This is a genomic window from Acinetobacter seohaensis, assembly GCF_056431365.1.
Genome location: NZ_JBWKMK010000016.1, coordinates 1 through 115,343 on the forward strand (window position 1 = coordinate 1; position 115,343 = coordinate 115,343).

Annotated in this window: 107 protein-coding genes, 3 tRNA genes and 1 pseudogene; 58 read left to right on the forward strand and 53 right to left on the reverse strand. The window is 41.3% G+C overall.

Annotated features, from left to right (window positions below; genetic code table 11):
- The first annotated feature begins 114 nt into the window (after positions 1-114).
- On the forward strand, positions 115-402 hold the full coding sequence (locus AC07E5_RS01640; RefSeq protein WP_498624517.1) for a hypothetical protein: 288 nt from the start codon (positions 115-117) through the stop codon (positions 400-402).
- Positions 403-743: 341 nt separating this feature from the next.
- On the opposite strand, the gene metH is transcribed toward AC07E5_RS01640, so the two are convergent.
- Positions 744-4,433, reverse strand: coding sequence for a methionine synthase (metH, locus tag AC07E5_RS01645; protein ID WP_253105999.1), 3,690 nt, complete (start codon positions 4,431-4,433; stop codon positions 744-746).
- A 508-nt stretch (positions 4,434-4,941) separates the two neighbouring features.
- Between metH and AC07E5_RS01650 the strand changes: the two genes are divergently transcribed.
- Entirely contained in the window at positions 4,942-6,558 is a 1,617-nt protein-coding gene (locus tag AC07E5_RS01650) for an inorganic phosphate transporter (protein ID WP_154320948.1), read from the forward strand.
- A 128-nt stretch (positions 6,559-6,686) separates the two neighbouring features.
- Here AC07E5_RS01650 and AC07E5_RS01655 read toward each other — a convergent pair whose 3' ends face one another.
- From AC07E5_RS01655 to AC07E5_RS01665, 3 genes are all read right to left on the reverse strand, one after another.
- Positions 6,687-8,234, reverse strand: a complete 1,548-nt coding sequence (locus AC07E5_RS01655) for a hypothetical protein (RefSeq protein WP_004972044.1) — start codon at positions 8,232-8,234, stop codon at positions 6,687-6,689.
- A gap of 252 nt (positions 8,235-8,486) precedes the next feature.
- Entirely contained in the window at positions 8,487-8,681 is a 195-nt protein-coding gene (locus AC07E5_RS01660; protein WP_004972042.1) for a hypothetical protein, read from the reverse strand.
- Positions 8,682-8,998: 317 nt separating this feature from the next.
- Complete coding sequence (locus AC07E5_RS01665) at positions 8,999-9,616, reverse strand: rhomboid family intramembrane serine protease (protein WP_004972041.1); 618 nt, start codon at positions 9,614-9,616, stop codon at positions 8,999-9,001.
- 157 nt (positions 9,617-9,773) lie between these two features.
- Here AC07E5_RS01665 and nfuA point away from each other — a divergent pair, with 157 nt between their 5' ends.
- Positions 9,774-10,412 carry a Fe-S biogenesis protein NfuA gene (gene nfuA, locus AC07E5_RS01670; protein WP_019837467.1) on the forward strand — a complete coding sequence of 213 codons (639 nt, stop codon included), beginning with the start codon at positions 9,774-9,776 and terminating at the stop codon, positions 10,410-10,412.
- Positions 10,413-10,485: 73 nt separating this feature from the next.
- On the opposite strand, the gene AC07E5_RS01675 is transcribed toward nfuA, so the two are convergent.
- Positions 10,486-11,499 carry a hypothetical protein gene (locus AC07E5_RS01675; protein WP_498624518.1) on the reverse strand — a complete coding sequence of 338 codons (1,014 nt, stop codon included), beginning with the start codon at positions 11,497-11,499 and terminating at the stop codon, positions 10,486-10,488.
- 18 nt (positions 11,500-11,517) lie between these two features.
- A complete protein-coding gene (locus AC07E5_RS01680) occupies positions 11,518-12,579 on the reverse strand; it encodes an alpha/beta fold hydrolase (protein ID WP_498624519.1) in 1,062 nt (353 codons plus the stop codon).
- A 298-nt stretch (positions 12,580-12,877) separates the two neighbouring features.
- Here AC07E5_RS01680 and AC07E5_RS01685 point away from each other — a divergent pair, with 298 nt between their 5' ends.
- Positions 12,878-13,492, forward strand: coding sequence for a carbonic anhydrase (locus AC07E5_RS01685; protein ID WP_019837464.1), 615 nt, complete (start codon positions 12,878-12,880; stop codon positions 13,490-13,492).
- Between the two features lie 39 nt (positions 13,493-13,531).
- Here AC07E5_RS01685 and AC07E5_RS01690 read toward each other — a convergent pair whose 3' ends face one another.
- Positions 13,532-14,161 carry an arylesterase gene (locus tag AC07E5_RS01690; protein ID WP_004972029.1) on the reverse strand — a complete coding sequence of 210 codons (630 nt, stop codon included), beginning with the start codon at positions 14,159-14,161 and terminating at the stop codon, positions 13,532-13,534.
- 12 nt (positions 14,162-14,173) lie between these two features.
- Here AC07E5_RS01690 and AC07E5_RS01695 point away from each other — a divergent pair, with 12 nt between their 5' ends.
- Entirely contained in the window at positions 14,174-14,923 is a 750-nt protein-coding gene (locus tag AC07E5_RS01695) for an ABC transporter ATP-binding protein (RefSeq protein ID WP_317027945.1), read from the forward strand.
- A 1-nt stretch (position 14,924) separates the two neighbouring features.
- Positions 14,925-17,414, forward strand: a complete 2,490-nt coding sequence (locus tag AC07E5_RS01700; RefSeq protein WP_004972024.1) for an ABC transporter permease — start codon at positions 14,925-14,927, stop codon at positions 17,412-17,414.
- Between the two features lie 46 nt (positions 17,415-17,460).
- On the opposite strand, the gene AC07E5_RS01705 is transcribed toward AC07E5_RS01700, so the two are convergent.
- Entirely contained in the window at positions 17,461-18,276 is an 816-nt protein-coding gene (locus AC07E5_RS01705) for a rhomboid family intramembrane serine protease (RefSeq protein ID WP_096900974.1), read from the reverse strand.
- A 76-nt stretch (positions 18,277-18,352) separates the two neighbouring features.
- Between AC07E5_RS01705 and mtgA the strand changes: the two genes are divergently transcribed.
- A complete protein-coding gene (gene mtgA, locus AC07E5_RS01710) occupies positions 18,353-19,027 on the forward strand; it encodes a monofunctional biosynthetic peptidoglycan transglycosylase (protein WP_004972019.1) in 675 nt (224 codons plus the stop codon).
- A 133-nt stretch (positions 19,028-19,160) separates the two neighbouring features.
- A complete protein-coding gene (gene ppk1 / locus AC07E5_RS01715) occupies positions 19,161-21,242 on the forward strand; it encodes a polyphosphate kinase 1 (protein WP_353675074.1) in 2,082 nt (693 codons plus the stop codon).
- A 123-nt stretch (positions 21,243-21,365) separates the two neighbouring features.
- Here the strand turns inward: ppk1 and AC07E5_RS01720 are convergent, their stop codons facing one another.
- The 5 genes from AC07E5_RS01720 to rubA all read right to left on the reverse strand — a co-directional run bounded on the left by AC07E5_RS01720 (position 21,366) and on the right by rubA (position 25,695).
- Complete coding sequence (locus tag AC07E5_RS01720; protein WP_179993567.1) at positions 21,366-22,001, reverse strand: LuxR C-terminal-related transcriptional regulator; 636 nt, start codon at positions 21,999-22,001, stop codon at positions 21,366-21,368.
- Positions 22,002-22,365: 364 nt separating this feature from the next.
- Positions 22,366-23,271, reverse strand: coding sequence for a LysR family transcriptional regulator OxyR (gene oxyR, locus AC07E5_RS01725; RefSeq protein ID WP_096900971.1), 906 nt, complete (start codon positions 23,269-23,271; stop codon positions 22,366-22,368).
- 13 nt (positions 23,272-23,284) lie between these two features.
- A complete protein-coding gene (locus tag AC07E5_RS01730) occupies positions 23,285-24,223 on the reverse strand; it encodes an alpha/beta fold hydrolase (RefSeq protein ID WP_131261612.1) in 939 nt (312 codons plus the stop codon).
- A gap of 56 nt (positions 24,224-24,279) precedes the next feature.
- Positions 24,280-25,458: an FAD-dependent oxidoreductase gene (locus AC07E5_RS01735; RefSeq protein ID WP_498624520.1), complete on the reverse strand. Its 1,179-nt coding sequence runs from the start codon at positions 25,456-25,458 to the stop codon at positions 24,280-24,282.
- A gap of 72 nt (positions 25,459-25,530) precedes the next feature.
- Complete coding sequence (gene rubA, locus AC07E5_RS01740; RefSeq protein WP_004972007.1) at positions 25,531-25,695, reverse strand: rubredoxin RubA; 165 nt, start codon at positions 25,693-25,695, stop codon at positions 25,531-25,533.
- A gap of 484 nt (positions 25,696-26,179) precedes the next feature.
- Here rubA and AC07E5_RS01745 point away from each other — a divergent pair, with 484 nt between their 5' ends.
- Positions 26,180-26,722 carry an adenine phosphoribosyltransferase gene (locus AC07E5_RS01745; protein WP_004972003.1) on the forward strand — a complete coding sequence of 181 codons (543 nt, stop codon included), beginning with the start codon at positions 26,180-26,182 and terminating at the stop codon, positions 26,720-26,722.
- 110 nt (positions 26,723-26,832) lie between these two features.
- Here the strand turns inward: AC07E5_RS01745 and AC07E5_RS01750 are convergent, their stop codons facing one another.
- Positions 26,833-27,339 (reverse strand): YqiA/YcfP family alpha/beta fold hydrolase, encoded by a 507-nt coding sequence (locus AC07E5_RS01750; RefSeq protein ID WP_026438299.1) that lies wholly within the window; start codon positions 27,337-27,339, stop codon positions 26,833-26,835.
- Between the two features lie 316 nt (positions 27,340-27,655).
- Here AC07E5_RS01750 and lysS point away from each other — a divergent pair, with 316 nt between their 5' ends.
- Positions 27,656-29,182 (forward strand): lysine--tRNA ligase, encoded by a 1,527-nt coding sequence (gene lysS / locus AC07E5_RS01755; protein WP_096900968.1) that lies wholly within the window; start codon positions 27,656-27,658, stop codon positions 29,180-29,182.
- 73 nt (positions 29,183-29,255) lie between these two features.
- On the opposite strand, the gene AC07E5_RS01760 is transcribed toward lysS, so the two are convergent.
- From AC07E5_RS01760 to AC07E5_RS01770, 3 genes are all read right to left on the reverse strand, one after another.
- Positions 29,256-29,537: a HigA family addiction module antitoxin gene (locus AC07E5_RS01760; RefSeq protein ID WP_004971994.1), complete on the reverse strand. Its 282-nt coding sequence runs from the start codon at positions 29,535-29,537 to the stop codon at positions 29,256-29,258.
- Positions 29,534-29,842: a type II toxin-antitoxin system RelE/ParE family toxin gene (locus tag AC07E5_RS01765; protein WP_096900967.1), complete on the reverse strand. Its 309-nt coding sequence runs from the start codon at positions 29,840-29,842 to the stop codon at positions 29,534-29,536. The genes AC07E5_RS01760 and AC07E5_RS01765 overlap by 4 nt, the downstream gene beginning before the upstream one ends.
- A gap of 126 nt (positions 29,843-29,968) precedes the next feature.
- Complete coding sequence (locus AC07E5_RS01770; RefSeq protein ID WP_096900966.1) at positions 29,969-30,499, reverse strand: hypothetical protein; 531 nt, start codon at positions 30,497-30,499, stop codon at positions 29,969-29,971.
- 354 nt (positions 30,500-30,853) lie between these two features.
- Between AC07E5_RS01770 and cysD the strand changes: the two genes are divergently transcribed.
- Positions 30,854-31,762: a sulfate adenylyltransferase subunit CysD gene (gene cysD, locus AC07E5_RS01775; RefSeq protein ID WP_180043369.1), complete on the forward strand. Its 909-nt coding sequence runs from the start codon at positions 30,854-30,856 to the stop codon at positions 31,760-31,762.
- 144 nt (positions 31,763-31,906) lie between these two features.
- The gene (cysN, locus tag AC07E5_RS01780) at positions 31,907-33,523 is read left to right on the forward strand and encodes a sulfate adenylyltransferase subunit CysN (RefSeq protein WP_096900965.1); all 1,617 of its coding nucleotides are present in this window, start codon (positions 31,907-31,909) and stop codon (positions 33,521-33,523) included.
- A gap of 101 nt (positions 33,524-33,624) precedes the next feature.
- Here cysN and AC07E5_RS01785 read toward each other — a convergent pair whose 3' ends face one another.
- Positions 33,625-34,092: a GNAT family N-acetyltransferase gene (locus AC07E5_RS01785; protein ID WP_179994663.1), complete on the reverse strand. Its 468-nt coding sequence runs from the start codon at positions 34,090-34,092 to the stop codon at positions 33,625-33,627.
- A gap of 281 nt (positions 34,093-34,373) precedes the next feature.
- Between AC07E5_RS01785 and AC07E5_RS01790 the strand changes: the two genes are divergently transcribed.
- The 5 genes from AC07E5_RS01790 to AC07E5_RS01810 all read left to right on the forward strand — a co-directional run bounded on the left by AC07E5_RS01790 (position 34,374) and on the right by AC07E5_RS01810 (position 37,224).
- Positions 34,374-34,850, forward strand: a complete 477-nt coding sequence (locus tag AC07E5_RS01790; protein ID WP_498624521.1) for a hypothetical protein — start codon at positions 34,374-34,376, stop codon at positions 34,848-34,850.
- Positions 34,851-35,007: 157 nt separating this feature from the next.
- Positions 35,008-35,586 (forward strand): nicotinamide riboside transporter PnuC, encoded by a 579-nt coding sequence (pnuC, locus tag AC07E5_RS01795; RefSeq protein ID WP_004971981.1) that lies wholly within the window; start codon positions 35,008-35,010, stop codon positions 35,584-35,586.
- 12 nt (positions 35,587-35,598) lie between these two features.
- Positions 35,599-35,883: a hypothetical protein gene (locus tag AC07E5_RS01800; RefSeq protein WP_096900962.1), complete on the forward strand. Its 285-nt coding sequence runs from the start codon at positions 35,599-35,601 to the stop codon at positions 35,881-35,883.
- A 165-nt stretch (positions 35,884-36,048) separates the two neighbouring features.
- Positions 36,049-36,546 carry a DUF2505 family protein gene (locus AC07E5_RS01805; RefSeq protein WP_004971978.1) on the forward strand — a complete coding sequence of 166 codons (498 nt, stop codon included), beginning with the start codon at positions 36,049-36,051 and terminating at the stop codon, positions 36,544-36,546.
- Between the two features lie 258 nt (positions 36,547-36,804).
- Positions 36,805-37,224, forward strand: a complete 420-nt coding sequence (locus tag AC07E5_RS01810) for a DsrE family protein (protein ID WP_004971976.1) — start codon at positions 36,805-36,807, stop codon at positions 37,222-37,224.
- Between the two features lie 60 nt (positions 37,225-37,284).
- On the opposite strand, the gene mobR is transcribed toward AC07E5_RS01810, so the two are convergent.
- Positions 37,285-38,958, reverse strand: a complete 1,674-nt coding sequence (gene mobR, locus AC07E5_RS01815; RefSeq protein WP_498624522.1) for a phenol degradation transcriptional regulator MobR — start codon at positions 38,956-38,958, stop codon at positions 37,285-37,287.
- A gap of 417 nt (positions 38,959-39,375) precedes the next feature.
- Between mobR and AC07E5_RS01820 the strand changes: the two genes are divergently transcribed.
- From AC07E5_RS01820 to AC07E5_RS01860, 9 genes are all read left to right on the forward strand, one after another.
- Entirely contained in the window at positions 39,376-39,669 is a 294-nt protein-coding gene (locus tag AC07E5_RS01820; RefSeq protein WP_004971972.1) for a phenol hydroxylase subunit, read from the forward strand.
- Between the two features lie 19 nt (positions 39,670-39,688).
- Positions 39,689-40,693 (forward strand): aromatic/alkene monooxygenase hydroxylase subunit beta, encoded by a 1,005-nt coding sequence (locus AC07E5_RS01825; protein ID WP_004971970.1) that lies wholly within the window; start codon positions 39,689-39,691, stop codon positions 40,691-40,693.
- Between the two features lie 11 nt (positions 40,694-40,704).
- Complete coding sequence (locus AC07E5_RS01830) at positions 40,705-40,971, forward strand: MmoB/DmpM family protein (protein WP_004971969.1); 267 nt, start codon at positions 40,705-40,707, stop codon at positions 40,969-40,971.
- Between the two features lie 92 nt (positions 40,972-41,063).
- Positions 41,064-42,590, forward strand: a complete 1,527-nt coding sequence (locus tag AC07E5_RS01835; RefSeq protein ID WP_004971966.1) for an aromatic/alkene/methane monooxygenase hydroxylase/oxygenase subunit alpha — start codon at positions 41,064-41,066, stop codon at positions 42,588-42,590.
- Positions 42,591-42,707: 117 nt separating this feature from the next.
- Positions 42,708-43,070 carry a phenol hydroxylase subunit P4 gene (locus tag AC07E5_RS01840; RefSeq protein ID WP_096901043.1) on the forward strand — a complete coding sequence of 121 codons (363 nt, stop codon included), beginning with the start codon at positions 42,708-42,710 and terminating at the stop codon, positions 43,068-43,070.
- Between the two features lie 68 nt (positions 43,071-43,138).
- The gene (locus AC07E5_RS01845) at positions 43,139-44,200 is read left to right on the forward strand and encodes an NADH:ubiquinone reductase (Na(+)-transporting) subunit F (protein ID WP_004971960.1); all 1,062 of its coding nucleotides are present in this window, start codon (positions 43,139-43,141) and stop codon (positions 44,198-44,200) included.
- A gap of 200 nt (positions 44,201-44,400) precedes the next feature.
- On the forward strand, positions 44,401-45,321 hold the full coding sequence (gene catA, locus AC07E5_RS01850) for a catechol 1,2-dioxygenase (protein WP_004971957.1): 921 nt from the start codon (positions 44,401-44,403) through the stop codon (positions 45,319-45,321).
- 155 nt (positions 45,322-45,476) lie between these two features.
- Complete coding sequence (locus tag AC07E5_RS01855) at positions 45,477-46,349, forward strand: SphA family protein (protein WP_498624523.1); 873 nt, start codon at positions 45,477-45,479, stop codon at positions 46,347-46,349.
- A 240-nt stretch (positions 46,350-46,589) separates the two neighbouring features.
- Complete coding sequence (locus AC07E5_RS01860; RefSeq protein ID WP_498624543.1) at positions 46,590-47,645, forward strand: ArsO family NAD(P)H-dependent flavin-containing monooxygenase; 1,056 nt, start codon at positions 46,590-46,592, stop codon at positions 47,643-47,645.
- 138 nt (positions 47,646-47,783) lie between these two features.
- On the opposite strand, the gene AC07E5_RS01865 is transcribed toward AC07E5_RS01860, so the two are convergent.
- Positions 47,784-48,476, reverse strand: coding sequence for a pirin family protein (locus AC07E5_RS01865; protein ID WP_004971950.1), 693 nt, complete (start codon positions 48,474-48,476; stop codon positions 47,784-47,786).
- Between the two features lie 202 nt (positions 48,477-48,678).
- The gene (locus AC07E5_RS01870) at positions 48,679-49,923 is read right to left on the reverse strand and encodes a L,D-transpeptidase family protein (RefSeq protein WP_004971948.1); all 1,245 of its coding nucleotides are present in this window, start codon (positions 49,921-49,923) and stop codon (positions 48,679-48,681) included.
- A 271-nt stretch (positions 49,924-50,194) separates the two neighbouring features.
- Here AC07E5_RS01870 and hemE point away from each other — a divergent pair, with 271 nt between their 5' ends.
- From hemE to AC07E5_RS01895, 5 genes and pseudogenes are all read left to right on the forward strand, one after another.
- The gene (gene hemE, locus AC07E5_RS01875; protein ID WP_004971944.1) at positions 50,195-51,265 is read left to right on the forward strand and encodes a uroporphyrinogen decarboxylase; all 1,071 of its coding nucleotides are present in this window, start codon (positions 50,195-50,197) and stop codon (positions 51,263-51,265) included.
- A gap of 72 nt (positions 51,266-51,337) precedes the next feature.
- A complete protein-coding gene (locus AC07E5_RS01880) occupies positions 51,338-52,159 on the forward strand; it encodes a DUF817 family protein (protein ID WP_498624524.1) in 822 nt (273 codons plus the stop codon).
- Between the two features lie 237 nt (positions 52,160-52,396).
- Positions 52,397-52,867 carry a DUF3015 family protein gene (locus AC07E5_RS01885; protein WP_498624544.1) on the forward strand — a complete coding sequence of 157 codons (471 nt, stop codon included), beginning with the start codon at positions 52,397-52,399 and terminating at the stop codon, positions 52,865-52,867.
- Between the two features lie 87 nt (positions 52,868-52,954).
- On the forward strand, positions 52,955-54,904 hold the full coding sequence (locus AC07E5_RS01890; protein ID WP_498624525.1) for an Lnb N-terminal periplasmic domain-containing protein: 1,950 nt from the start codon (positions 52,955-52,957) through the stop codon (positions 54,902-54,904).
- A 78-nt stretch (positions 54,905-54,982) separates the two neighbouring features.
- Positions 54,983-56,251: pseudogene (locus tag AC07E5_RS01895) on the forward strand (diguanylate cyclase); the annotation flags it as partial.
- A gap of 98 nt (positions 56,252-56,349) precedes the next feature.
- Here AC07E5_RS01895 and folE read toward each other — a convergent pair.
- The 5 genes from folE to AC07E5_RS01920 all read right to left on the reverse strand — a co-directional run bounded on the left by folE (position 56,350) and on the right by AC07E5_RS01920 (position 60,174).
- Complete coding sequence (folE, locus tag AC07E5_RS01900; RefSeq protein ID WP_171062567.1) at positions 56,350-56,898, reverse strand: GTP cyclohydrolase I FolE; 549 nt, start codon at positions 56,896-56,898, stop codon at positions 56,350-56,352.
- A gap of 93 nt (positions 56,899-56,991) precedes the next feature.
- Complete coding sequence (locus AC07E5_RS01905) at positions 56,992-57,681, reverse strand: Smr/MutS family protein (RefSeq protein WP_498624526.1); 690 nt, start codon at positions 57,679-57,681, stop codon at positions 56,992-56,994.
- A 16-nt stretch (positions 57,682-57,697) separates the two neighbouring features.
- Complete coding sequence (gene trpC, locus AC07E5_RS01910) at positions 57,698-58,504, reverse strand: indole-3-glycerol phosphate synthase TrpC (RefSeq protein ID WP_179988955.1); 807 nt, start codon at positions 58,502-58,504, stop codon at positions 57,698-57,700.
- Between the two features lie 21 nt (positions 58,505-58,525).
- Positions 58,526-59,572 carry an anthranilate phosphoribosyltransferase gene (trpD, locus tag AC07E5_RS01915; RefSeq protein ID WP_004971918.1) on the reverse strand — a complete coding sequence of 349 codons (1,047 nt, stop codon included), beginning with the start codon at positions 59,570-59,572 and terminating at the stop codon, positions 58,526-58,528.
- 17 nt (positions 59,573-59,589) lie between these two features.
- Positions 59,590-60,174 (reverse strand): anthranilate synthase component II, encoded by a 585-nt coding sequence (locus AC07E5_RS01920; protein WP_004971915.1) that lies wholly within the window; start codon positions 60,172-60,174, stop codon positions 59,590-59,592.
- Positions 60,175-61,049: 875 nt separating this feature from the next.
- Here AC07E5_RS01920 and glnA point away from each other — a divergent pair.
- The 4 genes from glnA (at position 61,050) to AC07E5_RS01940 (ending at position 64,511) form a co-directional block, all read left to right on the forward strand.
- Entirely contained in the window at positions 61,050-62,465 is a 1,416-nt protein-coding gene (gene glnA / locus AC07E5_RS01925; RefSeq protein ID WP_353675062.1) for a type I glutamate--ammonia ligase, read from the forward strand.
- Positions 62,466-62,674: 209 nt separating this feature from the next.
- Complete coding sequence (locus AC07E5_RS01930; RefSeq protein ID WP_004971911.1) at positions 62,675-63,163, forward strand: chorismate--pyruvate lyase family protein; 489 nt, start codon at positions 62,675-62,677, stop codon at positions 63,161-63,163.
- A gap of 14 nt (positions 63,164-63,177) precedes the next feature.
- Positions 63,178-64,056, forward strand: coding sequence for a 4-hydroxybenzoate octaprenyltransferase (gene ubiA / locus AC07E5_RS01935; RefSeq protein ID WP_178318581.1), 879 nt, complete (start codon positions 63,178-63,180; stop codon positions 64,054-64,056).
- Between the two features lie 197 nt (positions 64,057-64,253).
- Positions 64,254-64,511: a hypothetical protein gene (locus AC07E5_RS01940; RefSeq protein ID WP_167845873.1), complete on the forward strand. Its 258-nt coding sequence runs from the start codon at positions 64,254-64,256 to the stop codon at positions 64,509-64,511.
- 16 nt (positions 64,512-64,527) lie between these two features.
- Here AC07E5_RS01940 and AC07E5_RS01945 read toward each other — a convergent pair whose 3' ends face one another.
- The 7 genes from AC07E5_RS01945 to AC07E5_RS01975 form a co-directional block, all read right to left on the reverse strand.
- Positions 64,528-64,971, reverse strand: a complete 444-nt coding sequence (locus AC07E5_RS01945) for a DUF2726 domain-containing protein (protein ID WP_004971902.1) — start codon at positions 64,969-64,971, stop codon at positions 64,528-64,530.
- Positions 64,972-65,049: 78 nt separating this feature from the next.
- Positions 65,050-65,125: transfer RNA gene (locus tag AC07E5_RS01950), tRNA-Asn, on the reverse strand.
- Positions 65,126-65,242: 117 nt separating this feature from the next.
- Positions 65,243-65,545, reverse strand: a complete 303-nt coding sequence (locus AC07E5_RS01955) for a hypothetical protein (RefSeq protein WP_004971899.1) — start codon at positions 65,543-65,545, stop codon at positions 65,243-65,245.
- 217 nt (positions 65,546-65,762) lie between these two features.
- A tRNA-Asn gene (locus tag AC07E5_RS01960) sits at positions 65,763-65,838 on the reverse strand.
- A gap of 6 nt (positions 65,839-65,844) precedes the next feature.
- Positions 65,845-65,920: transfer RNA gene (locus tag AC07E5_RS01965), tRNA-Asn, on the reverse strand.
- A gap of 146 nt (positions 65,921-66,066) precedes the next feature.
- On the reverse strand, positions 66,067-66,693 hold the full coding sequence (gene sodB, locus AC07E5_RS01970; protein ID WP_026438302.1) for a superoxide dismutase SodB: 627 nt from the start codon (positions 66,691-66,693) through the stop codon (positions 66,067-66,069).
- A 181-nt stretch (positions 66,694-66,874) separates the two neighbouring features.
- Positions 66,875-67,633, reverse strand: coding sequence for a Nif3-like dinuclear metal center hexameric protein (locus AC07E5_RS01975; protein ID WP_004971895.1), 759 nt, complete (start codon positions 67,631-67,633; stop codon positions 66,875-66,877).
- A 167-nt stretch (positions 67,634-67,800) separates the two neighbouring features.
- Here AC07E5_RS01975 and AC07E5_RS01980 point away from each other — a divergent pair, with 167 nt between their 5' ends.
- A complete protein-coding gene (locus AC07E5_RS01980; RefSeq protein WP_004971893.1) occupies positions 67,801-68,979 on the forward strand; it encodes a trypsin-like peptidase domain-containing protein in 1,179 nt (392 codons plus the stop codon).
- Positions 68,980-69,329: 350 nt separating this feature from the next.
- Here AC07E5_RS01980 and AC07E5_RS01985 read toward each other — a convergent pair whose 3' ends face one another.
- The 3 genes from AC07E5_RS01985 to AC07E5_RS01995 form a co-directional block, all read right to left on the reverse strand.
- The gene (locus AC07E5_RS01985; RefSeq protein ID WP_004971891.1) at positions 69,330-70,316 is read right to left on the reverse strand and encodes a Tim44 domain-containing protein; all 987 of its coding nucleotides are present in this window, start codon (positions 70,314-70,316) and stop codon (positions 69,330-69,332) included.
- 115 nt (positions 70,317-70,431) lie between these two features.
- On the reverse strand, positions 70,432-71,823 hold the full coding sequence (gene radA, locus AC07E5_RS01990) for a DNA repair protein RadA (RefSeq protein ID WP_104853204.1): 1,392 nt from the start codon (positions 71,821-71,823) through the stop codon (positions 70,432-70,434).
- Positions 71,824-71,980: 157 nt separating this feature from the next.
- On the reverse strand, positions 71,981-73,336 hold the full coding sequence (locus tag AC07E5_RS01995) for an alanine/glycine:cation symporter family protein (RefSeq protein WP_498624527.1): 1,356 nt from the start codon (positions 73,334-73,336) through the stop codon (positions 71,981-71,983).
- A gap of 359 nt (positions 73,337-73,695) precedes the next feature.
- Between AC07E5_RS01995 and lptM the strand changes: the two genes are divergently transcribed.
- From lptM to AC07E5_RS02045, 10 genes are all read left to right on the forward strand, one after another.
- Entirely contained in the window at positions 73,696-73,935 is a 240-nt protein-coding gene (gene lptM, locus AC07E5_RS02000) for an LPS translocon maturation chaperone LptM (RefSeq protein WP_498624528.1), read from the forward strand.
- 24 nt (positions 73,936-73,959) lie between these two features.
- Positions 73,960-75,204 carry a diaminopimelate decarboxylase gene (lysA, locus tag AC07E5_RS02005; protein WP_498624529.1) on the forward strand — a complete coding sequence of 415 codons (1,245 nt, stop codon included), beginning with the start codon at positions 73,960-73,962 and terminating at the stop codon, positions 75,202-75,204.
- A gap of 12 nt (positions 75,205-75,216) precedes the next feature.
- Entirely contained in the window at positions 75,217-76,062 is an 846-nt protein-coding gene (dapF, locus tag AC07E5_RS02010) for a diaminopimelate epimerase (RefSeq protein ID WP_004971880.1), read from the forward strand.
- Between the two features lie 131 nt (positions 76,063-76,193).
- Positions 76,194-76,832 (forward strand): alpha/beta fold hydrolase, encoded by a 639-nt coding sequence (locus tag AC07E5_RS02015; protein ID WP_498624530.1) that lies wholly within the window; start codon positions 76,194-76,196, stop codon positions 76,830-76,832.
- Positions 76,832-77,746, forward strand: coding sequence for a site-specific tyrosine recombinase/integron integrase (gene xerA / locus AC07E5_RS02020; protein ID WP_004971874.1), 915 nt, complete (start codon positions 76,832-76,834; stop codon positions 77,744-77,746). Before AC07E5_RS02015 ends, xerA begins: the two co-directional genes overlap by 1 nt.
- 283 nt (positions 77,747-78,029) lie before the next feature.
- Positions 78,030-78,401 (forward strand): hypothetical protein, encoded by a 372-nt coding sequence (locus tag AC07E5_RS02025; RefSeq protein WP_004971871.1) that lies wholly within the window; start codon positions 78,030-78,032, stop codon positions 78,399-78,401.
- 547 nt (positions 78,402-78,948) lie between these two features.
- A complete protein-coding gene (locus AC07E5_RS02030; RefSeq protein WP_179994645.1) occupies positions 78,949-79,698 on the forward strand; it encodes an electron transfer flavoprotein subunit beta/FixA family protein in 750 nt (249 codons plus the stop codon).
- Positions 79,699-79,716: 18 nt separating this feature from the next.
- Positions 79,717-80,649: an electron transfer flavoprotein subunit alpha/FixB family protein gene (locus AC07E5_RS02035; RefSeq protein WP_004971866.1), complete on the forward strand. Its 933-nt coding sequence runs from the start codon at positions 79,717-79,719 to the stop codon at positions 80,647-80,649.
- 404 nt (positions 80,650-81,053) lie between these two features.
- The gene (gyrA, locus tag AC07E5_RS02040; protein ID WP_498624531.1) at positions 81,054-84,029 is read left to right on the forward strand and encodes a DNA gyrase subunit A; all 2,976 of its coding nucleotides are present in this window, start codon (positions 81,054-81,056) and stop codon (positions 84,027-84,029) included.
- Positions 84,030-84,097: 68 nt separating this feature from the next.
- Positions 84,098-84,523, forward strand: a complete 426-nt coding sequence (locus tag AC07E5_RS02045; RefSeq protein WP_096901142.1) for a DUF3887 domain-containing protein — start codon at positions 84,098-84,100, stop codon at positions 84,521-84,523.
- 27 nt (positions 84,524-84,550) lie between these two features.
- On the opposite strand, the gene AC07E5_RS02050 is transcribed toward AC07E5_RS02045, so the two are convergent.
- The 8 genes from AC07E5_RS02050 to AC07E5_RS02085 all read right to left on the reverse strand — a co-directional run bounded on the left by AC07E5_RS02050 (position 84,551) and on the right by AC07E5_RS02085 (position 92,803).
- On the reverse strand, positions 84,551-85,651 hold the full coding sequence (locus AC07E5_RS02050; RefSeq protein ID WP_498624532.1) for an ABC transporter permease: 1,101 nt from the start codon (positions 85,649-85,651) through the stop codon (positions 84,551-84,553).
- Positions 85,648-86,778 carry an ABC transporter permease gene (locus AC07E5_RS02055; protein WP_004971855.1) on the reverse strand — a complete coding sequence of 377 codons (1,131 nt, stop codon included), beginning with the start codon at positions 86,776-86,778 and terminating at the stop codon, positions 85,648-85,650. Before AC07E5_RS02055 ends, AC07E5_RS02050 begins: the two co-directional genes overlap by 4 nt.
- A complete protein-coding gene (locus AC07E5_RS02060; protein ID WP_005252470.1) occupies positions 86,778-87,908 on the reverse strand; it encodes an HlyD family secretion protein in 1,131 nt (376 codons plus the stop codon). The genes AC07E5_RS02055 and AC07E5_RS02060 overlap by 1 nt, the downstream gene beginning before the upstream one ends.
- Before the next feature lie 11 nt (positions 87,909-87,919).
- Positions 87,920-89,401: a TolC family protein gene (locus tag AC07E5_RS02065; protein WP_498624533.1), complete on the reverse strand. Its 1,482-nt coding sequence runs from the start codon at positions 89,399-89,401 to the stop codon at positions 87,920-87,922.
- Positions 89,402-89,669: 268 nt separating this feature from the next.
- A protein-coding gene (locus AC07E5_RS02070; protein ID WP_101235257.1) for an IS3 family transposase occupies positions 89,670-90,745 on the reverse strand; the annotation gives its coding sequence in 2 pieces (ribosomal slippage) (positions 89,670-90,493 and positions 90,493-90,745; 1,077 coding nt in all).
- A 255-nt stretch (positions 90,746-91,000) separates the two neighbouring features.
- A protein-coding gene (locus AC07E5_RS02075) for an IS5 family transposase (protein WP_416665231.1) occupies positions 91,001-91,814 on the reverse strand; the annotation gives its coding sequence in 2 pieces (ribosomal slippage) (positions 91,001-91,426 and positions 91,428-91,814; 813 coding nt in all).
- Between the two features lie 136 nt (positions 91,815-91,950).
- Positions 91,951-92,118, reverse strand: a complete 168-nt coding sequence (locus AC07E5_RS02080) for a DUF8370 family protein (protein WP_498624534.1) — start codon at positions 92,116-92,118, stop codon at positions 91,951-91,953.
- A gap of 241 nt (positions 92,119-92,359) precedes the next feature.
- Positions 92,360-92,803, reverse strand: a complete 444-nt coding sequence (locus AC07E5_RS02085) for a DUF8370 family protein (RefSeq protein WP_131261181.1) — start codon at positions 92,801-92,803, stop codon at positions 92,360-92,362.
- Between the two features lie 255 nt (positions 92,804-93,058).
- On the opposite strand from AC07E5_RS02085, the gene serC reads away from it, so the two are divergent.
- The gene (serC, locus tag AC07E5_RS02090) at positions 93,059-94,138 is read left to right on the forward strand and encodes a 3-phosphoserine/phosphohydroxythreonine transaminase (RefSeq protein ID WP_004971842.1); all 1,080 of its coding nucleotides are present in this window, start codon (positions 93,059-93,061) and stop codon (positions 94,136-94,138) included.
- Between the two features lie 95 nt (positions 94,139-94,233).
- On the opposite strand, the gene AC07E5_RS02095 is transcribed toward serC, so the two are convergent.
- Together AC07E5_RS02095 and AC07E5_RS02100 are read right to left on the reverse strand one after the other, a co-directional pair.
- Positions 94,234-94,374, reverse strand: coding sequence for a hypothetical protein (locus AC07E5_RS02095; RefSeq protein WP_004971840.1), 141 nt, complete (start codon positions 94,372-94,374; stop codon positions 94,234-94,236).
- Between the two features lie 489 nt (positions 94,375-94,863).
- Positions 94,864-95,796: a hypothetical protein gene (locus AC07E5_RS02100; RefSeq protein ID WP_019837949.1), complete on the reverse strand. Its 933-nt coding sequence runs from the start codon at positions 95,794-95,796 to the stop codon at positions 94,864-94,866.
- 239 nt (positions 95,797-96,035) lie between these two features.
- On the opposite strand from AC07E5_RS02100, the gene AC07E5_RS02105 reads away from it, so the two are divergent.
- Positions 96,036-96,503: a YaiI/YqxD family protein gene (locus AC07E5_RS02105; protein WP_004971836.1), complete on the forward strand. Its 468-nt coding sequence runs from the start codon at positions 96,036-96,038 to the stop codon at positions 96,501-96,503.
- Positions 96,504-96,515: 12 nt separating this feature from the next.
- Complete coding sequence (locus tag AC07E5_RS02110; protein ID WP_498624535.1) at positions 96,516-97,406, forward strand: DMT family transporter; 891 nt, start codon at positions 96,516-96,518, stop codon at positions 97,404-97,406.
- 97 nt (positions 97,407-97,503) lie between these two features.
- On the opposite strand, the gene AC07E5_RS02115 is transcribed toward AC07E5_RS02110, so the two are convergent.
- Positions 97,504-98,067 carry a PilZ domain-containing protein gene (locus tag AC07E5_RS02115; protein WP_179994640.1) on the reverse strand — a complete coding sequence of 188 codons (564 nt, stop codon included), beginning with the start codon at positions 98,065-98,067 and terminating at the stop codon, positions 97,504-97,506.
- Between the two features lie 25 nt (positions 98,068-98,092).
- Here AC07E5_RS02115 and AC07E5_RS02120 point away from each other — a divergent pair, with 25 nt between their 5' ends.
- The 3 genes from AC07E5_RS02120 to AC07E5_RS02130 all read left to right on the forward strand — a co-directional run bounded on the left by AC07E5_RS02120 (position 98,093) and on the right by AC07E5_RS02130 (position 102,573).
- A complete protein-coding gene (locus tag AC07E5_RS02120; protein ID WP_104853304.1) occupies positions 98,093-99,328 on the forward strand; it encodes a lipoprotein-releasing ABC transporter permease subunit in 1,236 nt (411 codons plus the stop codon).
- Positions 99,321-100,004 (forward strand): lipoprotein-releasing ABC transporter ATP-binding protein LolD, encoded by a 684-nt coding sequence (lolD, locus tag AC07E5_RS02125; protein ID WP_104853214.1) that lies wholly within the window; start codon positions 99,321-99,323, stop codon positions 100,002-100,004. The genes AC07E5_RS02120 and lolD overlap by 8 nt, the downstream gene beginning before the upstream one ends.
- Positions 100,005-100,137: 133 nt before the next feature.
- Positions 100,138-102,573: a DNA internalization-related competence protein ComEC/Rec2 gene (locus AC07E5_RS02130; protein ID WP_498624536.1), complete on the forward strand. Its 2,436-nt coding sequence runs from the start codon at positions 100,138-100,140 to the stop codon at positions 102,571-102,573.
- On the opposite strand, the gene AC07E5_RS02135 is transcribed toward AC07E5_RS02130, so the two are convergent.
- Complete coding sequence (locus tag AC07E5_RS02135) at positions 102,530-103,519, reverse strand: lysophospholipid acyltransferase family protein (RefSeq protein WP_178865707.1); 990 nt, start codon at positions 103,517-103,519, stop codon at positions 102,530-102,532. The genes AC07E5_RS02130 and AC07E5_RS02135 overlap by 44 nt on opposite strands.
- A 127-nt stretch (positions 103,520-103,646) precedes the next feature.
- On the opposite strand from AC07E5_RS02135, the gene sppA reads away from it, so the two are divergent.
- Positions 103,647-104,669, forward strand: coding sequence for a signal peptide peptidase SppA (gene sppA / locus AC07E5_RS02140; protein ID WP_004971820.1), 1,023 nt, complete (start codon positions 103,647-103,649; stop codon positions 104,667-104,669).
- Positions 104,666-105,484 (forward strand): alpha/beta fold hydrolase, encoded by an 819-nt coding sequence (locus AC07E5_RS02145; RefSeq protein WP_178318854.1) that lies wholly within the window; start codon positions 104,666-104,668, stop codon positions 105,482-105,484. The genes sppA and AC07E5_RS02145 overlap by 4 nt, the downstream gene beginning before the upstream one ends.
- An 89-nt stretch (positions 105,485-105,573) precedes the next feature.
- Here the strand turns inward: AC07E5_RS02145 and purN are convergent, their stop codons facing one another.
- Positions 105,574-106,203, reverse strand: a complete 630-nt coding sequence (purN, locus tag AC07E5_RS02150) for a phosphoribosylglycinamide formyltransferase (protein ID WP_178318853.1) — start codon at positions 106,201-106,203, stop codon at positions 105,574-105,576.
- Positions 106,204-106,213: 10 nt separating this feature from the next.
- A complete protein-coding gene (gene purM, locus AC07E5_RS02155) occupies positions 106,214-107,284 on the reverse strand; it encodes a phosphoribosylformylglycinamidine cyclo-ligase (RefSeq protein WP_498624537.1) in 1,071 nt (356 codons plus the stop codon).
- A 134-nt stretch (positions 107,285-107,418) separates the two neighbouring features.
- Between purM and cxpE the strand changes: the two genes are divergently transcribed.
- From cxpE to AC07E5_RS02175, 4 genes are all read left to right on the forward strand, one after another.
- Positions 107,419-108,639, forward strand: coding sequence for a chloramphenicol efflux transporter CxpE (gene cxpE, locus AC07E5_RS02160; RefSeq protein WP_498624538.1), 1,221 nt, complete (start codon positions 107,419-107,421; stop codon positions 108,637-108,639).
- 14 nt (positions 108,640-108,653) lie between these two features.
- The gene (gene hda / locus AC07E5_RS02165; RefSeq protein WP_004971812.1) at positions 108,654-109,358 is read left to right on the forward strand and encodes a DnaA regulatory inactivator Hda; all 705 of its coding nucleotides are present in this window, start codon (positions 108,654-108,656) and stop codon (positions 109,356-109,358) included.
- A gap of 122 nt (positions 109,359-109,480) precedes the next feature.
- Complete coding sequence (rbtA, locus tag AC07E5_RS02170; protein ID WP_104851732.1) at positions 109,481-111,298, forward strand: rhombotarget A; 1,818 nt, start codon at positions 109,481-109,483, stop codon at positions 111,296-111,298.
- A 57-nt stretch (positions 111,299-111,355) separates the two neighbouring features.
- The gene (locus AC07E5_RS02175; RefSeq protein ID WP_498624539.1) at positions 111,356-113,770 is read left to right on the forward strand and encodes a CSLREA domain-containing protein; all 2,415 of its coding nucleotides are present in this window, start codon (positions 111,356-111,358) and stop codon (positions 113,768-113,770) included.
- Positions 113,771-113,878: 108 nt separating this feature from the next.
- Here the strand turns inward: AC07E5_RS02175 and AC07E5_RS02180 are convergent, their stop codons facing one another.
- Genes AC07E5_RS02180 through AC07E5_RS02190 form a run of 3 tightly spaced genes read right to left on the reverse strand, consistent with a single transcriptional unit; the run spans position 113,879 to position 115,201 of the window.
- Positions 113,879-114,280, reverse strand: coding sequence for a DUF3106 domain-containing protein (locus AC07E5_RS02180; protein WP_253106060.1), 402 nt, complete (start codon positions 114,278-114,280; stop codon positions 113,879-113,881).
- Entirely contained in the window at positions 114,270-114,590 is a 321-nt protein-coding gene (locus tag AC07E5_RS02185) for a hypothetical protein (RefSeq protein ID WP_004971804.1), read from the reverse strand. Before AC07E5_RS02185 ends, AC07E5_RS02180 begins: the two co-directional genes overlap by 11 nt.
- Positions 114,587-115,201, reverse strand: a complete 615-nt coding sequence (locus tag AC07E5_RS02190; RefSeq protein WP_004971803.1) for an RNA polymerase sigma factor — start codon at positions 115,199-115,201, stop codon at positions 114,587-114,589. The genes AC07E5_RS02185 and AC07E5_RS02190 overlap by 4 nt, the downstream gene beginning before the upstream one ends.
- Between the last annotated feature and the right edge of the window lie 142 nt (positions 115,202-115,343).

Below are 115,343 nucleotides of genomic sequence, written 5' to 3' on the forward strand. Positions count from 1 at the left end.
CCCGATTAATGAGAGCGCGATTATAGGAAGACCAGTTGGTTGTACGATAAGTTTTAGGAGTAGGTTTATTCATTTTGAAATTATAGGACTGAATAAACCTTATAGGCTAGGTTTGTGCAACAAAGCCACTCTCAAATAAATTATTTTTCTAAAATTGCTCAAACTATTTCCCCTAACTTGGATAGGATATCGAAATTCAGAGATGAAGAAGATGGTTTTAATTTTCTTCTAAAATTTATTGAGTATCTAGATATGCCGCGTGTAGAAATGTATTCAGGGTTTGAAATATTAATAAAAAGAGATAATAACTTACTTGAAGACATTGACTATTCTCAAGAAATCGAAAATATTAAATTACTACGAGACTGGGTTAATGAGTATGATAATGCATGTATATTTTAAATATTATAGTAGAAAAGGTATATTTAATTCCTAGTATCGTCAACTAATTGTTGTTGATGTGGTACAGCAATAGCTTCCCACTCATCATAAGATAAAATAGGTGGAAAAGCGGCTACTAATTTAATAGTAGTCGCTTTGTTCTTTCTGTGGGTTTCGTTTAGCTGAATACCTTTCCCATAGAGGTGAGAAAACACCTTTAACAGTCAAATTACTCAACAAATTTAGATTAAGTAACGAACTGCCCATAAAACAAAAAGCCAGTGAATTTTACAATTCACTGGCTTTTGAAATGACATTATGTATAGCGCATGGGCCGATGAACTACATGCGGCATAAAGCAATTAATTAATCGAATCATCCAAGTTTGGAGCTAACCAACGCTTCGCTTCATCTAAACTCCAGCCTTTACGCTGTGCGTAATCTTCAAGCTGATCTAACGAGATTTTACCCGCGTTAAAGTACTCAGAAGCAGGGTTGGCATAGTAGAAGCCGCTCACAGATGAAGGCGGCCACATTGCAAAGCTGCTCGTAAGCTGTGTGCCAATCTTTTCAGTTGAACCTAACCAGTTAAACAGTGTCGCTTTTTCAGAGTGTTCAGGGCAAGCAGGGTAGCCTGGTGCAGGACGAATCCCCACATATTTCTCTTTAATTAGCTCTTCATTACTTAGCTGCTCATTTGGCTGATAGCCCCAGAATTCTTTACGAATACGCTCATGCAAATGCTCTGCAAATGCTTCTGCAAAACGGTCACCCAAAGACTGCACCAAAATGGCAGAATAGTCATCGCCTTTGGCTTTAAACTCATTGGCCATTTCTTCCGCACCAAAAATCGACACGGTAAAGCCGCCCAAGTAATCTTGCCCTTGCTCTGTAGTTGCGACAAAGTCTGCCAAAGACAAGTTTGGTTTACCTGTGACTTTGTCTGACTGTTGACGAATATGATGGAAGGTATGCGTTACTTGATTACGTGCTGCATCATATACTTGTACTGAATCTGCCGCAGAACGGTTGGCAGGGTAAATCCCAAAGACTGCACGTGCATCAAAGCGATTATTTGCAATAATATCTTTGAGCATGGCTTGCGCTTGGTTATATAAGTCGGTTGCAGCTTCGCCCACCACTTCATCTTCCAGAATTTTCGGGAATTTGCCCGCCAAACTCCAAGAAATAAAGAATGGTGTCCAGTCAAAGTATGGCAACAAGGTTTCAAGCGGGTAATTGGTCAGCACTTGTGTACCAATTAATTTTGGTACTGCAGGCGTGTAGTTGTCCCAATCAATTTTTAAACCATTGTCGATGGCTTCTGCATACGACAATTTCGCAGCTTTTGGTTGCTTATTGGCAATACGTTCACGAATTTTAGCGTATTCCGCACGATGCTCTGCAACAAAAGCAGGTTTCATTTCAGGGGAGAGTAAGGTTGTCGCAACACCAACGGCACGCGAAGCATCGGCAACATAAATCACTGCATCATTTGAGAACTGCGGATCAATTTTAACTGCCGTATGCGCTTTAGATGTAGTTGCACCACCAATCAATAATGGAATATTAAAGCCTTTACGCTGCATTTCTTTGGCAACAAAAACCATTTCATCTAAAGATGGGGTAATCAGGCCAGACAAGCCAATAATATCGACTTTTTCGTCAATAGCCGTTTGCAGGATTTTTTCTGCAGGTACCATCACGCCTAAATCGACAATATCGTAACCATTACAGCCTAACACCACGCCCACAATGTTTTTACCAATGTCGTGAACGTCACCTTTTACCGTTGCCATCAAAACTTTACCTTTAGACTGACCTTCGGTTTTTTCAGCTTCAATGTACGGGTTGAGCCATGCAACGGCTTGTTTCATCACACGGGCAGATTTCACAACTTGAGGCAGGAACATTTTACCTGCACCAAACAAGTCACCCACAACGTTCATGCCGTCCATTAATGGGCCTTCAATTACATCTAAAGGACGTTTGGCTTTTAGGCGTGCTTCTTCGGTATCTTCATTAATGAAGGTGGTGATCCCTTTGACTAAGGCATATTCAAGACGTTTTTCGACAGATTCATTACGCCATTCTAAGTTTTCTTCGGCTTTTTGTGCGCCTGCCTGACCACGATATTTTTCGGCTACTTCCAGCAGCTTTTCTGTAGCGTCCTGACCAGTTTCACCTTGGTTTTGGTTCAAAATAACGGCTTCAACCGCATCTTTCAGTTCTTTTGGAATGTCATCGTAAATGGCCAACTGACCTGCGTTGACAATCCCCATGGTCATGCCTTGCTGAATTGCATGATAGAGGAATACAGCGTGAATGGCTTCACGTACAGGTTCGTTACCACGGAAAGAGAAGGATACGTTCGACACACCACCCGAAATCATGGCGTGTGGCAAGTTTTGTTTAATCCAGCCTGTGGCTTCAATGAAATCAACAGCGTAGTTGTTGTGTTCTTCAATACCAGTAGCAACTGCAAACACGTTCGGGTCAAAAATAATGTCTTCGGCAGGGAAGCCAACATCATTGACCAACACATCATAAGAGCGTTTACAAATTTCACGTTTACGTGCTGCTGTGTCGGCTTGTCCCACTTCGTCAAAAGCCATCACAATAACGGCTGCACCGTATTGGCGGCAGAGGCGGGCTTTTTCGACAAACTCATCATATCCTTCTTTTAAGGAAATGGAGTTAACAACAGCTTTACCTTGTACGCATTTTAAGCCGGCTTCAATGATTTCCCATTTAGATGAGTCAATCATGATGGGTACGCGAGAAATATCAGGCTCAGAAGCCACCAAGTTCAGGAAGTGCACCATCGCACCTTCTGAATCGAGCATGCCTTCATCCATGTTGATGTCGATGATTTGTGCGCCACTTTCGACTTGCTGACGTGCAACATCCAAAGCTTCGGCGAAGTTTTCTTCACGAATTAAACGTAAGAATTTTTTAGAGCCTGTGACGTTGGTACGTTCACCCACGTTCACAAATAAAGAGTCGTCATAAATGTTAAATGGTTCTAAACCACTTAAACGACAGGCAGGTTTAATTTCTGGAATTTTACGTGGTGAAATGTCTTTTACTGCGTTGTAAATTGCACGAATGTGGTCGGGCGTTGTACCACAGCAACCACCTGTAATATTGATGAGACCACTTTCTGCAAATTCTTTTAAGAAGGCTGCAGTTTGTTCAGGGGTTTCATCATAACCACCAAATGCGTTGGGTAAGCCTGCGTTCGGGTGTGCAGAAACAAACACATCGGCAACGTCAGAAACGGTTTTAACGTGTGGACGCATGGCATCTGCGCCCAAAGCACAGTTAAAACCAATTGAAAGTAAATCGCCATGACGTACCGAATTCCAGAAAGCTTCTGCAGTTTGACCCGTTAAGGTACGTCCTGAAGCATCGGTAATGGTACCTGAAATCATCAACGGCAATTCACGCCCGAGCTGTTTAAACACTTCTTTGACCGCAAAAATCGCAGCTTTACAGTTTAAGGTGTCAAATACAGTTTCAATGAGCAGGATATCTGCGCCACCTTCAATTAAGGCATGCGCAGCTTCAATATAGTTTTCTTTGAGCGCATCAAATGTAATGTTACGAAATGCAGGGTCGTTTACATTTGGTGAAATTGAACAGGTACGCGATGTTGGCCCAAGTACACCTGCCACAAAACGTGGTTTGTCTGGCGTTGAATATTTTTCACAGGCAGCTTTGGCTAAACGGGCTGCTTCGCGGTTAATTTCTGGAACCAAATCTTCCATGTGATAGTCAGACATAGAAACGCGTGTGCCGTTAAAGCTGTTGGTTTCAATAATGTCTGCACCCGCATCTAAGTAGGCTTCGTGAATACCCTGAATAATGTGCGGTTGGGTCAGTACCAATAAATCATTGTTGCCTTTGAGGTCATGTGCCCAATCTGCAAAACGTTCACCACGATAATCGGCTTCTTCCAATTGATGGCGTTGAATCATAGTACCCATGGCACCATCGATAATTAAAATTCTTTGGGCAAGAAGCGCTTTCAGGGTGGTAAGCGTGGACATAAAAAACCCTTTATGACTGAATCCGAAATGAGCGCTATTTTAGCAGAGTTCACACGGCTTTCGTGCACTTGAAGCGACCAGAGCGAGTGGAAGTCGTAAAAATAGTGCATATAGCGGTATTTTTAGGATTTTGCTGGGGATTTTATTGTAGGTTTTGATCTTAAAGATAAGTCGTGATGATGCTTATTCTAATTTTGATTTTCTTTAATGCGTCATCGCTTTGTCATATTGCTCAGGCAAAATTGGCTCACGGTGAATTTTGTCTGACACTTTAGGCAAATATGACAAAGGTGTAACAATCTAAATTTGAGAGAATGGCATAAGAAAAGTAGGTTTATTTATTCTAAGTGTTTAAATTTAAAAGTTAATTTTAATTTTATGCACAAAAAATACAGCTTAAAGTGTGAAAATAAAGTATGAAAGTTGCTTTATATAACAGCTCTTTGTCATATAATTGTCACAATTTAATTGAACAATAAGGGGATTTTAAATCCTCTTTTCTGCTTGCATGAATTCTAATCCAACTCCTGTAGATTCAGCACACAAGTCGACCACTAAATCGACCAATGTTCATGTGCCTACACCGAAATTTTTTATGCCGGTGTTTTTAACGATCATCGTTTCTACCCTTATTTATATTGGTTTCCAATTGTCTGCGGACTTATCCCACGTGCCTGCGCTGAGTATGTACTCGGTGATTTTATTGGCGACCGCTTTATTCATTGCCTTAGGCTTTGAATTTGTGAATGGTTTCCACGACACAGCCAACGCAGTGGCAACGGTCATTTATACTAATGCCTTGTCTGCACCTGTGGCAGTAATGTGGGCGGGTTTCTGTAACTTCCTTGGGGTGATGGTCGCCAGTGGTGCAGTTGCCTACGGTATTATTGCCTTACTTCCAGTCGAACTAATTATGAATGTCGGTTCAGGCGCAGGCTTTGCCATGGTTTTTGCCATGTTGATTGCCGCGATTGTCTGGAACTTGGGAACGTGGTACTTCGGTATTCCTGCTTCAAGTTCGCACACTTTAATCGGTTCGATTTTAGGTGTGGGGATTATGAACTACTTGATTAACTCAGGTGCGGGTGCAAGTGGTGTAGATATGGAACAAGTCATGAAAGTGGGCAAGGCTTTATTGTTCTCGCCACTGATTGGTTTTGCCTTTGCTGCGATTTTGTTCTTCTTGGTGAAAAAAATCTTCAAGAAACAAATGGAGTTGTTCCAGCCACCTGAAGGCAATAAGCCACCACCACCACTGATTCGTGCCATTCTAATTTTTACTTGTACTGGGGTAAGTTTTGCGCATGGTTCAAACGATGGTCAAAAGGGCATGGGTTTAATCATGTTGATTTTGATCGGGATTGTGCCGTTGGCGTACTCGTTAAATAAAGAGTTAGACCAAAACCACATTCAATCGTTCCAACAGCTTTCAACGCAAACAGCTGATGTGATTTATGCACAACATGTCGATATGCCAGATGAAAAAGCACGTCAGGTCATCACTAGCTATATTCAGACCAAAGAAATTACCCCTGAAGTCGTGCCTGCTTTGGCAAGCTTAACTGACCATTTGGGTGAGCGTGTGGGTCAATATGGCAACTTGAAAGATGTGCCTGAAGCTGAAGTAGCAGAAATGCGTAATGATATGTATTTAAGCACGACTTCATTCAAGCGTTTAGACAAAGCCAATGCCTTGCCTGAAATGTCGGAAGAACAGAAAAAAGTGGTTAAAAGCTACCGCAGCCATTTAGATTCATTCTTACAATACATTCCAACTTGGGTCAAAGTTGCCGTTGCCTTAGCACTAGGCTTGGGTACGATGGTCGGCTGGAAACGTATTGTGGTGACTGTTGGTGAACGTATCGGTAAGCAGCACATGACTTATGGTCAAGGTATGTCTGCCGAGCTTGTGGCAATGTCAACTATTGCTGCTGCAGATGGTTTGGGGATGCCAGTTTCAACTACACACGTACTGAACAGTGCGGTGGCAGGTACCATGGTGGCAAATAAATCGGGTCTGAATTTCCAAATGGTGCGTACAATTCTTTCGGCTTGGATTTTCACTTTACCTGCGACAATTTGTTTATCGGGTAGCTTGTTCTGGTTGTTCTTAAAAGTGTTTTAATCCATTCTCAACTTTTTTGAGTGGTTGAAAAAAGCGCTGTGATGATACAGCGCTTTTTTTATACCTGCAGATCAGTCTAGAGAAATATTTGCAGGCAAGTTTTTGAATAGATAGATTAGCGGTTTACATTACTTTTTAAATTTTTGGATGACTTTGTCCAGCGGTAATTTATCTGCAGCAAAGCCATAGAGCGCAGCGAAAGGTAGGGCCGTTCGTGCCAAATACGCCACGCGCCACAATCCACCATGGTTCGCACCTTCCATCATCAATTCGAGCGGATGCTCAAGTTTCACTTCAGGATTGGCTGCCGAGTTTGGATTGCGTAAGTCATGAATCCACAATGCCGCCATAATCGCATTGGTGGTTTCAGGGCTAAATGCTTCAACATCAAACAAACTTGCGCCACTAAATGCTGCTTTGAGTAATGGATTTTTGGTCACAGAGTGTGTGGTGGTCGAAGGTGCAATATTGATGCTGACATGCTGTCCTTGATGACGCGCTAAAATTGCACGCCATTGCTGGATGCGTTTTGCTAAAGCATAGTTTGGCCCTTGTTCAACCACCAAACAGTCGGCAATACCATAATGTTGACCATTGTCTGAAGCAATTAAATTATGCAGATTCTTTTGGAAGAAATGACTGCGTGAAATGGTTTCAATACTTTTGGTGAGTAGCTTTTGCCCTTGTGAACGCTGCTGAAACTTCTCTGCCGATGCGCTAATCACTTCTTCAGGAACGGCATAAACATCGGTTGGGGTACACATAAACATAAGGCTGCTATCAGCTTTGTGTTCGCTGACATATTGCATAATGGCATCCATCGCCATCGCAACACGCACGTGTTTTTCACCATCTAAATAGGCAATGGCTGCTAAATCTAGCGTTTCAGGTTTTTGAGCTAACCATTGTGCAATTTCTGGGGTTTGTGTCAGTAGATTTGCACCCAACTGTTCTGTTAAAATATCAAGTGGGGTATCTGCCGCGAGTTGTGTTGTACTGGGTGCATATAAGGTGGCATTGCCTTGTTGCACAGTGCTTAAAATTTTATTCCACACACGGCTATTTGGTAAATCGACTGCAATAATATTGGCTTTCCATTTGGCTAACCATGTGAGTGGCCCTGCTTCTGAAGCTGCACCAAATAGCACCATGTTACGGTCAGACAAATCAAACCATTCAGGATGCGCCATTGCAGCATTTAACGCTTCGGCATGACTTGGTTCAATAATGCCTGCTGCTAGCCAAATTGCAATTTGATCTAGTAGAGCTTGACCTTGTAACTTTTGCCCACGATACGGCACATACCATTCGGGTGCTGCTTGGCTGCTGCCTTGTAATTTAAAGGTATGTAAAGTTTCAGTAGGCAAGAGCATGACATCTTTCAGCACATATTTTTGCTCATGACGATAAAACTCAAAACTTTGATGCGCTTTTCTTAAACCATCTTCTGCAATTTGAATTGCGTTAGCTTGTTCACGAATACCATTGGTCACGAGGGCTTTAAAGTATTTTGGATAGTGTTTACGCCAGTTTTTTTCTGCCAAAGCATCGACTGAGCTTTGATGATCGACTGTGGCTAAGGCTTCGGCAATAATTTGTTTGCCCGTGCTTGAGGTGCTGGGTTTATGATTTTCTGGATGAATTGGAAACTGTAAGCCATCGTAAGAAGTGGACATGCAAAAACTCGCAAACTAAATTGAAATTAATATACAGATGTATACATTATCTATGCCAAGTTGCGATATGGGGTAGCAAAAACTACCAAAATTGAGTGAAATTTGAATAAAAAAACCTTCACGAAGTGTAAAGGTTTTTAATGTGAATGAAATGTTGTTGAGATTTAAAGGTTAGTGTTTAAATGTCTAGGTTCGAATCATAAATGAGTCTGATGCTGTATCAACAATGTTTTATTCACTCAGACCAACAGCTTAACAACGTCCTTTTTTCGCCTGACCTGGAGGACAAAAATCACCATCACCATGCGGATGTTGGTGTGGATAATAGCCTTTCGGGTAGATCGTGCGGTCAGGATCAATCACCACACTGCCTTCAGGGGTATGTACGGCACAGGCGCTTAATCCTAGACTGAGTAACAGGGCGCTTAGAAGTGCAAACTTTTTCATGGCTGACTCCTGATTGCTTGATAGTTTTAGTCTTTATATTCTTAGTATAAGTGCTTGTCGAGTAACTGCATGTTATTTGTTGTGTGCTTTATGCTGTATTGGATCATTCAGATGCTTTCATCAATCAAAAATACTTATCAGCAGTTCATAAAATGACGATTGAAAGTCGTTTTGCCCAATGAGAGAGGCTGAAGATGAGAGGCAATAAATGATGGTGTTAAGCGGATTTATGAAAGCAGTCTATTGACGGATTTGAAAATTCTTTAAAGTAGCAACGACTCAGTGGTAGATGTACCGAGTCGTTATAGTTTCAAAAGTTAAAACGGCAGTTGCGCCAGTTTATTCAGGAAGTGAGGCAAGATGCGTGGTTCAATTAAAATAGTCACAATCACACCATAGGCCGCACCCCATAAATGCGCACTGTGATTAATATTGGAATTGCCGCGTTTACCCGACCAAATGCTATACGCTACATACAGTATTGCAAAAATAATGGCAGGCACTGGAATAAAGAACACGAAAATCAACTTCCACGGCTCAAACAAAATATAGGCAAACAACACCGCAGATACAGCACCAGATGCGCCTAAGCTGGCCCAACGATGGTCATTTTTATGCTTTAAATAACTTGGAATAATCGCGGCGATTAAACCACCCAAATAGAATAAAACAAAGCCTAAATCATAGACGTATTGGCGATAAAAACTTTCAATAATGCTGCCAAAGAAAAACAGGGTAATCATATTGAACAGCAAATGCGCACCATCGGCATGCACAAAACCATGGGTAATGAAGCGGTCATATTGACCACGTTGCATAGCAGGCGGCCAAAAAATCAGACGATTCATTAATTCTTGTTTGGAAAACGCCAACATAGACACAATGACCGTAATAATGATAATGGTCACGGTATGATTAAAAGGTAAATCGAGCATAAACGCCTATTCTTTTACTTGAATTCTGCTGTAATAATGCATCAAAACTGAGTTTGAGTCGAACTTTAGGAATAAATCCGACAATTTTGGTTGATTTTTTTTTATTCCCCCGCATCTTCAGTTAAAATAGCCACTTCAGCTTGAGGAAATTATTGTTATGTCGACTGAGAACAGCAGCACAGCAGTTGTAGATGAAATTCCAAACTTATTGATTACGCCAACTGCTCAAGAGTATTTGAAGGATTTATTGGCAAAGCAAAATACACCAGGTATTGGTGTGCGTGTTTTTGTAGAAAATCCTGGTACACCGCGTGCTGAATGTTGCATGGCTTATAGTGCGCCCGATGAAGTTGTACCTACAGACTACAAACAGGAATATCCAGACTTTCCTGCATTTATTGATACGCCATCTATTCCGTATTTATTGGATGCCGTAATTGACTACAACAAAGACCGTTTTGGTGGTCAATTGACTTTCCGTGCACCGAACTCAAAAGTGCCACGCGTAGGTCCAGATGCTTCGTTAGAAGAACGCATTACTTATGTTTTACAGTCTGAAATTAACCCAGGTTTAGCAGGGCATGGTGGTAACTGTGCTTTGGTTGAAGTGGTTGAAGATGAAGAACACGGCTTAACTGCAGTATTGAAATTTGGTGGCGGTTGCCAAGGATGTTCAGCGATTGATGTGACTTTAAAGCAAGGTGTTGAAACAACCTTGAAACAACACGTACCTGAATTGATGCGTGTGGTGGATCAGACTGACCACAGTCAATCTGAAGGTGCTTATTTTAAATAAGCTCTAAGCCTCGCTTAAAAATAACCTCCTAAATTTTAGGAGGTTATTTTTTATCTGAAATTGTCAACAGACCCTATTCATTCGTTTGTAGATTTAAAATTTGTTGTGTTTTTTCAGAATAATAAAATTTCTCTAAATAATGGCGCGCACGTTGCTTTAAATAGCCTTCAGCGATCATTTTTTGAATGACTGGATTTAACAGTTGTTGTAATTGTTGTTGGACTAGCGCTTCATCAATGTTTAAGTCGTGCAATAACAAGTCAAAAGGGCGCGCCTGATTGCGTACATACCACGCATAAACCCCATCATGCACTTGCTGTTTCAAATAGTCACTTTGGCGTAAATGATCCCAAATTTCATGTCCTAAATTGACAGTTTGGGATAGGTCTTGTACTTCAATATAATTTTTTAAAACGGAAAGTGGCAAGTCTTTAACTTTGTGCCATAAATTGGCTTGGAAGTGATACAGTTTTTCCTCATCAAAATGTTGATTAAGCACCGACTCGCTCATTTGAGTCAGCTTCTGCACATTTTTTTGCAAATAATGCTGAATGGTCTGGTCTAAATTGGTATCGGTAACGCTTTCCAAAACCGATTTACCCATTTTCATAAAACGCGATACGCCAGGCACGCTTTTGGCGATCACCGAATTATCCATATAATCCTGAATGGAATGTTGAATGAGTTGGGTAATCATGGCGGCAAAGGCAGGATTATTCACCACGGCTTTAATCAAACGCTGACGATGTCCACTTTTACTTGCAACATATTGTGCAATTTTGTCGATGGTCAGCACAGGTATCACATCGGCAATTTTATTGCTGTCATTAACAGGGTGTACCAGTGCAAAACGAATATGCTCAGCAATTTGTTCCACTAAAAATGAACTGGCAGGTGTATTTAAAATTTGATGTTGAATCAGTTGATGAATGGCTTCAGATGTCCATAAATCTTGTAAGCTTTGTTTGCGAAACCATTGGTAAAACTGCACAAACTCAGTTTGTACCGTTTCACTTTGGTTAAATTCTTGATCTAAAAAATCAAGCTGAGCTTCAATTAGTTGCTCAATGATGGGATGTTTCTGCATGAAGGTTTTATATAATAATTAATTTAGAGGAATCAGTTTATCAGCAAGTGGGTTTTTTAGGTTCTGAGTTTTAGCCAGAAACGGCAAATAATATTGTGCGACTTGTTTTTCAGCTTCCAATAACGGCATGTGTCCAACATTATTAAGAATCACAGGTGTTTCGGCGCGTTTGAGTAAAGATTGTAATTCCTTCGCCACTTCAACATTAATAATGCGATCTTGCTTACCCCATAAAATCAGGGTCGGTGCTTCAATTGATCCTGCTAAACGTGCAAATGAGTCTGGAGTATAAATACGGTTGAGTTTGACAATTTGCTCAATTGCTTTACGGGTTTGTTCTGAGCGAGAAATCAGGACTTCTTCTTGCGCATGTTGAATTTGTGAGGTCATGGCAGGCGGGCTTTGCATGATTTGTTTGGCGACGTCGGCTAAATCGCCATGTTTGCTCACAATTAAGTCATTTAAAGATAATGGATTTTTGGTGTAAGGCGTATTAGCAAGTTTATAAATGCCTGCACTATTGAGTAAAAATAAACTTTGCGTATCAAAAGGATATTGCGAGGCATACACGGTTGCAATTGAGCCGCCTAAAGAATGTCCTGCCACGTGTAAGTTTTCTTCACAGTCAATTGCTTCAATAAATTGACGCAGTTGTGAAGTTACGTTCGGTACTGAATTATCAAAATTGCTTGGTGTTTTGGTGTCACCGCTATTGGGTAAATCTGGAATAATCACATGATAATGCGGTGTTAAAAATTCTGCGACACGGTTCCAATTATCACGTGTGCCTGCTAAACCATGAATCAATAAAATTGTGGGTTTGCTTTGTGAGCCACCTTCATTATAGCTCCAAACGACATCTCCAACACGAATTCTTTTAGAGGTGAGTCCTGCCTGTTTGCGCTGTTGCTGCAAGTGATGTTGTAATAATTTAAGTTCAGTCGCGTTGTTGCTATTAATATTATTGTTTTTTGTGAAAGTATATTGATTAGGCGCAGCACTATGCACAAGGCAAGATGTACTTAGTCCCAAAGCCAAAAAAATCGTATGTAGATAACGTGATCGAATACATTTCATCATTAAAACGTCTTCCCCTGACGAACCAAAAACAGGCTCCAATAATGATCGGCATTAGCTCTTAGATCTAATTGCACATCTGTAATCTGTCTATTGTATGCGATTAAAAATGAAAGTCATCCTTTGCTTTTTGACCAAAGCTTTGAAATTGGTAGAAAATGTGACATATCTCTATAAAAAGTGAAAAAATTTATAACAAAAATGAATAAAGAAAAGCGCGGTTGTATATTTTTTTGCAAGTGACATTCATAAAGACTGGCTTTAGAATATTGCAACTTCAAAGATCGGTGGTAAATCAAGAATGCTAACAGCTCAAGAAGCTTTAGAACGTCTTAAACAAGGAAACCAACGTTTTGTTTCTGGTGATACCAAACATCCGAAGCAATTGTCGCACCAGCAACGTGCAGAAATGGCAGAAGACCAAAATCCATTTGCCATTATTTTAGGATGTTCAGATTCACGTGTCCCTGCAGAAATGGTATTTGACCAAGGATTGGGTGATCTTTTTGTAATTCGCGTTGCGGGCAACGTGGTTGCGCCATCACAGGTGGGTAGTGTTGAATTTGCGGCAGAGCGTTATGACTGTGCTGTGGTTGTTGTCTTAGGACACAGTCACTGTGGTGCAATTCAAGCCACAATTGATACTCTAATGTGCCCAGACTGCCCGCCATCGGCAAATTTAATGTCGATTGTGAACCGTGTTCGACCTTCAGTTGAAACCTTAATGCAGACTGAACTGAAAAATGATTTGGCGAAATTGTCTAAGCATGCGGTGCGTTCCAATGTTTTTGCATCGGTAAATCAATTGCGTCATGGTTCAGCGGTTTTAGAAAACCTGATTGAACAAGGTCAGTTGAAAGTGGTTGGTGCAGAATATTCGTTAGAAACAGGTGAAGTGGTTTTTTTTGATTTTTAATCTGAATCGCGCATTAAGTAAATTTTCCTCAAAGGCGCTTTATAAAGCGCCTTTGATATATGGATAAGCATTATTCAATAAAATTGGCTGAGCTTTGGCATTTGGGTGAATTAAATCTTTTTGCATCAATTGCTTATTGCCCGCAATACCTTCCATAAAAAATGGCAGTAATTTGACTTTATATTGCTGACTCACCACTTTATAGTTATTTTCAAATGCTTTGCTATACGCCGAGCCGTAATTTGGCGGCATTTTCATCCCAAAAATCACCACTTTCGCTTTGGCTTTTTGGCTATGCTGAATTAAGTTCGCTAAATTTTTTTGAATCATTTGTGGCGGTTGTCCACGCAAGCCATCATTTCCGCCTAACTCAATGACTACAACGTCTGGACGATGGGTCTGCAGCAATTTAGGCAGACGCGCCAAAGCACCACTGGTGGTTTCGCCACTGACACTTGCATTGACCACTTTATGCTGTTTCGGATACTGTTGTTCTAAACGTTTTTGCAATAAGTGAACCCAACCTTGTTGTGGTTGTATGCCGTAACCTGCACTTAAGCTGTCACCTACAATCATAATGGTTTTTGCAGATACCACGAATGGGCTGAAACATAGTCCGAGCAGCAACACACGCGGGAAGACACGACTAGTTAGATTGCGATTTTGCATAATGGGAAACGTATGACTCAAAACACTAAAGAATCTAATATCATGCCACAAACGATTATTTCTGCCCAAAATTTGACACAAAAGATACAACTTGCACAAAAACAATTGACCATTTTTGAGAATTTAAACCTCGATATTCAAGCAGGTGAACAAGTCGCCATTACAGGTCGTTCGGGTTCAGGAAAATCGACCTTATTGGGTATTTTGGCAACATTAGATCAGGCCAGCAGTGGAAAATTGGTGGTATGTGGTGAGTCAATTGCAGAATTAAACGAAGAACAACGTGCAGAAGTTCGTTTAAAGCATATTGGTTTTGTGTTCCAGTCATTTCAGTTATTGCCGCATTTGACGGCACTGGAAAATGTGATGTTGCCACTACGTTTGCAGGAAAAATTTAAATATGCAGAGGCAGAACAAAAAGCCCTCAACTTGCTGAAACGTGTGGGTTTAGAACGACAAGCACAGCAAACGCCGAAAGTGCTTTCGGGAGGTGAGCAACAACGTGTCGCCATTGCACGCGCTTTAATTCGTGAACCTAAAATTATTTTTGCCGATGAACCGACAGGAAACTTGGATGGTGAAACTGCAACTGAAATTGAGCAATTGCTATTTGAGTTGAACCGCGAGTTGGGCACAACTTTGGTGTTAGTCACGCATGACCCGAAACTGGCGGCACAATGTCAGCGTCACTATGCCTTAATTGATGGGCAATTGGTTGAGCAATTTGCAGCTAAGCCAACTGCTGCCATAACAGGAGGATGAAATGAACGCATTATTTCATCCGCTGTTAAAGCAGAGTTTTAAAAGCAGTGGTGTATATTTACTGATTATTGCGCTGACTTTAGCGATTAGTGCGACCACGGCCTTAAAGTTTAGCAATGAACAAATTCAAAATGCGGTAGCGTTGCAAGCGGCAGAAATGTTGGCGGGTGATTTAGTCCTGAGTGACAATGAGCCCATTGCGCAAGACTGGCAGGATCAGGCGACTGCACATCAGTTACAACAGTCGCATGTGACTGTATTTAGTTCGATGGCACATACTCAAGCGCAATTTGTGATGGTGAATGTCAAAGCGATTGAGCACAATTTTCCGTTACGCGGTGAGTTACGGGTCAGTCCTGCAGCGGACAAGATTCAGTCTGGCGAAATTTGGCTGAGCCAACGTGCTATGGATTTACTTCACGTTAAACTGGGTGAAACGGTCAATATTGCCGATGCAGCATTTACCGTGACTGCCAAAATTGAACATGATTCTAATCAGGAACTCGGTTTTTCAGGTTTTTCGCCGACAGTGATTATTTCACAGGCCGATGTAGCACGTACCCACGCCATTCAAGTGGGTAGCCGCATAGATTACCGTTTGTTGTTGGCAGGCAGCGCCAAAGATACACAAAATTTTGAGCAGTATTTTAAAACACATACACAACAGCCTGCACAGGCACAGCAAACGGCCAGCCCTGAACAAAACTTTGAAGAACAAAGTAGTTTAAGACTACGCAATGCCAGTGAAGGCAATACTCGCTTAATGCGCCCCATTGCCAATTTAGATACCTTTTTACAGTTAGCGAATATCCTGACCATTTTATTGTGTGGGATTGCGATTGGTTTGACCAGTCAGCGCTATGTGCAACAAAATCAGGATCATATCGCCTTATTACGTTGTATTGGTGCAAGTAAACGACAAATTTTAGCCGCTTATTTGGCTTTGCTTGCTTTGGTCTTAATTATCGCTATGGGCATTGGCAGTATTTTGGGCGTGACGTTGGGCTATGCTTTGTTGCAAATCATGCTGCAACTGATTCCGCACCTGGAAATTCAATTTTCAGCCATGGCAATGTTGCTTGGGCCATTGCCAATCGCCATGCTCACCAGTGCTGTGGTGTTGTTGGGTTTTGTGCTGCCTAATTTATTGCAATTGCTGAATACCGCACCGATTCGCGTGATTCGCCAACAAGACAAAAGCATGCGCGCTTGGTGGTGGATGTTGCTTACAGGGACGCTAAGTCTAATCGTATTTTGTGTGGTCTTGACCGAAAGTTTAGTGCTTAGTACATGGGTGATTGGTGCGATTATTGCGCTGTGCGTATTGCTGTATGGAGTGGTGTGGAGTTTATTAAAATTATTGCGTCATTCTAAAGGCAGACTCGCAGCGTATATTCGTGCGCCTGCTGTCACGGCATTTCAAATTACTGCATTGGCTTTAGGATTAAGTTTAATTACGGTACTTGCAGTGTTGCGTACCGACCTGCTAGATCGTTGGCAGCAGCAATTGCCCGAAGGAACACCCAATCAGTTTGTTTACGGCTTGCCACCGTTTGATATGCCTGAGTTTCAACAACAATTAACGCAGCAGCAGTGGCACAGCACGCCACTTTATCCAAATATACGCGGGCGTTTGGTCGCCAAAAATGATCAACCTTTTGCCGACGCCTTAATTCAGCAAAGCAATACGTTAAGACGCGAACTCAACCTGACACAGTCTGACCGTTATCCTGCCGATAATATCATTGTAAATGGGCAAGCCAATTTCAGTGCAGTGGGACAAGTGTCAGTAGAAGCAGATACGGCTGCCGAGTTGGGCATTCAAATTGGTGATCGACTCAGTTTTAGTTTGCCTGAAGGCATACTTGAAGCCGAAGTGATTAATCTGCGTACGGTGGAGTGGGAAAGCTTTAGTCCAAATTTTTTCTTTATTTTTTCACCGCACACTATGGATGAAAATGCAGGCAGTTATTTGGGCAGTTTCTATGTGCCTGAAGCAGATAAACCGAAACTAATTCAATTGATTCAGCAATTTGCCAACACAGTGTTTATTGATGTCAGCCTAATTTTGGATGAAATTAAACGCATTGTGAATGTGTTGGTGCAGATCATCACCATTTTAGCCATTTTGGTGAGTGTGTCTGGGCTGTTGGTATTAATCGCGTGTTTAAACTTGCTGATGGATGAGCGCAAACGCGAAGTCGCATTACTGCGTTCTTTTGGTAGTTCTAAACAAAAACTCAAACGTATGTTGAGTCTGGAAATCGGTTTTATGGGCTTTATAGCGGGAATAGTGGCGTGTTTATTTGCCGAAGTCATTAGTGCTGTTGCCAGTTACCGCATGGATTTAATGCTGCAACCACATTGGGAAATCTGGCTGATTTTGCCTGTATTTATGACCGTGCTGTGTGCCTTGATTGGACGTTATCGTTTAAGTTATTTATGCGATATTCCGCCACTGCAAAGTTTAAGGGAGATGAATCAGTCCTGATTCATCTCTAGTTGATGTTGTTTTACTTGCTGTAAAGGTTGATTGTTCAACCCAGACTGCGTTGCATCATGCTAAGCAGTTCTTGCCAAAGGGGTTGAATTGGAGCAAGCAGTTTATGGCAATACCAGTAAAATGCAGCACAACCCAATGGTGCAAGGAGCATCGCAAAACTGTTCACTAAGTTACTGTGTTTGCTGCGTTGTCCAAGGTACCAAATGATTGTCATGGCTGCGCCCATGAGCATGCCGCCAATATGTGCAGCATTATTAATGCCACTGATCATAAAGCCCATACCTAAGTTCAGTGCCATCACCATCACCAAAGTCTTGCCATCCAACAGAAATTTTTGGCGAGGTAATTGGGGCAATAACGCCAATACCGTCAGTGCAGCTCCAAGTCCCATCACTGCACCCGATGCACCTGCACCCACGCTAGGTAACAGCTTTGGATTAGCGACACCTTGTTCGAGCAGGGTATAGCTGTCTTGAATGCTGACATAGCCACTAAGCAGGCTACCCATCAAACCTGCGCAAACATATAACACTATAAAATAGACACGCCCAAACAACTGTTCACTGACGCTGCCAAAAATATACAAGGCCCACATATTTAACATTAAATGTACTAAACCGAAATGAAAAAACATGCTGCTGAACAGGCGAATGGGTTCCGCCAAAAAGGTTAAAGGTGCATAATCAGCACCCCAGCGTATTGCATCTTGCGGGCTAGGATTGCTAATGTTCATGCCGTTGAGCACTTGCCATGCAAACAAAGCCACGTTTATTGCAATCAGGGCTGCGGTAATCCACCACAGGTGAATTTCAACTTTATTGTTGCGCAGGTTTGGGGGATGTTGGGACATATATTTGAATATTGTGTCGTAGTGATCAATCTAAGCTTAACACGAAAAAATAACGCTTCAGGAGCCATGCACCAAGATGAAAGCTTTTTTTATACGAACTTTGTTAATTCTTGTCAGTGTGGTGCTTTTGGTTCAATTATGGATTTTTAGCAGCTTGGTGTGGTGGCGTACGCAGCCTGTGCAATCGACCATGATGATGCGTTTGGATTATTGGGCTGAACCGAGTAAGCCTATACAACATCAATGGCGCGACTATGACCAACTCAGTGATAATTTAAAGCGAGCTGTGGTGACTGCCGAAGATGGCAAATTTATGCAACATCATGGCTTTGACTGGGAAGGTATTCAAACTGCGCTGGAACGGAACAAAGATGAAGGCAAGGTTGTTGCAGGTGGTTCCACAATTTCTCAGCAGCTCGCCAAGAATTTGTTTTTATACAATAAGCGATCTTTTTTGCGTAAAGGGCAAGAAGTTGTGGCGACATGGATGATGGAACGCATGTGGTCAAAGCAGCGTATTTTAGAGGTCTATCTCAACTCGGTAGAATTTGGCGATAATATTTATGGTGCCGAAGCTGCGGCACAGCATTATTTTGGCAAAAGTGCAAAAAGTTTAAGCCGTGATCAAGCAATTTTCTTGGCTGCGATTTTAACCAATCCAAAATATTTTCAGGAACATCGTAATGCGGGGGCATTAAAAGCCCGTAAACAGATGGTGCAGCGCTATATGCGTTATGCGGAAATTCCCTAAATTGAGCGAAAACAAACTATAAAATGTGAAAATATCCACAAAGCCTAATTTTTTAGGCTTTTTTTATGAAAATGTCACAAAATTGAAGCATACTTGTAGCAGTGCCAAACATTTTAAAAAAGCATAGGTGGGTATGAATACGGCAACAGGCGCGACTCCTGCGCAAACAGAATATACATATAATGATCGCTACATTAACCGCGAACTGTCTATTTTAGATTTCCATTTGCGCGTGCTTGAGCAAGCTGTCGATCCGTTGCATCCTTTGTTGGAACGCATGAACTTCCTGCTGATTTTTTCACGTAACTTGGATGAGTTTTTTGAAATTCGTGTTGCGGGCATGATGGAACAATTGGACTTGGGCAATGAAAGCCGAAGCCCAGATGGTTTAACACCTAAACAAGTGTTAGATCAAATTTCTAAAACAGCACATGCTGCTATTGAACGCCAGTACCGTATTTTAAATCAGGAAATTTTGCCAAAATTACGTGAAGAAGACATTTGTTTCTTGCGTCGTGGCGAGTTAACCCCAGCGCAATCTGCTTGGGTGAAAAAATATTTCCAAGAACAAGTTGCACCTGTACTGACCCCAATTAGCTTAGACCCAGCCCACCCATTCCCACGTTTGGTCAATAAAAGCCTAAACTTTATTGTGACGCTTGAAGGGAAAGATGCGTTTGGTCGTCAAATTGATTTAGCGGTTGTGCCTGCGCCACGTTCATTACCACGTGTTGTGCGTTTGCCAGATGAACTTACAGGCGGTAAAGAGCATCACGTGATGCTTTCTGCGATCATTCATGAGCATGTGTCAGACTTGTTCCCGGGCATGACGGCAACAGGTTGCTATCAGTTCCGTGTGACACGTAATGCAGATTTGGCATTGAATGAAGATGTTGAAGACTTGGCCAAGGCTTTAAAAGGTGAATTGAACTCACGTCGTTTTGGTCGTGCGGTGCGTTTGGAAGTCACACACAACTGCCCGAAACCAATTTATGAATACTTGCTGAATGAATTCGATCTTGAAGAAGAGCAACTCTATAAGGTCGATGGCCCAGTGAATTTGGCACGTTTACTGTCTAATTTTAAACGCCCACATTTACGTTATGATTCACATACACCTGCCATTCCAAAGGTGCTAAAAAAGTCTGAAAATATTTTTTCAGCAATGCAAAAACAGGACATCCTGCTACATCATCCGTTTGAATCTTTTGCACCAGTGATTAACTTGCTGCGTGAAGCCGCACGTGACCCTCAAGTACTAGCGATCAAACAAACCTTATACCGTAGTGGAGCAGACTCAGAAATTGTGCAAGTCCTTGCAGAAGCTGCACGTAATGGTAAAGAGGTTACTGCGGTGATTGAGTTACGTGCACGTTTTGATGAAGAATCTAACATTGCTGTGGCTAACGTGTTGCAAGAAGCGGGCGCTGTGGTTGTGTACGGTATTGTGGGGTATAAAACCCACGCCAAAATGATTTTGGTGGTGCGCCGTGAAAATAATAAATTGGTGCGTTATGTACATTTAGGCACAGGTAACTACCACGCAGGCAATGCGCGTATTTATACCGACTATGGTTTACTGACCACAGACAAAGAGCTGTGTGAAGATGTGCATCGTATTTTCCAAGAGCTAACAGGCATGGGTAAAATGGCAAAACTGAAAAAGTTGTTGCATGCACCATTTACCCTGCACGCACAGTTGGTGAATTATATTGATGAAGAAATTGCCAATGCTAAAGCAGGTAAGCCCGCACAAATTATTGTGAAAGTGAATGCACTGACTGAAATGCAATTGATCAATAAATTGTACGAGGCGTCTCAGGCGGGTGTGCAAATTGATCTCATCATCCGTTCAATTTGCTGCTTGCGCCCAGGTTTGCCGGGCTTATCGGAAAATATCCGTGTGCGTTCGATTGTCGGACGTTTCCTTGAACATACCCGTGTCTATTATTTCTCTAATAATGGCAATCCACGTATTTATTGTTCAAGTGCTGACTGGATGGATCGTAACTTATTTAACCGCGTTGAAGCGTGTTTCCCAATTGAAGATCCAGCTTTGAAAAAGCGTATTTATGAGCAAGGTTTATTGACCTACATGCAAGACAATCAACAGGCGTGGCTGTTGCAGGGTGATGGAACTTGGGTGCGTGTAAAAGCAGCTGAGGGTGAAGAACCACACAATGCGCAGCGTATCCTGACCGATAGTATTGTTTAGTTTCAAACATTTATAACAGGTAAAAAGAGCGATGCCAGACATCGCTCTTTTTTGTTTCTAATTAATTGTTTCTAATATTTATTTAAGACTTATGTTTTTGATTGATATTTATTGATCAATAATTTAAGAAAAACAGCACATCGCATCATCCGCATTCATAATTTTGCGATAAATACTTTTCACATAACCATGCACCAGTTGTTCTGAAGCATTCAGGTTGGCAGCAACTTGTTGTGAGGGCAAACCTTGTCCTGAAAGCGCCAATATTTCATGTTCAGTTTTAGAGAGTGCCAAAGAATGGCCATGTGCGACAATGGATTGTTCGCAGGCTAAGATTTCATTGGCTAAGTTGCCGTCTAGCGGTGAGCCGCCACGTAAAATGGTGCGAATCTGGTTTTGCATGCCTGTTGCAGATTGGTCGCTAAAGACATAGGCTGAAATGCCTAAATGAATAGCTTGTAGCAATTGTTTTGGCATACTGGAAGGCAGCACCGCCACAATTAAGGTATCTTTACGGAAATGTTTGAGATTTTGAATAAAATCAATTTGAGCTTTTGACCAAGACTGTAAATTGATAAATACCAAATTAGGCAAATGTTGCTGCACCATCAACACTGCATTTGCGAGCGATGGGCTGCAAAGTAGAACCTCTTTAGGGTAGCCAAAATTTTGTAAAATGTGGCTTAAATTTTGTGATGCTTCTACCTGATCATCAATCAGCAGAACAGGCACAGGTAAAATGAGATCTCTGTGAATCATGACAAATACTCCTGTGCTGTTCTATAAATAATTTTGATAAATAGATTGTGCGTGATATTGCTGTAACTGAATATCCTTAAATATAGTGATTTTTATATAAAAAGGGTAAATATAAGTAATTGTTGCTGAATATTTTTTTTGAAATGTGTTGAAAATGTGAGTAATGTAACTCGATACCGTTCTTTCGTTCAGTGGTAAGAGTGAATTGTTGAATTTGTGATGAATCTCACATTTTAAAAACTTGTTCATATTTATAAGTCACTTAAATCATCCTGAACTGCAAAAACAATACACATTTTTGAACGAAAAATAAAAAAGGAGCCAGATTGGCTCCTTAATGAAATGTTGGATCGTGTGTCTAAATTTAGACTGCGTTTTGAGTGATTTTCTGTAAAATCTGCAGCAAAACGTCAAATTCACTTTGTAATGGTGTGCTTTTACGCGTCACTAAAGCCAAAGTACGGCTTGGTGCAGCCTCAATACTTTTGATCTGTAAATCTGGATTCGATTTGATCATGGCATTATGAATTGCAATTTCAGGCAATAGGGTAAAGCCTAAATTTGCAGACACCATTTCAACCAAGGTCGGCAAAGAGCTGGCTTTTAAACGATGATCGTTTTTGCGTTCACCAATCGGGCAAGCACTTAAAGTGTGATCACGTAAGCAATGACCTTCTTCAAGCAGCATTAAACGCGATAAATCCAAATCATCTAAAGAATTGGCCTGCGCCGATTTTTGATCGCCCTTGTGATAAACCAAGAACAAATCTTCTTTAGAAATTTCAGCCACTTTCAAACCACGCGTATCGAATGGCAGGGCTAACACCACCATATCTAAATTGCCGTGTTCCAGTTTTTCGACAATTTTTTCACTTTGCGCTTCGTGTAAATGCAATTGAATTTTAGGTAGCTGCTTATGCACTTCATCTAACAGTTGCGCCAAAATAAATGGGGCAATGGTTGGAATCACGCCTAAGTGTAAATCACCTGTGAGAGGCTCACTCATTTCACGGCTTAAACGCATTAAGTCCTGTGCATCTGCTAACAGAACACGGGCGCGTGCTACGACTTGTTCACCCAATGGGGTTAAACGTACATTCTGTCGATCACGTTCTACCAGTACGCCGCCAAGCAGGCGCTCCAGTTCCATGATCCCGCCAGACAAAGTCGACTGAGTTACAAAAGAACGGCGAGCCGCTTCTGTAAAATGTAACGTTTCAGACAGTGTAACGAGGTATGACAGCTGTCTTAAAGATGGTAATGCAGCCATAGTGTCCTAATGATTATGATTTAAAGTGGTGAGCAAACAGTTCGCTAAGATGAGGAATAAAGTGTGGAGGAATATCATGCCCCATTCCTTTGATTAATTCAAACTTAGCGCCCGGAATCGCTTTCGCAACAGCCTTACCATGCCCTGGTGGGAGCAAACGATCCTGCGAACCATGTACCACAAGGGTAGGTTGCTGAATTTGTTTGTCCAGTTGTAGCAACGAGCCTGTACATAATATTGCTAAAAACTGTTGAAGTACACCCGCAGGGTAATAACTTCGCTGATATAATTTGCGTGCAGTTTGCATCGTTTCGAGTTGATTCACATAGCCAGGTGAGCCTATCACCTTAAATAGTTTTAAACTATGATCAACAATGCCATTTTCATCTTGTGATTTTGGTCTTTCTAGCAAGCTGAACAGTTGTTTCGGAAATGGTGGTGGTAAAAAAGGCTGGTTATTACTGGTAAATAATAAGCCTAAATTATTCACGCGATCTGCATATTTGGCTGCCAAAATTTGTGCAATCATGCCGCCCATAGAAGCACCAATCACCTCGGTCTTTTCAATGCCTAAGCGCTCTAATAGCAATGCAGCATCATCCGCCATATCAAATAAGTTATAAGGCGCACCGTGGTTTTGCAGACCTAAGCTAAAACGCCCCATCATTTTATAGGTGTTCAGACGTGGACCTTTGTGGCGAATTTTGGATGACAAACCAATATCGCGGTTGTCATAGCGAATGACACGATAGCCCTGATCAATCAGTGATTTACAAAAGAAATCGGGCCAGTACAACATTTGTGCGCCTAAACCCATAATCAGCAAAATAGGTGGATCTTCAGTTTTGCCGCCCACTTCGACATGCAGCTGAATTCCGTTGCCTAAATCGACTTTGGTTTCGTGCATAAATGCCGTATAGGGCGATGTGGTGAACTGAAGTGCACTATTCATGTTGTGATCCTCATGTCAGGCAAGGGCGAAATCAATCGCCCTTTATTGTTTTTATTTTATTCCGATACAGGCAATAAGTCTGGCACTAATTTGGTCAAACTCAAGCGTTGTTTGGCCGCTGTTGCGCCTAATAGGACAAAGCCACGTAAGGTATCGGTTTGGTCATAGGCTCTGGCAATCATGCCATCGTCAAATTCTTCGGTATGCCAGTTGACATCTACCCCTAGTGGCGCAGGTAAAACGGTCAGTGGTGCAGCAGGTGTTTTCACTGCAACAGGCATGGCAGGGTAGTGTACCTGAGTAGTTTCACCATTTAAGGTTTTGGCTAAGGCACGTGCTTGCTGCATGATTGGCATCACATACGGCAATAAAATACCATTCACTTCCGCACAGTCACCTACTGCATAGATATCAGCTTGGCTGGTTTCAAGTTGCGCATTGGTTAAGACCCCACGACTGGTTTCGATGCCTGCTGTTTTAGCCAAAGCAATGTTTGGTTGTAAACCAATGGCAGACAGTACCACATCGGCAATTAAAGACTGACCACTGGTAATGGTCACTAAATAGTCGTCATTTTTAATTTTCGAAACTTTTTCAACGGTTGTACCCAATACAAAATGGATACCCGTTTCTTCTAGGTTTTGTTTAAAAGCACTGGCTACATAATCCGGCAATAAACGACCTAGTGGTTGTGGTGCAAGGTCAATCACCGTGACTTGGTGTCCTGTTTGCTGCAAGTCGTTGGCAAATTCACAGCCAATTAAGCCTGCGCCTAAAATCACGACACGTTTGTCTTGGCGTTGTTCGAGCTGTTGGCGGAATGCTGTGTAATCACTTAAGTTATTTACAACATGAATGTCATCGCTGCCATCACCTGCAATGGCTAAACGTACAGGGTTAGCGCCCACTGCTAAAATCAGTTTGGAATAAGGCTGACGGCTGCTTACACCATCTTTTTCAATTTCGAGTACATGTGCTTCTGCATCAATCGCTTTTACCCAAGTCTGCGTTGCAATGCGCATATTGAGTTGGCTTGCCATTTTAGCTGCATCGCCCAATGCAATTTGAGCAGGGGCTTTATTGCCCGCCAATGCGTTAGATAAAGTTGGTTTGGCATAATTGGCAGCATCATCTGCACAAATCATGACTAACTCTTGTTCTGCATTTAGCTTACGAAACTCGCGTGCAACAGTATAACCTGCCATGCCTGAACCAATAATAACGATAGGATGCATAAGGTGTACTCCAAATGAGGGCATAGAAATTGGCGTTAAAAAAAGACCATCGGACATGGTCTTTTCGTGGTCTTAAACTTCAATCATTTCAAAATCAGCTTTTGAAACGCCGCAGTCTGGGCAAGTCCAGTCATCAGGAATATCTTCCCATAATGTACCTGCCACAATACCATCTTGAGGCCAGCCTTCTGCTTCGTCATAAATCCATCCACAAACGATGCATTGATACTTTTTCATTCAATTCTCCATAAACCGATCTTTAAATTTCCAGATCAGCAAAAAACTTATCTACGACTAGTTGTATGATATATCTATTTGATTAAATTTTTACGCAGTTATACGGCTAAAGTAAAGTAAATAAGCGATTTTAATCTGTGCTTTTATAGAATGAATAGCTGCATGGGACATAACCGCGCAGAAAAGACCTCTTTTGATATAGATACGGCATTGTAATGAGAGAATGGCTGCAGGAAAAATCACGTTTTTATGCGTTTAAATGCCATTTAAGACCTTGGTCGTACAGTAAAAGTCTTATATTTTTGCTATTTTATTATGGAATAAATATATATTAATATTTTTAAGTATATTAAAGTTTATAAAAATCAAAACCTTGTAGTGTTTTGATGCGTGATTGATGGCAGTCTTGCCGATTCGATCACTAGCCTTATGTGAAAATAAACGGTAAAATTCAACCATTCTTTAGTCACATTTCTGATCTTCCATGAGCAATTTGTCTACTTTTTTGTGGTCGCATATTCGTACAGTTCCTCATTTTCCAAAACCAGGCGTAGATTTTTATGATTTAACGCCTTTGTTTATGAATAATTTGGATTCATTAACAGATGCTTTAATTGCCAGCATTCCTGCAGAAAAATTAGCTGAAGTTGAAAGCTTTATTGCAGTAGAAGCACGTGGTTTTGTATTGGCGAGCCTTTTGGCACAGCGTACAGGCAAAGGTTTGGTACTTGTGCGTAAAGCAGGTAAATTGCCACCACCAGTTGTGGGTGTGGGTTATAGCTTAGAATACGGTTTAGACCGTTTAGAAATGGCTGCCGATGTGCAAGCGCAAAAAGTCATTATTGTAGATGATGTATTGGCGACAGGTGGCACTTTAAAAGCAGTGAAACAATTGGCTGAAAAATGTAATCATCAAGTTTTAGGTGCAAGCATTTTCCTAGACTTACCAGATTTACACAAAAATTTAGGTTTAGATATTTGGTCCGTATTGGACAATAAATCTAAACCAGAACAAGCAGTGGCTTAATCCTTTTAAGTTATTGTAACTGCTGTAAAAAAGCCTGATCTCCATAGTTGTGATCAGGCTTTTTTAATGGGTGATGTTTAATTGATTATTTTTAATGGATAGCTTTGACTTTATTTGGCAAGATAAGCTTGTTCGATTTGCTGAATACAAGAATTAATATTTTCTGGATGCAATAAGCGATGATGCCCAGACTCAAAAGTAGAGGTCTGCATATAGTTTTCTAAAAATGCTTGCGCGGCATGCATATCCAAAATTTCATCGCCCAATTCTAAATAAGCCAATTGTGGAATATCGTGCTGCAAGTCATCATCTGAAATTGCAGGATAGTCATTGCGAAACGTGGGAGCTAAACTTGGATTTGCCACCACACACGGAATATGGTGCGACAAAGACATTTTGAGTGCCCAATAGCCGCCTAGACTATGTCCCACCAAAATTTCAGGCTTAATTTTTTGAATGATATTGTGATAAAAATCGGCAACAGTTTGATAATTTAAGTTGCGATAATCGACATTGATACAAAATTTTTGTTTTGCATCTATGGCATGGAATTTAGTCGACTCCCGCGAGGAATCTAATCCATGTAAAAACAAGACTTTTAAAGCACATGTATTCATTGCCAGATTCACAAAGTTAAACATCTTGAGTCAAACTGAGCCTAAAGATAAAGTGGATAGAAAATAAAATATTTAGACTGATACATCAGCAGGTTTAAAAACAGCAAAATACGGTCTTTTTCATCTATTTTCTGAACAATATTGTAGTGCGCTTAGCCTGAGAAAGAAGTTAGCTTTTGGTCTAAGTCTACAAAAAATCACAAAAGCAAGTGGCAATTTAAAAAATAAATTGCTCGAGTCAGAGAAGGCATACGAAATCGTGTCTAAATCTGCTATTCTATTGAACTTCTTTTTTTAGTAATTATTCGAGGCAGAGATGACGCAACATAACGCTCAATCGACTTCTGAACCCACTATTTCCGAAAACGATTTAATTGCGCAGCGTCATGCCAAGTTAAAGCAAATTCAAGAACAAGCGCAGGCGAAGGGAACTAGCCCTTGGCCAAATACGTTTAAGCGTGAAAACTACGCAGAAGATTTGCAGGCACAATTCGCAGAAGTTTCTAAAGAAGAAATTGAAGCAGGCGAAAAAGTGTATGTGTCTGTAGCAGGTCGTGTGATGTTGAACCGCGGTTCATTCATCGTAATTCAAGACATGACAGGTCGCATTCAGTTGTATGTGGCGCGTAAAGAACTTAGTGCTGAAACATTAGAGACGATCAAGAGCCTAGATTTGGGCGATATTATCGCAGTGAAAGGCTATATTGGTCGTTCAGGCAAAGGCGATTTATATGTTCATATTCAACATTTTGAATTGTTGACCAAATCTTTACGTCCATTACCAGACAAATATCATGGTTTAAGCGATACCGAAGCGAAATATCGTAAGCGTTATTTAGACTTAATCGTAAATGAAGACACCCGTAAAACCTTTGAAATTCGTGCCAAAGTGGTTTCGGGTATTCGTGCATTTTTAACTGAACAGCGTTTTATGGAAGTTGAAACGCCAATGATGCATGTGATTCCTGGCGGTGCATCGGCACGTCCATTTGAAACGCATCATAATGCTTTAGATATGCCGTTATTCTTGCGTATTGCGCCTGAATTATATTTAAAGCGTTTAGTGGTTGGCGGTTTTGAACGTGTGTTTGAAATTAACCGTAACTTCCGTAATGAAGGGGTGTCTACACGTCATAACCCTGAATTTACCATGATCGAATTCTACCAAGCTTATGCCGACTATAAAGATTTGATGGCATTGACTGAGCAAATGCTAGAAAAACTGGCTTTGGATATTTTGGGTACTACCGATGTGCCGTATGGCGATGAAGTGTATAGCTTCAAAGGCCCATTCAAGAAAATTTCTATGTTTGATGCCATTCTTGAGCATAATCCACAATTCACGCCAGAAAATGTTAATGACCGTGATTTCTTGGCTAAATTTGTGCAGGAAGAATTGAAAGAACAGGTGAAGCCTGGTTTTGGTTTGGGCAAACTACAAACCATCGTGTTTGAAGAAACCGTAGAAACTCAATTACGTCAGCCGACTTTCATTACAGAATATCCTGCAGAAACGTCGCCTTTGGCACGTCGTAATGACGATAACCCACACATTACTGACCGTTTTGAGTTCTTTATTGGTGGTCGTGAATTGGCGAATGGTTTCTCAGAATTAAATGACCCGATTGACCAAGCTGAGCGTTTCCAAGCACAGGTTGCAGAAAAAGACGCAGGCGATGATGAAGCGATGCATTACGATGCAGACTTTGTTGAAGCTTTGGAATACGGCTTACCACCAACTGCAGGTGAGGGCATCGGGATTGACCGTTTGGTAATGTTGTTTGCCAACGCTGCGAGTATCCGTGATGTGATTTTATTCCCACACATGCGTCATAAAAACTAAGTTTTAGCGCATCGTTGACGACATAAAAAACAACCTGCAGAAATGCAGGTTGTTTTTTTGTTGTAACTTAAAGTTAAACACTTGCCACCAATTTTTTGATCATAGGTCGCTGGCGTTGACTGGCAAGCCATAAATCATGCTGCATTTGTAAATTCAACCAAAACTCTGGTGAGGTTTCTAAGGCTTCACTCAAACGAATCGCCATATCTGCAGAAATTCCAGTATGACCATTCAAAATGCGAGATAGGTTTGCACGTGTCACTCCAAGTGCTTGAGCCACTTCAGTCACAGAAGTTTCACCAATATATTCGCGCAACATTTCGCCCGGATGAGGTGCATTAAACATCATATTCATCTTTGTACTCCTGCGCTAGAAGCTATGTGATAATCCAAATAATCTACAATGTAGACATCACCATCTTCAAATTTAAAAATTACACGCCAATTACCATTTACTGTTAGTGACCATTGATCTTGTAGATTTCCACTCAATTTATGTAAACGCCAATTGGGTGGAGTTCGCAAATCATTCACCGTAGATGCAGCATGTAGTGCTGCAAGTATTAAACGTAATTTTGTAGAATGCGCTGCTTGAATACCTGCTGTTGAACCAGTTTGGAAAAAAGCCTGAAGACCTTTATGTTTAAAACTCTTAATCAAGCCTTAGTATCCAAGTGTATTGTGTATATGTACAGTATACGATAATTTCGAGTTTAATCAATCAACCAGTTTTGGCGGGGTTTAAGTGCATCTTGCGTAATCCGCAGAAACTTAAAGTGATGATGCTTATAACAACGCCGTTTGAATCCGTACTTTCATCTCTAAAGCTTGCTGTAAAATATGCGCTTTCATCCAAGTTACTTGTGTACCCATGGGGTTGGTTTTAATAGCAGTGTTTAAGAAATCCAGTTTTTCTTGCGAAAATAATTGCGTTTCAATCGCTTGATGCAGTTCTGCCGTGGTTGCATTTAAAGGCACATCTACCAAATAAAAACCTTTAGGATAATTATAAAATGCATACATTAAGTTAAAGGCTTTTTGTTCGGCCTTTAAATTGCCCGCACCAATTTCATAGCTGCGGTCTTGATTGCTATGCGTCACGCCTATTAAAAAGGAGAGTTGTTGATCACGGCAACGCAAACCAAATTGCAGCCCAATCTGATCTGCACTGAGTTCATGTTGCACAAAAACATTCAGCATTGAAGCATCATCGTTTAAAGGCTCTTGTAGGACGAGTAGCTCAGGGCTGTGCTGATACAAAAAACCAGCCAGCTGCGCCTGTTCAAGTTTGGATTTGATCTGTTCAATCTGTGGCATGGGAGCATCTTAAAAATAAAAAAATATGTTTTTACTTTAAGCATTTTTTGTTCATGCTTGAAGCACTGAATTAGATGAATAATCTATGAAGTTATTCAAAAATGAGCAGCTTGTAAGCGCGATTTGTATGTATCAAACGTAGCGAGAATGACGTTAAATTTCAATATATGATGGAATAAACTATTGATTAAATAAAACTTATACTGCTTATTGGTTTTCTTTTATATGAGCTTTTTGCATATAAATATAATAAAACAAGCAATAGTCTGCATAACTAAGTCACTATAATGAAAATCAAATTCTATCTGTGTTATTCGTACACAAGTTTAAGTACATCTGGTGTGATCAATGTCAATAAATCAGGAAAGACTTACTCATCTTAAACAGCTTGAAGCTGAGAGTATTCATATTATCCGTGAAGTTGCAGCCGAGTTTGAAAATCCAGTCATGTTGTATTCGATTGGTAAAGATTCAGCGGTAATGTTGCATTTGGCTTTAAAAGCATTCTATCCAGCGAAACTGCCATTTCCACTGTTACATGTGGATACAGGCTGGAAATTCAAAGACATGATCACTTTCCGTGACAACATGGCAAAACAGCACGGTTTTGACTTGATTGTTCATCAAAATAAAGAAGGGGTAGATGCCAACATTAACCCATTCGATCATGGCAGTTCTAAATATACCGACATCATGAAAACCCAAGGCTTAAAACAAGCTTTAGATAAATACGGTTTTGATGCGGCATTTGGTGGCGCGCGTCGTGATGAGGAAAAATCACGTGCCAAAGAACGTGTTTATTCTTTCCGTGATGCAAAACATCGTTGGGACCCGAAAAATCAGCGTCCTGAATTGTGGAATTTGTATAATGGCAAGGTCAATAAAAGCGAAAGTATTCGTGTGTTCCCATTGTCTAACTGGACTGAATTGGATATTTGGCAATACATTTACCTCGAAAGTATTCCATTAGTACCGTTGTATTTGGCTGCAGAACGTCCTGTCGTTGAGCGTAGCGGCACTTTAATTATGGTCGATGACGAACGCATGCCGTTGCTAGAAGGTGAAGTTCCACAAATGAAATCGGTACGCTTCCGTACTTTAGGTTGTTATCCACTTACGGGTGCAGTCGAATCAGAAGCGAATACCTTGCCTGAAATTATTCAGGAAATGCTATTGGCAACCAGTTCAGAGCGTCAGGGTCGTATGATTGACCACGATGAAGCTGGCTCGATGGAAAAGAAAAAGCAAGAAGGTTACTTCTAATCTCTCCTGAAAAATCTCCCCAAACCCCTCTTTATAAAGAGGGACTTATAAAAAGCGGAGCAAAGCCTCCCTTTATAAAAGGGAGATTTAGAGGGATTAAAGATTAAAAAACCGATTTCTAAAAAATATGTGGAGCTTTGAGCAATGTCTCATCAATCGAATTTAATTAGCCAAGATATTTTGGCGTATTTAAAACAGCACGAAAACAAAGATCTACTGCGCTTTTTAACTTGCGGTAACGTAGACGATGGTAAATCGACATTAATTGGTCGTTTGTTGTATGACTCAAAATTGATTTATGAAGATCAATTACAAGCCGTGACTCGTGACTCGAAAAAAGTCGGCACTACGGGCGATGCACCTGATTTAGCTTTATTGGTCGATGGTTTGCAAGCCGAGCGTGAGCAGGGCATTACCATTGATGTGGCTTATCGTTATTTTTCTACTGAAAAGCGTAAGTTCATCATTGCCGATACACCTGGGCATGAGCAATATACACGTAACATGGCAACAGGTGCATCGACTTGTGACTTGGCGATTATTTTGATTGATGCGCGTTATGGCGTACAAACTCAGACCCGTCGTCATACTTTTATTTCTAGTTTATTGGGCATTAACAATATTGTGGTTGCCATCAATAAAATGGATTTGGTGGATTATTCAGAAGCACGATTTAACGAAATTCAGACGGAATATGCGAACTTTGTGAATCAACTGGGTGATCGTAAACCATCGAATATTATTTTCACGCCAATTTCTGCCTTAAATGGCGATAACGTGGTGAACAAGTCTGAGCATACCCCTTGGTACACAGGCGATACTTTAATGGGAACATTGGAGTCGGTAGAAATTAACCGTAACTCGGCTCAAAATGATTTCCGTTTCCCTGTGCAGTATGTCAACCGTCCAAACCTTGACTTCCGTGGTTTCTGCGGCACGATTGCTTTGGGCGATATTCATGTGGGTGACCGCATTGTGGCATTGCCATCGGGTAAAAGCTCGACAGTAAAAGAGATTGTGACTTTTGATGGCAATCTTGAACATGCAATTGCAGGTCAAGCAGTTACCCTAACACTGAACGATGAAATTGATATTTCACGTGGTAATGTGTTGGTGCGTGAAGATCAAGTGCGTCCTGAAATTTCACGTGCTGTAAATGCCACTGTGGTGTGGATGGCTGATCAGCCACTATCTATTGGCAAGCTGTATAACTTAAAAGTGGGTACACAAACTGTGCCTGCAAAAGTCACAGCCATTCATTACCGTACCAATGTGAATACTTTGGAACAGGTGCAGGTTGAACAGCTTGAACTGAATGCAATTGCCAATGTCACCATCGAATTTGATGCGCCTGTGGTATTTGACCGTTATCAAGACAGTCGTTATACGGGTTCGTTTATTTTCATTGATCGTTTAAATAACGTGACCATTGGCGCAGGTATGGTTGAAGCTTGCGTAGAATGGACTGCACACAGTACACCTGTAACAGCCGAAGACCGTGCTGCACGTTTGGGTCAAAAACCTGCAGCGGTATGTGTACCAAGCCAAGCACTTGAACAGGCACAAGCACTTGAAAGCTTGCTGATTCAGCAGGGTATTGTTGCCATTGCCAAAGCAGGTTTAGATGCTGCGCAGGTTGCATTACTCCGCGAAACGGGCATTGTGGTCATTAGTGATGTAAACAGTGGTGCAGATGCAGAGTTGACTGCGACAGCTACAGAAGAACTGGCAGAAAAAATTATTGCCCTAGTTCGCTTATAAAATTAGATTCGTTTATAAAATCGAATCCACATCCCCAAAAAACCGCTTTCACCTGAAAGCGGTTTTTTTATGTGCGTTCACTATATTGGAAAGTTTGTTTTTTAAGTGTGCTCTAAGGGTTCGCCATTGAGATGTTTGAGCATGGGTGTGAAGTGCCCATAGCTAATTTTTTGAGGTTGTATTTCAAAGCCATTTTTTTCATAAAAACTTAAAGCAGTCTGTGTGCTAAATACACTCATGTGCGATACATTTTTGCACTTTAAATCGCTTATTGCTTCAAATAACAAGGCTTGACCAATACCGCGTTGTTGTACTTCGGGGGCAATGGCATGTTGTAAAATTTGCCCGCGATCACTCATCATAATAAAGCCAACCACCACATGCTGTAAGACATAGACCCAACAATTGTTGTAATGCAGCAGCATTAAAATATTTTCATAGCTTTTATTTTCTAGCCATGCCTGAATTTTGGCTTCATTGCGTTGATGATCTTGAATACAAGAGCGAATACTGGCGTGTAATACCGCAACCAAATTGGCGACATCTTGAATTTGTGCAGCTCTAATCATCTAGGCTTAGGGTGATAGATAAAAACAAGGCTCTATTGGAAGCGAAAAGTGTTTAAAGAAATAGCAGAAAATTGTTGTGTTTTACTGCGTTATACTGCAGCACAAGTCCTATTTTTAAGGCAATCGGTATCATTGTGTAATTGAGCATTGCACTTTTTAGCGATGCATGGATGGAATCATCTGTTAAAGCATAAGCGTTGAAGCGTGCAGCAGCGAATAGACGCTAAGCCCTGAAATGGTTATACTTTATTGAAACGCCTGAAATAAGAGCGAAGACCAAGATGGCAAAACTATTGTTATGGATTTTGTTGTTGATTGCCGTATATGCAGTCTCGAAAGTCTGGTTCAAAATAAAAATTAATCGTACTTTTCAGCAAAGCTGTCAAGATATTGCCAATATTGTCCAAGACCCGATTACCCACAAAGCACCGCGCCCTGTAGAAGAGGTGGTGGAAGAAGTTGCCGAATACGAACAGCAATTATTTGATGATATCGCAGAAATATTTTTAAGCTTAAAAGTATCTAGTCGTGACCCTGAAGATGCCGAAACTATTCAACAAGAAGTGCTGAATAAAATGCCTGCCAAAGCACATACGCAAATTCGTCAGTTAGACTTGGGGGAGTGGTCAATTTACTGGAGTTTTTACGAGCAATCCCTTGAATATTTTGTCGGCAAATACGGAGTTTTTATTACCCATGTAGACCGCTTTGGGCAAGAGCATAAATACAATAATTCAGAGCAGTTTCAAACAGATTGATTTTCATGCCTGATTTTCTGTTTATGATTTTACAGAGGTTTCTTGAAAATTAATTGCAGCATCTTCTTGTCAGTTAAGTGTTTGGTTAAATGTTGAGTTTTGCGCTATTTTCCCGAAAAGAGGTATCATGCCTTTTTCTTTTACATAGGCAGCATCAATGTCAGTTTTAGAAATCATTGCTGTGTTGATTAGTGTTTTAGGCGTGACCTTAACCATTAAGCGACATATAGCTTGCTGGGTCGTGAATTTTATTGCCTGTTTGCTGTATGCCTATTTGTTCTTTGAATATCAATTGTATGGCGAAACGGTATTACAAACCCTATTTATGGGCATGGCTGTTTATGGTTTTTTCCAGTGGAAAACTGCACAGCAGCAAAAACAACATATCATCATTCAAAGCTTGCCACTCTCTAAAATGTGGCTGCAAATTGCACTGAGTAGCATACTGGGTTTACTGTTTGGGCTAAGTTTAAAGTGGTGGACGCAGGCTTCACTGCCTTTATTGGATGCACAACTGGCAGCTATGAGTCTATTGGCAACCTATTGGACCAGTCGTAAATACTTGGCTACATGGGTGTTATGGATTGTGGTCGATCTGGTGTATATCGGCATGTTTATTTACAAAGAGTTGCTGTTAACGGCTGTGTTATATGCAGGTTTTGTGGTTCTTGCTTATTTGGGCTGGCGTGAATGGCATAAAATCCGACAACAACATGCGGCACATTCTGCGGTGTGATGGCGTGTAGCGATGAGCAATTTAATTGATTTTAAACAGGCGCAGCTTAAACAATTTGATTTATTGGCATTGGATATTTTAGCGTATCCTGAGCGTTATTTACAGTTTGATTCGATTGCAGATTTTTACCAAGCCCAGTGGTTAGATGATTTCCCCAAAGGAACGACATGGTGTTCCACAGGACTAGATGATGGCGCAGAACATTTTTATGCCAAAATTGAATTTTATGGGCATTATTTAACTATTTATAGCCATGAAACCTATGCCGCTGAATTTGGCATCATTCACACAGAATAGACAAAATAGAGTCAATGACAGCAGGCGGAAAAAACACTTTAATAGCCTGAAAATAAAGTTGTATTTAGGATATAAAACAACTTATACCCGTTGAGCATCAGCCAAATTATATTGCACGATGATGCTAGACCTACTCCATCAATAAACAAAATAAAAGGAACTCAAATGGCTCATCAATTTACTGTAAACGCCACCATTCATGGCGTTTCAATTGACGAATTTAAGCGTTTAGTGGCAGATGTTGCTTTGCATGAAGCAGTCTGCAAGCGTATTCCTGGTGAAAATTTGGAAATTTTAGAATCTAAAAAGAACGGTGATATTTACACTTTACGCCGTGCTTATAATTTAGATGTGAATATTCCAGATATGGCTAAAAAATTATTAAAAGATGCATTTCGTTTAAAACGCAATGATGTGACCCATTTAACGGCGCTTACTTCTACCGTGGAGCTTGGTGCAAACTTGCCTTTAGAAGCTAAAGGCGAGCGTAGTGTGACAGGCAACCATGAAAAAATTGATATTCAATTAAACTGGACAATTAAGGTTAAAGTGCCATTGATTGGCGGCATGTTGGAAAAACATGCAGAAGGGGAAATCCGTCGTTTCAGTGAGTTGGAAATTGGTATTGTAGAAGATGAACTCAAGAAAAATTTAGCGGCTTAACCCTTCATTTCTACTAGAAAAGATTGCTCTTAAATACATGCTTGGCGCTGCCGTTTTCGGTGGCGCTTTGTTTTTTGGACGTATTGAATTGTGATTGTTGATGCTGGGGTCATTTTACAGTGATCAATTTTTGATTTTTGAAAAAGTTTAGTGCTTGGCTTTATTGCATACAGACTATCGTCTTAATTTATTATTTAAATATAGTATATTTATTATGCTAATATTTTGACCAGATTTAAATTGAGTGTGAGTTCTGCCATGAAATTGATTCAGTTGTTATGTTTATCGGTTTTGCTGACCTTTGCCAGTCTATCTCCAGCAATGGCAGAGAGCAAAAAAGATCCACTTTTTGTCTTGCTTACCAGCAGTGATGCGCACCGCACCAAAATGGCAATTGGCATGAGCAATAACCAATTTGGCAAAGGTCATCCACTGACGATTTATTTGGTCGATCAAGGCGTAATGTTGGCATCTAACCGCTTTGAACATAAATATGCAGAGCATCAGAACATGCTGAAAAGTATTATCGCCAAAGGTGGTGATGTGTATATCTGCAAAATGTGTATGGAGCAGTACGGTGTTGTTGAAGGTGACTTAATGAAAGGTCTGAAATATGCCAATCCAGATGCTATGGGTGAAGCAATTTTCCGTCCAGGCACTCAGACACTGAGCTGGTAATTCGGCTGCTTGAAATGCAAAAGCCTTGTTGAAAAACAGGGCTTTTTTATTGCGGAATTTCTAGCGCATGGCGTATTTTTTTAAACGATAATCCAGTGCAGCGCGGGAAATTCCCAATAAGCGTGCCGCTTCAGATACATTGTGTTTGGCTTTTTGCATCGCGGTGATAATCAGTTGTTGCTCATGCTGTTCTAAATCAAAACCTTCGGTTAAAAGCGTGTCTAAATCTACGCTGTCTTGCTCATCTACAGTATGGTCGCTGTGCATTTGCGGAAACAGGGCATTCAGTTTAATCAGTTGTTGATCTTCCGTCAGTAGTACCGCACGTTCGAGCAGGTTTTCCAGTTCACGAATATTGCCAGGCCACGCATAGCTTTGCATAAAGTCAGTGGCTTTTTCACTGACGCCTTGAATTTGTTTGTCATACATTTTTTCAAAGCGTTTTAAGAAATGCGCAACCAATAGCGGTAAATCTTCACGGCGTTCACGCAGTGGTGGAATTTGCACAGGAAAAATATTTAAACGGTAATATAAGTCGGCACGGAAACGACCTGCTTTAACGGCTTGTTCTAAATCTTCATTGGTTGCAGCAATTACACGAACATCAATATGACGGGTTTGTGAATCCCCAACACGTTCCACTTCACCTTCTTGTAGCACACGCAGTAAAGCCGCTTGAGCGCGTGGTGAAAGCTCAATCACTTCATCTAAAAAAATAGTGCCGCCATGGGCGCGTTCGAATTTACCTAAGCGTGATTGATGTGCACCTGTAAATGCACCTTTTTCAACACCAAACAGTTCAGATTCAATCAGTTCAGGCGGAATTGCCGCACAGTTGACCGCAACAAAAGCATGTTCTTTACGTTGACTGAGTTCATGCACACCACGGGCAAAGGCTTCTTTCCCGACCCCTGTTTCACCTTGCAGCAAAATCGACACTTTTGCACCTGCCGCTTTTTTGAGTAAGTCACACACCCGTTGATAAGCTGCAGATTGTCCGACTGAGCTGAACATGCTGTAGTCATTTTTACTGGTGGTATAAATCGACTTTTTCAGTTCATACAGTTCTGCTTGTAGCGCAATGAGTTCCTGTTCCATCGGTTCAGGCGACATGAATTGAATCAACTCATCGGCATTTTCCCATTCACTGAGTTGTTTACCAATAATACGGCAATGCTCACGCCCGCAGGCTTTACATTCCACTTCCTGATAAATAATGGTCATGCCTGTGGCAAAACTGCTGTAACCGCAAGCATAGCCCAGCAGCATCCAGCAGGAAGGTTCGTGACTCAGTCCAAATTGCTCAACATGCACATCGGCTTCAAAAGAGTTATGCCAGTTTAAGTCTGCATAAAACTGTTTTTTCTTTTGATTTAAAATCAATTGATTGGCAGAAACTTGCACCATGCCACGAATACCGTGCATTTGCGGCCCTGCCATAAAAGCCTGTTCTTCATTTAAACCTGGGCGCATTTTAGTAGTGACTTCTGCATCTTTCAGACCTGCCTGATAGCCCAAACGAATAAAAAAGCGTTTGGTGCGTTCCATTCCAATCATATTGGCAAGGTCTTTACGCAAATAGCCCATGATGCTGGTATGCATCAGCAACATGCGATATTCATCAAACCAGATTTGTCCACGCTCAGTGTCAAAATGTAGTTTGGAAAGCAGGTCGTGAATTTCCTGAGGATGACCTGCATATTTGCCGCTGCTGTCGTATTTTACTCGTACCATGCGCCGTGTTTAATCCATTAAATTCGAGGCTGTTTAGCCATCTTATGCAAATTCGTGAAAATTCAATAATACCTAAACAGCATCATGCCAAACCTTAAAGGTATTTAGTTGTATCTATATGTTTTTGTTGTTTTTATTCCGTCTTTATCATAAGCGAATTGCATAAAGCCCAAGGGTAAATTTTTGTATCTGTACGGGCTGTATTTCATCAAATCATGAAATCTTAAATTTTTTAAACATCAAAATTCATCAAATCATGAAATCCAAATTCTTATAAAAACACTCAGATTTTTTAAGTTGCTGTTTTTCAATGTTTTTATAAAGTTGGCACGCTTGTTGTAATAGTAAAAGTAAGCAACAGATGCATGAAGCAACTGAAGCAAGTTCTGAATGAATCAGATCTTGTAGGAGAACAATATGAAGGATGCAACAGGCGCATTGCCCTTAACCAAATATATTCGGGTAACGGGCGATATTAATGCCGCATTTGTCGAGTTCGACTTTGCCATTCACGATCCCACTTTATATGTGGAGTTGGTGTTACCGCAGCAAGCATTCCGCGAGTTCTGCGCAACCAATCAAGTGGTGGAAATGAGCGAACAACAGCAAGCCGTGAATGATGCTGAAGAAGACAAATGGCGTTACGGCATTGAACACGACACTTTAGTCGGTGCACAGCGATACAACATTGATCATGAAGATCAACACTGAATGCTTAAGGAGATAAGCGATGACTTTAGAAATTAAAACAGCGGGTATTGAGCCAATTCGTCAAAACTATGCCTATATTGAGCGCCGTTTTGGCAACAAGCCAGCCACCCGTTATCAGGAAGTCAGTTTTGATATTCAGGCGGAAACCAACTTTCACTATCGTCCGCTGTGGAAACCTGAAAAAACCTTAAATGATAAAACCCATACTGCAATTGAAATGCAGGATTGGTATGCATTTAAAGACCCGCGTCAGTTTTATTACGGAACTTATGTGCAGCATCGTGCGCGTTTGCAGGACATTGCCGAAAGTAACTTTAGCTTTTTTGAAAAGCGTCAGTTGGCAGAGCATATTTCTGAAGATGTCAAAGCCAAAGTGATTGCCTTGTTTTTGCCGTTTCGTCATATCGAACAGACTGCCAATTTACACATGATGTCGGGCAGTGCTTATGGTTATGGCACGGTGCTGACCCAAGCCTGTATTTATGCTGCGATGGATCGTTTAGGGATGGCGCAGTACATCTCACGGGTTGGTTTGGCACTCGATGGCAACACGGGCGAATCTTTAATTCCAGCCAAACAAGCATGGATGCAGGATGAAGCATGGCAAGGACTGCGCAAGTTGTGTGAAACCAGTTTGATCGAGCAGGACTATTTCAAACTGTTTTTATTACAAAACTTGGTGATTGACAGCTTTATGAGCGAATTGGTTTACACCCAATTTGATCAATGGCTGGCACAGCATCAAGCACGTGACTTGGCGATGCTGATGGAATTTATGCAGGAAGCCATGGCAGATTTACGCAAATGGTCAGACAGCGTATTTAAAACCGCAGCTGCAGAATCTGCACATAACAAACAATTGTTGAGCCAGTGGTTAGCCGAATATTTACCTGAAGTGAAAGCGGCATTTGCAGCGTGGGCAGCTGAGGCGTTGTCTGCAGATGCAGTCGACATTGCAGAACAAAAACTGCTGGAACGCAGTAAAAAAATTGGCATCGAACTCGAACAAATTTTGCAGGCTTAAGGAGAAGCAGCATGTCTAAGGTTTATCTCGCATTACAGGACAATGACACGTCGCGCTACATCATTGAAGCGATTGAAGAAGACAACCCAGATGCCACGATTCAATATCTGCCAGCCATGATTCGGGTAGAAAGCGAAACAGGTCTGATTGTTAAAGCAGAAACGGTATCTGAAAAACTTGGACAAGATTGGGATATTCAGTCTTTACAACTCAACATGATTACGTTGGGCGGCAACGTCGAAGAAGATGATGACAGTTTCCGTTTGCACTGGAACTAGGAATAAGGATGTGCACTGAGCCAATTTGAGTACAGTGCCGCCAGAACATATTGCTGCATAGATTGCCGCTAAAAAATTTAAGGATGATGAGCATGAATTCACAAGTTAAAACCCCAGCAAAAAAACTGAATGCCAAAGACCGTTATCGCGCACTTACTCGTGACTTGGATTGGGACTTTTCTTATGCAGACCGCAAAGAAGCCTTTCCATACGAAGAATTTGAAGGCATTAAAATTACAGACTGGTCTAAATGGGAAGATCCATTCCGTTTAACCATGGATGCTTACTGGAAGTATCAGGCAGAAAAAGAGAAAAAACTTTACGCCATTTTTGATGCTTTTGCACAAAACAACGGTCAAATGAACGTGACCAATGAGCGTTATTTGAATGCCATCAAACTGTTTTTAACTGCGGTAACTCCGCTTGAATATCAGGCATTCCAAGGTTATGCACATGTAGGGCGTCAGTTCAGTGGTGTAGGCGCACGTATCGCATCACAAATGCAGTCGATTGATGAATTACGTCACGTGCAGACGCAAATTCATGCCATGAGCCATTACAACAAATTCTTTGATGGTTTTCAGGATTGGTCGCACATGCATGACCGCGTTTGGTACTTGTCTGTACCAAAATCTTTCTTTGAAGATGCGCGTTCAGCAGGGCCGTTTGAGTTCTTGTTAGCCATTAGCTTTGCCTTTGAATATGTATTGACCAACTTGTTGTTCGTACCGTTCATGTCAGGTGCAGCACACAATGGCGATATGGCAACGGTCACCTTTGGTTTTAGTGCACAGTCCGATGAAGCACGTCACATGACTTTAGGTCTAGAAATCGTGAAATTCTTGTTAGAACAACACGAAGATAACGTGCCAATCGTACAGGAATGGATTGATAAGTGGTTCTGGCGTGGGACTCGTCTGTTATCTATAGTTGGCATGATGATGGACTACATGCTGCCAAACAAAGTGATGTCGTGGAAAGAAGCGTGGGAAACCTACTTTGAAGAAGCGGGCGGTGCGTTATTTAAAGACTTGAGCCGTTACGGTATTCGTATGCCGAAATATTCAGAAGTAATTACCAAAGAAAAAGAACACGTGTCGCATCAAGCGTGGTGGATTTTCTATAACTTCGGTCATGCAGCAGGTTTCCATACTTGGATTCCAACCGATCAGGAAATGGATTGGTTATCTGAAAAATATCCAGACACCTTTGACAAATACTACCGTCCAAAGTGGGAGTTAGCACGCAAGATGGAAGCAGAAGGCAAGCGTTTCTACAGCGCAGGCTTACCGCAATTGTGCCAAATTTGCCAAGTGCCAATGACTTTCACCGAAATGGATGGCGATCCGACCATGTTTACGTATCGTGAGTCTGTTTATAAAGGCGAGCGTTACCACACCTGTTCAGATGGTTGTCACGATATTTTTGAACGTGAACCTGAAAAATATGTGCAGGCATGGTTGCCAGTGAACCAAATTCTACAAGGCAACTGTGGTGGCTTAGATTTGGAAAACATGCTGCGCGAATATTATCGCTTCAATGTCGGTGCAGATAACTTGGATATTGAAGGTTCACCAGACCAGCAACGCTGGAAAAAATGGAAAGGTGATGCGGCTTAACGCTCATTCACTATCTAAAGTAAATATCTAAAATTTAAGTTATTTCAAGATTCAAATTTAAAAGGATTTCGGTTTGAGTCATTTGCGGCTCAAACCACCCCAATACGGAGAATGACCATGTCAGTACGCGCTATTCGCCCAGATTACGACTTTGAACCACGCGACCTACAAAAACACTATGGCGACAACATTTTGGTGTATGTGGGTTGGGATCATCACACTTTATATTGTTCTGCACACGCCATGTTGGTTTCGCCGCAGCAAACCTTTCAGGAATTTTTGGATCAGCAAATGCAGGCGGGTTTCCATCAACATCCTGACTTTGAAAACATTAAATGGGATGAAGTGCAATTTACTTTAAACAAACAGGTAATTCAGCCACGCCCTGAACAGACCTTGGCAGAAATTGGCTTCGATCAAAAATCACTACTGCGTTTTGTGACCCCAGGACTGAATGGGTACAAGAGCGCACACGTTTAAAACAGTAAGATCACAACAAAATAAAGACAGCAAAGCACAGTCAGTAAGTACAAGACAGGAGGTCGCAGATGAGCTATCAAGTCACAATTGAGCCAATTGGCACAACCATTGAGGTTGAAGAAGATCAAACCATTTTAGATGCCGCGTTACGTCAAGGCGTGTGGTTGCCATTTGCTTGTGGGCATGGCACTTGCGGCACTTGTAAAGTCCAAGTCACCGATGGTTATTATGATGTCGGCGAAGCGTCACCTTTCGCGCTGATGGATTTGGAACGTGAAGAACACAAAGTGTTGGCGTGCTGCTGTAAGCCTGAATCAGACATGACCATTGAAGCCGATGTTGATGAAGACCCAGATTTCTTGGGATATTTGGTTCAGGATTATCAGGCCAAAGTCCTTGAGGTAAAGGACTTATCTCCAACCATTAAAGGTGTGCGCTTGCAGTTAGACCGCCCGATGGAGTTTCAGGCAGGGCAATACATTAACGTGCAATTCCCGGGTATTGAAGGCACTCGTGCCTTCTCAATTGCCAATGCACCAAGCGAACTAGGCATTATTGAATTGCATATTCGTCATGTTGTGGGCGGCAGTGCTACGACCTATGTGCATGAGCAGCTTGCGGCAGGCGACGCACTGGAAATTTCAGGGCCATACGGACAATTCTTTGTACGTAAATCGGATGATCAGGATGCGATTTTTATAGCAGGTGGTTCAGGTTTATCTAGCCCGCAATCTATGATTTTAGACTTACTAGAGTCGGGTGATACCCGCACCATTTACCTATTCCAAGGTGCGCGTGATGTTGCGGAATTATATAACCGAGAACTGTTTGAGCAGTTAGTCAAAGACTATCCAAACTTCCGCTACATTCCTGCATTAAATGCACCTAAAGCAGAAGACCATTGGACAGGATTTACAGGCTATGTGCATGAAGCGGTTGCCGATTATTTTGAGCAGCGTTGCGGTGGACACAAAGCCTATTTATGCGGCCCACCAGTCATGATTGATGCAGCAATTTCGACCTTAATGCAAAGCCGTTTGTTTGAACGTGATATTCACACAGAACGCTTCTTGAGTGCTGCCGATGGTGCAAGTGGTCAGTCACGTTCAGCATTGTTTAAACATATTTAACACATATTTAAAAGTGGATAGGTGCTGCAATATTGTACTGAGCCTATCGAATTGCAATAGATAAAAAGTTTCCAAGGAAGTCGGTCAGTGTTGAGGCATTTAGCTCAGCACTGACACCATCATCAACACAGTAAGGCAGTGTCAAAAGCCAAAATAGCAATGCGACAACCAGCAAAGCCAAAATAGCCAAGGAGAGTTACATGGACCGTCAACAAATTGATACTTTAGTGAAGGAAATGAACGTAGACACCGCTACACGCCCTGTCGATCAGCGTGTGCAGCAAATAGTGGTGCGTTTAGTGGCAGATTTATTTCAAGCCATAGAAGATTTAGACATTCAGCCTTCAGAAGTGTGGAAAGGTCTGGAATATATTACCGATGCAGGCAAAGCCAATGAACTTGGTTTACTTGCAGCAGGTTTGGGTTTAGAACATTATCTAGATTTACGTGCCGATGAAGCCGATGCCAAAGCAGGCGTAACAGGCGGTACACCACGTACCATTGAAGGGCCACTTTATGTTGCAGGTGCGCCTGAATCAGTCGGTTTTGCGCGTATGGATGATGGTTCAGAATCAGACCATTTAGATACGTTAATTATTGAAGGTACAGTCACTGACACCAATGGCAATATCATTGAAAATGCCAAAGTCGAAGTTTGGCATGCCAACGGTTTAGGTAACTATTCATTCTTTGATAAATCTCAGTCTGACTTTAACTTACGCCGTACTATTTTCAGTGATGCCAATGGTAAATATGTGGCGCAAACGACCATGCCAGTCGGTTATGGCTGCCCACCAGACGGCACGACTCAAGCTTTATTAAACAAACTAGGTCGTCATGGCAACCGTCCATCTCACGTGCATTACTTCATTTCTGCACCAGGTTACCGCAAACTCACTACGCAATTTAACATTGAAGGTGATCAATACCTGTGGGATGACTTCGCATTTGCGACCCGTGAAGGTCTGGTTGCAACAGCGGTAGATGTGACCGATGCTGCAGAAATTCAGCGCCGTGGTTTAGACAAACCATTTAAGCACATCACCTTTAACTTTGAATTAGTCAAAGACACTGCAAATGCACCATCGACTGAAGTTGAACGTCGTCGTGCAAGTGCTTAATCCCACACCTTAAAACACAAAGTTTTAACACGTTCGCCAATACAGCATCAGCAAGTTCTTTGTTGATGCTGCCCTTAAAAGTCGGCTGTTCGCGCATGAATGATTCAGGCGCAGCAGGCAGACTTCATCAAAATTTCTATTGAATAGGATGTTCTATGAATAACAAAATTTGGGCACTCATGCTTTTGGGTGTCATGGCGACACACGTCAATGCAACAGAAAACGGTTTAGATACATTTGGATTAGGCGCAGAAGGCATTGCAGCAGGGGCTTTACCACCAGCTGGGGTATACTTACTCAACTACTATCAGAACTATCATGCCAGTGAGTTTAAAGACGGCCCAGACAATTTCCATGCCGATGTGAATGTCTATATTCCACGTTTGGTATGGATGACCCCCCAACACATTGCAGGCGGTCAGTTGGGTTTATATGCTGCACAGCCTTTGGTCGATTTGCGTTTAAATGTGATGGGCATGTCAGACTCTAACAGTGGTTTGGGCGATTTGATTATTGGCAGCATGTTGGGTTGGCATAAAGGCAATCATCACAGTGTAGCTGCTTTAGAAGGTGTGCTCGCAACAGGCGATTATGACGATGCCAATCCACAACGTCCTGTAGTTGCCAACTTAGGTAAGAACTACAACACCATTCGTCCTATCTTTGCGTATTCTTATTTGCAGCCGCAAGGTTGGGAGTTTTCCACCAAAATGTCTTATAGCTTCAACAGTGAAAATGACGACACAAATTATCAGTCGGGGGATTATTTCGCTGGAGATTATGCAATCGGTTATCAATTGAATGATCAAGTCAAATTGGCACTCGAAGGTTATGTATTTAAACAAACCACAGATGATGAAGTGAATGGTGTCAGTATTGGCAATAAAGGACAGGCTCTATCTTTTGGTCCCGCGATTCAATACAAACGTGATAATTGGTCTTTGGAAGCAAAGTTTTTGAAAGAAACCGAAGTGGAACATCGTCCTGAAGGACACTCTTCGACTTTGAAATTGGTTTGGGCTTTTTAAAGCCCGAACCTGATTCTGCAGTGTTGCACATCAAGCTATCTTACAAAACAAAGTCAAGTTGAAAGACTTGGCTTTTTTGCAGCATCATTTTTCAAGATGGCTTGCTTCTAATTACGTGCTTCCATAAGTTGAGTTTGGTGGACTGAATTTTTAATCTCTCACGTGTTGCACTTATGCGCTAAGATTAGGCATAGCAACAGGGTGCGTATTGCGAGCAGGAGAGCCATTTTGAATCAAATAATGGATGCCGATGTAATTATTATTGGTGGCGGACAAGCAGCATTGGCCACGGCTTACTTTTTAAAACGGCAAAAAATCAATTTTCTGATCTTGGATAATCAAACGCAGTCGGGCGGTGCGTGGCAACATGCGTGGGATTCTTTACAGCTGTTCTCTCCAAATACATGGAGTTCTTTGTCCGGCTGGTTAATGCCAAAAACCGAACAGGAATATCCAAAACGATTAGAAGTGATTGACTATTTAACAGCGTATGAAACACGCTATCAATTTCCTGTGCTGCGTCCTGTGCAGGTCGAAAAAGTCCTGAAGGAAGGCAATGATTTAATTGTGTGTTCGGCACAGCAAAGCTGGCGAGCCAAAGCCGCTGTGAGTGCTACTGGAACGTGGAGTCAGCCTTTTATTCCTGCTTATACAGGACGCGAACGCTTTTTAGGCACACAAATTCATTCGGCTCATTACCGCAATGCCAATGCTTTTCAGGGCAAAAGAGTCATGATTGTCGGCGGGGGTAACTCAGGCGCACAAATTTTGGCAGAAGTGTCTAAAGTGGCCGAAACTTTTTGGGTTACACAGCAACCGCCAAGTTTTTTAGCCGATGATGTAGATGGACGGGTTTTATTTTTACGTGCCACGGAGCGCTTAAAAGCCCAGCAGGAAGGTCGCAGTATTGAACAACCGATCGGTGGTTTGGGCGATATTGTGATGATTCCAAGTGTCAAAGAAGCACGGCAACGTGATGTATTACATGGTCTGCCGCCATTTGACTATTTAACCGAACATAGTGCAGTTTGGGCAGATGGGCGCGAACAGGAAATTGCTGCCATTATTTGGTGCACAGGTTTTAAGGCAGCATTGTCGCATTTACAAAGTTTGAATGTGGTTAATGCACAAGGCACAGTCGATGTGTTAGAAAATCGAGCGTTACAACAGCAAAATTTATGGTTGATTGGTTATGGCGATTGGACAGGCGCAGCCTCGGCAACTTTAATTGGTGTTTCCCGAACCGCACGGAATGTGGCAGAGCAAATTGCTGCGTATTTGCAGACAACAGCGTAAAGTCATTAACGTGACAAAAACTGTGTTTAAAAAATGAATCATGCAATTTCAGCCATAAAAAAGCCCTCTGTAGAAGAGGGCAAGAGGGTAACTCAAAAAATTAAAGATGCTCAATCATAATAAGGTGACAGTCAGGACTTACTGTTTTGGTAAATCAAACCAAATGAACTGGCTGTCTTCTTTTGCTTCAATCACAGCATTATCAGCAAATAACAAAGCATCGCCCGCTTTAACTGTTTGCTCGCCAATGGTGATTTCACCACGAATTACATGCACATAGTTTACCGCTTGTGTTGCTGTAACTTCTAAACGATGTCCAGTTTCTAAAACAGCTGCTTTTACTTCTGCCTGTTGACGAATGTGCATTGGGGCATTGTCATTCGGGCCGACAATTAAATGCCACTGGTTGGGTGCTGTATTTGGGTCACGTTGAATTTGCTGATACGTCGGCTCTGCATCGCGTACATTCGGCTGAATCCAAATTTGCAGCATGTGTACTTCTTCATCACCATTGTTAATTTCGCTGTGCTGAACGCCTGTACCTGCGCTCATTAACTGCCATTCACCTGCAGTAATATGGCGTTCATTGCCCATGCTGTCGCGGTGGGAAATCGTACCACTTAATACACAAGTCAAAATTTCCATGTTGTCGTGTGGGTGAGTACCAAAACCATTATGTGCGGCAATACGGTCATCGTTAATGACACGTAAGGCACTAACACCCATATATTTCGGGTTATACCAATTACCAAAAGAGAAACTATGTTTGGTGTCTAACCACCCCATTTTCACATGACCACGATCTTCACTACGGTGTAAATAAGCATTCATGATAATGTTCCTATCATTTTTTTAACTTGAACTAATCTTAATCTTTTCACCGCAGCCGACCTAGAGGCGAACTGCAACATGCCGTTCTAAAATTGCAACATGTGTAGATTTTTTGCAGAACCTAGACATTTTAGAGTTTTATCGCGGCATTAAAAAACCCACGTAAAAACGTGGGTCTTTTGCGGTTTAAAGCGATCACTGATTATTCAAGGAATTTTACAGTCACGCCAGAACGTACTTTACGACCTAAATCGTTTGCATCCCAGTTGGTTAAACGGATACAACCATGCGACGCCGTTTTTGAAATGGTCGATGGGTTTGGTGTGCCGTGAATACCGAATGATTTTTTACTTAAACCAATCCAGATATTCCCCACAGGGCCGTTAGGGCCTGGTGGTAAAGACAGCGGTTTTAAGTTTTTGCCCTGAATAAAGTTACTTGGTGAATAGCTGTACCATGGGTTTGGTGCAACACCTGTCACTTTATAAGTACCTGTTGGCGATGGAGTATCTGCACTGCCAATGGTTGCTGGGAATGAGCCGACCATTTGGTTTTGTTTGTTGAACAAATACAGTTGTTTTGCACCTTTGTGCGCCACAATCAGGTGAATGTCTTCAGGTAAGTCATTGCGAACGTTGGTCACCAATAACTTTTCACCCACTTTATTAAATGTTGCATTCGGATTTAATTTCTTTAAGAAATTTTCATCCATGTGGAATTTTTCACCTAACATTTCACTTACGCGGGTGTAGTACAAGCCTTTCATTTTGGCTTGTTCTGCATAGTCATGCGGAATAGATTTCGCATAAGGACCTTTTAAGTCCGCTTCAGTAACCGTGTATTCTACAAATGCAGGACGTGAACCTTGACGTGCAACCAACGCATCCCAAGTTTCTTTGGTTAAAATACCCGTTGGGCTAATGCCATTCATTTGCTGGAATGATGCAATTGCTTTTAGGGTGTTCTTACCACTAGTGCCATCAATTGCACCTGGAGAAGCATGTGAATTGTTCAGCATCACGTGTGCACGTGCATACACAGGGAACTGACCTTTACCAATATTTTCATACCAAGTGGCATTATTTAAACCATCTAAAGTCCATGAAGCTTTTGGTGCTGCTGTGTTGGATGTAGCAGTTTGGCTTGCAGAGCTTTTTGTTGGTGCAGTGCCTACATCGGCAGTGGTATCTTCAGTTTTGTGTAGATCATCTAAGGTTTTTGAAGCCTTATTTAAATCATTTTGTTCTTGTTGCGTAATAGCAGTGTCTGTTGCATTTAGATTATTTTGTGCAGCCGATGCTTCTGTCGCTAAAGGATCAATCGGATCTTCAATAGCGGTATTGCTAATCACTTGTGGATTTAACGGTTGTTCAGCAGTAGATGCAGCAAAAGTAGTCCCTGCAAAAATGCAACTTAAACTCATTGCGAGTATTGTGCGAACCAACATGTAATTCAACCTTGAGAATTATTCATTTACATAGATAAAAACTAGCCAAGTATTGCAGAAAAACTAAGGAGATGCAGTAGTTGTTTTGTGTAAATATGCAAGATAACCCCAATTTTACAGTGACTTTTGTTTGTGTGATGTATTTCACATAAACGTAAGCTGAATTTGAACACTTAGAATAGGCTGAAAAGACGAGCAAGAAATGAAGTTATTAAAACTTCAACCTTTTTGATATGATGGCTGCAAGATTGAAAATGAGTTGGGAAAGTAAATGACGACCTTAAAAAATGATCGTTTTCTTCGTGCCTTATTACGTGAGCCAGTAGATTGCACGCCCGTATGGATGATGCGTCAGGCAGGACGTTATTTACCAGAATATCGTGCTACACGTGCGCAGGCAGGAGATTTTCTTTCTCTATGCAAAAATACTGAATTTGCCTGTGAAGTGACTTTACAGCCTTTGCGTCGTTATGAATTAGATGCTGCGATTTTATTTTCAGATATTTTAACTGTACCCGATGCATTAGGCTTAGGTCTGTATTTTGAAGTAGGCGAAGGGCCAAAGTTTCATAAAACGGTGCGTACCGAGCAAGACGTTGCCAATTTACCTAAATTTAATGCCAAGTCAGACTTAGACTATGTCATGAATGCAGTATCGACCATTCGTTCTGCTTTGGGCGGACAAGTGCCTTTAATTGGTTTTTCAGGTAGTCCATGGACTTTGGCAACGTATATGGTTGAAGGTGGTTCAAGCAAAGATTTCCGTTTCACCAAAAACATGATGTACGCACAGCCTGAAGTTTTACATGCACTATTAGACCGTTTGGCCGATGCAGTGACCGAATACTTAAATGCACAAATTGATGCAGGCGCACAGGCAGTACAAATTTTTGATAGTTGGGGCGGTGCATTGGCCCATCGTGAATATCTTGAATTTTCACTCCACTATATGCAGAAAATTGTGTCAGGTCTGCAACGTGAAAAAGATGGACGTAAAATCCCTGTTATTTTATTTACCAAAGGTGGCGGTCAATGGCTGGAGCCAATGATTGCAACAGGTGCAGATGCTTTTGGTCTGGACTGGACAACACCGTTAAATGTCGCACGTCAAACGGTGAGTGGTCGTGCCGCATTGCAAGGTAACTTAGATCCAGCGACTTTATATGGTTCACCTGAAGCAATTGCTAAAGCGACACGTGCGATGCTAGATGATGCCTATGCCAATGGTGAAAAAACAGGTTATGTGGCCAACTTAGGTCATGGCATTACCCAATGGGTAGATCCTGAACGTCCTAAAGTATTTATCGACACGGTTCATGAATACAGTGCCAAATATCTATAATCACGTAATGATATAGATGGATCATTTTTAGATGTATCAGAGTAATTTCAGCTTCGGTCAGGTTGTCAGATCATGTGGATAACATGGTTAAAGTCAGGACTTGAGTTTTCGACTAAGGCAGCTTCGGCTGCCTTATTTGGAATTTTATTGCTGATTGCATTTGCACTCACTGCATCAATGGGTAGCCAGGAATATTTCGGATTTTTCCGTTACGACTATTTATTGTTTTATGCCTTAATTATTCAAGTTTGTCTTTTATATTTAAAACTAGAATCTTGGGCAGAAGCCAAAGTCATCGCCTTGTTTCATATTTTGGCGATGATTATGGAAATTTTTTTAACCCATCCACAAATTGCATCGTGGCAATATCCTCAACCTGCTGTCTTTAAAATTATGACTGTACCGCTATTTGCAGGCTTTATGTATTCTGCAGTTGGCAGTTTCTTTGCACGTTCTTTGCGTTTGTATCAGGTATCTTTACGGAATTTGCCGACTTTTGGCAATATGATGGCCTTGGCGGTGTTGTCGTACATCAACTTCATGAGCAAGTTTTTTATCCCCGATATTCGTTATGGCTTGTTTGTGTGGAGTGTCGTAATTTTCTGGAAAACTAAAATTCGTTTTCAATTACAATGGTTTAAATTACAACTACCGATGTTGCCTGTATTACTGCTTTTGGCTTTTATTATTTGGGTTGCAGAAAACATTAGCACCTTTTATCAAATTTGGTTGTATCCAAGTCAGGTCGATGCGTGGCACATGGTCGGCTGGGGCAAACTCGGTTCTTGGTATTTATTGCTGTTACTGAGTCTGGTTCTGGTCATGAAAATTTTGGGTCACCGCGATGCAGAAGGGCAGTGGACACTGAAAACTGAGGATCAACAGCAGCAGTAAATCTAAATGCTATCTTCAATACTAGAATCTATTTTCAAATTTAAGACCAATCTTTAAGTTAAAAACCAATCGACGCTACAAAAATGCACAAAAATAATGCATGATTTTGGGATAAATGTTTTGCCTTCTGAGTGACATCTCGCTATCTTAAAATAGTGTAATAAAAGTTACACATAGCAATAAAGAATAACGATTCGAAGCATAATTTTTCGAATAATAAATCTCTGGAGTACGACTATAATTAAAAAATTAGCATTGGCTGCAGTCTTGGCAGTCGGTTCTACAGCAGCATTTGCAGACCGTGATGCAGGTTGTGGTATCGGTTCTCAAGTTTGGGCAGGTCAGTCTGGTAAAGTAGCTAAGCTTTTAGCAGCAACTACAAACGGTATTTTTGCTAACCAATTATTTGGTATCACATTTGGTACTTTAGGTTGTAGCGGTACAGGTACAGTAACTGCACAAGTTGTGACATTCACCAATGAAAATGCTGAAACATTGGCACGCGATATGGCAGTTGGTGAAGGCGAAAGCTTAAACGTATTGGCTGAATTGTTAAGCATTAAAGCTGAAGATAAAGCACATTTCTTTGCGGTTTCTAAGCAAAACTTTGCATCTATTTATTCTGCAGACAACCAGACTTCTTTAGAAGTATTGGCATCTTTACAGAACGTGATGGCAAATGATGACGTATTAAAAGCATACGTTTAAGTTTGAATAAAAGCCCTGTATTATTCGCAGGGCTTTTTTATAGCACAAGAATACGTTTAGACCCTATATAAAATTTATAAAATGTCCATGAAATCAATTGTTTTAAGTAGTTTAGTTTTTTTATCTCCTACGGTTTTTGCGTTATCTCCTGAAATATCTCCAATACAGATTCAGCCACTTACAGCCACTTCTACAGTACAAAATACAAATAAATTAGCGATGTTTTCCGCACATTATGTGCAAAAAGCCAAAGACCTACACTTGGCAGAACAGGTGACTTGGCAGCGTTTAATGTATGCGCAGCAAGGCAAAAGTGAAGTGCAATATGCAGGCTATTTTGTGTCGGAACAAGGCGGAAGCAATTTAAACCAAGAGTTACTTCGCAATGTGCAGGCATTATTTGAAACAGCGCCTGCCAATCAATCGGTGCAGTGCAAATTTCCTGCACGTAGCCGCTGGTTAATTGAACAATTACAAATTCCTCAACAAGATTTGGCACAGGTGCAATGTCCTGAATTGGACGAATGGATTGGACAAATTAAACCTTATAAAGCAGTGCTGATTTATGCCACAGACTTTATGGGCAATCCAAGTTCTATGTTTGGGCATACTTTATTGCGCTTAGACCCAAAAGATCAAAAACAACTGAATTTAATTTCCTATGCTGTCAATTATGCAGCAACGGTAACGGGCAGCGAAGATTGGTCTTATGCATGGAAAGGACTTACAGGGCAATATCTGGGTGAATATTCACTGATGCCGTATTACCGCAAAGTAAAAGAATATGGCGATTTAGAAAGCCGAGATTTGTGGGAATATGAACTGGCACTGAATGAGCAGGAAACCACATTTTTAGTGCAGCACATTTGGGAAATGAAGCATGTGCAATTTCCGTATTATTTTATCAGTGATAATTGTGCCTATCGCTTATTGGGTTTAATGGATTTGGTGCGCCCTGAGCTAAATTTACAGCAGCAGTTTAAAGTCGCATCTATTCCAATTGAAACACTAAAAGCTGTAGAGCAGGAAAATTTAGTGGCAGATGTTGTCTATCGTCCTGCTTTGGAAACTCAGTTATTGGCGCAAGCTAGACAACATGGTACAGGGTTGGCAAAAACTGCCCATCAAGTGGCCGAAGCAGAACCTGAAAATGTGGCGGCAATTTTGCAAAATTACAGCCAAATCGATCAAGCTAAAATTCTGGAAATGGCTTATGACGATTTGTATCTGAAACTGATTGGACGCAAAATTGAAGCCAAAATTGCACAACCGCGACTGAGACAAATTTTAAGTTTAAGAAGTCAGATCAATTTAGAAAAACAACGTCAGGATGTCGCACGCCCTCAGGTCGATCCTGTGCAGGGGCATCATGCACGAAGCTTTGCTGTGCGTACTGGCGAGGTGCAAGGCGAGCATTTTGTAGAGTTGAGTCATCGACAGGCTTACCATGACTTACTTGATCCGCAAGGTGGTTTTCGTACAGGGACGCAACTCAACTTTTTAGAAGCTTCTGTGCAATATCGTGAAGACCGCTTAAAACTGAATCAGTTAGATTTACTCTCGGTGAACTCTTATAACCCAATGACCGCATTTAAAACACCACTTAGTTGGGGCTTTAATTTGGGTTGGCAGCAAGAAGCCCTGAATTCGCACGGGGCTTTTAGCGAAACGGAACAGCATGGTGTTTTAAGTTTAAAAACACAGTTTGGTTATAGCGTGGCTAATCAAGCGCGTGAACATTTGTGTTATGTGCAAATTCAAAATCATGTGCAAGCGGGTAAGGCTTTAGACAAAGGCTGGCGTGTTGGAATTGGCCCAACACTGGGTTGTCAAAATATCTGGTCAGCACGCATGAATAGTTTGGTTCAGCTTGAATTACCGTATTGGGAAGATCGTCACCAATGGCAATTTAAGCTGAACAGCCAGTTGCAATATGTACTCAACCCGCAGCATGTGTTGCGATTGGGTTGGGAATATCAACAACAGGACAAACAGGACTGGAACAAGACCAGTTTAGGCTATGTGCATTTTTTTTAAAGAGCTGTTGAATTTATACTGAATTGTAAAAAACCAGCTAAACAAGTTGAGTTGCTGGTGAAACCCGTTAAAATTTAGCAGTTTATTCAAGCACATGCAGAAGATTTTGTGATCGAGTTCTATCAGCAAATGTTGCTTGAAGAACATGCGACAGAATTTTTGTCTGCAGAGATGGTGAAGAATCGCTTAAAAAACTCTTTATATCAGTGGCTAATTTCCAGTTTTGAAGTTCCGTTTCAACACAATTATAACGAGATTGTAGAAAAGCAATTTAAAGTGGGCGATGTGCATGCACGTGTACAAATTCCATCTTGGCTGATTATTCGTGGTGTGCGCGTTATTATAAAAAAGGCTTTTGAGTTTTTTGCAACAGAAGCCAATAGCAACTTAAATCAGTTTAATTATTTAAGCCAAATTTTATGCTTTGCCACAGAAATTATGTGCCGATCTTATGAAATGAAGGTCGAAGTACATAATGATATGAAACATACCTATCGCTTATTTTCTGCCATGCAAGATGTTGCCGTGCACAAAGATCGACAACGCGGAACTTTGCTGGATTGGGAAAATGAACTGATGTTTCAGGTGGTGTCCGATCACACCAAAATGACGCAACCGATTTTATCTAAAACAGAATTTGGTTTATGGTTTATTCATAAAGCGGCTTATGCATTTTCAAGTTCGGAACAAGTACAAACTATTACTGAATTTATTTATCAGGTGGATGAATTAATTCAGAAAATTGGTCAATGTGAAAGTCAGGCACAGGCAATTGAAATGATTCAATCCATTCGTGCCAAGAATCGTGAAATTTTGCATTTAGTCGATCAAATTTTTCAGGTGTCTGAATATATCAGTTCAGGCAATGATGCCTTAACTCAACTGCTCAACCGCCGTTATTTAAATACCATCGTGTCCCGTGAAATTAATTTTTCACGAAAAAATAATTCGCCTTTAACATTGTTGGTGATAGATGCCGATCATTTTAAATCAATCAATGACCGTTATGGACATGCAGCAGGAGATGATGCATTACAGTTTTTAGCTGATGTGATTTTGCAATATGCAAAAGGCAGTGACTATGCCTTCCGAATTGGCGGCGAAGAATTTTTACTGTTACAGATTGATACCACCATTGATCGTGCCTTGGTAGTCGCTGAAAATATTCGTAAACGTGTCGAAAAAGCCACATTAAAAACATCAACAGGTGAAGAATTTAACTTTACCATTAGTATAGGTGTGCATGAATATGATGGGCATCCAGACTATCAACGTTTTTTTGAAGAAGTGGATAAAGCCTTGTATATGGCAAAAAATAATGGACGCAACAATGTGTCTGTAGGTTGAATCTGAAGATGTATCGAGCTAATTTTTTAATCTAAAACCCAAAAATCCCGAACATAAATTTCGGGATTTTTTATTTGATTGAGGAACTTAGCCACAATTTAAAAACTCTCAGGCACCGCACTTAAAAACTCACGACGTGCTTCTTTGTCGGTTTTAAAATCTCCCACAAAAGACACGGTACGTGTGGTTGACTCCTGTTTGCCTACACCGCGCATCATCATGCACATGTGGGCAGAATCAATGACTACAGCAACTCCGCGAGCTTTGGTCACTTCAGCAACAGCTTCAGCAATTTGCTGAGTCAGGTTTTCCTGAATTTGCAAACGACGAGCAAACATTTCGGTAATGCGGGCAAATTTAGACAAGCCCAATACATTGCCTTCTGGTAAGTAGGCAATATGCACACGACCATAAAATGGCAATAAATGGTGCTCACATAGTGAGTAGAACTCAATATTTTTAACCAACACCATTTCACGGTTGTCGGATGGAAACACTGCATTATTGGTGACTTCGGCTAAAGTTTGGCTATAACCTGAAGTTAAATACGAAAAAGCTTTAGCAGCACGCATCGGCGTATCTTTGAGACCTGGACGATTAAGATCTTCACCAACGGCGGTTAGGATGTTTGCGTAGGATTGCTGCATAGACATAAGACGTGTTCACTTACACTGATATTGAACAAGGACGGCATTGTAACAGAAAACTATTGCAATGCCCTGTTTAAAAGATGAATCCGATTACTGTTTAAACTTTGGGTTCTTTTCACTGCGTTTAAGCAACACTAAAACCGCACCAGTACCACCTTGTTTTTCAGGCGCACTGACAAAAGCCAAAACATCTCGATGCTGACGCAGCCAACCGTTCACATAGGTTTTTAAAATGGCTTCAGGGCCTTTACCATGTACAATTTTAATCACGTTCTGGTTTTCATCTTTGGCCATTTGAATGATTTGCAGCACTGCAACTCGTGCTTCTTCTACGGTACAGCCATGTAAATCTACAGCTTCAAACCAGCGTAAGTTACCTGCTTTTAAATCTTCAAAGACTTTATGTTGCAGGGTTGCGATCCGATAACTCAATGCAGCTTGACTGCCAACTGGATTCAGCATGGCTTGTGTATCGGACAGCAAAGTTTCATCTGTTTCCATTGGTCCCATCGCTGCAGCACGTTTGGCCAGCGTTTGGGCATCTGGTTTTTTCTTGGCAGTGTGTTCGATTTTTGCAATATTGCCTGCGTCCATTTTTTGAACGCCTTGCATTTGCTGACGAAACAATGCGAGATCATCTTCCTGTTGTTGCTCAGGCGTCTGAACTTTGGGTTCAGACGGCTTGGCAATGCTTGAAGTATGAGGCTGAGTGATTTGCTTTTTAAAAGATTTTAGTAAATTGTACTGTTCTTTAGAAAGCGAAGAATCATGTTTACTCATGGTATTTCAAATTGGATTATAGATTTTCAGGCTGACCAAACAGTGCCGTAAAGGCATGGTCAGGACGTGCTTGTTTCATAAAACTTTCACCGACCAAGAAACTGTGAATCTCATGGTCTTGCATCATGCGGACATCTTCTGGTGTGGCGATACCACTTTCAGTGACCAATAAACGCGCAGGCGGCAACAAGTTTTTTAAACGCAATGAGGTATTTAAATCGACTTCAAAGGTTTTTAAATTTCGGTTATTGACCCCTAAAATACAACGCTCTGAAAGATTTAAAGCACGCTCCAATTCAGTTTCATCATGTACTTCAACCAACACATCTAAATGATGTTCAAAAGCCGTTTCCGACATTTCTTCCAACTGTTGGTCAGATAAGCAAGATACAATCAATAACACACAGTCTGCATGTAAGGCACGTGCTTCCACCACACCATACGGATCAATCAAGAAATCTTTACGCAGAGCAGGCAAGTTACAGTGTGAACGGGCAATCTGAATATTTTCATCTGCACCCTGAAAGAAATCGACATCAGTCAGCACAGATAAACAGGCTGCGCCTGCGGCTTCATATTGCTGTGCAATTTCGGCAGGGTCAAAGTTTTCACGAATAATGCCTTTAGATGGTGATGCTTTTTTAATTTCCGCAATCACCGCTGGGCGTTTGTTATGCAAGGCTTGTGCAAAGCCACGTGCAGGTGTTGCTGCACGTGCCAATTGTTCTAGGTCTGCATAACTGCGTTGTTTTAAACGCTCGGCAAACTCTTCTTTTTTACGTTCTACAATTTTACCTAAAATGGTATTGCTAATATCCACCATGATGCACCTTCCTGATTTGCTTTATGCTTCGTACTGTTTGAGCGTTTTGGTAAATTCAGACAACACGCCCATTTTTTCCAAAGCTTGTCCACCATAAATAATGTCATGTGCCAAAGCGACACCTTGTTTGTAGCTTGTAGTTAGACCCGAAACATAGATACCCGCACCCGCATTGAGTGCAATCATATTGGCCGCTTTTTCGCCTTTGTCTGATTTGTTTTTGCCCAAAGCATCTTTAATCAAACTCAAGCTTTCAGCTGAGTTTTCTACAATCAGTCCTGTTAAAGTTTGAGATTCAATTCCCACGCTTTCAGGGGTAAGTTCCCATTCGGTAATTTCACCATCTTTGAGCTCTGCAACATAAGTGCTCGAAGCAAGGCTAATTTCATCTAAACCATCTTTAGAATGCACCACCATGACATGCTCAGCACCGAGCTGTTTCATCACTTCTGCAATCGGGCGGCATAATTCATTGCTAAACACCCCAATGACAAAACGCTTTACACCCGCAGGGTTAGTCAATGGCCCAAGCAAGTTGAAAATACTGCGAATACCCAACTCTTTACGCGGGGTAACCGCATATTTCATGGCTTTGTGATGATTCGGTGCAAACAAGAAACCTACGCCCATTTCACGAATACAGCGTTCAGTTTGTTGCATGTTTAAATCAAGATTAATGCCTGCTTGCTCAAGTAAGTCAGATGAGCCTGATTTGGTTGAAACCCCACGGTTACCGTGTTTGGCAATGGTTGCACCTGCAGCTGCAATGACAAAGGAAGAGGCGGTAGATACGTTAAATAGGTTTTGACCATCGCCACCTGTACCAACAATATCTACGAGGTAAGGAATATCGCTGACATCAATTTTGATGGCAAATTCACGCATTACACGTGCAGCAGCAGTAATTTCATCAATGCTTTCGCCTTTTAAGCGTAAGCCCATCATCAATGCACCAATTTGAGCGTCTGTTGCTTCGCCCGACATAATCGCGCGCATCACATCTTCCATTTGAGGCTGAGTCAGGTGAATTTGTTTTGTAATATGGTTGAGTGCTTGTTGAATATTCATGTGATTTGACTCGCTCATTATGCGTAAATTTCCAAAAAGTTTTTAAAGATTTGATGACCGTGTTGGCTCAGGATCGATTCGGGGTGAAATTGCACGCCTTCAACAGGCAAAGTTTTGTGCTTCACGCCCATAATTTCTTCCATCGAACCATCTGCTTCTTTGGTCCAGCATGTCACTTCCAGACAATCTGGCAAGGTTGCTTGATCAATCACCAAAGAGTGGTAACGGGTTGCAGAAAATGGTGAAGGCAGATTGCTAAAAATACCTGTGTTGCTGTGGTACATATCCGATAAACGACCATGCATCACGGTTTTAGCGCGCACAATGTTTCCACCAAAGGCTTGTCCGATACTTTGGTGTCCTAAACACACGCCCAGTAACGGAATTTTGCCTGCGAAATGCTGAATGGCAGGAATAGAAATCCCTGCTTCAGATGGAGAACAAGGGCCTGGGCCAATCACCAAATACTTGGGTTGCCATCGCTCAATATCTTCTAATGTCACGGCATCATTACGAACGACTTTTACTTCCTGATTTAACTCGCCAAAATACTGGACGATGTTGTAGGTAAAAGAGTCATAGTTGTCGATCATTAAAAGCATGAGCTAACCTATTGAAAATTGAACACTTTAAGTGCTAAAGAGTCTGAGATAATTTGCTTTATTCCTGCGCCTATAACGAGAAAGGACTTTATTTTTCTTGTCGAAAAGAAGGTGGAATAAGGAAGCGCTTATCATCATAGCAAAAAATAAGCATTTTCTGCGGACTATTTATATGATAATCCCTGTTAAAGCTTATCAGCGCATTCACCAATTTATAGATTTTCAAAGCTTATTACACATTGTTCAGGTTTGATCTGAAAGAAATGACCACTTAATCAAGCAGGGTCATTCTGCCGTCATATTTTAGCTTCACACTTATAGATAACGTAAAAAATGCGCTAAAAAGTAGCATCATGGCGCATGTTATTAGCGGTTCACGTCAGGTAGTTTGAGTGCAGCGTTTCGATAGAAAATACAAATGTGTAGTAAAGGTATTTTCAATCAGCTTGATCGAAAATAATACAGGTTTAGGATTTTTAAACGATCTTATTATTTTTGCTCAATAAAAAATAAAGTGTTGTTTAAGATTGGTCGGATAATTTGCATTGCTCAATACAACCATGGCACAGCAAAATGCTTGCATAGATACTGTTTGAGCTATTTTTTGATCTACAATTCAACAGAAATAAAACATAAATGCACTAAAATGGTGCTATGTTTTGCAGTTTTAAATCAAATCAAATGAACAGTGTTTGAATATGGTGCAAATCGTATTTCTGACAGTATAATAGCGACAAAGTAATTTTTTTAAATGATGTATTCTCATACGGAATTCATGGTTTTAGCTTTGCTTTTAAAAGTTGGTACGCTAATTGCTTAATAACTGCCAACTACTAACACGCACTTTCGGGTGCAACAAAAAACATCGGAGCAAAATGAGCATGGCGAACAAGGTCCTTCAACTCATCCAAGAAAGTGGTGCAAAATGGGTCGATTTCCGCTTTACAGATACTAAGGGTAAAGAGCAGCACGTAACTTATCCTGCAGACAGTATCGATGAAGATACCTTTGAAGACGGTAAAATGTTTGATGGTTCTTCAATTGAAGGCTGGAAAGGAATCGAAGCATCAGACATGATCTTACGCCCAGATGCCAACACAGGTTTTATTGACCCGTTCTTTGCAGAACCAACAGTGGTTGTAACGTGTGATGTTATCGAACCATCGACAGGTCAAGGCTATGACCGCGATCCACGCTCTATTGCTCGCCGTGCTGAAGAATATTTAAAATCGACAGGTATTGGTGATACTGCTTTCTTTGGCCCAGAACCAGAATTCTTTGTATTTGACGAAGTAAAATGGGACATCGATATGTCTGGCGCGCGCCACACATTAATCGCTGAAGAAGCTGCATGGTCTACAGGTAAAGACTACGAAGCTGGTAACTCAGGTCACCGTCCACGTGTGAAAGGCGGTTATTTCCCAGTACCACCAGTAGATTCTTCTCAAGATATGCGTGCAGATATGTGTGCAAAAATTGAAGAAATCATGGGGCCTGGTCGTGTAGAAGTACATCACCATGAAGTTGCATCTTGCCAGTTAGAAATTGGTGTGAGCTTCAATACTATGGTGCGTAAGGCTGACGAAGTGCAACAGTTCAAATATGCAGTTTGGAACGTTGCGCATCAATATGCAAAAACTGCAACCTTTATGCCTAAACCAATGGTAGGCGATAACGGTTCAGGTATGCACGTACACATGTCTATCTCTAAAGATGGCAAAAACTTATTCGCAGGCGATGAATACGCAGGTTTGTCAGAAATGGCGTTGTACTTCATTGGCGGTATTATCAAACATGCCCGCTCTTTGAACGCGTTGACTAACCCATCGACCAACTCATATAAGCGTTTAGTACCGCACTTTGAAGCACCAATTATGTTGGCTTACTCAGCGCGTAACCGTTCTGCATCTATTCGTATTCCTTACGTGTCTAGCCCGAAAGGCAAACGTATTGAAGCGCGTTTCCCTGATCCAATGATGAACCCGTACTTAGGTTTTGCGGCATTGTTGATGGCAGGTCTTGATGGTATTCAAAACAAGATTCACCCAGGTGAAGCAGCAGACAAGAACTTGTATGATCTTCCTCCTGAAGAAGAAGCAAAAATCCCAACTGTGGCACACAACTTAGAAATGGCGCTTGATGCATTAAAAGAAGATCAAGACTATTTATTAAAAGGTGGTGTATTCACTAAAGAGATGCTTGATGCTTATATCGAGTTGAAAACTGAAGATGTACGCCGTTTGAACACGACGACTCACCCAGTTGAATTTGATATGTACTACAGCTTGTAATACTACGCAAATCACGAATATAAAAAACCCGCTTCGGCGGGTTTTTTGATGTGTACTTGATTGATTAGTGTAGTAGTGCTTTCATAGTTTTTATCAAAATATAAGAATTCACCTGATTTTTTAAGATAATTGCATTGAATTGAGCGATAGGTCACAAAACTTTGCCTGAATTTGGGCTACACTAGGCTATCTTGTTAAGGTGGCGGAATATGCGAACACAGCCTATTTTTCCCAAGCAGGCAAATCTACCTTCTGAATTAAAAACATGGCTATATGCAGCAGGTTCTTTGACCCAACAACTGACTCAGCTCGCAGGCGGACAATTTAAAGTTGAACCACTGCAGCAATCTTTTCAGCGTTTAAATTTACAAGATGCCCAGTGGATGCAAATGCCACATTGGCACACTTCATGGGTGCGTGAAAGCTATTTATATGGGTGTGATGAACAGCCATGGGTCAAAGCCAAAAGTATTTTTCCGATTCTAAGTTTGCAAAGCAAAGCCCGTTTATTTCAGCATATTGGCAATAAACCCATTGGCTGGTTTTTATTTCAGCGTACCAATCCGTTGTGTCAAAGGCGTGTGGTTTTGCTCGATGAAGGCTGGACACGACAGAGTTGCTATACTTGGCATGGCTGTAAATTTATTGTGCAAGAAACTTTTTTACCGCGTTTTGAGCAATTTATTCAACAACATTAAGATACGAGATTGGTATGGCATTGGCACAGCAGATCACGTGGCGTGAGCGTTTAGAAGCATATTATTATTTGTGTCGTTTCGATAAACCGATTGGCACAGAACTGGTGTTTTGGCCAACCATGTGGGCCTTGTGGATTGCTAATCAGGGCATGCCGTCTATCGGGATATTAATCCCTATGATTCTGGGCACAATTTTTATGCGCGCTGCAGGCTGTGCCATTAATGACTTTGCTGACCGTAAGGTAGATGGTCATGTAGAGCGTACCAAAACACGTCCTTTAGCCACGGGTGTGATTAGTGCCAAAGAAGCCATTTATGTATTCTTGGGTTTGGTTGCACTAAGCGCAGCCATGTTGTTATTTTTACCAATTGAAACTTTCTATTGGTCATTTGGGGCATTATTTTTAGCGTTTATTTATCCATTTATGAAACGCTACACTCATTTACCGCAAGTGTTCTTGGGAGCGGCATTTTCATGGTCTATCCCTATGGCTTATACCGCTGTAGGTGCAACGCCTGATCTTACTTGTTGGTTATTGTATTTTGGCAATTTGGCGTGGACTGTGGCTTATGACACTCAATATGCAATTACAGACCGTGAATATGATTTGAAAATTGGGGTGAAATCTACCGCAATTTTATTTGGTCGCTATGACATTCAAATTATTTCATTGTTGCAAGCGGGCAGTGTACTTTTGATTGGTACGGCATTGTGGTTAGAAAATTTACTGATTCCGTTTGGTTTAGCGGCATTACTGGTTGTGGTTGCAGACTTTATATACCAATGGAGTAAAACCAAAGATAAAGACCCGCAACGCTGTTTTTGGGCATTTCGTCATAACCGTTGGGTAGGGCTGATTATTTTTGTGGGAATTGTATTGGCTTTAATGTAAACCCTTTCATTGAATAAAAAATCTAACAAAGCATCTGATGATATTGCTGGTCAGATGCTTTTTTATTCGATCGCTGATCAATTTTTGCTGTTAAAAATTAAACTGAGCATTAGAACGTGCGTACTTATGCACAAAGCACAATCAGCATTATTCTGATATATTGAGCCTTATTTTGAAGTTTGAATTAGGAATAGATGATGTCACAGTCTGAACAGCAAGCACCTGCAAAAAAGCCAAGCCTAAAAAAGATGATTTTCTTGGCAAGCTTAGGTTTGTTGATTCCTATTTTCTTGGTCAGCATGGCATTTTTAGCAGTCAATAGTGATGCCAAAAATCAGGAAAAATATAAACAACAGCAGGCAGAAATTATTGCGCGTATTGAAGCGCGTGAAGCTGCAGCACAGCAAGCGAAGCAGGCGGGTCAGACACAAGCTGCTTCAGAAGCTACACCTTAATATCGAGTTGATGATTTCAACTCAAATCTGATTGTAGTTGTCTGATACTTGGAATCTCGGTGTATCGGACAACGCGATAACCTGCCTCGTGAAACATTGCATCCCGTTCTGCATCTTCCTGTTCTTTGCCAATATGTGAGGGGTCATCTAACTCTATAATTGCAATGACCTGCATTTCTGCATTTAAGATCACAAAATCAGTCACTTTACGATTAAACAGCGCACGAATTTTATAGTGGTTGTTGGTGATTAATGCGCTAAACGCCACTTGTGCCAAGATGTGATGCTCAGGAAAAGCTTGTTTTAAACGCATAAACATTCTGCGTTCAAAAGCAGTCATCATCGGTTTAGGATAAAAGTTTTTCTTGGGGAAAAATAATTGCTTAAAAATTAAGATAAACAGGGCAAGGCTAGCCAAGCTGCCAATAAGCAAGAAAGTCGATTGACTGGATTCAAACATAGATGATGCGGTGTCGTTAGACCCTAAACAGCAGGAATAAAAAACCCACGTCATAATGCGTGGGTTTTTTAAGAATTTTGGCTCTCCCACCTGGGCTCGAACCAGGGACCTGCGGATTAACAGTCCGTCGCTCTACCGACTGAGCTATGGGAGAATCTGACACGCATTCTATGTGGGTATCTGTTTTTGGTCAAGCTGGAATTGAAAAAAAACCGTAATTATAGATTAACTGCTTTAAAAATAATCATCTAGCTTTGTTTCAACGCAGTTTTTAGAGTGCTTGAATGGCTTTTATATAATCTTCGCGTGTCTGTGGTGGGTTGGTTTTACGACATAAGTTAATTAATTGCAGCATCTCTTGCTGAGTCATTTCTGTTTTCACTTGGCTTTGAATTTGTTTTAAGGTGGCTTGTTGTTGTGCGTTCAGATCACGACTGCATTGATACAGACGTTCATACATGAGTGTCGCAGCAGTTTTATTGCTTTCAGATTTTTGCGTACATTGAAAAATTGCAAAAATCACCACAATCAGAATTGTCCAAAAAATCAGGGATTTTAACCAAGGCGCTTGCATGGGCTTTCAAGTTTTATTGTTGTTGATGAACCTAAGTTAGCGAAAAAATAGAGTCATCACAAGAGGGGATAGCCCGATCTTCACTGTATGGTTTTAATTTTGATTTAAGGGGAGAGTGAGGCCTGTTCCATTCGTTTAGAACATCATATCCACTATAAAAACAATAAAAATTGCAAAAAAAAATCCCACGTCATACTGCGTGGGATTTTTAGAATCTTGGCTCTCCCACCTGGGCTCGAACCAGGGACCTGCGGATTAACAGTCCGTCGCTCTACCGACTGAGCTATGGGAGAATAGATTGGCTCTCCAACCTGGGCTCGAACCAGGGACCTGCGGATTAACAGTCCGTCGCTCTACCGACTGAGCTATTGGAGAATCTGTGGGGCATTTTAGGGATGAAAGTTTAAGTCGTCAACACGTTCATCATCAGAAATGTATTGTTTGCTTTATAAATATTCATTTCATCTGCAAAAATAAAAAAACTGCCCATAAAGAGCAGTTTTTCTACAGAAAAATAGAAATTATTTTTCTACACCAGCATCTTGACCTGCGTATTTCGCATTTGCGTAATCCCAGTTTACAAGGCTTTCTAAGAAAGTTTTGATGTAAACAGGACGTGCATTACGGAAGTCGATGTAGTAAGCGTGTTCCCAAACGTCAATCGTCAATACTGCAACTTTGCCGTGCGCCATTGGTGTGTCAGCATTTGAAGTTTTCATAATAGAAAGTTTGCCATTCACTTCGTCAGCTACTAACCAAGCCCAACCTGAACCGAATTGAGTTGTTGCAGCAGCAGCAAATTCTTCAGCAAATTTTTCGTAAGAACCGAAAGCTTCATCAATTTTAGCAGCCAAAGCACCAGTAGCTTTACCACCACCGTTTTTCGCCATACAGTTCCAGTAGAACGTGTGGTTCCAAACTTGCGCTGCGTTGTTGAATACGCCAGCTTTAGCAGCATCACCTGCAGTTGCTTTGATGATTTCGTCTAAAGTTTTACCTTCAAGCTCTGTACCCGCGATCAAGTTATTCAAGTTCACAACATAAGTGTTGTGGTGTTTGTCGTGGTGGAATTCTAAAGTTTCTTTGCTGATGTGTGGAGCAAGATCTTCGTAACCGTATGGTAAAGCCGGTAAAGTAATGGTTGTCATGTTTTCAATTCCTTGCATTTTGCTGAGTTTTAACATTAAGTGGCTCTATTGTAATAGATTTCGAGATCAAATTGCGCATTAGGTATAAATAACCATACAGAATAAGACTCGAATGTATACATCTAAAGACTATGTTAAACACAGATGTCATTTGAGCGAAATCGTTGGGTGAAACGGTGTATTAAATTGGGTTATTTAATTCAAAATAACTATACTCAATATTAAACTGTTCTGAAATAGCTTTTGCGAGTCGTTGTACACCATAGCGCTCAGTCGCGTGATGTCCGCAGGCATAATAATGCACGCCTAGTTCTTTGGCTTCATAATAGGTGCGTTCACTGACTTCGCCCGAAATAAAGGCATCACAACCTTGTTCTGCCGCTTTGCCAATAAAATCTTGTGCTGCACCCGTGCAGAACCCTACTTTTTGAATCTGACTTTTTTCGGCAGGAAGATGAATGGTTTTAAAGCCTAAACGCGCTGTGAGATAGTCACGAAATTCGGTTGCGCTCATGGCTTGCTTTAAAAAACCGATATTACCAATAGGATGACGTTCACTCGGGTCTAGGGCTTGCAAATTTTCTAATGCCAAACATTCAGCAATGGCAGCATTATTGCCTAGACTTGGGTGTGAATCGAGCGGTAAGTGATAACCCACCAAAGAAATATCATGCTGGATTAAACTTTTGATGCGTTTACCGCGCATGCCTGTAATTGGGTAAGGTTCGCCTTTCCAAAAATAGCCATGATGTACCAACAGTAAGTCTGCATTTTGGGCAATAGCAGCATCAATAGCCTCTTGAGAGGCAGTCACTGCACATAAAATTTTTTGAACTTCAGACTTACCTTCAATTTGTAAACCGTTGGGCGCGTAATCTTTAAATTCATGTGTATTTAAAGTTTGATCACACCATTGAATAATTTCTTTTAGCTGCGCCATAACTTTCTCAAATTGCTCATATTTAGCCAATATCAAAACATATTTTGTATTGTAACTAAAGCAAGACAAAACTCTTGGGCTTTTTTATGTTTCTATTTGTGTTTCGTTTTACAATAGCTCATTCAATGACTTAATCATCAAAAAAAATTTACTTAGAGGTACAAAACGTGCGCCGGACCTTTACCTGGTTACCTTGGGTGTTACTCATTCTGGTTATTATTGGCTTTGTGACTTGGCAACAACTGCAAAAACCGAAAGCGCCTGTGGCTGCCGATGGGGTCAAAATGCCTGCCGAGAAAGTTGAACCATTAATTGATACAACACGGACAGGTGGGGTGGTGTCGTATAGCGCTGCGGTTAAAGTGGCAGCGCCTGCGGTGGTAAATATTTTTACCACACAAAAAGTGAAACAAATGGATCATCCATTGTTAAATGACCCTGCATTTCGTGAATTTTTTGGCAATCAGTTACCCGATCAATTTAAGCAAGGCCCAAATGAAAACAGTTTGGGGTCTGGGGTCATTGTTCGTCCAGATGGTTATATTTTAACGAATAATCATGTGATCGCGCAGGCTGAACAAATTGTCGTGGCTTTGCACGATGGACGCCGTGCGGTTGCAAAAGTTGTTGGAACTGACCCAGACACAGACTTAGCGGTCATTAAAATTGATCTAGAAAAACTGCCTGTATTGCCATTTAAACTGAGTGGCAATGAAGTGGGCGATGTCGTACTTGCGATTGGTAACCCATTTGGTGTGGGACAAACCGTGACTCAAGGGATTATTTCTGCGACAGGACGTTCTGACTTGGGTATTAATACCTATGAAGATTTCATTCAAACCGATGCAGCAATTAATCCAGGTAACTCAGGTGGTGCATTGATTGATGTGGCAGGAAATTTGATTGGGGTAAATACGGCAATTTTCTCGCAATCAGGTGGTTCATTGGGCATCGGCTTTGCAATTCCTGCACAAGTCTGTCAGCAGGTTTTAAACTCGATTTTAAAAGATGGACGTGTGGTTCGTGGTTGGTTAGGTATTAGTTTGTTGCCTGTGCAACAAGACAACATTTTAGAACCTGCACAAGGCGGTGTAGTGGTTGCTGATGTACTGCGCGGTGGCCCTGCAGCAGAAGCAGGTTTAAAACGTGGTGACAAAATTTTAAAAGTGAATGATGAAGCGATTACTTCAACCTCGCATTTAATTAATTATGTTGCTGCACAAGCACCGCATACGACGGTGACTGTTTCAGTTGAACGTGGTGAAGAAGCCTTAGATTTGGAAGTCGCAGTCGGTGAGCGCAAAGTTCAAAATACCGATAAGCAATTTATTCCATTGCCTGAATAATAGATTTAACAGTAACAATTTAGCCTTGCCCGTTTGCAGGGCTTTTTTGTTGGCTAAGTAAATGGAGATCGACTGGAAATAACCAAAGTGATACGGATAACGTGATTTGATTTATCTCTGGGTAGATACAAAGAGAAGGTGGGCTAAATAAACTGTATTGATGAATGATGATACTTTTTGATAGATCTAATCAATCGAGGGTTTGGTTTTGTGTGGCAAGTGTGGATGTATTCGGTGTTGATGTCTTAGAAGATTTAAACGTGCTGTTGAAACATGATGGGTCTCAACTTAGATAAAGAAAGGCATAAAAAACAGCAACCGAAGTCGCTGTTTTTCTAGATCCATTGAAATTATTGCTCTTGCTGAATACCTGCCACTAACCAGTCTTGATTAGAGCCTGCAGGTTTTACAAAGTGCCAAATTTCTGTAAATGGTTGCGGTAAACTGTTCAGGTCTTCGCTGACTGTACCTGTAAAGCGTACACTTATGACATATTGACCATTTTCAGTTGCAGAATCGACCACCATGGCATTCAAGTTAGAAAACTCTGCTACATCTTGGTCTTGGTTTGCCATAATGTCCTGATACATCGACTGATATAAATCAGGAGTTAAATAACGCTGAATTTCTGCGATATTACTGGCTGTGTTCATAGACTGAATATGGTTAAAACGCTGACGCGCTACACGTAAAAAGGTTGCAGGCTCTGAACCATCAGGCAATTGATTGCCACTGTTGGTATAAGCTGCACCAAATGGCGCGTTATTATTGGCAGCTTGACCAAAAGGCGCTTGGGTAGAAGCGGCAGAACCCCCAACAGATTGACCAAAAATATTGGTATTGTCGTTACGTGGCGCTGCAGCAGGTGGTGTTTGCGCAAACGGTGCCTGATTGGCACCGCTATTTGGCGCATACGGATTAGGCGTTAGTTTTTTTTTTGCGCCCATCTTACGGAAAATGAAGAAGGCAACAGCAGCAGCGAGTAAAATCCAAATCCAGCTTGGAATACCGCCTTTTTCCTCTTGCGCTTCGGCAGCACTTGCAGCTTGATCATCGGCCAAGGCATTGGCAGCAACCGCACCAATTGCCGCACCTGCAACACCTGCAGCAACCATACCACCTACGCCTGGACCAGATTTTTGCTGTGCTGGTGCAGTTGTTGGTTGTTGTGCTGGCGTTGTTTGACGAGGTTGTTGGTAAGACTGAGTTGGAGCAGCCGAACGACTCATGCCATGGCTTTTACCGCCACCTGCACGTTTTGCTTCTGCTGCTAACGGAGCTACCAATAAAGTCGCTGTGAGCATTGCTGCGATCAAACCACGCTGTCGAACTTCCATCAAATTTTCCTATATTAAAATAAAGTTAAGCTGTGTATTTATGCAGGCATTTGCTGCGAATTTCAATATAAATATGATATTTTTTCTTGAAACTGAAAAAATATCATCCAAGGATTTAACCTAAGTTTTCACTTAAATTCATGGCTTCAGTTAAGGCTTCATGCAAACGCGCCACCGCAATAATTTGCACACCTGCAATGGCTTTTTGTGGGGCATTGCCACGCGGCACAATAATATATTTAAATCCGTGTTTAATAGCTTCTTTTAAGCGTTCCTGACCATTTGGTACTGGGCGGATTTCACCCGATAAACCGACCTCACCAAATACTGCCAATTGTTGTGGCAGGGCTTTGCCACGCAAGCTAGAAGCACAGGCAAGTAGTACAGCAAGGTCTGAACCTGTTTCGGTAATTTTTAAGCCGCCGACCACATTCACATACACATCTTGCCCTGAAGTTTGTACGCCGCCATGCCGATGCATCACCGCCAATAGCATATTCAGACGGTTTTGTTCCAGACCTAAAGCCACACGTCTAGGCTGACCATGTGCATCATCCACCAAAGCTTGTACTTCAACTAAAAGTGGTCGCGTTCCTTCGCGGCTAATCATGACAATAGAACCTGGAATTGCCTCATCATAACGGCTCAAAAATATCGCAGATGGATTGGCAACCTCGCGTAAGCCTTTATCGGTCATACCAAAAACGCCCAGTTCATTCACTGCACCGAAACGGTTTTTGACTGCTCGAATCATACGGTAGCGTGAGTCTGACTGTCCTTCAAAATACAAGACGCAATCGACCATGTGTTCAAGGACGCGCGGCCCAGCCAAAGCCCCTTCTTTGGTCACATGACCGACAATAAACAGCGCAGTGCCACTATTTTTAGCAAAACGAGTCAGCAAGGCGGCTGATTCACGAATTTGTGAAACACCACCTGGAGCAGACTGCAATGTTTCGGTATATAAAGTTTGAATCGAGTCCAGAATGGCTACCGCAGGGCGTTCATGCGCCAAAACTTCACAAATCCTTTCGACACAGGTTTCTGCCATAACTTTCAGTTGATCGGTGGGTAAGTCTAATCGTTGAGCGCGTAACGCCACTTGCGAAAGAGATTCCTCACCTGTGATATATAAAGCGGTGTTATTGGCAGCTGCCATGTGAGTCGCAGTTTGTAGCAAAATGGTCGATTTCCCGATACCAGGATCTCCACCAATCAGTACCACAGAACCCGTAACCAAACCCCCACCCAAAACACGGTCAAATTCCCCAATGCCTGTTGTTAAACGGGTCTCGTGCGATACAGACACTTTATTGAGGGTGGTAATGGCGGCCGCTTGTCCTGCATAGCCACCGCCCATTTTAGGTTGGGCACGATGCGTCACCGCAGGGGCAATACTGACTTCATGCAGTGAGTTCCATTCCCCGCATTCTGAACATTGACCTGCCCATTTAGGATGGTCTGCACCACATTGTTCACAACGATAGACACTTTTTACTTTTGCCATAACCCAGTCATTGCATCAATTTAAAACTGACTACAGCATACAGAGGAATGTTCGCGAAATGAATGTTATCTGGATATTTCAAAGAAAATCATACAACCACGAGGGTGATTGTATGATTCATGATTTGGAAGGGAATATTTCAATGAAGTGGGCTTATTTAATACAACTCGCCAGATTTGCGCTTCGCAATAAAGTCTTTGGATTCTTTGGCAATCACACCAGACAGTAACAACAAGGCAATTAAGTTTGGTACAGCCATTAAACCATTAAAGGTATCGGCAAATAACCAGACTAAATCTAGGGTGGCGATGGTGCCAATGAACACTGAAGCAATATAAATTAAGCGGTAAATCAACACGTATTTTTCGCCGAATAAATAAGTACAGCATTTTTCACCATAATAGCTCCAACCGAGAATGGTGGAATAGGCGAAGAAGATGATCCCGAAAGTGACGACCCAACCACCAAAGCCTGGCAATAACAGGTCAAAAACCTGTGTGGTGAGTACAGCACCTGTTGCACCACCAAAGCTATTACCTGCCATAATGAAGCCCATTACCAAAACAATCCCCGTGATGCTACAGACAATAATGGTATCAATGAAGGTACCTGTCATAGACACTAAACCTTGACGCGCAGGGTGGTCGGTTTTTGCAGCCGCAGCAGCAATTGGGGCAGAACCCATCCCTGCTTCGTTGGAGAATACGCCACGTGCAACCCCGTAACGAATTACTGCACCAATTGCACCACCCGCAACCGCTTCACCAGTAAAAGCATCACGGAAAATTAACTCGAGTGCAGGCACCACAAGGTGTAAATTATTCAAGATGATAATTAAACCGCCTGTAACATACAGAATGGCCATAATTGGAACAATCACCGAAGAAGCTTTGGAAATTGAGCTAATTCCGCCCAAAATCACCAATGCAGAAAATACGGTAATTACCACGCCAGTAATCCAAGTTTCTACACCTAAGCTATTTTCAACTGCTAAAGCTACGGTGTTGGATTGTACTGAACTACCAATTCCAAACGAGGCGACTGTGCCAAAAAAGGCAAAGATAATCGCGAGCCATTTCCATTTTAGTCCGCGTTCAATGTAGTACATTGGGCCGCCTGACATTTGCCCTTTTTCGTTTTTAATACGGTATTTAACCGCCAAAACACCTTCACCATATTTGGTCGCCATACCAAACAGGGCAGTCATCCACATCCAAAACACTGCACCCGGGCCACCGAGGACGCAAGCCGTTGCAACACCTGCAATATTTCCCGTACCAATGGTGGCAGAGAGTGCAGTCATCAGTGATGCGAAATGTGAAATATCGCCCGGTTCTTTTTGCGCTTTGTCGTGTTTGCAAAAGACTTGTTTAAAAGCCAGTGGCAGCATGCGGAATTGCCAGAACAATAAGCGGAAGGTGAGGAAGACGCCCGTTCCCACAATGAGAACCAGCATGTATGGACCCCAGACCCAACCGCTTAGGGTTTCCATCATCGATTGTAAATTTTGCATAAATTTCTTCTTATAAACGCAGTGTATAAATGCTTAGTTTGTGACTGTAGTTGAACAGTTGTAAAAATTAAGCAAGTGATATGCCAGTCTTTAAAACTTCCTGTTAAAAGAACTTGGTTTTAAGCACGTTATATTTTTTGCATAGTTTTTAGATTTTGACAATTGATGCCTTGAAATAAAATTGACTTTATCTGTGTCAGAAGTCGCAATTTTTCAGACCTGATAAGGTCAATCTATGCCAGCAGAATAGTAAGTAAGCTAGAATTTTTACTAAGCTCAATATAATCTCTCTGTATTAGCACTTTGGTCGCGGCAGTGATCGCGTTATACTTCATCGAAAATATTTTATAGGTGGTCAGATGCGTACCGTCATTTGCTGCATGAGTGTTTTGCTTACAATAGTGGTTTTGGTCGGTTGTGGTCAGTCTGGTGCATTACAGTTACCTAATGATCCAAATTACGACAAACGTGCGAAATATTTGCTATATCCAGATGCTGCGCCTAAACGTGCAACACAATCGGCAACATCGTCAGACGCAGCCGCACCTGTGCAACAGCAGTTTGCTGCACCCGCCGCATCTACATCGACTACACCTTAATGCTTTTTTAGAAAGGATACCTCCATGAGTTTCACCCGTATTAATGGGGTATTGCATGCAGAGCAATGTTCATTACAACAACTTGCGCAGCAATACGGCACGCCACTCTATGTTTATTCAAAAGCGACTTTTGAAAAGCATTATTTAGATATGGATCGTGCGTTTCACTTTATCGATCATCAAATTTGTTTTGCGGTAAAGTCAAACTCTAATCTTGCGGTATTGAATGTATTGGCTAAGTTGGGTGCAGGTTTTGATATTGTGACAGGCGGTGAATTGGCGCGTGTTCTCAAAGCAGGCGGTGATGCATCGAAAATAGTTTTTTCAGGTTTAGGTAAAACTGAAGCTGATATTCAAAAAGCGTTAGAAGTTGGGATTGCCTGCTTTAACGTAGAATCGCATGCAGAATTAGACCGTATTCAAAAAGTTGCGGCAAGCATGAATGTCAAAGCACCAATTTCATTACGGGTTAATCCAGATGTTGATGCCAAAACCCATCCTTATATTTCGACAGGTTTAAAAGAAAATAAATTCGGTATTCCGTCAGATTCTGTGTACAGCACCTATGAATATGCTGCATCTTTACCGAACTTAGATATCGTCGGCATCGACTGTCACATCGGTTCACAATTGACCGAAACACAACCGTTTGTAGATGCTTTAGATCGCGTAATTGTGATGATTGATACCTTAAAAAAAATGGGTATTCAGCTCAAACACATTGATATTGGCGGTGGTTTAGGGGTGACTTATAAAGATGAAACCCCACCAACAGTTGAAGAATATGCCAATGCTTTGCGTCCGGCTTTAGAAAAGTTAGGTCTTAAAGTGTATATGGAACCGGGGCGTAGTATTTCTGCCAATGCGGGTGTATTGCTGACTAAGGTTGATTTATTAAAACCGACCACACATCGTAATTTTGCAATTATTGATGCAGCAATGAATGACTTAATCCGCCCTGCATTGTATGAAGCGTGGATGGATATTCAGCCAGTGACGCCACGTACCGATGTTGAAAGCAAAGCATGGGATGTGGTTGGTGCAATTTGTGAAACAGGCGACTTCTTGGGTAAAGAACGTCAGCTTGCGATCAAAGAAAATGATGTTTTGGCTGTGATGGGTGCGGGCGCATACGGTTTTGTGATGAGTTCTAACTACAACAGCCGTGGTCGTGCAGCTGAAGTCATGGTCGATGCAGATCAAGCACATTTAATTCGTGAACGTGAAAGCATTGAATCGCTGTGGGAAAGAGAGCGTTTATTGCCATAAGGGGAATTCGAGATGTTATTAGAATTTACCAAAATGCATGGTCTGGGCAATGACTTCATGGTGGTTGATCTCATCAGCCAGCGGGCGTATTTGGATGCGCTGACTATTCAACGCCTTGCAGACCGCCACTTCGGGATTGGCTTTGACCAACTCCTGATTGTGGAACCGCCCGATTTACCAAATGTCGATTTTAAATATCGCATTTTCAATGCCGATGGTTCTGAAGTGGAGCAGTGCGGCAATGGTGTGCGTTGTTTTGCACGTTTTGTGCATGAACGTCAGCTTACGACCAAAACCAAAATCAAGGTGCAAACCAAGGCAGGCATTGTAGAGCCTGAATTGGGGCAAAACGGTTGGGTGCGGGTGAATATGGGCTATCCAAAATTCTTGCCGCATGAGATTCCATTCATTGCCGATGAGCCTGATAACTTATATGACATTGCGCTGAAAGATGGTGCTGCATTGACCATTGATGTGGTGAACATAGGCAATCCTCATGCTGTGACCATTGTGCCTGATGTATTGACTGCCGATGTTGCAGGTATTGGCCCACAAGTGGAATCACACGAGCGTTTTCCACAGCGCGTCAATGCAGGTTTTATGCAAATCATTGACGAAAAACATGCGCGTTTGCGTGTGTTTGAACGTGGCGTAGGTGAAACCTTGGCTTGTGGTACAGGTGCATGTGCTGCAGCCGTTTCGGGTATGCGCCGTGGCTTATTGTCTAATTCAGTTGAAATTGAACTGGCAGGTGGTAAGTTGCAAATCGAATGGCGTGAAGGCGATGTGGTGTGGATGACAGGGCCAACTGCTAATGTCTATCACGGTCGTTTGGATTTAAATTATTTTCAGGGCTGATGTTTCGTTCTAACATGAACAGCTCTTATCTTACTTAAAAGCACTTTTCAAAACGAATGGTGCTTTTTTGTATCTTGCAGCACGGATTAGGTATGCTGTACTGAATGTCACTCTAAAAACTTCTACTCATTATGCCGCAACTGATTTTTTTACCTGGCGCTTCAGGCAATACCGCATTTTTTCATCCGCTAATCGAAAAAATTGAAAATTTGCCGTGGCAGAATGCTGTAAAAATTGTGGCTTATCCTGAATTTAATCATCAACCTGCACATTCACAGGTACATGATTTTGCAAGTTTGCAGGCTTATGTGTTGGCGAATATCCCAGATGATTGCATTATCATTGCACAGTCGATGGGTGGTATTTTTGCAGTTGCTGCCGCGTTGCAATATCCAGAAAAAGTCAAAGGATTAGTATTGGTTGCAACATCTGGTGGCATGGATTTAAGCAGTTTTCAGGTGCAAGATTGGCGACAAGACTATCAAGCAAGTGATTTAAATTATCCTGACTGGTTTGTAGAGGCAAAGGCCGATTACACGGTAGACTTTGCTAAAATCAACATGCCTATTTTGTTGTTATGGGGTGATAAAGACCCGATAAGTCCACTGGCGGTAGGTGAGTTTTTACAACAACAATTTCCACAAGCCGTATTAAAAATTGTGCATGATGGTGATCATTTGTTTTTAGAAACACATGCAGATCAGGCGGCTGAACACATTGCTGCTTATTTATCTCAGTTTGCCGCAGTTCAGCAATCGGAGCGTGACTAATGTACGATCCGCAGCAACTATTAAAGATGTGGCTCAAAGAACGAGAAATACAACAGCAGTCACCGCATACGTTAAAAGCCTACGCACGCGATTTAAACGATTTTTTTAGCTTTTGTGAGCAACAACAACTTGCCTTATATGATGTAGAGGCTGCAGATTTGCGCCATTATTTAGCGCAAAAAGTAGAACAGCAACAGTTAAATAGCAGCAGTTTACAGCGCATGTTGTCAGCGATTCGTCAGTTTATGAAATGGGCCGAGCAAGGGCAGTATTTACAATTTAATCCAATTGATAATTTTCAGTTAAAACGTCAGCCACGACCTTTGCCTGGTTTGATTGATATTGAAACGATTCATCAAATTTTAGATCAGCCTGAACCTGAAACTGAAGTACAACAACAAATGTGGCGGCGCGATAAAGCGATTTTAGAATTGCTCTATTCGAGTGGTTTGCGCCTAGCAGAGGTACAAAGTTTACGTATCCGCGATTTAGATTTTAACCGTCAATTGCTGCGCATTACGGGTAAAGGCAATAAAACCCGTATTGTGCCTTTTGGTCGCAAAGCCAAAGATGCGGTGATGCAATGGCTGCAGATTTACCCTTTATGGCAGGGCGATTTTGTACCCGATGCAGCATTGTTTATTACTCAAAAAGGTGAACCTTTAAAAGCACGCCAAATTGAAAATCGGGTGAAGTTTCAGGCGCAGCGTGCGGGCGTTAATGTCGATTTGCATCCGCACTTATTGCGACATTGTTTTGCAAGTCACATGCTGTCGAATAGTGGGGATATACGTGCAGTCCAAGAAATGCTTGGGCATAGCAATTTAAGCACCACGCAAATTTATACTCATGTCGATTTTGATCAATTGGCACGGGTTTATGATCAGGCACATCCACGTGCGAGTAAAAAGTAAAGCTTTTGCTTAAAGTCGGCATTATTTTTGCAAGTTAAAATATAGCTATTTCATACTGCAAATATTTTTCTCACAGTCAGTTGTAAAGCCTTTGTGCTGTACTTAATACTTTAAGTAAAAGCGCTTTCACCAAGATGTCATTGCAACTATTGTAGAATAATAAAAAAGTGCGTTATGCAGTATAAAGAAGCAGAAAGAGTGGGTCACACGAATAATAGACATGGATGACATTATTTTTTGTTCCACTGCATAACACTTTGGATATCAAATGATAGGCAAAACCATGATTTCGAATCTTCAAGAAAAATATGAACAATTAAGCCCAAGCCAAAAAGAAATTTTTGCAGGTTATGGCTTGCGTCAAGTGAAACATTTTGTCGAAATAAGCTTGCCGATGATCGAGCAAGAACTACCTGCCGATTGTTTAGTGCAGGGTATTAATGCCGAAGGTAAAATGCAGGCGATTCATCCGCAAACGCAACAAAGCTATTTATGGATTTCAGATCAGCAGTGGCAAGCACGCTCATCCGCTGGTAGTAAAATAGATGTAAAAGAAGATTTTATTGCAGTTTGGGAAATTTTTAATTTACAGGCCTATGAGTTGATAGATTTAAGTCATATCCACCGTGACTTTTTAGAAACTCAGCAAGTTTAAGCTGAGTTTTTTTTATGCCCTTTATCAGGGAGGTGGCGTGGTGAAAGCGCATAAATATCCATCAAAATAAAACAGATTGTTTATTTCATACCCAATAAACTGCTGAATACAGTTTTGTGAACCAGCAGTCACATTTTAAAAGAGCATTTATATCTGAAAAAATACTGCAAAAAATAAAGTTTTCTATCTTTAATGACAGTCAGATTATGGGGTTTTATGTAAGGAACTTTGCTTAAATTGTAGGCGGAACTCAATTTGAATTGCATTTCAATCAATCTTGTTGATGAGGGAAATAAATAAAAAACATAATATAAATCAAAGCTTAAAATTGCTTATATAATCGTCGCTTGGTTTGTTAATTTTTAGAAATAAAAAAGTATGAACGCATCGTTCAGTTAATTTTCGGCATTTTTAGCCTTGTTTAGACAATTCTGACTTGACCGAAATGCCGATCACATAGCAAGATAGGACACCTAAAAAATTTAAAGCGAAGAGTTATTATTAACTTTTCTCAATATTTACTTTTGCTAAAACAGCCGAGGATTACATGAAGGCTCTTGTTGCTGTAAAACGTGTGGTAGATGCCAACGTTAAAGTTCGCGTTAAGCCGGATAATAGTGGAGTTGACCTAACTAACGTTAAGATGTCAATTAACCCATTCTGTGAAATCGCAGTGGAAGAAGCGGTTCGTTTAAAAGAAAAAGGAACTGTTTCAGAAATCGTAGTGGTATCCATTGGTCCTAAAGAAGCGCAGGAACAAATTCGTTCTGCAATGGCGCTTGGTGCAGACCGTGGTATTTTGGTTGAAACAGCCGATGAGATTGGTGCACTTGAAGTGGCTAAAATCTTAAAAGGTGTTGTTGAACAAGAACAACCACAACTTATTTTATTGGGTAAGCAAGCTATTGATGACGACTCTAACCAAGTTGGTCAAATGCTAGGCGCTTTACTTGGTGCAGGTCAGGGTACTTTTGCTTCAGAAGTAAAAGTAGATGGCGACAAAGTTCAGGTAACACGTGAAATTGACGGTGGTTTACAAACTGTTGAGCTTGCACTTCCTGCAATCATCACCACTGACTTACGTTTGAATGAGCCACGTTATGCGGCACTTCCAAACATCATGAAAGCACGTAAAAAACCGCTAGACACCAAATCTCCTGCAGATTATGGCGTTGCAACAGGTTCTAAGCTGAAAACTGTAAAAGTTGAAGCACCTGCTGAGCGTAAAGCGGGCGTACAAGTGAAATCTGTAGATGAGCTTGTAGAAAAATTGAAAAACGAAGCGAAAGTGATCTAATACAGAAGGATAAAAATCATGAGTATTTTAGTTATCGCTGAGCACGACAATAAAGCACTAAATGGTGCAACATTAAACGTTGTTGCTGCAGCTCAAAAAATCGGTGGTGATATCACTGTATTGGTTGCGGGTTCTGGTGCACAAGCAGTTGCAGACCAAGCAGCTAAAGTTGCAGGTGTAAGCAAAGTATTACTTGCTGACGATGCAGCTTATGCAAACCAATTGGCTGAAAACGTAGCAAAACTTGTTGCAGAATTGGGCAAAGGTTATAGCCATATCCTTGCTGCTTCTACAACAACAGGTAAAAATATTTTACCGCGTGCAGCTGCGCTTCTTGATGTTAGCATGATCACAGACATCGTCGCTGTAGATTCTGCAAAGACATTCAAGCGTCCAATTTATGCAGGTAACGCGATTGCAACTGTAGAATCTTCAGAAGCGATTGTGGTAGGTACTGTACGTGGTACAGCATTTGACCCAGTGGCTGCAGAAGGTGGTTCGGCTGCGGTTGAAGCTGCGACTGTGACAGGTGATGCAGGTATTTCTAAGTTCGTTTCTGAAGAAATTGTGAAATCAGAGCGTCCAGAATTAACTGCAGCACGTATTGTAGTTTCTGGTGGTCGTGGTGTAGGTTCTGGTGAGAATTATCACAAAGTACTTGATCCATTAGCAGACAAACTTGGTGCAGCACAAGGTGCATCTCGTGCAGCAGTAGATGCAGGCTTCGTACCAAACGACATGCAAGTTGGTCAAACAGGTAAAATTGTTGCACCTGATTTGTATATCGCTGTAGGTATCTCGGGTGCGATCCAGCACTTGGCAGGTATGAAAGACTCTAAAGTGATCGTTGCGATCAACAAAGACGAAGAAGCGCCAATCAACGCAGTAGCTGACTACTGGTTAGTGGGTGACTTGAACACTGTTGTTCCAGAATTGGTTTCTAAAATCTAATTACTGAACACAGTCTATAACGCCTCTATGTGAATAACATAGAGGCGTTTTTTATTGTCTTTTTTTAATTAAGATGCAGTGATTGGTTTTAAGTACATTATGTGAACTTAGCGTATATGTGGGTACATATCGAGCAAGTATATGTTGAAGATATTTTGACGTGACTCTTAAAAATATGAAGCACTTTTATTTCTTGGGTGTGAATATTTTTTTGCCTAAAAAATCACCGTTAAATTTAAGTAAATTAACAAGATTAAGATCATCTCTAAAGCACAAAAACACAGGCGTATATGCTATAATTTTTCGCTAGTTTTTATTTTTAGCCTGCATTTCAGGCTAATCATTTGCAAGTTTTACGACATATAAAATGCAAGCAAAATTTGTTTGCAGAATAAGGAGTATGCATGAGCGTATCGGAAATTAGACCGATTGCCATTGAGGATGAACTCAAGCACTCGTATTTAGACTATGCGATGAGCGTGATTGTGTCACGTGCGCTGCCAGATGTACGAGATGGTCTAAAACCTGTGCATCGTCGTGTGCTATTCGCAATGCACGAATTGGGCAATGACTACAACAAAGCTTACAAAAAGTCTGCCCGTGTAGTCGGTGACGTCATCGGTAAATATCACCCACATGGTGATTCTGCAGTTTACGAAACGATTGTTCGCATGGCGCAAGATTTCAGTTTGCGTTATCAATTGGTCGATGGTCAGGGTAACTTCGGTTCGATTGATGGCGATAGTGCTGCAGCTATGCGTTATACCGAAGTCCGTATGCGCAAACTTACCCACGAATTGTTGGCCGATTTAGAAAAGGACACCGTCGATTGGGAAGATAACTACGACGGCTCTGAGCGTATTCCTCAAGTAATGCCAACTCGTATTCCAAACCTATTGGTCAATGGTGCTGCAGGTATTGCGGTGGGTATGGCGACCAATATGGCACCGCATAACATGACTGAAGTGGTGCATGCATGTTTGGCTTATGCAGACAACCCAAATATTTCAATTGAAGGGCTAATGGAACATATTACTGGTCCAGACTTCCCTACAGGTGGCATCATCTACGGTAAATCAGGCATTGTCGATGCTTACCGTACAGGCAAAGGCCGTTTGCATATTCGTGGTAAGTATCATTTTGAAGAAGATCAAAAGTCTGGTCGTACCACCATCGTCTTTACTGAAATCCCTTATCAGGTCAATAAAGCCAAAACCATTGAGCGTATTGCTGAACTGGTAAAAGAGAAGAAACTCGAAGGTATTTCAGAACTACGTGATGAGTCTGATAAAGAAGGGATGCGTATTGCAATTGATCTGAAGCGTGGTGAAAACGCTGAAGTGATTGTGAATAACCTATTCTTGAATACACAATTAGAAAACTCATTCAGCATCAACATGGTTTGCCTAGACAATGGTCAGCCAAAATTGATGAACCTGAAAGATATTATTGCGGCATTTATTCGTCACCGCCAAGAAGTGGTGACCCGCCGTACCATGTTCGAGTTGCGTAAAGCACGTGAACGTGGGCACATTTTAGAAGGCTTAACCGTCGCATTGGCCAATATTGATGCCATCATCGAAACCATTAAATCTTCTGCAAATCCAGCCGAAGCGCGTGAGCGTTTACAGGTAGGCGAATGGGCAGCAGGCGGTGTAGTCGCATTATTAGAAAAAGCTGGTTCAGTTTCTGTACGTCCAGACGAAATTGAAGGTGAAGATCCTAACCGCCCATTTGGTTTAGATGGTCAGGTGTATCGTTTATCACCTGCGCAAGTGACCGCAATTTTAGAATTACGTTTGCATCGTTTAACAGGTCTAGAACAAGACAAATTACATGCAGAATATTCTGAAATTTTGGCACAAATTGCTGAATTAACTGCAATTTTGAATGACTTTAATCTTTTGATGGGCGTGATTCGTGAAGAATTGGCGCAAGTTTTGCAACAATATGGCGATGCACGTCGTACTGAAATTGTAGAATCTCGCATTGATTTCTCGCGTGAAGATTTAATCCCAGAAGAACAAGTGGTACTGACAGTTTCACAAACAGGTTATGCAAAAACTCAGCCATTATCAGATTACGCAGCACAGCGTCGTGGTGGTCGTGGTAAATCTGCAACGTCGATGAAAGAAGACGATTATGTGCAGCATTTAATTGTGACTTCTAACCACGCAACGGTGTTGTGCTTTACCGATGTGGGTAAAGTGTACCGTCTGAAAGTGTTTGAAGTGCCGCAAGCATCGCGTGGTGCTAAAGGTCGTCCAATGGTGAACTTGTTGCCGTTAGATGCCAACGAAACCATCACCGCGATTTTACCTGTCATTGATGCGCCGAAGAAATTTACTGAGCGGTTGGCAGACTTCCGTAGCTATGTGAAAGCCAATGCGGCACATCTACAAACCAACGCAATCATTGCTGCACATTATGCAGAATTAGAAGCTGCCTTTGCTGAATTAGCAGATGGTGATGATTTATCTGATGCTTTGCGTGTGCAATTGAAACAATTGGGTGTAGAGCTTTCTGCAACCGATTTAGACGATGAGATCATTGCAGAATTTGCATCACAAGCAGAAGCCTTGCGTAAAAACTTTTATGTCTTTATGGCAACGGCATCAGGTACAGTGAAACGTGTTGAATTGGAACAATTCAGTAACGTACGTTCGAATGGTTTACGTGCCATTGAATTGAATGAAGAAGACACTTTAATTGGTGTTGCAATTACCGATGGCGAACAGCAAATTATGTTGTTCTCCAATGAAGGTAAAGCGATTCGTTTTGCTGAAACCGATGTACGTTCAATGGGTCGTGCGGCCAAAGGCGTACGTGGTATGCGTGTCAGCTTTGGTTCAGCACAAGTTGAAGATGTCGAAGATGTAGAAGTCGATGGCGATGATGAAGACAGTTCAGATTCAGCACTCATCAGCCGTATCGTATCGCTAGTCGTAGTACCAGAAACAGGCGAAGTTTTGTGTGCTTCGGCGAATGGTTATGGTAAGCGTACACCTGTAGACGACTTCCCAACCAAAAAACGTGGTGGTAAAGGTGTGATTGCCATTAAGACCTCTGAACGTAATGGTGAATTGGTCGGTGCAGTTGCTATTGATGAAAGCAAAGAACTGATGCTGATTTCTGATGGCGGTACATTAGTGCGTACTCGCGCTTCTGAAGTGGCGCAAACAGGTCGTAATGCACAAGGTGTACGTTTAATCCGCTTGGGTGAAAACGAAACACTGGTGGGTGTAGAAGCGATTGAAGCTGTTGAAGAAGACGAGTTTGTTGAAGCGATTGAAGGTGCAGAATCTTTAGTGGCTGAAACGGATGCAGTTGCTGAAACTGAGCAAGTGGAAAAAGACGGTGAAAATTCAGTAGAAGAATAAGTTTTTTACTGATAAAAAGGGCGCTTCGGCGTCCTTTTTTATAAACGTTGACTGCATAAGGGTAAGCGATGAAAACCAAATTAATGTTGTTGGCAGCAGCGGTTGCATTGAGTGGCTGTAATTCAATGGACAATATTCCAGATCCGAGTCCTGAACAGGAAAAGGCGGCACAGCTAGCCTATGAGGATTTGCGTGATGGGAAGTATGACGAGTTTTTGGATCAGTTAGAGCCGCAGTTGCAAACCCAGTTTAAGGACAATGAAAAGCTGATGAAACGCTTTTCACGTTCAATTCCTCAAGGTGAATACAAGTCTAAGACTTTAATGACCAAAGAGATTGAAGAAGCAACCAATCAGCTTGGGCAATATAAGGTCAGCTATGAAATTGCCTATCCGGAAAATCTGGTTCAGTATGATGTTAGTTTTGACAAGCCGAATGGTAGCAACAAGATTCGTAATTTCAATATTCAAGTCTTTGGCGAATCGGGTAAATAAGTGGAATAGGAGCATTGCTATAATGCTCTATCTGCTTTGATGACCAGAAATTAAACGTCGATAAGCCAAAAAAAAGCACAAGCTACCGATCATTCCAAGATAGAGCAATTTAGGCAAGATCAGTGTTGTAGGCACACCCATCTGATTGAGTTGAATAAACATTTGCACAATTTGGGTAGAGGGCAGGATTTCGCCAACGACTTGCATCCAGGTGGGCATGGCACCATGCGGCCAGGCCGCACCAGATAAAAAGAACAGTGGAATAGAAGTGAATACAATGACATGCCCCGCACGTTCCGGCAGATCCAGAAAACTAGCAAATAAGCAGGTCATGCCAATTATCGTGTAGATAAAAACCGCAACAGCCAGCAGCATCCCGAGCAGGTTGCCACCGCGCGGATAATCAAATAGCCAGAAGCTAAAGCCGAATAAATAGAAACATCCCAGACAACCAATGGTGAAGACCGCTAAACACATCCCAATCAATGCATTTGTGTTTAATTCTATTTTTCTTTCCCGATATACCAAAATCAGCATACTCAAACCCAAAAGAATGGTTTGGTGGATAATTAAAGGTGCAACCGCAGGAAAGACATAGCTGCCATAGCCGGACAGCGGATTAAATAAAGGAATTTGATGCACAGAAAGGGCAGGTGAAAAATCCGAGACCTTGCCAAAGCGTTCAGTATAATCTGCCAAAGTTTGCTCAACTGATGTGGCTAAGCCCAGACCAATTTGTTTGGTTACTAAAAAGTTGGCTGTACTTAAATACAGGCCAATGCCACCTGTTTCACCATGCCTTAAGCTTTGCGATAAATTGTCCGGCAGAAGTAAAATACCATCGGCTTTTTGTGATTCCACCCATTGTTTGGCCTCGGAAAAATTGCCGGTAATCGCCTCAATCTCCACATTGGGGCTTTGTGCCACTTGACCAATAATACGGGTGCTTAAGTTACTTTGTTCTTCATCGACAATAATAATCGGTAAGGCTTCAGCCTGCTGTGCCTGATAAGCGGTTGGATAAAAAAAGCTGTAAAACAAGACGGATAGAATAAGCGTGGTAAAGATCGTGCCGTGACTGACAATATCCTTAAAGCTTTGCAGATAGTAAAACCAGAGGGATTTCATTGGACTGCTCCTTTAACTATTTTTTTAAGAAACAGATAAGCCAGCAGAGCGTAAACTAGGGCATAGATCAGCAGCATGAATCCAGCTTGCAGTGAAATATGCAATGGACTACCAATCACCCATTGTTCAGTTTGTAATTTGGCATAGGGCGTAAACGGAATAATATTGGACCAGAACTGTGTGAATAGGGGCGCATTATTTAAAGGTAAAGTCACACCGGCAAAACTTAAAGATGAACCACCATAGACCGCAATGATGCCAAAAGATTTACTTAAATCTTTGGTTGCCAGAACCACTGCACTGCTTAAAAATGCATAAGCGCTATATAGCAGAAATTGTGCCGATAGAATCAGAGCGAGCGAGCCGGCAACAAACCAGCCGCGAATTTCAATCAGCCAGAACATCCAGATCCAGGTCCATAGACTAAAAATAGCCACATAGATCAGGTTCTTAGACAGCAATGCCATCCAGATGGATGAGTTGCTAATCCAGCTTGTTAAGGTCTGCCGCTTCAGTTCCTGACCGACGGAAAATGCCACACAACAACACAGCAGTAAATGCAGAATTGCCGGAATGACATAGGGTTCCAGATAGAATTCATAATTCAGCTGCGGATTATACAGCGGAGATATTTTAATATGCGGTGACGGTGCTTCGAGAGAGGGGAGTCGGTTGCCCAGATATTGCTGTCCGCTAAATTCAGCGAGTGCTTGTAGGGTACTGACCAGCATGGCCGAGGAAATGGTATTTCCAATACTGAAATAACTCTGGTTAAAAGCAATACTGATGTCAGCATCCTGGGCACGAACCAGACGTTGCTCGGCACCGCTTGGAATATGGATATAACCCCAAATTTTATTTTGATTTAACAGGCGCTCAATTTCAGCTGTTTGTTCCGACACCGTAGCAATTTTAAGAGTATGATTCAGCGCCACATGTTGATAAATGCTTTGACTCAGCGCACTCTGGTCTTGATCAATAATCGCAATCGGTAAATGATCCGATTTCCCTTGAGCAAACATGCTGCTGAATAAAATAATCACCAGTGCAGGTGCCAGCGTGACCAGACACAGATCCCATTTTTCGCTGAGCAGATAGCGCAGTTCGCGCCATATACCCGTCCACATTATCGGGTCTCTTTCAGTTTAAATAACACGCTCATCCCGACTTTCAGTTCAGAAATCGCTGGTGTGGGTACAAGATGAAGCTTAAAACTGCGCACATCATAACCGCCGGTTTGACGTGTGGTCTTAATGGTGGCAAATTCACCTTCAGCACTGATCTGTCTAATTTGAAAAGTGGCGGTTTTATCTAGGGCGGGAATATAACCTTCAATACTGCTCATTTTCTGAAATGGGGCATATTGGTCTTCACGAATATTCAGGCTCACCCACATTTGATCTTCAATCAGGCTGACCACAGGGACTGCGGTGGCTACCAGCTCCGAGACTTTGCCATAGGTTTTAGACACCGTTCCGTTTACAGGTGCTACTAATTGGGTTTCTGCTTCTAAAGCATTGGCTTCATCCAGCGCAGCCTGGGCAATATCTACTTGTGCATCGGCAGAACTCTTTTGCTGCGAGGTGCTGCCACGTTTGGCACGTGCGTATTGCTGATACGCTGCTTCTGTCATTTGCGCCGCTGATTGACTGGCTGCATACAATTCATCACGGCGCTGGCGTGAAATCACACCTTCCTTCAATAAATTTGCACCACGCTCATAAGAAACTTTGGCTAAATTTTGCTGTGCTTTCAGCGATTGCCAGTTGGCATACAGACTGGCGATATTTTCTTCCTGCGAGCCACGTTCAGCAGTCGATTGTAAGGCCAGCGCAGATTGTAAAGCCGCTGCGGCTTGCTGTTTTTTGGCCTGAATTTCCGGGCTGTTTAAGCGCACCAGTACATCGCCTTTTTTGACCCGCTGACCTTCTTCTACATAGATTTCTTCAATACGGCTTGGCACTTTGGTCGCCACCTGAACTGTTTCAGCTTCTACACGACCCTGCAATTCAAGCGGAGCCGGTTGGTAGCTTTTCCACAATCCAAAAGCGATGACTGCCAGCAGAACTGGAATCAGGGCGAGCAATAAATATTTTTTCTTTTTAGCGATTTCAGGAGCTTGTTGTTGCTCGGTCGAAGTCGTCGCGTTGTTTTCTATTTCAGTTTTTGTTTCTACCTGTTGCGCAGGAGATTTTTCTGTATCGCTGGATGAAGCCACTTCATTCACAGGATCATTGGGTTTTTGATCTTCGTTCATGTTCGGCTCCATTAGCGAATATAGTGGGTGTTGGCATGTTGAATGTAGGTTGGAAATTCTGCAATCGAGCCATGGCTTTGTAATAGTGTGGCCAGTGACATCACATATTTGTAAGCATTCAAGGCAGTTTCAGCTCGTAGTCCGCTCAGCATATTTTGTGCATCGATGACCTGTGTGGCGGTGCCCGTATCTTCTTTAAAAGACAATTCTTGGATGCGTAAATTTTCCTGTGCGGCTTTCAAGTTTTGTGCCAGAAGTACATCACTTTGCTGTGCACTAAGTGCTTCGCTATAAGATTTATAAATCAGATTTTCAATTTCCTGCTGGGTGCGTGCAGTAAGCAGTTCTGTTGCAGAGCGTTTGAGTTCGGCAGCCTGAATATTCTTGTTTTTATCGATCCCGGAAAACAGGTTATAGCGTGCGGCAACCCCGACAATCCAGTTTTCATTTTGATCCAGACTATATTCGCCAAAAGCAAATACATTTGGTTTTTTCGCTGCTTGCTGGGCTTTCACATTGGCTTGGGCCAATTGGGTATCCAGCTGCATTTTTTGAATCAGCGCAGAGTTCTGACTAAAAGTTTTTAGCAGATGATTTAAGGCCTGTGGCTCGGTTTTATTGACAAATAAAGGCGTCGAAAGCTCAGTGATGCTACTTTCCTGAAGCAGATTATTCAGCTGGAACAGCGCAGCATTCAAATTGGCCTGCGTATTTTGCTGGCTGCGCTCGGCATTATTACGTGCCACTTCAAATTGCATACGCTGGCCTTTACTGATAAAACCTTGCTGTTCCATTTTTAAGGCGTTGCGATAATGCTGCTGCATGGCATTCAGATTAAACAGCGCAGCTGCATGCAATTGCTTTTGGAGCTGCACATTAAAATAACTTTGAATCAGTTCAAAACGCTGCGTATCTTGCTGCTGTTTGTTGCTGAGCTGACTACGACCGACCTGAATATTGGCAATTTCTTTGGCACTACGGGTGAGGCCTCCAGTATATATTGGCATAATCACGGAAACAGTGGGGCGAATCACCTGATCTTCAAGGATGACATTAGACGTATCTGGAATCAGACCAACTCCGCTATGAATAGTATTGTTAAGTCCATCACGCAGTGGATCGGTAATACCTGCAGGTAGATCCACGCCATTACTGGCCTCCCACTCATTAAGCCGGCCATTCACGCCTTGAGAGAGTGAATTCTCCAGATTATTTTTAAATTGCTTTAATGGAATATCGACTTCACTGTGAAAGGCATAGGCACGAACATTCAGGTCGACACGTGGCAGACCTACGCCTTTTACTGCTTCAGCTTCAAGTTTTGAAGCCTGTTCCAGACTTTGATAGGCTAGGCTGCTATAAGAATTTTGCAACAACTGACGTTCAGCATCCTGAAAGCTGATGCTCTGTGCATGAGCAAAGTTGCCATACATCATAGATGCAAGCAGATTTAAACCCCAGACAAGCTGTCTTTTATTTTTCTTTAAGTTCATAAAGTCGCTAAACTGATATAAAGCCGGTAATGTTATCCCGCTAGTATAAATCAAAGGTTCGCAGATAGAACTAGTGTAAAGTTATAGTATTGTTTCTTGTACATTTGTCTATAAAAAGCACGCTTATGCGTCCTCTAATCTTCTTTTTTTACCTTTTCTTTTTAAATAGCGTTTTTTAGCTACTTTTTCTCTATATTCTTTTAAAAGTCTTGGATTGGTAATACCCCCATTTTTAATTGAATTAATGGGTAGAAAATCTAAAGCCTTGTTATTGTTTAAAAATAGGTGGACAACCATTTACTGACATATGAGGTCGTTCATGATTATAAAAGTACTGCCAGTCAGTTGTATAGTCCTGCACCTCGCTCAGATCTCGAAATAAATATTGATTTAGACACTCATAACGTACTGTACGATTAAATCGCTCAACATATGCATTTTGCTGTGGATTGCCTGGTTGAGTAAATACATGCTCAATACCATGCTGATCACACCACTTTTCCATCAGCTCACTTATATACTCTGGGCCATTGTCGGTTCTAATGCGTTTAGGTTTACCTCGCCATTCAATGAGCTGATCAAGTCCTCTCAGTACACGTTCTGCTGGCAATGAAAAGTCAATCAATATATCCAATGACTCGCGATTATAGTCATCAATCACGTTGTGAACTCGATAACTACGTCCATCACTGAGTTGATCATGCATAAAGTCCATTGACCATGATTCATTCTTAGCTGTCGGTACTGCAAGGGGTTCTGGCTGTTCTCGTTTAATCCGCTTATTAGGCTTGATTCTTAAATTAAGCTCAAGCTCCTTATAAATGCGATAGACACGTTTATGATTCCACTGATAGTTTTTGATATTACGCAGATACAAAAAGCAGAGTTTGAAGCCCCAAGTCTTATGTTCATTGGTCAGTTTAATCAGCCAATCTGCGATTTGAATATTCTCCTGATCCAAACGAGCTTTATAGCGATAACACGTTTGACTGACTTTAAAAATTAAGCAGGCCATGCTGATTGAAATCTTAAATTGCTCAGTAGCTTGCTGAGCAAGTGACTTTCGCTGAACAGGCCTTAAAACTTTTTTAAAAGTGCATCTTGCAAGATGTCTGACTTTAGCCGCTCATCAGCATACATGCGTTTTAAACGGGCATTTTCAGCCTCAAGTTCTTTAAGCCGAGTCATCATTGAAAGATCCATGCCGCCATATTTGGACTTCCACTTATAGAATGTAGCAGAGCTCATACCATGTTCGCGGCACAAGTTCGGTATGGGTGTTCCTGCTTCAGCTTGCTTCAAGATACTCATGATCAAGCTGTCTGAATACTTAGATGTTTTCATAGAAAATCTCCTTAAATCAAGGTTATTCGATTTTCTACTTTTAAACTCAATTATTTTTAGGGGGGATTACCGATTTTTTGCGATTAATTCATCCATATTGCTTTTTCCCCCCTCGAAATTCAGGATGTTGCTCTCGCATTTTTTACATTCACTCTTTTCCTGCCAGATTTTAAAGAATAAATAAAGCTTGCTGAAGCATCTCTACGTAAAACTTCTTCTTTAAATAAAGGGGTGGCAATAGATCTCTTACGAAAGTTAATTTAAGAGCATCCAATTCACCATTCCAGCAATTAAATTCATTCTTAGACCAAATCGTTTCCGTCTATTTCTATAGCGTTCTGTTAATATCCGAAAATGTTTAAGTTTGCCGTTGATATGTTCAATTGTGATCCTACGCCGACTGATTTCTTGGTTGATCTGTTTTGCTATTTGGGGTAATGATAAATTGTTAGGTTTCTTGATTGGAATGAGTAACTTACTCTTAATCTGATGAAATCCTTTATAGGCTAAATCTGCCATGATATAAGGATAAATAATCATCTCCTTCAAATGCTTACGCGCAATGTTCAGATCGTGTTTTCTGCCATCTTCAATCTGTATACTTACAATTTGCTTTAATTGGGGGTTAAAAATGACCTGTGTTTTTAGCGTATGTTTCTTCTTTTTACCACTATAGAATTTTCTTTGTTTTTTTGGGATGCTCAATCTGTGACTCAGTAACATCAACGATTACATAATCCCCCTCATTAAACTTTTGATTCCTTTTCGGCAATGCGAAAATCCGTGATTGAATCAGAGCATTTTCAACTTTCTGAATCGTACGATTCACATTACTTTCAGCTAGGTTATAGTCGGCGGATAACTCAATTTGAGTTCTATAACAGCGTAAGTAATTTAAAGTTAACAACAATTGATCCTCTAAACACAACGAATGAGGTCTTCCAGATTTTTTCTTGGCAAGTTCAGCATGTTGTAACACTGATACCATTTTTAAGAATAATGGACGAGGAACTCCAACAAGTCGTTTAAATTCTTCATCATTAAATCTTGTTAAATTTTCATATTTCATGAGATGAGTATAAACAATTTTTTACTTTCGCAAGAGGTCTAATATTAGTGAAAAAATAATTAGTTTTATAGCTAATCATAGATTCCAAGATATTTTGAGGTAACAAAATTACAGGTCCAACAACTTTATTAGGCCCCTAAGGAGCGTGAGGAAGTGAAAATTTTGATTTTTTCCATTCGTTATCGATTGCACAAAAGAAATGAATAGCCTCTTTTGTTTCAGTCGTTTCTATACCTAATTTTTCACATTGTTCTAATGTATATTCTGCAAAATGTTTAAAGCAAATATTAGGGTTTGTTGACAATTCGTCTATGTTTGCGGCAACGCATATTTTTTAGCTGCTATAAGGCATGGGACAGGAAATTTAGTCATTTTAAATGACTGGCACATAACGCAATAGCAGCAAAAAATATGCTCGCCCTGAAAGGCTGTGGCTAAAACTTTCTCAGATTGTGTTATGAAACTTAGCAATAATCTCGCTATTCCTTGCGTTTCATGCCTGATCTGCTCAGTTTTAGCCTACAGCGCAAGCCATTTATGAAATGTCAACAGACCCTAGTCGTTATATCTGAAATAGTGTCCAGACCTATACCATCTGCAACTAATATTAATTCTTCAAGATCTTCTAATAAGCCTGTCTGAGCTGCCTGAGAAGACTTTAAGCATGTGAGTATATATTCAACTTTAATATCGTGTGATCCTTTGCCATTTACTCCTTCTTTAGTTGCACCAATGCCAGTATATTTGGGCTCAGGAAAATGGGAGCATAATTTTCTTGCTTTAATTTCATCTTTTTCTTTAAGAGCTTCCATTAAACATTTCATAAAATTTTGCTGAGTAGTCAGAGCAGACTTGGAATGAATGTTCTCACAACGAGTTAAATAATAACTATCAATGTATAAGCGAGTATCTGTTTCCAGATTAGGGTCAAAGAAGTCAACTTCAAGTAAATTTTTATCTACCTTAAAGTGATTGAGGAATGTTGTCATTGTTTATTTCTCCTTTAATATTTATTTAAAATATCATTTAATTAGGAGTAGTGGGTGGTTTTTTTGATCAATTTGCGACAGATATTGTCGCACACATTTCAACCTCTTTTTTTGATTTAGTAAATTTATCCCTCGAATCTACATTGATTTTTTGACTCTATCTTGGCTCATAGATTGAAATAATTTTGTGCAAGACCCTGCCAGATATGGTTAAATGCCATCATTTTATTGTGTTTCACTCTGAAAGGAAAAATCATGCGCGCGTACAACTTCTGTGCTGGTCCTGCAGCATTACCGACTGCCGTACTTGAAAAAGCTCAAGCTGAAATGCTTGACTGGCATGGCAAAGGTCTTTCGATCATGGAAATGAGCCACCGTAGTGCCGACTATGTTGCCATGGCTGAAAAAGCGGAAGCAGACCTGCGCAAACTCATGAATATTCCTGAGAACTACAAAGTATTGTTCTTGCAGGGTGGTGCATCGCTACAATTCTCTGCGATTCCATTGAATTTGTTGGGTAAAAACAACAAGGCAGATTATATCCACACGGGTATTTGGTCTGAAAAAGCCTTAAAAGAAGCGCAGCGCTATGGCGATATTCATGTCGTTGAAGCGGGTATTCAGATTGAAGGTAAGCATGCCATTAGCGAACAAAGCCAATGGAACTTATCTGCCGATGCTGCCTATGTGCATTATGCAGATAACGAAACAATTGGTGGTTTGCAGTTTGCCAATATTCCAGAAACAGACAAACCGTTGGTATGTGATTTCTCATCAAGCATTTTATCTGCACCTTTAGATGTATCTAAATTTGGTCTGATTTATGCAGGTGCGCAAAAAAATATTGGCCCAGCAGGCTTAACCATTGTGATTGTACGTGAAGATTTGCTTGATCAAGCCAAGCCTGAAATTCCAAGCATTTTGAAATATTCAGCACAGGCAAAAAATGATTCCATGGTGAATACACCTGCAACTTATGCATGGTATTTGTCTGGTTTAGTGTTTGAGTGGTTATTGCAAAACGGTGGTGTAGATGCGATTCATCAAGCTAACCTAGAAAAAGCGAAATTATTATACGGTTATATCGATTCAAGCGATTTCTACGCGAATCCAATTTATAGCGCAAACCGTTCAATTATGAACGTTCCGTTTACTTTGGCTGATGCCGCACTGGAAAAACAATTCTTGCAAGAAGCTGAAGAAAACCGTTTGTTGAACTTGGCAGGTCACCGTTCTGTAGGTGGTATGCGCGCAAGTATTTATAATGCAGTGCCATTAGATGGCGTACAAGCTTTGGTTAACTTTATGGATGACTTTGCAAAACGTCACGGTTAATTGATAGTAGTAAAAAGCAAAAACCCAGCTGAATTAGCTGGGTTTTTTTTATAGAAATAGGTGAAAAGTCATAGAGGCTTGTTGATGAGTGAAACTCAGAACACAAAATAGTGTAAGCCGTAGGCGGAGAGCAGCATGCCTAATGCAAAAAATAGGCAAGACATCGGGTCGAGCTGATAGCGTTGCTCAAGTTGATGTTCTACATGCTGTAAGTTTTCTTCTTGCACGATTTTCATAGATATTATTTTCCGATGATCTATTTATCGTTAAATATTTAAATACGGCTATATTTTTAGCATAAAAAATTGATTAAATAAAGTACTAATTTTATTTTAAATATAATATCTGCCAATAATGAATTAATTCTGTGTTGATTTTTAAAATCCGCACCACTCAAGGCTTTCAGATTATCTACGGTGCTTGGTGCAGATGTTTGGGTTTTAAAATAACTTATCCACATATTCGATTTAAAATATGGCTGATTTTGAATTTATAATAAATTTAAAGCTGTGGATAACTGCGTTTTTTTGAATTTAAAATGCTTAAATAAGCATCAATATATTCATACTATCAATAGCACGCTTTTAACAATCAAAAATTGATTATAAGCCATCAGTGAAATAAGTATTCAAAGTTCCTTCTCCCTGAGGAGAAGGCGAGGATGGGGGGATGATGAATATGAATTTATTATTTAGACAGCTACTTTGAGGTTTATTTTTAATAAACTACTGTTTTATATTGTGAATATTGGCTTGAATCCAAATATTGCCACGAATGTATTGTCCAATTTCAAAGTTTTGGTGCGCAGGATTTTTAGTTGCAAGACGAATTAAAATCGCAGGCTGATTTTCATCATGAATTAGAGTGACATCATAAACAGTATAGGCTTGATTCATGAATTCAAAACTGGTTTTACCAACAACATTGCCCTGAAACCAAGCTTCATCTTCCTGACCGATATTTTCGCCATATAAATATGCGACCATTTTAGAAAAATCCACCGTTACAGGTGCTTTGTCATCTTCGGACTTAGGTTGCCATGCGTCAATTTGTTCTTGCAGATTGGCAGGTGCAACACCATCATTGGCTGCTAAAATATCATTCAGCGCACGATGGTGTTTAATTGACGCAGGATCATCGACCACCAATTGTTCGCCTTCAGCAACAGCTTCAAGTTCATACGCCCATGCGTTTAAATGCACCCAGTAGGTTTGATCTTTTTGGTATTGTTGATGGTTGACGCTGTATAAACTGTCAAAAGCATAGACAATACTGTTGTTGCCTAAATTGAGTCGAAGCACCGCTTGAGTGTTAGATTTGCAGCTAATGATACGTTCAATTTTAGCTTCAACTTTGTAAGGACTTTCAAAGCAAGGGAAAGCCGTTTTTACAGCTTGTGGTTTGTTATTTTCAACCGCAATCACTTGTGTCAATTGAATTGCCTCTTTGCTTGGGCCTTGAATCAGCCATGTGCTTTGATCCATTTCTGCTTCTTGGCGGCATAAACCCATTGGCATAATTGGTGCATCTAGAGCCAGTCCTAACCATTTTGGAACTTCGGTGCAGGGTTCATCCGTGAGTAAATTCCAATGTTCAACATGGCTGCCGAAGTTCTGATCTTCAATGCGGATGATTTCTGGTCTATTTTGATTGTTCATAAGCACTTTGAGATGTTGGGTTCTTTTCTTTACTCTTAGATCGAGGGTTATTTCGATTTTTCAAGTCTTTGGCTGAAATTTCATGTAATGCCACTGCATTTGTACAGATTGTGGACAGCGATGCAGCAGAAACAAAATCACATCCATCTACACTTTAGCATGCAATTCTGAGCATTTTAAACATACTGCAATGTAATGAGTTTGATACACTAGTCGCATATTATTATCAGGGTTGCACAGTGCTGCCATTTAAACTTTGGGTTGATGCAGATGCATTACCTAAAATTCTAAGAGAAGTCATTTTACGTGCTTCAGATCGTTACCAACTTGAAGTCACTTTTGTTGCCAATCAATCGGTCGGGATTACGCCTTCGGTACGGATTAACTCTATTCAAGTGATGCATGGTGCCGATGCCGCCGATCAGGAAATTGTAGATCGCATGAAGGAACACGACATTGTGATCACGCAGGATATTCCACTAGCGGCACAAGTGATTGAAAAGGGCGGAATAGCGATTCATCCACGTGGTGAAATTTATACTGTTGCCAATGTGAAAGCGCGTCTGCATTTGCGTGATTTTATGGATACTTTGCGTGGTGCAGGCGTACAAACAGGTGGGCCAGCACCTATTTCAGAACGTGATAAACGTGAGTTTTCAAGTAGTCTAGATCAAACCATCCAAAAGCAAAAACGTAAAACTGCTTAATACGAGTCACGCATGCCTTCTAAAACCAATATTATGATGACCTATGCCTTATTGGTTTTCATTTGGGCAACAACGCCTTTGGCAATTGTCTGGAGTGTGTCAGATTTACACATGCTTTGGGCTTTGGTGCTACGTTTTTTCATTGCTTTGCCCTTAGCTATTATTTTATTGCTGCTGTTAAAAGTGAAATTTCCACATCATCTACAAGCGTGGCATAGTTATTTGGCAGGTTCGTTTAGTCTGATCGGTTCACAAATTTTCACCTACATTGCCACCGCTTATTTAAGCTCAGGCATTATCGCCCTGATGTTTGGTCTGACCCCCATCATAGCAGGTTTGATTGGTCGTTTTGTGTTTCAGTTGCATTTGGCACGTATTCAATGGATCGGAATGACAGTGTCCATTTTAGGGCTTGGCATCATCTGCTTTGGCGGCGAAACACAGCATGTGCATCCTCTGGGTATTGTTTTAATGCTGTTTAGTGTATTGACCTACACCATGTCTATTTTCTGGGTGAAAAAAGTTAATGCGCAAGTTGAACCTGTAGCACAGGCAACTGGCTCGATTTTGGTATCAACCATTGCGGCTTTATGTATTGTGCCGTTTATTTGGCAATATGTACCGACTAGTTTGCCGAGTCTTAAATCTATCGCAGCTTTACTTTATACCGTGATCATGGCTTCTTTGATTGCAATGTTCTGTTATTTTAAATTGGTGCAGAATATTCAGGCGACCACCTTATCTTTAACCACCGTCATGACGCCAATGATTGCTTTGTTGATTGGTGCTTTATTCAATCAAGAAGCTTTATCGGTCATGGTATTTGTGGGCGCTTTGGTTTTATTGTCAGGCTTAGTGCTGTATTTTTATCGTGATCTTAAAGCAAGTCGGGCATTGGCTTAGAAAATCAAAACACCATCCTAACGATATGCAAAGATGGCGTTATCCACGTGATTTTATATACGCGAACATGCAGAAATGATTTATTTTATTTCTGAGATTATGCTTGTTTTAAAGCAACGGCTTCTGCAAGTTTGACGCGATCTTGAGGGTGTAGAGTAATAAAATACGCCCCAGTACGATATTGTCCATTTTCTTCTTCACGGCTGTAAACCACTTGCGCGGTTGCGGCTATATGGAAAAATTTTTCAGGATGGCTGAGCGTGACATGAATATAACTGCCCGTGTTTAATTCACGTTCACTATAAAAACTGAAACCACTTTCTGAAAAATTGACCTGTTCAGGGATAGGTAACATGCTTTGTACAATTGCATCGTATAAAGACCCTGTAATAAGGTTTAATTTTTGGTTGAATAAGGATAAGATTCGAGCAATTTGTTGATCTTTTTCAGTTAATTGTTCTAATTCGTAGTTTAATGCATGATCAAATTGATCTAATTCTGCGAGTAGTAGAAAATAACGCGGTAAAACAAAATTAGCATCGTAAGGGTCGTTCAGCGCAACATCGTCAGAAATGATCTGGTAATTGATTCTCAGGGCAGCATCAATTCGTGACATGACACGACGTTCAGACGCGACGCTTTGATGCTGTAAATTTTCCATAATGTATTACCTCGGACTTGATGGTATGTTTAAACCAATCTCGCTATATATAGGGTTGAGATATACGCGCGCTCGGCGCAGTAACCACTTTATTTCTTTTATTGCCTTAGTTTCGATGATCGGTCTAACTTTGGGTGTTGCCGTCCTCATTACCGTACTTTCGGTGATGAATGGTTTTGATCGTGAATTAAAAAATCGTGTCTTGGGCATGATACCTCAAGCCACTGTTTCATCAACACAAATTTTAACAAATTGGCCAGAACTTGCAACGAAAGTTGAGCAACATAAGCATGTTGTTGGTGCTGCACCATTTACGCAATTGCAAGGCATGTTGACTGCACAAGGGCAAGTGTCGGGCATTATGGTCACGGGAATTGAACCCGAATACGAAAAGAAAGTATCCATCATTCAAAACCACATGGTTGCAGGCAGTATCGACAATCTGAAAAAGGGTGAGTTCGGTATTGTTTTGGGCAAACAAATGACTGATGCCTTGGGTTTGGGTTTAAACGACAGCATCACCTTGGTTTTACCTGAAGCAACGCCATCCCCTGCAGGGGTTGTACCGCGTTTTAAACGCTTCAAAGTGGTTGGTATTTTTAGTATTGGTGCAGAAGTCGATTCGATGATGGGATATATCGCCCTGAATGATGCTTCGACTTTGCTGCGTTTACCCGATGGTGCGCAAGGTGTACGTTTAAAACTGGATGATATTTTTGCTGCACCACAAGTATCTCGAGATATTGTGCAAGAGCTACCTGCCAATTTTTATGCTTCGGACTGGACTTATACGCACGGCAACTTGTTTAGCGCCATTCAAATGGAAAAGGCAATGGTGAGCCTATTGTTATTCCTAATTGTTTTGGTGGCTGCATTTAATATCGTGTCGTCTTTGGTGATGGTCGTGACCGATAAAAAATCGGATATTGCGATTTTAAGAACTTTGGGTGCATCACCAAGCACGATTACCAAAATTTTTATGGTGCAAGGTACGGTCATTGGGGTTATTGGCACGGTTTCAGGTGCAATCTTGGGGATTATTTTCGCGTCCAGTATCAGTGGCTTTATTGCATGGTTGAATAATGTATTAGGGCTAAACTTATTTGATGCCTACTTTATCAACTACTTACCTTCATATTTAAGATGGCAAGATGTGGTGGTGATTGTGAGCTTGTCATTAATTTTAAGTTTCTTGGCGACGATTTACCCTGCATTACGTGCCGCGAAAATTCAACCAGCAGAGGCATTGCGTTATGAGTAAGATTGTTCTGGAAGCCAAACAAGTTTCTAAACACTTTACCGATGGCAAAACCACTGTTGAAGTGATTCGTGGTCTAGATTTACAAGTTCAGCAGGGGCAATTTATGTCTATTGTTGGGGCGAGTGGTTCGGGTAAAAGTACCTTATTGCATGTTTTAGGTGGCTTAGACCGACCAAGTACAGGCGAAGTATTTTTAAATGGTCAGCGTTTTGACAATTTAGGCGAAGCTGAGCGCGGTTATTTGCGTAATCAATACCTCGGTTTTGTTTATCAATTTCATCACTTGCTGCCTGAGTTTAGTGCGCTTGAAAATGTGGCGATGCCGTTAATGTTACGCGCAGGCACGAACTATAAAGAGGTGAAGGCACAGGCAGAGTATCTGCTTGAGCGTGTCGGTTTGTCGCATCGTTTAACCCACAAACCTGGTGAGCTTTCTGGAGGAGAACGTCAGCGTGTTGCATTGGCACGTGCGTTGGTGGCGAAACCCGCACTCATGCTTGCCGATGAGCCTACTGGAAACTTAGACCGCAAAACTGCAGTTAAAATTTTTGAATTGCTGCGTGAATTACGTAGTGAATTTAACATGGCGATGCTGATTGTGACTCATGATGAAGAGTTGGCAAAATCTGCCGATACCATTTTGCACATGCAAGATGGTGTTTGGGTAGATGCTTAAGGGGCATAGTTCGTAAAGCCACTCAAAAGCGATTGCGTTTAAAACAGTAATTGCTGGAATAAGATTGTTTTGTTGAAGCCCACTTCGGTGGGCTTTATGATGCATGCCAATAAAAATAATAAGTTTAATATTCATGCTGCAATTGATTGGTCTGGCTTGGGTGATTGGGATCGCCTGTGTCGGAATACATTCTTCTTCTTTTCCAATACATCTTCTGACTGCCATGCCCAGCGCAATGGTTTTACTGATTTTATGCAGTATCGTTGTGCAATACTTGTTGCAAGCTCGCTTATCTTCAATTTATTGGAAATGTTTGAATGTAGGAGTGGCAGGTGTTTTGAGTCTTGTTTTCGGTTTGATCTATGCGGATACGCAGATGCAGCAGCGTTTGCAATGGCGTGAACTACAACCTGAATTTGCTGAAGTCGTGGTTTATGTCAGACAGTTAAATCAGCTAAATGACAACAGCATTTCACAAAGGGTTGAGGTGTTAAACCGACATCCTCAAACAGTGACATGGTTAGCAACTTTAGCACAAACTCAGGTAGATCAAGAGCAAAATTTAGAACTTGGACACTATTATAAATTAAGTGGAAAAATTCGCCCTGCACATAGTTATGCCACAGCAGGTGCATTTGATGTAGAGCGATGGTATTTACAACAAAATATCATGAGTGGTTTTCGGGTTGAGCAGATTCAGCCTATCTCGGCTGAACAAATTTATGCCATGGGGTTTACACAACATTGGCGTGCCCAACAGACGTTATGGGCAAAATTTCGATTATGGATTGAACAGCAGCGTTATCAAATTCGACTGTTTATTCAGCAGCAACCTTTGCATCATCAAGGTTTAATTCTTGCATTACTCACAGGAGATAAAAGCCTATTAGATGCAGAAACTGAAGCACAGTTTCAGCGTTTTGGAATTAGCCACTTATTGGCTATTTCAGGGCCACATGTGCTGATTTTTGCAGGCATGCTATGTTGGGCATTACGTCAGCTGATTAGGTATTACCGTCCGCATTGGTATTTGTGGATGCCTAAACAATACTTGCTCATGTTGCCATTTTTAAGTTGTGTATTGCTGTACACCGCCTTTGTCGGTTTTGAAATTCCTGCATTAAGAACCTTGCTGATGTGCAGTCTAGTGACAGTAATGTTAGTGCTGAAGCAGAAGCTTCAAGGCTTTGCCTTGCTGATTTATAGTGCTGCCTTATTATTATGGTTTGATCCTTTAAGTGTACTGTCTGCTGCTTTTTGGCTGTCTTACGGGGCCTGTTTTATTCTACTGCGTATTTATCAGAGCTTGAGTGCGCAACCACGTATAGAGCTGAATCGTTGGCAGCAACTGAAACATGCCAGCAAAATTCTAATCGAGTCGCAATGGAAAATTTTTATTGCCTTATTTCCTTTGGTGATTGTGTTTTTTAAACAAGTGGCGTGGATTGCACCGCTTATTAATATCATCGCAATTCCATTGATTGGTATGCTGATCGTGCCTTTAGATGTTTTGGCAGGAATTTGCTTTTTTATTTTTGAACCCTTGGCGTCAATACTGTTTCAATTGAATGATCTAGCTATGGCTTTGTTGCGCTTGATTTTTCGGGGGATGGAAACCGTTTTTGTACCACGGTTACATACTTTGTCGATGTCTGCAGCGGTGTATGTCTGTCTATGTTTAGGCTTATTTCTGCTATTTTTACCACAATCGGTATTGCCTAAAACTTGGGCAATCTTATGTTTTGTTCCACTGATTATAGTCGATAGCCAACGACAACCATTTGAATTAACAGTACTCGATGTGGGGCAGGGACAAGCTTTATTTTTACGTTCAGGTCATTACAACATGATGATTGATGTGGGCGGTTCTTATGATGAAAGTAAGTTTAGTATTGGACAGCAAATTTTACGTCCGTTTTTAGCGGTGCATGGTATTAAACAACTGGACTTGGTGGTTTTAAGTCATTTAGACCAAGACCATAGTGGTGCATTTCCTCATTTGCAAAATGAAGTCAATATTCAGCATGTCTTTGCCAATCAGACCGTAGATGTGGCAGTAAATAGCAAGTTTAATTTGTGTCAGCAAGGGCAACAGTGGTCTTTACCACATCAGGTACAGATACAAGTTTTATCTCCTAAACCGAGTCAATTACCCTATGCCGCACAGCAACAAAATGAGTTGTCATGTGTGTTGTATATTTCAGTGCCATCCGCACAGCCATATCAGCATTTTTTAGTGATGGGCGATGCAGGTTGGGCAACTGAATATCAATTGTTGCAGGAATATCCTGATTTAAAAGTAGATGTGTTAATTTTGGGTCATCATGGGAGTAAGCACAGTTCTGCCTATGATTTTTTAGCACATTTTAAACCCAAATTGGCCGTGGCATCTGCAGGTTTTGATAATCGTTATGGACATCCTAGTTCTTTAGTTCAGCAACGTTTAGCTGCGCTCAATATTCCGTTCATGAACACCATACAACAGGGCAGCGTACGTTTTTCTGTAGATGCACAACAGCGTATGCTTATACAGCCGTATCGGCAGCAGAAATTGTGGTTGCAGCGTTAGTTTGGTTCTGTGTCTGGGCACGTACAGCCTGCACATCTGCCAAGGCTTCTTGCACAGGTTTATGATAGACCCCACGTAAATCTGGATGGGCTTTATAGCGTTTATAACTCCAGTGATAATGTGTAGGATAACGACGGATCAAATCTTCAATTGCACGGTGAATAATAGCTGTCCCTGCATTGGCATCACACTGATAAATGTGCTCATCTATCGCTTCGATATACATATCAAAGCCTTGATCTGCATTTCTTAACGCATATAAGAACAAAGCTTTTGCTTTAGTTTTCTGAATCAATTTGGCGCTTAAATTACTCGATTCCAACGGAATACCAAAAAAAGGAATCATCTCACCACCTATATTTGGGGTATGGTCTGGCAAAATGACAGTGGTTCCGCCTTGTTTGAGTGCTTTAAAAATTTGACGTACCCCAGATTCATCTGTTGGGACTAAATGTGCCTGTTCACGGCTACGTGCTTGGCGCACAAAATCATCTGCCGCAGGGTTTTTGACAGGTTTATACATGATGGTCATTTGCGTATATTGAGCGATCCACGCATTCATAATTTCCCAAGTGCCAAAATGCGGCACAATTAAGACCAAACCCTTTTGTGCAGCCAGTGCATCTTGTAATAGTTCTAAACCATGTACCTGATGGATTCTTTGAATATTTTTTTGATTGCTTGATCCCCAAATATGAAAAAACTCAAAATAAGAGGTCAGTTCGTTACGAATTGCTTGCTGGATAATCTGTTCGCGTTGTTGTGAGTTCAGCTCAGGAAGCGCAATTTGTAGATTGAGTTGAATGGTTTGAGAGGTTTTACTCAAACGCAGTGTATTGACCAAAAAAGCCAAAGATTTTGCAAAAAAACGCGCAACTGTTAAAGGTTGTCGACTGACAAAATCAAGCAGGCGCGATAAAGCCGTTGTCGGTGCAGGTTCGGTCATAACGACAGCATCAATTGATAGAAAGGATAAAGATGTAAAATATTATAGGAGAAAATACAGGCTTTAGACAGTTTTTGCCAATTCCGTGTATATAATGGAGCAAATTTACTATTTTTTGGATTGTTTCATGTCCGATTGGCCACCAAAACCACAAAATGAATCACAACAAATATCTCCACAAGCACAGCAGCCCACAGGCAATGAGTGGAAACTATTAGAAAAAGCTGTTTTAGCTTCAGTTGAAGAACAACGTCGTGCACGTCGTTGGGGGATTTTCTTTAAGTTTTTAACTTTTGCTTATATATTTTTACTGTTGGTGATAATGGGCAAAGGGTGCAGTACCACGACCACGAATCCATCGGCAGCGAGTCCACATATCGCGGTGGTGGATATTGTTGGCACAATTGCATCTGATAAGCAAAGTGTGAACAGCAATGACACCATCAAGTCACTGAAAAAAGCCTATGAAAACAGCAACAGTCAGGCGGTGGTGCTAAATATTAATTCTCCGGGTGGTTCACCTGTGCAGTCAGATGAAATCTGGCAAGAAATTCAATATCTGAAAAAACAGCATCAAGGGAAAAAACTCTATGCCGTGATTGGCGATACTGGCGCTTCAGGTGCGTATTACATTGCTTCCGCTGCAGATGAAATTATTGTCAATCCATCAAGTTTGGTGGGTTCAATTGGCGTGATTATGCCAAATTATGGGCTGAGCGGTTTAATGCAGAAGATGGGTGTGGAAGATCGTACTATGACCTCAGGTGAAAATAAAGCCTTATTGTCGATGACACAACCTGTTGATCCTGAACAGAAAAAACATGTGCAAGCCGTATTAGATAATGTGCATGGCCACTTTATTCAAGCAGTGAAAGATGGACGCGGCGCGAAACTGAAATCACAAGATCCTGCGATTTTCTCAGGTCTGTTCTGGACAGGTGAGCAAGCCGTGACTTTAGGCATTGCCGATAAGATTGGCAGTTTAAATAGCCTGAAGCGTGATTTAAACCTAGATAAAACAGTGAACTATACCATTGAACACAGTCCTTTAGACTCTGTGTTGGGTCGTATGGGTGCAGCAGTGGGAGAGGGCTTTGCCACTTCTTTATCTCAACATATTCAGACTGAGCAAAACGCGAAATTACAATGAAACCACTGATTCATTTTGCGCATGCCAATGGCGTGCCATCGAAGGTTTATCAAAAACTGTTTGATTTACTTAAAGATGATTACGATGTGATTTACGTCCCTTTGTTGGGGCCAGATAAGCGTTATCCGATTGATAATCATTGGCAAAGCTTAACCCAACAAGTGATTGACAGTGTTGTGCGTCAAGCTCAGGGACGTAAAGTGATTGCGTTGGGGCATTCTTTAGGTGCAGTGTTGTCGTTTCAAGCCTCTTTACAACGCCCTGAATTATTTGAACAAGTGATCATGCTTGATCCACCTTTAATTATGGGTAAAGCATCGGTGTTTTTACATTTTGCCAAAATGTTTAAGCTTAAAGCAGTAGATCAACTGTCGCCTGCATCTTTGTCTTTGCGCCGTCGTGATCATTGGGAAAGTCGTGAGCAAGCAGCAGACTTATTGCGTCCGAAAGGTTTTTATCAAGATTTCGATGCCGATTGTTTTCAGGCTTATATCGAGCATGCTTTGACTGATGACCATGTGCGAGGCGGAGTACAATTGACCATTCCAAAAATGGACGAAGTCAATATTTTTAGAACCAATCCCTCACTGTGGTGGTTGCCGCAAGCAAAACTGCAAGTGCCGACAGAATTGGTGATTGCAAAAAAAGGTCCGTTCTTAAAAGCAGGTTTCCCACAAATTACCGCCAAGAAGTTCAACATTGTTTATCAGGTGGTTGAAGGTGGACATATGTTCCCTTTAGAAAAACCTGAAGCCACGGTGCAGTTGATTAAAGACTTGATTCAGGCACAGCAGAGTAAAGCTGCTTCTGTTTGATTCAGTCCGAACCAAGTACGAGCCATAAAAAACGCCTGATCAACAGGCGTTTTTTCGTATATTGTAAAAGCTACAGACTTAAAGAATATTTAAAAATGGCAAAACTGTACAGGTTGTTGTAAAAGTTGTTGGCGGTAGATCACGCCCTGCGCAGTGTGCTGAATGGTTCCGTTACAAATCCATTCAACCACTTGCGGGTAAATCAAATGCTCCAACACATGCACACGGTTTGCCAAACTTTCGGCATCATCGCGGATGTTTACTTGCAACACACCTTGTGCAAGTGCCTGACCTGCATCCAATTCAGCAGTGACATAATGCACAGTACAGCCGTGTAAGGTATCGCCTGTATTGAGTACACGTTGATGGGTGTGCATGCCTTTATAATGCGGCAAGAGTGAAGGATGAATGTTGAGCATTTTACCTTCCCAAGCGTGCACAAATTTGGCACTTAAAATACGCATAAAGCCCGCAAGCACCACCAAATCAACATCCCATGCAAGTAATTGTTGATGCATGACATCATCAAATAATTCACGACTCGGATATTGTTTGTGCTCAATCACTGCAGTTTGAATCCCTGCTTGTTGAGCGCGTTGTAAAGCATAGGCATCAGGCTTATTGGAAATAACCCCAACAATTTGCCCTGAAAGATTGGCATCTATCAGGGCTTGTAAGTTACTTCCGCTGCCTGAAACGAGGACAGCTATTTTGATCATCTGAGTCAAATCACGCAAAAATTACGCGAATTTTTTCATCTGCGCCTTCAACGGATTCGGCGTTGTCTTGAATATGACCCATCACCCAAGCTTTTTCGCCAAGGCTGTTGAGAAGTTCAACTGTTTTGTCTGCATCGTTGGCATCTACAACAACAACCATACCTACACCACAGTTAAAGGTGCGATACATTTCAAACTGTTCTACACCGCCTTCACGTTGTAACAATTTGAACAGTTCTGGCCATTCCCAAGATGATTCGTCAATCACTGCTTGCGCACCATTTGGCAATACACGTGGTAAGTTACCTGGTAAACCACCACCTGTAATGTGTGCCATAGCATGCACATCAACTTGTTTGCACAGTTCTAGCATTGATTTGACATAAATGCGTGTTGGTTCCATGGCAACGTCAGCCAGTGGACGACCATCGACTAGTTGAGTTAAATCAACATTTTTTACGTCTAAAATTTTACGAAGTAAAGAGTAACCGTTTGAGTGTGCCCCTGAAGATGCTACACCAATCAGAACGTCACTAGCTTTCACTTTAGAGCCATCAATAATTTTGCTTTGCTCAACCACGCCCACACAGAAGCCTGCAAGATCGTAATCTTCACCTTCATACATGCCTGGCATTTCAGCAGTTTCACCACCTACAAGCGCACAGCCTGCAAGCTCACAGCCTTTACCAATTCCTGTAACAACATTGGCTGCAACGTCTACATTTAAGTGACCTGTTGCATAGTAGTCTAAGAAGAATAAAGGTTCAGCACCGCACACCAGCAAGTCATTTACACACATTGCCACCAAATCTTGACCAATTGTGTCATGGCGGTTTAGGTTCAACGCTAAACGTAATTTAGTTCCTACACCATCTGTGCCAGATACGAGCACAGGTTCTTCATAACCTTTCGGAATTTTACAAAGTGCGCCAAAGCCGCCTAATCCACCCATCACTTCAGGACGAGTCGTGCGCTTAGCGACAGATTTGATACGATCGACTAACGCGTCGCCCGCTTCAATATCGACACCAGCATCTTTATAGCTTAAACCAGTGGTTGGGTTAGAAGTTGAGTTGCTCATAATGAAGTCTCCGCATTCGCGGGGCGATTATACCTGAATATACGAAACTCTTATGTTATTTATGCGCTAAAATGCTATCTTTATTCAAATATTTTAACTTCTATAACGAATAAACTGAAAAAAGGCGAATTTCTATGGTCGATCGTACCTTGCGTCGCATTTTTATCCTGTCTGGGATAGTGCTGCTCCTTTGGGTGCTGTACTTATTAAAACCGGTTGTCATTCCTTTTGTTGTTGCATTTTTCATGGCTTATTTATTTAGCCCATTGGTTGAAAAATTTTGCAAAGTCGGTTTGCCACGTTGGCTATCTATCAGTTTGGTTTTTATTGGGATTGGCATCGCGCTGACTTTGGCAGTTTGGTACATCATTCCTTTGGTTTGGAAGCAGTTGATGATTGCGCGTGACAGTATTCCTGTCGGTATTAACTGGATCAATTCGACCTTCTTGCCGTGGGTGTCTTCGACTTTTCATATTGAAGAAATGGAAATTGATACCTCGCACATGAGCAGCATCGTCATGGATTATGTGCAAACCAATTATAGTGCCGATAGTATTCAAGCCATGTTATTGCGTGTTGCACAGTCTGGTCTGAATTTTATTCAAATTGGCGGTACCGTGGTGCTGATTCCAATTATTGCTTTCTATTTCCTACTCGACTGGCAGCGTATGCTCGACAGCCTGCGTCGCTTAATTCCGCGTCCTTATGAGCAAAGCACTTTGGCTGTGGTACAAGAATGTCACAGTGTTCTAGGTGCTTTCGTTAAAGGTCAGTTTTTGGTGATGATCTTGTTGGGCGTGGTGTATGCTACAGGGCTACAACTGATTGGTTTAGAAGTCGGCTTGATTATTGGGATGGTAGCGGGACTTGCCAGTATTATTCCGTATTTAGGTTTCGCTGTAGGCATTGTTGCAGCCATTATTGCCACTTTCCTGCAATTTGGCATTGACTGGATGCAATTGGTTTTAGTCCTTGTGGTCTTTATGATTGGACAGGCGGTGGAAGGCTATATTCTACAACCGTTTTTATTGGGTGATAAAATCGGACTTTCGCCAGTCGCGGTGGTGTTTGCTGTTTTAGCAGGTGCACAACTGGCTGGATTCATGGGGATGTTGATTGCTTTACCAGTAGCAGCAGTGATTGTGGTTTTACTGCGTCATTTACGTGATTTTTACGAAAAAAGTTATTTGTATGGGCAACCTGTGGTGGTGTCGGAAGATGGTGCATCGGGTGACATCAGCATTGATACAGCACAAGTTCATATTGATATTGAGCTTGATCCTCAGTCAGCAAATTCACTGCAACAGACTGAAAAATCAAGTAAGATAAAGCCCTCAGATCAGCAAAACTCCTAGGTGATTACAATTCTATGCGTCAACTGCAGTTAGATATCGAGCCTCAATTAGATGCACGGATCAGTGATTTTTCTGGTCCAGGTTGGGGGCATGTGATTGATGCAGTTCGACAGCTTCATGCAGGATTGGTCAATCGCTTTTATGTCTATGGTGGTGCGGGTACAGGCAAAAGTCATTTATTGTCTGCAATTTGTGATTCCTATTTAGAAATTGGCAAATCAGCCATTAAAGTATCTTTACTTGAATTATTGGATGCCCCCACTGAAGCAATTACCTCTTTAGACCGTTATGATTTGGTTGCTTTAGACGATATTGAAGCGATTAGTGGTGTACCACATTGGCAACGTGCGGTGTTTCACTTAATCAATTACAGCAATGAGGTTGGTGGTCAGTTGGTGTTTTCATCACGTTTTGCACCGATTGAATTAAAGCTTGAATTGCCCGATTTGCAATCACGTTTGACGCAGGCAGTGAGTGTTAAAGTGCCTTCAGGCAGTTTGTATGCAGACCGACAAGCTTTAGTGAGTTCCGTGTTAGAGCGTCGCGGGATTATCATCGACCCACAAATTATTGATTACTTATTGTTACATGGCCCACAGCAGACCTCGATTTTGCTGCAAAGCCTTGAACAGTTGGTGCAATTACTTAAAGGAGAGAAAACGAAATTAAGTGGCGCAAACCTGCGTCAGATTTATGCTTTAATTGACGAATATCGGTAAAAATTAAAATTACTTGAGAATTTGCGCAAGCTATGCCAAATTATTCGGAAAATAATTCGAAGTTGCAGGGAATTTGCAACTAAAGAAGAAAAAAAACAAAGAAAATTACAAGGAGTACGCTTATGCTCAAGCAGAGCATCGGCATTGGTATGCTGTTTATCGCAGGTCATGCATATAGTAGTAATATCATTGTCACCACCACTGCTGACACCAAAGCAGATGATCAACAATGTTCTTTGCGTGAAGCCATTGAGTATATTAATTTAGGCATGCCTGAAGAAGGCTATTTGGGCTGTGGCGGCAAAAATGCCTCAAGTGTGATTTTATTAGAAAAGAAAGCCGTCTATCAAATTGATACTCAACTTAAAATTACAGAAAACCTTGAAATTAAAACCACCTATGACAGTAGTCTGAATGATAAAACTGCCCCAGGTTTGAATAATGCCACGATTCAGATGCGCGGCAATGAGCGAATTTTCCACATTGAAGATAGCAAGGATCGTTTCTTAAAAGTTTCTTTAAAAGAATTAACTTTACAGGGCTGCGGTGAGGAACGCTGTCGTCAGCAACAAGGTGGTCTGATTTATAATAATGAACATTTAATTTTAGACTATGTGAAACTGAGTCAGGGTGTAGCCAATCAAGGTGGGGCAATTTATAACCTCGCACAAATGACTGACGAGAAGATCCCTGCAGGTTTTATTGAGATCAAAAATAGCTTGCTTGAAGCTAACCAAGCGCAGGAAGGTGGCGTCATTTATACGCAATTCCCACGCTTTGTGATTACAACTTCAGTATTTAAAGGCAACAAAACCATATCAGTTGCTTCAGCCAATCTCTATTCTGCAGCAAGTTTGGCAGATGAAGAAATCAAAGCCTTTCCTAGTATGGGGAATATGATCGTGAGCAGTACTTTTACTGCAAATGAAGGCTATGTCATGAATGTGCTGGATGATATTGGTGTCAATAACATTAGCTTGATTGGTAACAGCCGTGGTGTGTATCTCAACGCACCTTTGGGTAAAGCCTATATTGCCAATAGTGTGATTTTGGGTAATCCACATCCTGTCAGTGTCAATACTGCAGCAAACTGTGTGCAAGCAGGTTCAGATGCAACAAGGTTGCAAAATAATTTAGTCGGCGCAGGCTGTGGAGCAGGCGATAGCAACTATCCAAATACGCTATGGACTGCAAATTCGGTGCTTGCAGGTAATCTGCTTGAAGGTGCATGCCAAACCCTCAGTCAAGATAAAACGGCACTCTTTTGTCCATATCAAGTTCCTGAAAACTCATTCTTGGGCTTTATGCGCCCACGCGTATTGCTCAGTTATAACAGCCTGAAAGATTCTGTGGTGTTGAATCAGGGGCAATTACAACTGGGAGATAATACGGTAGTCGGTTGTGCTGCTTCAGATCAGCGCGGTAAAAACCGTCAGTCAGATATTACCTTATGTGACCGTGGTGCAATAGAGGTGATGGTTCCTGAAACTATGGGGCTTATAGGTCAAGATATTTTGGCGGGTCAAATTGCTAAAATGTCGGTGAGTGATTTGTTGGGTGATAGTGATTTGGTGCCTAAAGAATTTTGTGATCAAGTCTATCCAAACAATCCGACAGGCCAAGCATGGCAAGCAGGTTGTGTGCAAATTGAGCAACTCGATACACGTTCTAAAGGAAAATTGACCGTAGATGAGTTGGGGAATTTGGTATATACCCCAGATTCTGCTTGGCATGGTGCAGATGTATTTAAAATTAAATTAGTTACCAGCACCACACGCTTTAATAGCACAACACCTTATATGGAAGTGAAAGTCCAAGTTATTCAAGAACATGAAAATCGTATGGAAAGCGATAAAATAAAAGTTTCTGGTGGTGCATGGAGCGCTTACGGATTAATGACTTTATTGGGTTTGTTGGGTTTACGCCGTAGAAAAGCATAAAGGATGAATATGAAAAATAATAAAAAAACACTATTAGGGATAATGGTGCTGTCTGCTATGTCGCTTATGGCAGCAGATAATCGTGTGATTCAGGTCACGACCTTTGAAGATCAAAATGGTGAAGACTTAAGCAAATGTTCATTACGTGAAGCGTTAGTTGCGGCCAAGCAGAATATTGCGTTCGGTGGATGTAGCGCAGGCAATACCAACCGTGGTGCAACCGATATGATTCAGTTGCAGGCTGGGGAATATATCTTAAACTCAGAATTACGCCCGCAATCTATGGTGCGTATTTATGGGGCGACAGCGGTCGACTATAACCAAGTAGATCCAATTACACATCGTTATCCTTCAATTGCACCGTTAAAAACCACTATTAATGCACATGGCAATAGCCGCATTATCAATACTTCAGATACCCAAGCCAGCGTGGCGCTATACGATGTCATTCTAAAAAATGGGAATGCCCATGGTGGTGGTAATGCAAACCCTGCAGATGCAGGCAAGGGTGGTGCATTATTTGTGGCAGGCCCATTAGCTGCGAACAATGTCGAAATTCAAAATTCGCATGCAGAACAAGGTGGTGCAATTTACGTTGTTGCTCATCAAGCGGAGCGTCAAGTCAATTTAGAAAATGCTTATATCCATGCGAACCAAGCCAAAGTAGGTAGTGTGTTGGCAATGGATTGTAGTGCCAACTTGGTCAATACACGCTCTATGGTGAAAATTGACCGCAGCAGTATTGTGAAAAATGGTGCTGCAAATAGTCTTAGTACTTTTGATCTTTGCGGCCAACCAGATCTTGCGTTGACTGCCAGTACGATTGCACAAAACCAAGCTGATACCAGCAAAGGTCATATCTTTAACTTAAGTAATGCAGAAAATCATCCGCTTAGCACTTTGTCACAGGTGTATTTGCAAAGTAATACCATTGTTGAAAATAAAGCATTGAGTACTTTGTTTTATGACAATTATCCACGTATTGTCCTCTCTTTTAATATGTTGGCCTTTAACCAAGGTAAATCTTGTCGTTATGCATTCCCTGCGAGCTTAGAGCAGGCGCGCAACATCAACACAATTCGCAATGCCTTATTCGCAATGGGATCAGCGACAGAGCAAGGCGAGTGTGATTTGCCTGAAACAGCAAATAGTTCTTATGATGGTGCTAAAAATTTGGATTTGACAGGGATTAGCTTTGATCAAGTATTGCAGCCCTTGCAAGAACCATCTGCTTATAATTTATTCCTGCCGTTGTATTATCCAAAACTTGGTTCAGACCCTGCGAAAGATTTGATTGATGTAAACAGCATGGGGTGTAGTGATTATGAACAACGTGGTTTAGCGCGGGTGAGTAATGCAACTTTAACTTTAAATCCTGATGCAAAAAATACCTGTGAAATTGGCTCTGTAGAAGTGATGCGCTTAAATGCAGCCGATATTCAAAGCTTGCGTAATGTCTCTTATGAAAGTTTATTTGCCAATTATCAGCAACAAATTGACCGTATTCAGTCAGCGATAGATCAAAGTAAAGATGCTGCATCTTCGGTCGTTTCTCAATCACATGCTGATTTGAAAACGATGCAGGATTTGTTGGCCAATACCAAAGCCAAGCAGCAATATCGTGCCATATATGTTGATCCATTTGCCATGGCATTAAAGCATGATGAACCAACTGCAGATGGGAAATTTGTTCAGTTAAGACAGCTTAATTCTGACAACTTTAGCATTAGCACTGAAGTATTGGGGATTGGTGCAATTTCGGGTTCAGGTACCACATTTAGCACAGATAAATTGACCCAAGACCCACTATTCAAATGTGAATGGGATGCACAGTTGCAACGGATTGTGATGTATCGATTGAATGATAAAGTCACAGAAGCAACCGATTCAGCGTATTGTAAATACACCATTACCTCAAAATTAGACAGCAATTTGCATTCTTCGGGCTTACTTGAAGGCAAATTTAGCAATATTGCCCCAATTGCAAAAGATGATCGTGTACGACTTGAATATGGTACAGATCTTAAAGTGAGTTTTAATCCATTGCTGAATGATAGCGATGCAGGCGATGGTTCTATCAGCACTCTGAAAGAAAATACCAATAAGCCTGCATTCTATAAAGATAGTACAGGACAAGAACTGGCTATGCGTTTTACGCAAGTGCCTTCAGGTGTGGTACTTACGGCAGATCGTCAAGCACCTTGTCCTGGGGATTATGCCCGTGAAATTTGTTATGGTGGCAATATTCAGGTTCAAGTACGAAATAGCTTTAGCCCATTTGATTATGAGCTGAAATACACAATTTTCGATCATGAACTGGAATTATCGCCTGAAGCGACCATTACTTTAGAAAATACAGCGAAAAATACCAATTATGAAGCTAGTGGTGGTGGCGGAGGAAGCTTAGGTTTTTGGGGTGTGTTTGGTTTAATCGGATTGGCGATCTATCGTCAACGTCCAAGAAAATCGTAATTTTTTACCAAGTCTTTATTGCAAAAGCCTCATCTATTTTACACGATGAGGCTTTTATTATTGGTGAGTTTAGGCACTTTCTAGATTATTTATAACAACAGATTAAAATTAGTGACTGATGCCAGGCTGCTGATATTTAAGAATGTATTCTTGACGAATCAAGGGCCGTTGTTCAGGTGTGGCTCGTTGCAAACGTTGTCCTAATTCACGACGTTCCTGTGTACTCATTTTTTGCCAAGTTTCACGCATTTTTTGCTTTTCACTATCAGGCAGTTGAGTAAACCAATCCATTCGCTGCTGCAAAGCCACGCTTTTCTCAGCAGGAATTTCTTTTAAGTTTTGATAGCGCTTAATTAACGCCAATTGTTCTTCTTCAGAAAGGGTTTCCCAAGTTTCTGAAATTTGCGTATCTGCATCTTTGGAAAAAATCCAAAAACGCTCAAACCCTGCAAAACTGGTTTGTAAAAAACTGAGCGCACAACACGCAATCACAATTCGTTTAGCTGCCATGTGGAACTTTGTCCTCACCCAACACCATTAACATTTCTAAATCTTCCACCATTTGTGGAGAAAGTTTAGGAACAGATACAGCTTGATTCTGCGGCTGTGTGGTCATTTCCATTGAATTTGGCAAGACCACAAAACCTGCAATTGCCGCAGCCAATGCAAAACCTGACATTTTCCAAAGCCCATAGCGCGATGTTTTCTTGTCTTGAATATTGTCCAAGACATGATTCATGACCGCGGCTTTGTCTTGATGGTGGCGAGCCAATCCATCAAGTTTAGATGTCACTTGTTTTAAGAAATCATCTTGTTTCATTCTGATGATCCTCCCAGATACGGATTCATATGTGCCAAACTGTTGCGTAAAGCTTGAATAGCACGGTGATAATGCGTTTTTACACTGCCTTCAGTGCAGTTCATAATTTGTGCGGTGGTTTGCGTATCAAAACCTTCCCAAGCACGTAACATAAAAGCTTGTTGTTGCCGCACAGGAAGCCCCGCAATTGCTGCCTGAATTTCTTCTACAGTCACAGCTTGATCTAAAAACTCTGCAGGATTGAGTGCTTGCTCATCGACAATATCAAGTTGTTCAACATCGTCATCATCTAAACTGATTTTTTTGAACCATGAAAACGGTTGAGCGCGGCGAGCTTCTTTACGACGCCAATCTTGTAATTTGTTATTTAAAATAGTGTAAAACAGGGGATACCATTCCTCTGTGGCTTTGTCAGCATAAGATTTATGCAAGGAAATAAAGGCTTCTTGCACCAAATCCATAGCAATGCCGTGCTGTCCTTGCGTTGCACTTTCCATCATCACTAAGGCACGCCCCGTTACGTCTTGCATGAAATTCTTCAGACGTTGCTCAGCCGTACTCTTAAGAGCACTCAAATTTTCCGAGTGTGACGACTTCGGGTTTAAATCCATAGAGATGGAAAATCCTGTCATTGGATACCCACCATTATTTTTAACATCATATTTTTATAACGCTAAAAACAATGGTTTGGTTGACATTGCAAGTTATTATTTTCAGTCTAATCTATTTTTTTTGCAGGGCTAGTCTTTTTAA

Bases quoted from the DNA above. Each gene is read 5' to 3' on its own strand.
- metH (WP_253105999.1), bottom strand. From the start codon at position 4,433: ATGTCCACGCTTACCACCCTGAAAGCGCTTCTTGCCCAAAGAATTTTA.
- AC07E5_RS01650 (WP_154320948.1), top strand. From the start codon at position 4,942: ATGAATTCTAATCCAACTCCTGTAGATTCAGCACACAAGTCGACCACT.
- AC07E5_RS01655 (WP_004972044.1), bottom strand. From the start codon at position 8,234: ATGTCCACTTCTTACGATGGCTTACAGTTTCCAATTCATCCAGAAAAT.
- AC07E5_RS01660 (WP_004972042.1), bottom strand. From the start codon at position 8,681: ATGAAAAAGTTTGCACTTCTAAGCGCCCTGTTACTCAGTCTAGGATTA.
- AC07E5_RS01665 (WP_004972041.1), bottom strand. From the start codon at position 9,616: ATGCTCGATTTACCTTTTAATCATACCGTGACCATTATCATTATTACG.
- nfuA (WP_019837467.1), top strand. From the start codon at position 9,774: ATGTCGACTGAGAACAGCAGCACAGCAGTTGTAGATGAAATTCCAAAC.
- AC07E5_RS01675 (WP_498624518.1), bottom strand. From the start codon at position 11,499: ATGCAGAAACATCCCATCATTGAGCAACTAATTGAAGCTCAGCTTGAT.
- AC07E5_RS01680 (WP_498624519.1), bottom strand. From the start codon at position 12,579: ATGATGAAATGTATTCGATCACGTTATCTACATACGATTTTTTTGGCT.
- AC07E5_RS01685 (WP_019837464.1), top strand. From the start codon at position 12,878: ATGCTAACAGCTCAAGAAGCTTTAGAACGTCTTAAACAAGGAAACCAA.
- AC07E5_RS01690 (WP_004972029.1), bottom strand. From the start codon at position 14,161: ATGCAAAATCGCAATCTAACTAGTCGTGTCTTCCCGCGTGTGTTGCTG.
- AC07E5_RS01695 (WP_317027945.1), top strand. From the start codon at position 14,174: ATGACTCAAAACACTAAAGAATCTAATATCATGCCACAAACGATTATT.
- AC07E5_RS01700 (WP_004972024.1), top strand. From the start codon at position 14,925: ATGAACGCATTATTTCATCCGCTGTTAAAGCAGAGTTTTAAAAGCAGT.
- AC07E5_RS01705 (WP_096900974.1), bottom strand. From the start codon at position 18,276: ATGTCCCAACATCCCCCAAACCTGCGCAACAATAAAGTTGAAATTCAC.
- mtgA (WP_004972019.1), top strand. From the start codon at position 18,353: ATGAAAGCTTTTTTTATACGAACTTTGTTAATTCTTGTCAGTGTGGTG.
- ppk1 (WP_353675074.1), top strand. From the start codon at position 19,161: ATGAATACGGCAACAGGCGCGACTCCTGCGCAAACAGAATATACATAT.
- AC07E5_RS01720 (WP_179993567.1), bottom strand. From the start codon at position 22,001: ATGATTCACAGAGATCTCATTTTACCTGTGCCTGTTCTGCTGATTGAT.
- oxyR (WP_096900971.1), bottom strand. From the start codon at position 23,271: ATGGCTGCATTACCATCTTTAAGACAGCTGTCATACCTCGTTACACTG.
- AC07E5_RS01730 (WP_131261612.1), bottom strand. From the start codon at position 24,223: ATGAATAGTGCACTTCAGTTCACCACATCGCCCTATACGGCATTTATG.
- AC07E5_RS01735 (WP_498624520.1), bottom strand. From the start codon at position 25,458: ATGCATCCTATCGTTATTATTGGTTCAGGCATGGCAGGTTATACTGTT.
- rubA (WP_004972007.1), bottom strand. From the start codon at position 25,695: ATGAAAAAGTATCAATGCATCGTTTGTGGATGGATTTATGACGAAGCA.
- AC07E5_RS01745 (WP_004972003.1), top strand. From the start codon at position 26,180: ATGAGCAATTTGTCTACTTTTTTGTGGTCGCATATTCGTACAGTTCCT.
- AC07E5_RS01750 (WP_026438299.1), bottom strand. From the start codon at position 27,339: ATGAATACATGTGCTTTAAAAGTCTTGTTTTTACATGGATTAGATTCC.
- lysS (WP_096900968.1), top strand. From the start codon at position 27,656: ATGACGCAACATAACGCTCAATCGACTTCTGAACCCACTATTTCCGAA.
- AC07E5_RS01760 (WP_004971994.1), bottom strand. From the start codon at position 29,537: ATGAATATGATGTTTAATGCACCTCATCCGGGCGAAATGTTGCGCGAA.
- AC07E5_RS01770 (WP_096900966.1), bottom strand. From the start codon at position 30,499: ATGCCACAGATTGAACAGATCAAATCCAAACTTGAACAGGCGCAGCTG.
- cysN (WP_096900965.1), top strand. From the start codon at position 31,907: ATGTCTCATCAATCGAATTTAATTAGCCAAGATATTTTGGCGTATTTA.
- AC07E5_RS01785 (WP_179994663.1), bottom strand. From the start codon at position 34,092: ATGATTAGAGCTGCACAAATTCAAGATGTCGCCAATTTGGTTGCGGTA.
- AC07E5_RS01790 (WP_498624521.1), top strand. From the start codon at position 34,374: ATGGCAAAACTATTGTTATGGATTTTGTTGTTGATTGCCGTATATGCA.
- pnuC (WP_004971981.1), top strand. From the start codon at position 35,008: ATGTCAGTTTTAGAAATCATTGCTGTGTTGATTAGTGTTTTAGGCGTG.
- AC07E5_RS01800 (WP_096900962.1), top strand. From the start codon at position 35,599: ATGAGCAATTTAATTGATTTTAAACAGGCGCAGCTTAAACAATTTGAT.
- AC07E5_RS01805 (WP_004971978.1), top strand. From the start codon at position 36,049: ATGGCTCATCAATTTACTGTAAACGCCACCATTCATGGCGTTTCAATT.
- AC07E5_RS01810 (WP_004971976.1), top strand. From the start codon at position 36,805: ATGAAATTGATTCAGTTGTTATGTTTATCGGTTTTGCTGACCTTTGCC.
- mobR (WP_498624522.1), bottom strand. From the start codon at position 38,958: ATGGTACGAGTAAAATACGACAGCAGCGGCAAATATGCAGGTCATCCT.
- AC07E5_RS01820 (WP_004971972.1), top strand. From the start codon at position 39,376: ATGAAGGATGCAACAGGCGCATTGCCCTTAACCAAATATATTCGGGTA.
- AC07E5_RS01825 (WP_004971970.1), top strand. From the start codon at position 39,689: ATGACTTTAGAAATTAAAACAGCGGGTATTGAGCCAATTCGTCAAAAC.
- AC07E5_RS01830 (WP_004971969.1), top strand. From the start codon at position 40,705: ATGTCTAAGGTTTATCTCGCATTACAGGACAATGACACGTCGCGCTAC.
- AC07E5_RS01835 (WP_004971966.1), top strand. From the start codon at position 41,064: ATGAATTCACAAGTTAAAACCCCAGCAAAAAAACTGAATGCCAAAGAC.
- AC07E5_RS01840 (WP_096901043.1), top strand. From the start codon at position 42,708: ATGTCAGTACGCGCTATTCGCCCAGATTACGACTTTGAACCACGCGAC.
- AC07E5_RS01845 (WP_004971960.1), top strand. From the start codon at position 43,139: ATGAGCTATCAAGTCACAATTGAGCCAATTGGCACAACCATTGAGGTT.
- catA (WP_004971957.1), top strand. From the start codon at position 44,401: ATGGACCGTCAACAAATTGATACTTTAGTGAAGGAAATGAACGTAGAC.
- AC07E5_RS01855 (WP_498624523.1), top strand. From the start codon at position 45,477: ATGAATAACAAAATTTGGGCACTCATGCTTTTGGGTGTCATGGCGACA.
- AC07E5_RS01860 (WP_498624543.1), top strand. From the start codon at position 46,590: ATGGATGCCGATGTAATTATTATTGGTGGCGGACAAGCAGCATTGGCC.
- AC07E5_RS01865 (WP_004971950.1), bottom strand. From the start codon at position 48,476: ATGAATGCTTATTTACACCGTAGTGAAGATCGTGGTCATGTGAAAATG.
- AC07E5_RS01870 (WP_004971948.1), bottom strand. From the start codon at position 49,923: ATGTTGGTTCGCACAATACTCGCAATGAGTTTAAGTTGCATTTTTGCA.
- hemE (WP_004971944.1), top strand. From the start codon at position 50,195: ATGACGACCTTAAAAAATGATCGTTTTCTTCGTGCCTTATTACGTGAG.
- AC07E5_RS01880 (WP_498624524.1), top strand. From the start codon at position 51,338: ATGTGGATAACATGGTTAAAGTCAGGACTTGAGTTTTCGACTAAGGCA.
- AC07E5_RS01890 (WP_498624525.1), top strand. From the start codon at position 52,955: ATGAAATCAATTGTTTTAAGTAGTTTAGTTTTTTTATCTCCTACGGTT.
- folE (WP_171062567.1), bottom strand. From the start codon at position 56,898: ATGCAGCAATCCTACGCAAACATCCTAACCGCCGTTGGTGAAGATCTT.
- AC07E5_RS01905 (WP_498624526.1), bottom strand. From the start codon at position 57,681: ATGAGTAAACATGATTCTTCGCTTTCTAAAGAACAGTACAATTTACTA.
- trpC (WP_179988955.1), bottom strand. From the start codon at position 58,504: ATGGTGGATATTAGCAATACCATTTTAGGTAAAATTGTAGAACGTAAA.
- trpD (WP_004971918.1), bottom strand. From the start codon at position 59,572: ATGAATATTCAACAAGCACTCAACCATATTACAAAACAAATTCACCTG.
- AC07E5_RS01920 (WP_004971915.1), bottom strand. From the start codon at position 60,174: ATGCTTTTAATGATCGACAACTATGACTCTTTTACCTACAACATCGTC.
- glnA (WP_353675062.1), top strand. From the start codon at position 61,050: ATGAGCATGGCGAACAAGGTCCTTCAACTCATCCAAGAAAGTGGTGCA.
- AC07E5_RS01930 (WP_004971911.1), top strand. From the start codon at position 62,675: ATGCGAACACAGCCTATTTTTCCCAAGCAGGCAAATCTACCTTCTGAA.
- ubiA (WP_178318581.1), top strand. From the start codon at position 63,178: ATGGCATTGGCACAGCAGATCACGTGGCGTGAGCGTTTAGAAGCATAT.
- AC07E5_RS01940 (WP_167845873.1), top strand. From the start codon at position 64,254: ATGTCACAGTCTGAACAGCAAGCACCTGCAAAAAAGCCAAGCCTAAAA.
- AC07E5_RS01945 (WP_004971902.1), bottom strand. From the start codon at position 64,971: ATGTTTGAATCCAGTCAATCGACTTTCTTGCTTATTGGCAGCTTGGCT.
- AC07E5_RS01955 (WP_004971899.1), bottom strand. From the start codon at position 65,545: ATGCAAGCGCCTTGGTTAAAATCCCTGATTTTTTGGACAATTCTGATT.
- sodB (WP_026438302.1), bottom strand. From the start codon at position 66,693: ATGACAACCATTACTTTACCGGCTTTACCATACGGTTACGAAGATCTT.
- AC07E5_RS01975 (WP_004971895.1), bottom strand. From the start codon at position 67,633: ATGGCGCAGCTAAAAGAAATTATTCAATGGTGTGATCAAACTTTAAAT.
- AC07E5_RS01985 (WP_004971891.1), bottom strand. From the start codon at position 70,316: ATGGAAGTTCGACAGCGTGGTTTGATCGCAGCAATGCTCACAGCGACT.
- radA (WP_104853204.1), bottom strand. From the start codon at position 71,823: ATGGCAAAAGTAAAAAGTGTCTATCGTTGTGAACAATGTGGTGCAGAC.
- AC07E5_RS01995 (WP_498624527.1), bottom strand. From the start codon at position 73,336: ATGCAAAATTTACAATCGATGATGGAAACCCTAAGCGGTTGGGTCTGG.
- lptM (WP_498624528.1), top strand. From the start codon at position 73,696: ATGCGTACCGTCATTTGCTGCATGAGTGTTTTGCTTACAATAGTGGTT.
- lysA (WP_498624529.1), top strand. From the start codon at position 73,960: ATGAGTTTCACCCGTATTAATGGGGTATTGCATGCAGAGCAATGTTCA.
- dapF (WP_004971880.1), top strand. From the start codon at position 75,217: ATGTTATTAGAATTTACCAAAATGCATGGTCTGGGCAATGACTTCATG.
- AC07E5_RS02015 (WP_498624530.1), top strand. From the start codon at position 76,194: ATGCCGCAACTGATTTTTTTACCTGGCGCTTCAGGCAATACCGCATTT.
- xerA (WP_004971874.1), top strand. From the start codon at position 76,832: ATGTACGATCCGCAGCAACTATTAAAGATGTGGCTCAAAGAACGAGAA.
- AC07E5_RS02025 (WP_004971871.1), top strand. From the start codon at position 78,030: ATGATTTCGAATCTTCAAGAAAAATATGAACAATTAAGCCCAAGCCAA.
- AC07E5_RS02030 (WP_179994645.1), top strand. From the start codon at position 78,949: ATGAAGGCTCTTGTTGCTGTAAAACGTGTGGTAGATGCCAACGTTAAA.
- AC07E5_RS02035 (WP_004971866.1), top strand. From the start codon at position 79,717: ATGAGTATTTTAGTTATCGCTGAGCACGACAATAAAGCACTAAATGGT.
- gyrA (WP_498624531.1), top strand. From the start codon at position 81,054: ATGAGCGTATCGGAAATTAGACCGATTGCCATTGAGGATGAACTCAAG.
- AC07E5_RS02045 (WP_096901142.1), top strand. From the start codon at position 84,098: ATGAAAACCAAATTAATGTTGTTGGCAGCAGCGGTTGCATTGAGTGGC.
- AC07E5_RS02050 (WP_498624532.1), bottom strand. From the start codon at position 85,651: ATGAAATCCCTCTGGTTTTACTATCTGCAAAGCTTTAAGGATATTGTC.
- AC07E5_RS02055 (WP_004971855.1), bottom strand. From the start codon at position 86,778: ATGTGGACGGGTATATGGCGCGAACTGCGCTATCTGCTCAGCGAAAAA.
- AC07E5_RS02060 (WP_005252470.1), bottom strand. From the start codon at position 87,908: ATGAACGAAGATCAAAAACCCAATGATCCTGTGAATGAAGTGGCTTCA.
- AC07E5_RS02065 (WP_498624533.1), bottom strand. From the start codon at position 89,401: ATGAACTTAAAGAAAAATAAAAGACAGCTTGTCTGGGGTTTAAATCTG.
- AC07E5_RS02085 (WP_131261181.1), bottom strand. From the start codon at position 92,803: ATGACAACATTCCTCAATCACTTTAAGGTAGATAAAAATTTACTTGAA.
- serC (WP_004971842.1), top strand. From the start codon at position 93,059: ATGCGCGCGTACAACTTCTGTGCTGGTCCTGCAGCATTACCGACTGCC.
- AC07E5_RS02095 (WP_004971840.1), bottom strand. From the start codon at position 94,374: ATGAAAATCGTGCAAGAAGAAAACTTACAGCATGTAGAACATCAACTT.
- AC07E5_RS02100 (WP_019837949.1), bottom strand. From the start codon at position 95,796: ATGAACAATCAAAATAGACCAGAAATCATCCGCATTGAAGATCAGAAC.
- AC07E5_RS02110 (WP_498624535.1), top strand. From the start codon at position 96,516: ATGCCTTCTAAAACCAATATTATGATGACCTATGCCTTATTGGTTTTC.
- AC07E5_RS02115 (WP_179994640.1), bottom strand. From the start codon at position 98,067: ATGGAAAATTTACAGCATCAAAGCGTCGCGTCTGAACGTCGTGTCATG.
- AC07E5_RS02120 (WP_104853304.1), top strand. From the start codon at position 98,093: ATGTTTAAACCAATCTCGCTATATATAGGGTTGAGATATACGCGCGCT.
- lolD (WP_104853214.1), top strand. From the start codon at position 99,321: ATGAGTAAGATTGTTCTGGAAGCCAAACAAGTTTCTAAACACTTTACC.
- AC07E5_RS02130 (WP_498624536.1), top strand. From the start codon at position 100,138: ATGCTGCAATTGATTGGTCTGGCTTGGGTGATTGGGATCGCCTGTGTC.
- AC07E5_RS02135 (WP_178865707.1), bottom strand. From the start codon at position 103,519: ATGACCGAACCTGCACCGACAACGGCTTTATCGCGCCTGCTTGATTTT.
- sppA (WP_004971820.1), top strand. From the start codon at position 103,647: ATGTCCGATTGGCCACCAAAACCACAAAATGAATCACAACAAATATCT.
- AC07E5_RS02145 (WP_178318854.1), top strand. From the start codon at position 104,666: ATGAAACCACTGATTCATTTTGCGCATGCCAATGGCGTGCCATCGAAG.
- purN (WP_178318853.1), bottom strand. From the start codon at position 106,203: ATGATCAAAATAGCTGTCCTCGTTTCAGGCAGCGGAAGTAACTTACAA.
- purM (WP_498624537.1), bottom strand. From the start codon at position 107,284: ATGAGCAACTCAACTTCTAACCCAACCACTGGTTTAAGCTATAAAGAT.
- cxpE (WP_498624538.1), top strand. From the start codon at position 107,419: ATGGTCGATCGTACCTTGCGTCGCATTTTTATCCTGTCTGGGATAGTG.
- hda (WP_004971812.1), top strand. From the start codon at position 108,654: ATGCGTCAACTGCAGTTAGATATCGAGCCTCAATTAGATGCACGGATC.
- rbtA (WP_104851732.1), top strand. From the start codon at position 109,481: ATGCTCAAGCAGAGCATCGGCATTGGTATGCTGTTTATCGCAGGTCAT.
- AC07E5_RS02175 (WP_498624539.1), top strand. From the start codon at position 111,356: ATGTCGCTTATGGCAGCAGATAATCGTGTGATTCAGGTCACGACCTTT.
- AC07E5_RS02180 (WP_253106060.1), bottom strand. From the start codon at position 114,280: ATGGCAGCTAAACGAATTGTGATTGCGTGTTGTGCGCTCAGTTTTTTA.
- AC07E5_RS02185 (WP_004971804.1), bottom strand. From the start codon at position 114,590: ATGAAACAAGATGATTTCTTAAAACAAGTGACATCTAAACTTGATGGA.
- AC07E5_RS02190 (WP_004971803.1), bottom strand. From the start codon at position 115,201: ATGGATTTAAACCCGAAGTCGTCACACTCGGAAAATTTGAGTGCTCTT.